The sequence below is a fragment of the Microbulbifer sp. ABH2_005 genome, from assembly GCF_056160005.1.
In genome coordinates this window covers 57,672-173,014 of sequence record NZ_JBSWWI010000002.1, presented here as the reverse complement: position 1 = coordinate 173,014, position 115,343 = coordinate 57,672, and the positions used below count along the sequence as shown (strand labels likewise).

The window sequence follows — 115,343 nt, the reverse complement described above, 5'->3', positions numbered from 1 at the left end:
TGGCGCACCGCCGCGCCGATGTGCAGAACTGGCAGGACCACCAGGACAGTCCCGGTTTTATGCGTCACGAACAGCGCTGGCTGGACCAGCTGTTCAACGAGATTGGTTATGTCGACGCCTTCCGCCGCGTCGTCAAGGACACCGATGAATTTACCTGGTGGCCGAGTGGCACCGTGGGTGAGGGCGATGGCTGGCGCACCGACATGCAGATCGTATCGCACGGGTTGAAAAACCGTATCGAATACGGCGCGATCAACAAGAATGTCACTTTCTCCAGCCACCTGCCGCTGATGATGGATTACGACCTGGAAGTGTAATCAGCGCAGGACTCGGTTCGATACAGAGTGGGCCGAGTCCCTTTACGAATGGGCCCGCTCTACAATAGAGCCGGCCTTATCTCAGCAAACTATAAAATCTCACTCATCCAGGGCTTTCTGCTGCAATTCGATCAATTCATCGATCCCTGCCTTGCCTAAACCAAGCATCTGCGCGAACTCTTTCTCGGAAAAAGGCTTGCCCTCCGCCGTACCCTGCACCTCGATCATGCCGCCGTCTGCCGCCATCACCAGGTTCATATCGGTATCGGCCGCACTGTCCTCCGGATAATCCAGATCCAGTACCGGCTCGCCTTCATAAATGCCCACAGAAACCGCCGCGACCAAATTCAGCAACGGATCCTCGGTGAGGATTTTTTCCCGCTGCATGTGCCGAAGAGCATCCACCAACGCCACACAAGCGCCGGTAATCGCCGCCGTGCGCGTGCCGCCATCGGCCTGGATCACATCGCAGTCCAATGTAATTTGGTTCTCACCGAGTTTTTCCAGGTCCACCGCTGCACGCAGGGAGCGGCCGATCAGACGCTGGATTTCTACCGTGCGGCCGCTCTGTTTGCCCTTGGCCGCCTCGCGCGGCATACGCGAACCGGTGGAGCGCGGCAGCATGCCGTATTCGGCAGTAATCCAGCCGCTGCCCTGGCCGCGCAGGAAGCGCGGCACTTCACTCGATACTGAGGCGTTACACAGGACCTTTGTGTCGCCAAATTCTACCAACACGGAGCCCTCGGCGTGGCGGGTGTAGTTTCGGGTAATTTTTATCGGGCGCAGTTGCGCCGCCGCGCGGCCACTGGGACGCTGCATAGCTCACCTCAGTCAATGAATGAAAGCCCTGCATTATATACCCCCACATGGATATCCGAACGCTGTGCTATGATGCCGGGCCGATAAATACGCCTGCAGGGGACGAGCAATGGCCAATAACCGGGAACAGAACAAAGTGCGAAGCATGACAGCCTTCGGTCGCGCCGAGGCCGCTTATGCCACAGGAAACGCCATTTGGGAGCTGCGCTCGGTCAATCATCGCTACCTGGAGCCGCACTTCCGCCTACCCGAAGTCGCCCGTCCCTTGGAAGCTCAACTGCGCGATATTTTGCGAAAAAATTTATCCCGCGGAAAAGTGGAACTCACGCTAACGGTAAAACCCAACAACGTGGAAACTAGCGGGCTCGAAATTAACCAGCCGCTGGCACAGGCACTGATTCAGGCTGCCAAACAGGTCACCGGCGGCGAAGAGGCCCAGCCGCTCAACCCCCTGCAAATTCTCCAGTGGCCCGGCATCATCAGTGAACCGGAAGCCGATACCGAACAGCAATCCGCCACTATTTTGCAGGCATTTCGCGAAGCGCTGGAACAACTGCGCGCAAATCGCGAACGCGAAGGTGCAGAGCTGGCCAAATTTATCGAGGCCCGTTTAAAAAGTATTGAAGAGCAGGTAGCACTGGTGCGTGAGCAGCTGCCTCAAATTTTAGAGGCACAGAGAGAAAAACTGCGCAGCCGCCTGGAAGAGCTGTCTGTGGAACTGGACAAGGAGCGCCTGGAACAGGAAATTGTATTGCTCGCTCAAAAAGCTGACGTAGACGAAGAGCTGGACCGTCTCAATGCCCACACTGCAGAAACCCGCCGGGTACTCGCCGGTGGTGGCGCTATAGGCCGACGCTTGGATTTTCTTATGCAGGAGTTTAACCGCGAGGCCAATACTCTGTCCTCCAAGTCCGTGGTAACCGATACCACCCAGGCTGCGGTAGAGTTGAAAGTATTAATCGAACAGATGCGTGAGCAAGTGCAGAATATTGAGTAAGGAAATTATGGGGTTTTTAACTGCAGCCAAACTAAAGACCCCATATTAACACTACCCATCAGCCTTTTTCTGTCCTCTCACACCGTACATCGAACAGTATTAACTATGCAAAACAATATAAAATGGGTTGGGGCTATATTCTTAGTTTTAACCGCTATTGAAATTATTAATCTATTTACCGGCCGAGCACTGAACTATTTTGGCCTGATTCCTCGCTCCATCAACCACCTCCCCCATGTTTTTTCTGCTCCCCTGTTGCATGGAAGTTTCTGGCACTTCCTGTCAAACATCGTAACCCTCTGTGTTTTCAGCTTTTTGCTATTGCAGTATGGAGTGAAAACCTATTTGAAAGTGACATTGACGATTATTGTTACCACCGGGCTTGCGGTCTGGCTATTTGCCAGAGGGGGAAACCACCTCGGTGCCAGCTCAGTGATCTATGGTTACTTTGGGTTTTTACTGCTGGCCGGGTTTATCAGCAAACAGTTTCTGCGATTAATGATATCGATTTTTGTCGGATTGGTTTATGGCGGACTTATTTTCGGAGTACTGCCACAAGGAAAGTATATTTCCTGGGAATCGCATCTGTTTGGTTTTCTATTCGGCCTGATGGCTGCAAAAATGTGGGCACACACACCCAACTATATTACGGCCCGACAGGCAGCTTCTAAAAATTAACTATTCCCAGGTTGCACTCAATAAAAATCAAAAAAAAATCCCCTTATAACAACCTGGGTAAAGCATCGAATCATGTTTTGGGCTAAGTACGGAACTGCGGTGGTAATCGATAAAGAATTATCATCGCAAGATCCGGCTATGCCATCACTGATGACTCGAGCGTGCTCCGGGAAAAATCCTGAGGCAAACAACCCCCTTTGTGAACTCTTTTGCGGACTCCACTGTAAACGCCTCGGAATGGCATAAGGTGAGTTCCTGTCTTACCGAGAAATGACATTTTTTTTCTTAACGCTTTTAGTCATTTCTCATCAGCCAGCCCCCGTGAACTACAACACACTCTCCCATTGACCAAGTTCTCGTTACCTGATTTTTTTCTGGAAATTTATAAATTTGTCGTCATAAGCCACACAAATTCCAGCTCCTCCACTGAGGACAATAATTTCAAAATCGTTATATACCTGTATCAAAATGAAACCTTGGTACTATTTTTGGTCTTTTTAACCGCCAAAAGCCTAATAAGGCGGCTATCCAGATCTCTGTGCTGGCGGATTTTTTTCTGTCAGCGGGAGTTCTTTTCAGGAGTGACCGGCACACCAACTGACCTATTGGTGGTCGGAAAACAACAATTTCGAAGAGATAACAATAATGACCTCACCATTAAAAAGCCTTCGGCAGAAGACCGCTCTGGCAGGCGTATTCACACTACTGTGCACCGCGCCATTCGCCGCCCTGGCTCAGAGTGCTGACAACACCCCGCTAACGGATCGCATCATCATTAAATACAAGGAAGGTGCCAAAGTAGGCCGTGCAGCCAGCATGGCCAGGGACACTGTGGAAAAGGCCTCCCGTCGCGCTGGCCACAAAATGCGCCACCTGCGCCGTATGGCCACCGGCGCTCAGGTAATGCGCCTGGAAGGTCGCAAAAACAGAGCGGAAATGAACGCGATTATCAACCGCCTGAAGCAAGATCCAGATGTGGAGTACGCCGAGCCGGATTTGATGATGCGCGCAATGGCTGTGCCCAACGACTCTAGCTATCTCAACCAGTGGCACTATTTTGAATCCACCGGCGGCCTGAACCTGCCATCGGCCTGGGATGTCACCCAGGGTGAGGGAGCGGTTGTCGCAGTGCTCGACACCGGTTATCGCCCACACCCCGATCTGGTGGACAATATTCTGCCGGGCTATGACATGATTTCCGACACCTTCGTGTCTGTAGACGGTGATGGCCGTGATAGCGATGCCACTGACCCAGGTGATTGGTATACAGATAAAGCCTGTGGCGATGATCCTCGCATCCCCACGGAGAGCGACAGTAGCTGGCACGGCACCCATGTCGCCGGCACCATCGCAGGCGTCACCAATAACAATATGGGTATCGCCGGTGTTGCCTACAAAGCCAAGATCGTACCGATACGCGTGCTCGGCCGCTGTGGTGGCTATACCTCAGATATCGCTGACGGCATCATCTGGGGTGCCGGCGGCTCTGTCAGCGGCCTGCCATCCAACCCCAACCCCGCCCAGGTGCTCAACCTGAGCCTCGGTGGTGGTGGCAGCTGTGCCACGACTACTCAGAATGCCATCAACACCGCACGCAGCCTCGGCGCTACCGTCGTGGTCGCCGCCGGTAATGAATCCGATAACGCCAGCCAATACACTCCCGCCAGCTGCGATGGGGTAATCACCATTGCTTCAACCAACCGCGATGGTGGCCGCTCTTACTTCTCCAACTACGGCAGCGTAGTGGATGTTGCGGCTCCTGGAGGCGCGCAGAGCTTTGCTAACGACCCGAACGGCATTCTCTCCACCCACAATAGTGGCAGTACGATCGCGGGCAGCGATAGCTACGTCTACATGCAGGGCACCAGTATGGCAGCGCCCCATGTTGCCGGTGCCGCCGCACTACTGTATTCGGTAAACCCCGGCCTGGGCCCGGACGACGTCGAATCAATACTCACCACCACCGCACGCAGCTTCCCGTCTTCATGCAGTGGCTGTGGTGCCGGTATCGTCGATGCGGCAGCGGCCGTTGCCATGGCGAGTGGCGGTAGCGATGGTGACGGTAACGGCGACGGTGGCGACAACGGAAATGGCGGCGGTGTCAGCTGGACCGAAACCAACCTTTCCGGCAACTCCGGCAGCTGGAGCGACTTCACTATCGAAGTTGCTGCGGGTACCTCGAGCCTGAATATTGAGATGTCCGGCGGCAATGGTGAAGTCGATCTCTATGTGCGTCACGCCAACTACCCGACTTTGCGCAGATATGATTGCCGCCCCTACCTCTGGGGCAACGAAGAGACCTGCACCATCAGTAATCCAGATTCCGGTACCTGGTATGTCAGCGTGTATGGTTATGACTCCTACAGTGGCGTTACCCTGAAGGCCGAAACAACTCCTTAAGAGAACCCTCTGGCCGGTGCTGTAAACAGCCGGCCTTTATCGGGAGGTATTTTGGTGCGACTTAACAGCAAATAGCTGAGATACCTCCCTTAAATGGTGCAAGGCAAATAACAAAGGTTAGAAGTTCTCCGCCTCTTAGGAAGAGGACCGCATCTCTGTAACCTTGCACCAATCCCCAGCTTTGCCAGCAATACCGTCAGATCTCCTTAGTGCACTTTTTTCGGGCACATATTTTGCCTGTTAGTTAACGGTGCCTCGCCTTACGCAGCCCAATCAATAGCGGTGCACCCGGATTGATATCCATGTCAGCTAAATGCTGACTGGGGCAACAACCATCACGGAGAGATAACAATAATGAAAGCAACACTGAAAAACCTACTGCAAAAATCCGCACTGGCCAGCCTATTTTCACTACTGTGCGCGAGCCCCTTCGCCGCCCAAGTGGAGAAGACAAGTAGCACTCAAATTACCGATCGCATTATCGTGAAATACAAGCAAGGGGCCAATGTAGGGCAGGCTGCCAGCCTGAGCCCGGAAACAATGGAAAAGGCCTCCCGTCGCGCCGGCCACAAGATGCGCCATCTGCGCCGTACGGCTACTGGTGCACAGGTGATGCGACTGGAAGGCCGTAAAAACAAGGCTGAACTGGAAGCCATCATCAGCCGCCTGAGACAGGACCCAGATGTCGAATATGCGGAGCCGGATCTGATGATGAAGGCCATGGCCGTGCCTAACGATCCCAGCTACTACGACCAATGGCACTACTTCGAATCCACCGGCGGCCTCAACCTGCCTGCAGCCTGGGACAGCGCTCAGGGTGAAGGTGTCGTGGTCGCAGTGATTGATACCGGCTACCTGCCCCACGCAGACCTGGTCGCAAATATCCTGCCAGGCTACGACATGATTTCCGATACCGACGTCTCTGTGGATGGCGATGGCCGCGATAGCGATGCCACCGATCCCGGTGACTGGTACACCAACACTCATTGTGGCGACCCGAGCTACCCAGAGATGGACAGCAGCTGGCACGGCACCCATGTGGCCGGCACCATAGCGGCGGTCACCAATAATAATATGGGTATCGCCGGGGTGGCCTACAAAGCGAAAATTGTCCCGGTACGCGTGCTTGGCCGCTGCGGTGGCTACACCTCGGACATCGCCGACGGCATTATCTGGAGCGCCGGCGGTTCCGTCAGTGGCGTGCCGAATAACCAAAATCCAGCGCAAGTGTTGAACCTGAGCCTGGGTGGCAGTGGCCTCTGCGACACCACGACACAGAATGCCATCAATACTGCGCGTAGCCTTGGTGCCACCGTTGTGGTTGCCGCGGGTAACTCGGCCCGCAATGCCCGCCGTTACTCGCCGGCTAGCTGCTCCGGGGTTATTACTGTCGCCGCCACAGACCGCTCCGGTGGTCGTGCCTACTACTCCAATTACGGAAGTGTGGTCGACGTAGCCGCTCCCGGAGGTGAGATCAATGTAGTCAGCAGCAATGGCGTACTTTCCACCCTCAACAGCGGCAGCACATTTTCCGGTACTGATGCCTACGCTTTCTATCCCGGTACCAGCATGGCCACACCTCATGTGGCTGGCGCTGCGGCACTAATTTATTCGGTAAACCCCAGCGTGACCCCGGATGAGGTGGAATCGATTCTCACCAGTACCGCGCGCAGCTTCCCGGCGAGCTGTTCCCGCTGTGGCTCCGGTATTGTTGATGCCGCCGCCGCGGTAGCAGCGGCCAGTCTTCAATAAAGGGACTTCTCTCTGGAGCGGTCGTAAAGGCCGCTTCTCTCTTTACCCCTTCACCTTTTCACCCCGCGTACACTTCTGACTTCCTTTCCGGTTCCACACCGGGTTTCATTCCTGAGCCCAATCCCGGTCCAAGCTACCCCCATCTCAAAGCTGCCGTATTAACAGGCTCAACAATCACCCAAATTCGACTGGAAATACTGACGGATTTCGGAATCCAGCTCCTGTGGATATTTTTACCTCTGGCCCCGTGTGGCAAAGTCCATTGATACGGTATGAAGCAATAACAATAAGAGGTCGCCGTGGATCTGATTACCTTCGCCATCCCCTTTTTCCTGATCGCCGTGCTTACCGAGCTCGCCCTGGACCGCTGGAAAGGTTGGGGGCTCTATCGCCTCAACGATGCTCTGGGCAATCTGAGTACAGGCATTCTCAGTCGTATCCTGGGTCTCACTTACAAGAGCCTGTTTCTGGTGATTTACATCCCACTGTTCCAACTGCTGCAGCCTTACTACCAGGCAGTCGGCTTTAACTGGTCTATGAGCAACGGGTGGCATCTGGCGCTGGCTGTGCTCGCTTACGACTTTTGTTATTACTGGAAGCACCGTATCTGCCATGAGGTGAACGTATTTTGGGCAGAACATCTGGTTCATCACCAAAGTGAGGATTACAACCTTACCACCGCTCTGCGCCAATCCAGTGGGGGCCTGCAACTGGATTGGGTGTTCTATTTGCCCCTGCTATTGATTGGCTTGCCGGCGGAAATGGTGATCGCCGCTGGTGCTATAGACCTGATTTACCAATTCTGGGTACACACCCAAAAAATTCCCAAAATCCGCTGGATGGAATGGTTGCTGATTACCCCCTCCAACCACCGTGTACACCATGCGCAGAACAAGGTTTATGTGGACAAAAATTACGGCGGAATCCTGATTTTGTGGGACCGACTGTTCGGCACCTATCAAGAGGAACTGAAAGAGGAGCCGTGTATTTACGGTGTTCGCAAACCCCTAAATACTTTCGACCCGCTGGCGGCCAACCTGCAGCATTTAAAACGCATGGCTCAGGACGCCTGGTATACCAAAAACTGGTGGGATAAATTTACCCTTTGGTTCCGCCCCACCGGCTACCGTCCCACCGATGCTGAAGCAGCGATGCCAGTGCCCTCCACCGATTTGGCGCATTTCCAGCGTTACAATCCACAGATTTGTCGGGGCCGGCGTAACTATGCACTGGGCCAGCACCTCTGCTATTCCGCCGCTACCCTGGCCCTACTCTGGTACTACCAGAGTCTGGAGATTTCCTCACTGCTGGGGGCAGTGGCCCTGTTGGTTTTTGGCCTGGTGGTCAATGGGCGCATTCTCGATAACCACCCCCTGGCAAAATATCTGGAGCCTCTGCGCCTGGCCCTATACTGCGGAGCCCTGCCGCTGCTAAGTGCACAATTTGTCCCAGTTTTTAGCACTTATATCGCACTCAGCGCTCTGGCCTGGGGGTGGTTGGCAATCACTGGCAAAGAGGATACAGTCGCTGTCGTTTGCGATTAGCAACCAGGAGTGAACCTCGATTGCAGGATGTTGGTGGTGATCGAGCAATCTCCCGCTGGGCGATCCCGGCCGGGCTCAGGAGGCAGTTTGTAGCGCCCCCTGAAACTCCCAACACATACCCCCCAACTCCGGCCGGGGTTTAGCCTTTTCCCCCTATATCTCCTTGGGATTCCGCAACTGCCGGTCACCGCTCGGGTAACGGCTTCGGTTATACTGCGCACTTTGCCCCCTAACAGGATCAGTTGTGCAAACAGGAACCCTCTATACCGTATCCGCCCCCTCCGGTGCTGGGAAAACCAGCCTCGTCAAAGCGCTGGTGGATAGCGACAGTCAAATCACCGTTTCTACCTCCCACACCACCCGGCCTATGCGCCCCGGTGAGGTCAACGGTGTCGATTACCATTTCGTGTCGCGCGAGGAGTTTCTGGCAATGCTTGAGCAGGATGCTTTTTTCGAGCACGCCCAGGTATACGGTGATAATTACTACGGGACTTCCAAGGGCAGTATCGAGGAAATTCTCGCCAGCGGTCGCGATGTGGTTCTGGAAATTGACTGGCAGGGCGCCGCCCAGGTGCGTCGGCTGCACTCGGAAACCATCGGCATTTTTATTTTACCGCCTTCCCAAGAAGCGCTGCGCGAACGCCTCACCGGCCGCGGCCAGGATGACGAAAGTGTAATCGAGCGCCGTATGGATCAGGCCATCGATGAAATGGCCCACTATGTAGAAGCCGACTATCTGGTGATCAACGACGATTTCGAGCAGGCCCTGGTGGAGCTTCGCTCCATTTTCACCGCCCAGCGCCAACGCCTGGAAAAGCAACAGAAACGCCACGGTGATCTGTTGCAGGCACTGCTGCGCCATTGAGCCGGTTGATCGAATTGCGTACACTCCGCGGTCCGGTAAAATAACCGGTCCCCCGAACAGAATTCGCCCTCCCGGGCACAGTGAATGGAACCGAAAGTTTATGGCACGTATCACCGTTGAAGATTGCCTGGAGCACGTCGACAATCGCTTCGAACTCGTAATCGTGGGTAGCAAGCGCGCCCGTCAGATCGCCACCGGCGGACAGGATCCGATGGTTCCAGAAGAGAACGACAAGCCCACCGTTATCGCCCTGCGCGAAATCGAAGAAGGCCTTGTAGATGCGAGTATTCTCGATCAGCCCGACCGCGAAGAGGCCCCGGCGCCCATGGCCGCCCCGGCTTATCTATCCGACCAGGAAATCTGATTTCGATCTGTTCTGACCCAGAGTTTTATGAGTTATATGAGAGGCGCGCGCGGCATTGCACACCATCGATAGTCTGGCCCACCGCCTCTCCTCATACCTGCCTCCCGAGCAAATCCAGATAGTCCGTCGCGCCTATTTCTACGCGGAACAGGCCCACGACGGTCAGCAGCGCCGTTCTGGCGAGCCCTACGTGACCCACCCTCTGGCGGTGGCCACAATTCTCGCCGGCATGCATATGGATCACGAGAGTCTGGCGGCGGCCATGCTCCACGATGTGATCGAAGACACCGGAATCCCCAAAGCCGCTCTGGAAGAGCAGTTTGGTGGCGAGATTGCCGATATCGTCGACGGCGTTTCCAAGCTGACCCAGTTTGAGACGGATAGCGCTGCGGAAAAACAGGCGGAAAACTTCCAGAAAATGGCCCTGGCCATGGCGCGCGATATCCGCGTGATTTTGGTCAAGCTGGCCGACCGTCTGCACAATATGCGCACCCTCGGCGCGCTCAAGCCGCAAAAGCGTCACCGCATCGCCCGCGAAACCCTGGAAATTTACGCACCCATTGCCCACCGCCTGGGGATGAACGATGTGCGTATCGAATTTGAGGACCGCGCCTTTTTTGCGATTCATCCACTGCGCGCCAGCCGACTGCGCGCCGCCCTGGTAGCCGCGCGCGGCAATCGCAAGGAACTGTTGGAGCAGATTCAAAACGCCATAGAGCTGCGCCTGCAGCGGGAGGGGATAAGCTCCCTGGTGATCGGCCGCGAGAAGCACCTGTTCAGCATCTACCAAAAGATGCGCACCAAGAAGAAATCCTTTAAAGAGATCATGGATGTCTACGCTTTCCGCATCATCGTGGACAGTGTGGACACTTGCTACCGAGTGCTGGGTGTGATGCACAGCCTGTACAAGCCGGTCATCTCCGAATTCAAGGATTATGTTGCCATCCCCAAATCCAATGGGTATCAGTCCCTGCACACCGTGCTGCTGGGCATGCACGGTGTGCCCATTGAAGTGCAGATTCGCACCAAGGAAATGGATGAAATGGCCAACAGCGGCATCGCCGCCCACTGGCTGTACAAGGCCTCCGGCGATGAGGTAATCAATACTGGCGGTACCAGCCAGGTGCGCGCTCGCCGCTGGGTGCAGGGCCTGCTGGAGATGCAACAGCGCGCCGGCGACTCCCTGGAGTTTATCGAGAACGTTAAAATCGACCTCTTCCCCGACGAGGTCTATGTCTTCACCCCCAAGGGGCAGATTATCGACCTGCCCGCCGGCGCCACCGCGGTGGATTTCGCCTACTCAGTGCATACGGATATCGGCAACTCCTGTGTGGCAGTGCGGATCAACCAGCGCCTGGCGCCCCTGTCGCAGCCGCTGGCCAGCGGGCAGAAGGTGGAAATTCTCACCCGCAAAAACGCCCAGCCAAATCCCAACTGGCTCAATTTTGTGGTCACCGCCAAGGCCCGCAGCGCCATCCGTCACTTCCTCAAGCACCAGCGCCACCACGACTCCATCGCTCTGGGGCGGCGCCTGCTCGAAAAGGCCCTGGGTAAATTTAATACACGCCTGGAAGAACTGACTCCGGAGCAACTGGAGCAGGGACTGCAGGAAGCTAAGTGCCCCACGTTGGAAAAACTGCTGGAGGAGATAGGCCTCGGCAATAAGGTAGCCTTCTCCGCAGCCAAGTTATTAGCCCCCTCCCACAGCGAAGAGGCGGAAGCAAGCAACATCTCCTCACCACTGACCATCGACGCCCAGGAGGGCATGATGATCAGTTTCGCACGCTGCTGCCGGCCAATTCCTGGGGATACCATTATTGGCCATATCAGCTCGGGCAAAGGCGTGGTGGTACACAGGGATACCTGCCGCAATACCAACGAATTCCGCGAGCACCCTGAAAATCTCATGCCGGTGAACTGGTCGCCGGATGTGCGCGGGGAATTTCTCGGCGATGTGCGGGTGGAAGTGGAGTCTGAGCGCGGCATTATCGCGCGCCTGGCCACTCGCATTACCGAAGAGGGCGCCAGTATCGAGCAGATCAACGTAGACGAGAAGGACGCCCACAACAGTGTGATTTCGCTCACCCTGGAAGTGAGCGGCCGGATCCATCTGGCGAGGGTCATGAAGAGGCTGCGCAATCTGCCATCTGTAATCCGCATCTCACGCCCCTGAGATAATCTGGCGATATATTTGTTACCGAATCACAGCGGATAAGTTTTTGGCTTTTCTTGGCCTTTAGCGTCGCTGCCATTCAGCATTAAAGCGCGCTATATTTACCCGCTTTCTGCAAATAGCAATAAGTAATGGAGTGCCCAATGCCCAACCGCGCGATTATCAAGACAGACAAGGCTCCCAAAGCAGCCGGCACCTATTCCCAGGCGGTAAAGGTCGACGATACCGTGTACCTGTCAGGGCAGATAGGACTGGACCCCAAAACCCAGCAGATGGTTTCCGGCAGTTTTGCCGATGAGGCGCGCCAGGTTTTCCACAATCTGGGGGCGGTATGTGAGGCCTCGGATGGCTCGCTTCAGCATATTGTAAAGCTCAACCTGTACATCACCGACAGCAGCAATTTTGCTGCGGTGAATGAAGTAATGACAGAGTTTTTCCAGGAGCCATACCCGGCGCGTGCTACCGTGGTGGTTAAAGAGCTGCCCCTCGGAGCGCAATTTGAAGCCGAAGGAGTGATGGTGCCTTAATCCAGCGGAGCACCATACTGCAGAGCCGGGTAGACACCCGGCTCATTCACTGCTCTACCTTTCACTCTTTAGATTTCCCACTCTTAGCTTTTTACTAGCCTTCCGCTTCCAATAATGCGCTGTAGCCCACTTTGTAATCGGGGTATTGAAGCCGATAGCCACTGGCGAGCATGCGCTGGTTACTGAGCTTTTTCGAGCGGCGCTCACTGGTCTGCACAATCTCACGCAGATGGGCACTGGTGTAACCCATCGCCTTCACCAGCCATTGCTGCAGTTCATACATGGGCACCGGCTTGCTGTCAGCACCGATATACAGTGGCTCCGGCTTCCAACCCTGCTTTTGCCTTTCAACCAGGTGCAGCAAAAAGCCAATGCAGTCATCCACATGAATACGATTGCTGAATTGGGGGGGCTGGGGCGGGGCACAGCGACCGGCGCGCACCTGGGAGAGCAGGCGGTCGCGACCGGGGCCATAGATGCCGGCAAAACGTACAATGCAGGCACCCGGTATCGCCGAATGAATAATATCCTCGGCCGCGAGCAGTGCCTCCCCCTGAAAACCACTGGGCACAGGGAGCGTCTGCTCATCGAGAAAATCATCGCCGCTTTGGCCATACACACGGGTGGAAGATACCCAAATCACCATGCGCGGCGGTTTTGGCAGGCGCGAAACGGCCTCACTCAGCGCCCGGGCAGTCTCCACATAGGCGCGCTGATAACCGCTTGGGGTATGTTCATCCGGGGTAAATGTGGCGAGGATGATATCGGCACCATCCGCCAGCAGGCGTTCTATATCCCCCACCTTGGTAGCATCCCCGCGGCGCCAATTGACGGCATCTGCACGTCGCTTACTCGCCAGGGCCACCAGTGGATTGCGCCGCATGCCGTATACGCTGTATTGCTTGCGATCTATATTGAGCGCAAGACGCGCCCCGAGGTCGCCACACCCAAGGATCCAAAGCTTCTCTTTTTGTGTCATATAGTTCCCGGCAATCGGACGCCTGGGATAGCGTCGATTGCCATATTCCCTTGATATTGTGCTGTTGCGTCCCGCTGGAGAAACCCTACCTGGGGAACCCCTAGCCTTTTCTCCGGGCGTTTATGCGGTACGCCAAAAATAATCCGCAAACGATTGCGGCTTTACCGTCCATGAATAACGATGCGGGGCACTTTCGCGCCTCGCCATTCCATCTGCCACTCTAATATTGAACTAATTACCGCGCCGTTTGAGTAAGCGGTAGACAGCGAGAAAGATAATCGCACCAATGGTGGCCGTTATTATGTCGCCAAATCCGAAACCGGTCACGGGTCCACCGAATCCAATTAGGGCGCCCAACCAACCACCGATAAAGGCCCCAATGATGCCAATCACCATTGTGACTATCCAGCCACCGGGGTCTTTACCTGGCATGATCCATTTCGCTAAGGCACCGGCAATCAGTCCGAGAATAATCCAGGATAAAACTCCCATGGCGTTTCTCCATTCTGTTGGCCCACATAAGATATAGCAAAATTTTGCGCCTCAATCCCATATACCCTTCCATAATTGGTAATTTTTTCCAACTTTGTGCTTGAGGCGACAGCTTGAAGTTCAGTAGTGGCCAGCGGCCATTATTTATGAATAATAGCTATCAACTACTATTCTTTAATTGTCTTTACCATGACCCTCAATGAACTGCGCTACATAGTCACTCTCGCTCAGGAACAGCACTTCGGCCGCGCTGCCGAACGCTGCTTCGTCAGCCAACCGACCCTGTCTATCGCGGTGAAAAAGTTGGAGAAAGAGTTGGGGGTCGCCCTGTTCGAACGCTCCAAGACCCGGGTACAGGCCACACCACTGGGAGAGCGCATTGTCGCCCAGGCCCAACTGGTGCTGGAGCAATCCGCCGCCATTAAAGATATCGCCAGCGCCGGTAAGGATCAGCTGGCGAGCCCCCTCTCGGTTGGGGCGATATTCACCATAGGTCCCTATCTGTTCCCTCACTTTATTCCGCAGCTGCAGCACTTAGCACCGGACATGCCCCTTTATGTAGAAGAGGGTTACACCGCCACCCTGCGCCAGCGCCTGCGCAAGGGGGAGTTGGATGCAATCATTATTGCGCTGCCATTCACCGAGCCCGATGTCGTCACCCAGCCACTTTATGACGAGCCCTTTGTAGTTTTGATGCCGGCGGGACACCCCCTTGCACAGCAGGAGTTCATAGAACCGGAACAGCTCACCAAAGATAATGTGCTGCTGCTGGGGGAGGGTCACTGTTTCCGTGACCAGGTGCTGGAAGCCTGCCCACATTTGCAGGTGACTATGGACAAGGAGAGTGGCGGTGGGGGCATTCGCACAGCTGCCGATGGCAGTTCGCTGGAAACCCTGAGACACATGGTGGCTTCCGGGCTCGGCATCACCGTATTGCCATTCTCCGCTGCCACCGCCTCGCAATATGCCAGCGGGTTGCTGGAGACCCGCCCCTTCAAGGCACCCGGCCCTCGACGCACCGTCGCCCTGGCCTGGCGCGCCAGTTTTCCACGCCACCGTGCTATCGATATATTGCGTGAGGCCATCAGCCAGTGTCACCTGATCGAGCCATAAACAGCCTCGCGGATCAGCCGGTCACCAACCTCAAAGGCGTTGGGGACAAGTTTGCCCTGGTGCTGGCCAAACTGCATATCCACTCCCTGCAGGACCTGTTGTTCCACCTGCCACTGCGCTACCAGGATCGCACCCGAGTCGTGCCGGTGGCCGGACTCACCGCCGGCATGGACGCCGTTATTGAAGGTGAAGTGACCGCAGCCGATGTGGTCTTCGGCCGCCGACGCAGCTTGGTAGTGAAGCTGCAGGATATGAGCGGCAGTATCACCCTGCGTTTTTTCCACTTTTCTGCAGCGCAGAAAAATCGCTTTGCCCGCGGTGTGCGCCTGCGCTGTTTCGGCGAGGCACGCCGCGGCGCCGCCGGCCTGGAGCTGTACCACCCGGAAACTGAGGTGGTCGGCAGTGAAAACGCCGCTACCGAGGAAACCCTAACCCCGGTTTATCCCCTGACCGAAGGCGTTAGCCAGGGGCGTATGCGCGGCCTGATGCAGCAGGCAGTGGCTCTACTGCGAAGCGGAGCGGTGACCGAGCTGCTCCCCGCTGAGTTATTACCAAAAACACTGCGTTATCCCCTGAGTGACGCCCTGATTTATTTGCATTCGCCCCCTGCCGGCACCCAGCTGGAACAGCTTGCCGCCGGCACGCATCCCGCGCAGCAGCGCCTGGCATTGGAAGAACTGCTGGCACACCACTTGAGCCTGCTGGAACTGCGGCGCAACAGCGCCAGGGTCGCGGCACCGCCACTATCCGTAAACAAATCCCTGGAGAGGGATTTTCTCTCGCGCCTGCCATTTGCGCTCACCGGTGCACAACAACGGGTCTGCGAGGAGATCGCCGAAGACCTCGCCCAGGACATCCCCATGATGCGCCTGCTGCAAGGTGACGTCGGCGCCGGCAAGACTCTGGTAGCCGCCATGGCCGCCCTCAAGGGCATCGGCGCTGGGGCTCAGGTGGTGGTGATGGCACCGACTGAGATTCTCGCCGAACAACACAGAATCAACTTCTGCAACTGGCTTGAACCTCTCGGTGTTCAGGTCGCGCAACTCACCGGCAGCTTAAAGGCCGCCGAGCGACGCGAGCAGTTGGGCAAAATTGCCAGTGGCGAGGCGCAGCTGGTGGTGGGCACCCACGCACTCTTTCAGGAAGGCGTGGTGTTCCACAACCTGGTGCTGGTAATTATCGATGAGCAACACCGCTTCGGGGTGCGCCAGCGTTTGGAGCTGCGCGAGAAGGGCGCTGCCAGCGGAGCGACCGGCAGGCTGCAACCACACCAGTTGATCATGACCGCTACCCCGATACCCCGCACACTGGCGATGTCCGCCTTTGCCGACCTGGATTGCTCCATCATTGACGAGCTGCCCCCCGGGCGCCAGCCGATCAACACCGTGGCAATCTCCAACGATCGCCGCGACCAGGTGATGGAAAGGGTACACAGTGCCATCGCCGAAGGGCGCCAGGCCTATTGGGTCTGTACCCTGATTGAGGAATCTGAGAGCCTGCAGGCTCAGGCAGCGGAGTCCACCGCCGAGGAATTAGCGGAGATGCTCGACGGTGCGCGCGTAGCCCTGGTACACGGGCGCCTCAAGCCAGAACAGAAAGAGCAGGTTATGAGTGCCTTTAAAGCCGGTGAGGTTGACCTGTTGGTGGCAACCACGGTGATCGAGGTCGGGGTGGATGTGCCCAATGCCAGCCTGATGATTATCGAAAACCCCGAGCGCCTGGGCCTCGCCCAGCTGCACCAGCTGCGCGGTCGGGTAGGGCGAGGCTCTATCGCCAGTCACTGTGTACTGCTTTACGGCACTCCGCTTTCACAAAATGGCCGCGCGCGTTTACAGGCACTGCGCCAGCACAGCGACGGCTTCGCCATCGCAGAAGAGGACCTGCGTCTGCGCGGCCCCGGTGAGATTCTCGGCACCCGCCAGACCGGGGAGATTCAGCACCGCATCGCCGATCTACAGCGGGATGCGGAACTGCTGCCACAGGTGCAAAAGATCGCCGTATCTCCGGCTCTGAATCAGGAAATGCGCAGCCAGCTGATCAAGCGCTGGCTACAGAACAAGCCCCGCTTTGCTGAGGCTTGATACCTGGGCGCCTCAGTGGGCGCCGATAGTATTTTGCTGGTCGTTGGCGTTTACACTGTTGTAATTGGAGTCATAGTAGACCTCCTCATCCAGTGCGCCCTCACTCTTCGCCACCACGCTGCTCACCACCGCATCGCCGGTAATATTCACTGCAGTGCGCACCATATCCAACAAGCGGTCGACGCCGATAATAATCGCGATACCCTCCAGCGGCAGACCCACCTGCTGCAGCACCATACCGAGCATGATCAGACCAACGCCGGGCACACCCGCGGTACCAATGGAAGCCAGGGTTGCCGTCAGAATTACGGTGAGATAGCCGGTAAAACCAATATCAATGCCATAGAATTGGGCGATAAAGACCGTAGCCACCCCCTGCATAATCGCGGTGCCATCCATATTAATAGTGGCGCCAAGGGGTACAGTAAAAGCAGCGATCTTGTTATCGACGCCGAGACGCTTTTCCACCGTCGACAGAGTTACCGGAATGGTGGCCGCTGAGGATGCGGTACTGAAAGCGAAGACCATGGTCGACCACATTTTCTTTATCAGCTCCAGCGGGTTGAGGCCGCTCAAAAGCTTCAAGATAATCGAGTAAACACCCAGGGCATGGAGCAACAGGGCAGATAAAACGACCAGGAAGTATTTACCCAGTTGCACTAACCCACTGAAGCCAAGATCCGCAAATGTCTTCGCCAATAGAGCAAATACCCCATAGGGTGCAAATACCATCAGCACCCCAACCATGCGCAGTACAACGGTATTCAAATCGTTAAAGAAAGCGGCAATTCGCTGGCCCGGCTCACCGCAACGGGAAATCGCGTAGCCCATCAACAGGGCAAACACGATAATCTGCAGCATATTGCCTTCGGCCATAGCCGCGACCGGGTTGGTGGGGAAGATATTCACCAGGACTTCAGAAAGGGGCGGGGACTCCTTTGGCTGGAACGTAGAATTTACCGTCGCAGCGGCCTCACTCACACCCACCCCAGGCTGGAATACCAGTGCCAGGCACAAGGCCACTGTTATGGCAATCGCCGTAGTGAGCATATAAAGCAGAACAGTTTTACCCGCCAGCGGCCCGATCCGGCTGCCCTCTGACAGGGCACAGGCACCGCTGATCAGAGAAACCAATACCAGTGGCACCACCATCAATTTCAGCGAGGCGATAAAGATCCGACCGATGATGTCGAAGAGCCCCTCTGTCAGATAGAGATTGATGGCCTCGGTAACGCCGGCACCCAACAACTGGCTGGCATTCAAGTAATTGAACAAGACCCCCAGGCCGATGCCCGCCACCATCCCCAGAAGAATTTTGGTCGTAAGCCCCATAACAAGCTTCTCTTTATAAATTCATTGTTTTCATTAAAGGGAGCACTATATCCATTGCCGCCCCGGTGAGCAAAAATCCAACGGGGTGGCGCCAGCCGCCAGAGGGCAGGGTACAATGCCCCCTTTTGCAGACTCCGGAGTTATCGTTGCACCAATCTCCATTTGTACCTGCAGGCGATTGGCAGGGGCGGCCATTTGAACCGGCGCAGTCCCAGCCACCGGAAAACCTGATGCCGTGGCTGGCCTACACCGGTTCGCTCACTGCAGCCCTGAAGCAATTAAGTGGAGGGGACTTTAGCGTGCGGGTACTAGGCCAGAGCTGGCAACTGCCTCGCGCCGAGGAATGCCGCGCACTCAATTTAAATCGCCGCAGCCGCGCCCTGGTGCGGGAGGTTTTATTGCTGGGCTGTGGCCAGCCCTGGGTTTACGCACGCAGTGTCCTGCCCCTGCGTAGCCTGCAGGGCAAGTCCCGCAACCTGCGCAGCCTGGACAGCCGCCCCCTGGGGGAGCTGCTTTTCAGCGAACCGGGAATCCGCCGCGGTGAAATAGAGTTCAACCAGTTGCGCCGCAACCCCGATTTGCAGGCTCAAGGGCTCTGCAACGAGGGCGATAACGTCTGGGGGCGCCGTTCAATATTTTGGCTGCGGGGCAAACCCCTGCTGGTGGCAGAGGCCTTCCTCACGCACTTTCGTCCCGACGGCCCACCCATAGCCCCCACAAACCAATAACCAAACACAGGGAGATAAGCTACCGTGATCAGCCAACAAATCGCCGCGCGCTGGCCCGCAGTAATGCCCTACTGGCAATTGGCGCGTATGGATAGGCCCATCGGCTCCCTGCTACTGCTATGGCCAACCTGGGCCGCACTTTGGCTCGCCGCGGGCGGCTGGCCAGGGCTGCACCTGTTTGCGGTGTTCACCCTGGGAGTCATACTGATGCGTGCGGCCGGCTGTGCGGTAAACGACTTTGCCGACCGCGAGATTGACGGCCATGTAAAGCGCACCGCCACGCGCCCACTCGCCACAGGAAGTATTACCCCCAAGGCAGCCCTGGGCCTCTTTGCCGGGCTCAGCTTCGCGGCTTTTCTACTGGTCCTCACCACCAACCGGCTAACGATTTTATTATCACTGCCAGCACTGGCATTGGCCTTCTGCTACCCCTTCGCTAAGCGCCATACTCACCTGCCACAAGTGGTACTGGGTGCGGCATTCAGTATGGGCATCCCCATGGCTTTTGCCGCAGTGACTGGCGAAGTCCCGCCACAGGCTTGGCTTCTTTATACTGCCAACCTGTTGTGGACTCTCTGCTACGACACCTTCTACGCCATGGTGGATCGGGATGACGACCTGAAAATCGGGGTCAAATCCACGGCAATTCTGTTCGGGGATATGGACAGAGCCATGACTGCAGCCCTGCAGGTTTTGGTGTTACTGGCACTACTGTTGATGGGCCAGCGCTTTGCTCTCGGCGCCATTTACTATGTGGCTATGGCTATCGTGGCGGCGCTCTTTTCCTACCAGCAGTGGCTGATCCGCGGCCGGGACAGAAACGCCTGCTTCAAAGCATTTCTCCATAACAACTGGGTAGGATTGGCGATATTTGCCGGAATATTCCTGCATTACCTCTTCAATTGATCCAGGTCTGGGAGTTGAGGCACAACCGTCATATATTTGTCATATAAATCCCGTTTAATCCCCGGTCATAACCGGGAACTTCTGACAACAGAACGGGTATGGCAGCCAAATGCACAGTAAAACAATCCTGATTGTCGACGACGAAGCAGCAGTCCGCGATATGCTGCGGGTGGCGTTGGAAATGGCAGACTACCGCTGCCTGGAGGCGGAGAACGCCCAGGAGGCCCACGCCCTGGTCATCGACGAAAAGCCAGACCTCATTCTCCTCGATTGGATGCTGCCCGATGTGTCCGGTGTGGAGCTGGCCCGCCGCCTCAAGCGCGACGAGCTGACCACTGCGGTGCCCATTATCATGCTCACCGCCAAGGGTGAAGAAGATAATAAAATCAAAGGGTTAGAGACGGGCGCCGACGACTATATCACCAAGCCATTCTCTCCCCGGGAACTGGTGGCGCGCCTCAAGGCGGTACTGCGTCGCGCCGGCCCAGCCACTCCCGAAGACCCCCTCAGCGCCGGAGATTTGGTTCTGGACCCTATCAGCCACAGGGTCAACATCAAGGGACAGCCGGTGGATATGGGCCCGACCGAATTTCGCCTGCTGACCTTCTTCCTCTCTCACCAGGAGCGCGCCTACACCCGCACCCAACTGCTGGATCATGTCTGGGGCGGTAATGTGTATGTGGAGGAGCGCACGGTCGACGTACATATCCGCCGCCTACGCAAGGCACTGGCACTGGATGGTCACGACCGCTATATCCAGACAGTGCGCGGCACCGGCTATCGATTTTCTGTGCAAACTGTCGAAAAAGTGTGACAATCCTTCTGGATCGGCACTGACTCCCGCGGTAACCCTTGGTCACTCCTGTAGAGGATCGGGTTTCTAAGATGTACTGAGTGCGGGGGTGGATACCAGCCCTCCCGACGACCGCCAGGTAACACGGCAAGGCTATGTTGGATCGCAGTATTGGCGAATTTTCGCGCTTTTTAATTATTGCACTGGGCTGCTTAACCCTAGGGTTCACCACCTCCGAGTGGTCCTTGACCCTGATCTTAGGGCTGGCAGCCTACCTGCTCTCGGTACTGTGGCAACAGCACCGCTTCAATCGCTGGCTGGCCAATGGCCGCCGCGGCCCTGCGCCCACCGCTTTTGGCATCTGGGGCGAAATCTACGACGACTTCTACCGCATGCAGCGCCGCCACCGCCGCGAAAAACAAAAGCTGCATGCCATGTTGCGCCGTGTTCAGGACAGTACCAGTGCCCTGCGCGAAGGTATTGTGGCATTGGAAAATGGCGACCACCTGGCCTGGTGGAACCCCGCCGCCGGCGAGCTGCTCGGCCTACAGTCCAGCGATCAGGGACAGTCCCTGGTGAACTTCGTGCGCGATCCCGGATTTGTCAGCTATATGCACAGCGAGGACAACAGTCCCCGTGGACCACTGACCCTGCAGGCCCCAGGCAATGAAGCTCTTCACCTACAGCTGGAAGTCACCCGCTACGGCAAGGATGAAGCTCTGGTGATCGTTCGCGATATCACTCGCCTGCACAATCTCGAGCAGATGCGCCGGGATTTTGTCGCTAACGTCTCCCACGAACTGCGCACTCCGCTCACCGTAATCGCCGGCTACCTGGAAACCCTACAGAGCAGCGATATGGCTCCCCCCGCCTGGCGACGCCCCCTGGTTCAGATGGAGGAACAAGCCGCGCGTATGACCACTTTGGTCAACGATCTGCTTCTCCTGGCACGCCTGGAGACTTCCGAGCGGAAATCCAGCGACGTCTCCGTGGATGTCCGCGAGTTGATGGAGCGGGTTGCCCGGGAGGCGCGCAGCTTTAGCGGTGACCGCCACCCGGTCACGGTGGACTGCGAAGGGGATTGCAGCATTCGCGGCGATGCCAGCGAGCTACACAGCGCCTTCGCTAATCTTGCGTTCAATGCGGTGAAATACAGTCCGGGGAACGGAGAAATCCAGCTGCGCTGGTGGCAGGATAAGGACGGCGGACACTTCAGTGTGCAGGACCAGGGTATCGGCATAGATCCGATTCATATCCCGCGTCTTACCGAACGTTTTTACCGAGTCGACCCCGGTCGCTCCCGCGATAGTGGCGGTACAGGATTGGGCCTGGCCATTGTCAAACATGTACTGTTGCGCCACGGCGCAGAAATGAGTGTTCGGAGCGTCCCCGGTCAGGGCAGTACCTTCACCCTGCACTTTCCTTCTACCAAGCTGGAAGAGAAACCCTCCAGGGCACTGCTACAAAACGAAAAGGCGGATTCCTGATCCGCCCTTTCATCAGTAAAAACTATTCAAATTCTGATAGTTTTACCGGCTCACCATCTTTTATGTAGGTAGCTTCCTCTTCATCGTGCACCGGGGTACTCTCCCGGCGCAAAATCAGGTGATGCAACTGCAAGTCTCCATCCCGCAATAGCAGATGCTCATTGCCGTCATCATCTACGGGCAGAGGTTTGGTACCGACTAATGCATCGCGCAACGCGCGCAGCCGCGGTACATCCTTATAGCGATTCAAGTCATTGGAGAGGCGTGTTTTCATGCGCTCACTCTCATGCAGGGCGGCGGCAGTCTCGCGGTATTTAGCGAAAAAGAAAACCGCCCCTATGGCAAACGCCACAACGACCGACACTTCAAACCATACGGGCATAATCACTCCTTGTTATCGTTTTTACGCCAAACAACCAACTGATTGTTCGCCGGCAGGTAATTTAATTCTTCTCGCTGCATGCCCACATCCCCTGCCAACTGGTCCAACCACTCCAGATCGCGAATACCGCTGTCGGGATTGCGCTCTTTGAGATAGGTATCGAAATCTGCATTGCTGGGGCCGATAAAACTACCATCGATCTTGAAGGGGCCATAAACAACCAACAGACCACCAGGTTGTAGCAGGGTGCGCAGTTGGTGAAAAAAGCGCTGCACCGACTCCCGCGACATGATGTGCAGGGTATTCGCACTAAACACCGCATCAAAATTCAACTCAGGCCAGGACGCATCGACATCCAGGGTCAGTGGTTGGCGCAGGTTCTGTGCGGGCGCACTCGCCAGCCACGCGCGTACGCCGGGCAGCATTTCTGCGCGTTCCGAGGTCTGCCAGATTAAGTGGGGCAGGCGCGGGGCAAAGTAGACCGCGTGCTGGCCTGTGCCGCTCCCCACCTCCAATACCTTTTGACTATCCTCCAACAGGCGGCGCAAGTGGGAAAGTATTGGATCGCGATTGCGCGCACAAGCGGGCGCATCCGGCAGGCTGAAATCGCTCACGGCTGCTCATCCCGAGTAAAGACCCAATCCCGCTCACTGGACATCTCCGAATTATAGGAATAGCCAGCCATATCAAAGTCTTTAAGCTCCTCCGCCTTCTTCACCCGCTGCTCAATGGCCCAGCGGCTCATCATGCCCCGTGCCTTTTTTGCAAAGAAACTGATCATTTTGTACTGACCATTTTTTAGATCTTTGAAGTGGGGAGTGATTACCTCCGCATCGAGCGTTTTGGGCTTTACCGCCTTGAAATACTCATTAGAAGCGAGGTTGACCAGCTCCCGACTCTTCAGCGCCTGCAGCTGTGAATTGAGCGCCTCAGTAATTTGCTCTCCCCAAAATTCATACAGATTTTTACCACGACTGTTTTCAAATTTGGTCCCCATCTCCAGGCGATAGGGTTGCATCAGATCCAGTGGGCGCAACAGGCCGTAGAGGCCGGAGAGCATACGCAGGTGCTTCTGGGCATAGCTGAAATCGCGCTTGCCCATGGTTTCGGCAGCCAGACCAGTGTAGACATCACCCTTAAAAGCGAGCAGGGCCGGGCGTGCATTCTTATCGGTGAAAGGGCGTTTCCATGACTGGAAGCGGTCGTAATTCAGCACACCGAGCTTGTCGGAAATCTTCATCAGGCTGGAGATCTGTTGTGGGCTCAAATCACGCAACTCTTTGATTAGTGCCGCTGACTCCTTGAGAAAATCCGGTTGAGTGGCTTCCAGGGTGGGAATTTCGCTCTCATAGTCCAGCGTCTTGGCTGGAGAAATCACTATTAACATCGGGTGCCTTACTTATCGCTGCTTCGCTTTCCGTTTGGGTCCAGCCACTCGGACCGGCGGTCAATAGCCTACTCTGGCTTCAGTATATCCTGCCACCAATTGAGTGGGGTCTGGCCATCTTTGGGATCGTAGACATTGCCGTAGTACCAAGCACTGTTAGCACCATCGCAGACACTATTAAGAATTTGTTCAATTTTGTCGAAACCACAGCTCACATGGATGCTGTATACCAGCATTCGTGGAACTTCCAGATCCAGCTCTCCTCCAAGTTTTTCGAGCTGTGGACTCAAGCGGTCGGAAAGTTCGGCGCTGTTACCGCGACAAAAGACGCGGATCGCCAGATTACCCGAACGCTTTACCAGTTCGAACTGCTGGGTATCTTTATCCACCTTAATGCAATCGCCGCTGGCGATGCCTTTTATAAATGCGGGAGAGCGCACCAACTGGCAACTATCGTCCTCGTTGACACGCACCTGTAAGCGCTCCACCACCGGTTCGCCATCGGGATTGGTGCCCGCAAATAACTCAATTACCTGAAGTGCCGTCATAACCTCTATTCCCAGACTGTGTACAATGGGTGATCGTTGAATACTCGGCATTATACAGGGAGGCAAGCAATGATCTCGCGTAACCAGGCTTTCTTCGCCGCACTGGCGTTGACAGCGACCTCAATTCTCAGTGGTTGTGTCACCAATCCGGTAACCGGAGAGCAACAGCTTTCCCTGATTTCAACCCAACAGGAATTGAATTTAGGGCAGCAACAATACCCGATCAACCAGCAACAGCAGGGTGGCCAGTACACCATAGACCCCAGTTTGCAGGAGTATGTGAACCGGGTTGGGCAGAAACTGGCACGGGTCTCGGACCAACCGCAGCTGCCCTATGAATTTGTGGTGTTGAACAACTCCGTTCCCAACGCCTGGGCACTGCCTGGAGGCAAAATCGCCATTAACCGGGGCTTGCTGGTCCTGCTCGAGGATGAAGCGGAGCTGGCCGCTGTACTCGGCCATGAGATTGTCCACGCTGCAGCACGCCACTCCGCCACCGCCATGTCACAGCAACAGGTGCTCGGGGCCGGGCTGGCAGTACTCGGTGCGGCCACCAAGGAATCCGCCTATGCGGACCTGATTTCTACCGGCAGCCAGCTGGGAGGCTCCGCCTATATCGCCCGCTATGGTCGCGGCAACGAACTGGAATCCGACGAATACGGCATGAAATATATGGCTGCCGCCGGCTATGATCCCCAGGGCGCCGTGCGATTGCAGCGCAAGTTCGTCGAACTCTCGAAGGGGCGCCAAAGCAATGGCCTGGAAGCCCTTTTCGCCAGCCACCCACCATCACAATCCCGTGTCAGCGCCAATATCGAGCACAGTAAATCCCTACCCAAAGGCGGGGTTACCAACCGCGATGCCTATCAAAAGGCCATAGCGCAACTGAAACGCGATGCCGATGCCTATGAAAATTATGATGATGCGCTAACAGCAGCCAATAAAAAGCAGTTTGATACGGCACTGAATCTGGTACGAAAGGCACAAAAACAACAACCAAAAGAAGCCTCTTTCTTCGCACTAGAAGGAGATCTGCTCGCCCAGAAAAAACAATTTGATAAAGCCCACCGGGCCTACGACCGCGCCGTACAGAAAAACCCTGCACTGTTTTCCCACTGGTTAAAACGCGGCATGGCAAGTGCACAGCTAAATGATTACACCGCAGCGGAGAGAGACCTAAACCGCTCTCTACGCTACCTGGAAACAGCCTACGCACACTTCTACCTAGGCGAGGTATATGAAAAGCAGGGGAATAAACAAAGTGCTTTCAAGCACTACGAGACTGCAGCCGGGGCGGGGGGAGAAATTGGCTCTAAAGCGCAGGCTCGGATGCAGGCGTTGACGGGGAAAGGTTGAATTTATCGATTAGAAGTTTTGATTTTAAAAATTAAAAAGGGCTATTAAATAGCCCTTTTTTTCAGAAGATTATAACTGAACTCTCAGGCCCAGGCGGTATTCGTCATACCGATAAGCATCGCAATCATCACACCCATAATCTTCGTAATATCCATTGTACTTATTTGTTGCTGCAGCTAAGTAAGCTACGTCAAGGGCAATATTCCGATTAAAGAAGTGGGAGAACCCTAATTTATAACGATGATTTTCATCATAGGCTATATTGACGGAAGTCTCTTTATTAAAATAGAACTCTGCATTCAACTCCGAGGCATCACCCCATACTCTTCCGTTTCCGTGATAATAATTCGCCTCAACACTTAGATATTTATCATTTCCGAAATCTACGAAATATTTAGAAGATAAAGTGTGATCGTCAGCTTCCTCACCGACATTCATTGTAAAACCAATATAACCAGCATCACTTAATTGGTGGCTATACTGAGCGGTTAATGAAAACTCTTCTTCCTCATCAAAATACTTAAAATCAGTATTACTGTAGTTTAATTTCACTAAAATATTCGGAGTGAAAAAATAACCAATCGATTGATCATAAATATTGGCATATTTTTGATCTTCTATACCAGCACTCAGTACCACACCATTTTCTACAAAATACTCACCTTTTGTAGAAAGTGAATTTTGATGGTGATCATCCCGCCAATAATCATCCCGAATTTCGTGTCGAGAGAACTGTGCTGATATATTGCTAATCTTATTAATATACTCAAATTCTTTTAGAGGCCCAAGAGTTTCTTTTCCTCCAAAAAAATAAGTAGTACCAACGGAAGAGGTTTTATACTTATTTTCTTCAACACTATAACCAGACGTTGGGCTATATGGCCATCCCATTGGGCTGTAGTAATGATCGTGATAAGAGTATTCTTTATCTGAATAACTCAACGTAGTTATCGACTTATACTCCTCAGCCGTTACACCAGTAGCAAGCATCATCAGGGGAACAATTGACATCCTGAGGCTTTTCATAAAATCCTTTTCCGACTATATATTCAAAGTTATGAGATTTTAATGGAGGTTATTTTTTATTGCTAAAAACAATAACAATACGACAAGAAATAGGCGCTTAGGTAACAGCCGATAATGAACCAAGGAAAGAAAAGGGCTATCTAAGATAGCCCTTTTCTGACTTACAGCTGTACGGTCATTCCAATTTGGTAAGTATCGTAATCATCATCGCTGTCAGTGTTGGAAATATAAGCCGCTTCAACTGCGAAGTTGCGGTTGAAGAAATGGTTCATTCCCAGCTTAAACTCTTCTTTTTCATCGAAAGTAAAGCCGACGGAGGTGCGCTGAGTAAAGAAGTACTCTGTGCCCAACTTCCAATAGTCATCGCCCTCATCGTAGCTAACATAAGCCAGTTCTGCTGTCAGGTACTGCTCGCCACCCAGGTGAGTAAAATACTTCGAGGACAAGCTGCGGGTATCAAACTCTTCGTCAACGGAAAAGTCGAAACCGATGTAATCTGTTGCATTCAGCTGATGGTTATAACGAGCATTTACAGACAACTCATTATCGCTGTCGTTATCTTCATGCTCCAGGCTAACCAGGAAGTTAGGAGTAAAGAGATAACCTATTGATAGAGTATCAATATTTTCCTCGCCCCAATCGGCTAACTGAGCACCCAAAACGATCCCGTTAGATGCGAAGTATTCTCCACCAACTGTAAAAATATCAGAGTCTTCACTACCTTCATTGTAATGAGAAAAATCACCGTAAATATTGCTAACTTTGTTGATGTACTCAAATTCTTTCAGAGGACCGAGAGTTTCTTTTCCACTAAAAAAATACTGGCTGCCAATAGTAAAACTATCTGCATCATTCTCTAAATTGGTGTACTTAGATTTAGTAAAAGAGTTGTACTCCTCGGCACCAGCAGTAGCGGCGAGAAGCATCAGGGGAAGAGCTGCGAGCTTGAATCTCATTTTAAAATCCTTCGTTAACTATGGATCCAAATTGGGATGCGGATTGTAGCAAAAGTTTTTTTGTCCGCAACCACAGCTAATTACACAAAGTCAGTTTATAAAGACTTTGCGACGAAGGGAGTGAAAACAGGGGATGTAGTGAATGACGAAGTCTGTACTAAATTATATGTTGCCGTAAGCAGTTATCTCCTTGTAAGGGTGTGTATTATTTGCTGTTGTTTAATGACTGAGAAAAACTTTTATTTATTCAGCTTCTATTCAGGTTTTCTAGTTATCCTTAGCGCTTACTATCTGTAAAAGAACTATCTACTTTTCGAAACTCCTCATACTCACCTAAAAGGCGTATACTTACAAAAGGAGCAACGCTTTGAATAATCCTGTCTATCTCTGTCGTGTGCCGAGACTGCATGGCATCGCGTTCAATTTTACTATGCCAGGTAGCGATGGCGATCAGAGTATTTTCGTCACCGATCTTTTGCAAAAGTTCCGTCCCCATAGCCCCAGGTGCTTGCTGAATTAATTGGGACGCACGTACCCAGGCATCGGCATATTCTTCCGCAGTGAAGCCTTCCTTGATTCGAACCTCAAAAATATATTTCACCGACTATCTCCTTGAGCTATCTACTTGCAAATAGAAAAGTAGGAAAGAACGCTCCGCTCTTATGACACATTGTGAATAATTCCCTAAGCACTCGTAGCAGGCTTCTATTTCTCTCTCAACTCAAAAATTTAGTGAACTCTTCTCTTCCATCTTTCCAGTAAGTACACGCAATAAAAAAGGCCGCGTTAAGCGACCTTCTTTTGGGTGGGGAACTTAGGATTTCCTTAAGTTCAGATTTCTCTCGTGGCCGTGGCGAATATCCGCCCCCTCCACCAGGTAGACCACCTGCTCACAAATATTCTTGGCATGGTCACCGATACGCTCCAGTGAGCGCAGTGTCCACAGCACATTGATTACACGGGAAATACTGCGCGGATCTTCCATCATGTAAGTCACCAGCTCGCGAACGGCGGTGCGGTAATCCATATCCACCTGCTCATCCTCGGCGAGGGTGCGTAATGCGGACTCCACATCGAAACGAGTGTAAGCATCCAGGGCGTCGTTGAGCATTTTACGCACGGCATTGGCCAGATGGCGTATCTCGGTATAGCCGCGCGGTGAGGTGCCCTCATCGGTCAGGGCAATCGCCATTTTCGCGATCTTGCTGGCCTCATCACCAATACGTTCCAGGTCGCGGGCGATGCGGGTTACCGACATCACCATGCGTAAATCCGAGGCGGCGGGCTGGCGCTTGGCGATAATCAAGGTCGCGTGCTCATCCAGGGCCATCTCACACTTGTCGATTTCCTCTTCGATGCGCAGGACTTCCTCCGCCAGCTGGCTGTCGGCATTGGACAGGGCATCGACGGCATCGGCAACTTGACGGGCGACCATGCCGCCCATCTCTAACATCTCGGTCTTGATTCCCTCCAGGTCCTCGTTGAACTGGCGGGAGATATGTTGATCGAAGTGCATTTCCATAGTTATCCCTCGGGGCAGAACTGGCTCAGCCGAAGCGGCCGGTAATATAGGCTTCGGTTAGTTCGTGCTCCGGATTGGTGAACACGGTTTCAGTGTCGTTAACCTCGACAAGATGCCCCAGATGGAAATAAGCCGTGCGCTGGCTAACACGAGCCGCCTGCTGCATCGAGTGAGTCACGATGGCAATAGTGTAGTTCTCGCGCAGCTCATCAATCAGTTCTTCAATGCGTGCAGTAGCAATTGGGTCCAAAGCGGAGCAGGGCTCATCCATCAGAATCACTTCCGGGCTCACTGCAATTGCACGGGCGATACACAGACGTTGCTGCTGACCACCAGACAGGCCGGTGCCCGGTTTATCCAGACGATCCTTGACCTCATCCCAGAGCCCGGCGCGGCGCAGGCTATTTTCCACAATTTCATCCAGGTCGGCGCGGCGGCTGGCGATTCCGTGAATTTTGGGGCCGTAGGCCACGTTTTCATAGATGGACTTGGGAAAGGGGTTGGGTTTCTGGAACACCATACCCACCCGTGCGCGCAGAGGAACAACATCCACCTTGGGACCATAAATGGGGTCGCCATCCAAACTCAACTCGCCTTCAACCCGACAGCCTTCAATGGTGTCGTTCATGCGGTTGAGGCAGCGTAGGAAGGTGGACTTACCACAACCGGATGGGCCGATCATCGCTACAACTTCATTGCGACCGATATCCAAGCCAACGTTGTGAATAGCCTGGGTTTCGCCGTAGAACACATTCACATTGCGCATGCGCAACTTGGCGGTGTCAGAGAAGGGCTGGCCCACTGTTTTCCGCACCTCGGTCTGGCTGATTGCCATTTTGTCACCGGTCAGTTCGGATTGCGCCGCTCCAGTATGTCCGGCGGCATCCAGGGTCATGGTACTCATAAATAATCCCGTTTTCCGATTATCCGCGCTGTTACCAGCGGCGCTCAAGTTTCTTGCGCAGCATTACCGCGCTGGCATTCATAAGAATCAATACACTCAGCAACACCATAATGGCTGCCGAGGTGCGCTCCACAAAGGCGCGCTCGGGGCTATCCGCCCAGAGGAAAATCTGCACCGGCAATACCGTGGCCGGATCGGTCACCCCTCCGGGTACATCCACAATAAAGGCGACCATACCGATCATCAGCAAGGGCGCGGTCTCACCCAGGGCCTGAGCCATACCGATAATCGCACCAGTGAGCATACCGGGCATGGCCAGCGGCAGCACGTGATGGAAAACCACCTGCATACGCGAGGCACCCATACCCATCGCCGCTTCGCGAATCGAAGGCGGCACCGCCTTCAGGGCCGCACGGCTGGAAATGATAATTGTCGGCAATGTCATCAGGGTGAGTACCAGACCGCCAACCAGGGGCGCGGAGCGTGGCAACTCAAAGAAGTTGATAAAGATCGCCAACCCCAGCAGGCCGAATACGATGGATGGCACCGCGGCGAGGTTATTGATATTCACCTCAATCAGGTCGGTCCAACGATTCTTTGGTGCGTATTCTTCCAGGTAGATGGCCGCAGCCACCCCGATTGGGAAAGACAGCGCCAGGGTCACCAGCAATGTAAACAGCGAGCCCATCAAGGCCGCGCGGATACCGGCCTGCTCCGGTTCACGGGAGTCACCGTTGGTAAAGAAGATGGTATTAAAACGCTTCTTCAGTTCGCCGCTTTCCAATAACTGTTCGATCCAGCCGGCTTTCTGTTCCGAGGTACGGCCACGGAAGCCTTCTTTGGAATCCTTCAGACTTTTAACAAAAGTATCCACATCGTCGTCAGCGGCAAACCATACTTTCTCGCTCTTACCGAGCAGCTCTGGGTTTGCGGCCAGGCGATCACGCAGGTTGAAGGGCGCTCCAGAGGAAACCAGCGAATACAGTTCTCGCTTATCACTGCGGCCAGTCACCGAAGGGAAACGCTCGCGCAGGGCCTCGCGGATCACCCCGGTGAAGTTGGCCCAGGCAAGGCTCTCGTCATCGACCTTCTCAATACCGAGTACCTGCGCATCGTAGTGTACTTCCAACTCAATGGCAGTCTGTACAAAGGCACCGCTACCCTTGCTGATAATATCGCTAAACAAAATAACAACCGCGAGAATGCCGAAAGCAATACTGGCAATACCCAGCCCGCGAAACAGTTTTTCCTTGCGATGACGGCTGGCGAGACGCTTTTCGATACGCTCGCGAACCTGCGTCTGAGTGAGATTAGTCATACTGCTCCCGGTATTTTTTCACTACGTGCAGGGCGATAAAGTTCAGTACCAGAGTCGAGACAAACAACATCAGACCAAGCGCAAACGCGGCCAGGGTCTTGGGACTGTCAAACTCTTGGTCGCCGACCAGTAGCGTCACGATCTGTACGGTAACGGTGGTGACCGACTCCAGGGGATTGGCGGTTAGGTTGGCGGCGAGGCCCGCGGCCATTACCACGATCATGGTCTCACCAATTGCGCGGGATACCGCTAACAGTACACCGCCGACAATTCCTGGCAGTGCTGCGGGGATCACCACTTTGCGCACGGTCTCCGATTGGGTTGAACCCAACCCCAGAGCGCCATCGCGCAGGGATTGCGGTACCGCATTAATCACATCGTCAGATAAAGAGGAGACAAACGGGATAATCATAATCCCCATTACCAACCCTGCGGCCAGAGCACTCTCACTGGAGGCCTGTAGGCCAATAGAAGTGGCCAGGTCACGAATAAACGGAGCGACGGTTAACGCCGCAAAAAAGCCGTATACCACTGTGGGTACACCGGCGAGGATTTCCAAAATTGGCTTGGCCACGTTGCGCACGCGCTTGCTGGCATACTCGGCCAGATAAATAGCCGCCATCAGTCCCACTGGCACCGCCACGAACATGGCAATTGCGGAAACCATCAAGGTACCGGTAAACAGGGGTACCGCACCAAAGGCTCCACTGGAACCAACCTGATCGGCACGCAGGGCCATCTGCGGGCTCCAATGTAAGCCGAACAAGAATTCAGTTACCGGCACCGACTGGAAAAATCGCAGCGACTCAAACAATACCGAGAACAAAATACCCACAGTGGTAAAAATCGCGGCGCAGGCACAAGTAATCAGAATAGACTTAAGGACTTTTTCTACTTTCTCACGGGCGCGCAGCTCCGGAGAAAAACGCAACAGTGCAAATGCCCCCAGGCCCACCGCCAAAACCAAACTTAAAAAAGCCTGCAGGGTATTGGAGTTATTGCGCAATTGACTGAGATGCTCTGCCGCCGACTGCAACTGAGGGGATGACTCCCCCACCAAATGGCCAGCAGCGAGGTTTTGAATTTGTGCATAGAGCAGGTTCTGCCCGGCAATGGTATCGGGTTTATCGGCGATGCTGTGCATCACCATGGAGCGAATAATGGCATCGTCAAAAATCAGCCAGGCACCCAGTAGTAAAAGTGCCGGTAAACCACACCAAAGCGCGGTAAATAAACCGTGATAGCTGGGCAGTGAGGCCAGATTACGCAGGCCTCCGCGGCTGCGCGCTGCACTCAGTGCACGACTAAAGCCGGTACCGTAGGCCACTAAAATCAACAGCAGCAAAAGGGCGAACAGTGTGGGGGTTTGCATTGAGTTACCGTGCTAAAAATGTCGATGTCGGCATTATCCCGACTTTTCCCTGTGTTTCCACTTGGCTTTCATAAAAACGGCCAAGCCCTCTCGAGCTTGGCCGTCAATTCCCTTTGACTGTACTACTCCAGGATAAATTTACTTCGCAGCAAGATTGCTCAGGGCATTCAGCTTGCGAACGTCAGTAGCAATTTTCTGGCGTTTCTCTTGGGGCAGCGGGATCATACCTTTATCAGTCAGGTAACCTTCATCACCCCAGGCGCGCTCATTGGTGAACTCTGCCAGGAACTGCTTGATACCCGGTACGACGTCGGCATGTGCTTTCTTCACATAAATAAACAGCGGACGGGAAACCGGGTAGCTCTGATCTGCGATAGAGTCGAAAGTCGGAGCCTGTCCTTCGATCAAAGAGCCTTGTACTTTATCGGCATTCTGGTCGAGGAAGCTGAAACCAAAGATGCCCAGGGCATTCGGATTGGCCACTAACTTGTTAACGATCAGGTTGTCATTCTCACCGGCTTCAACATAAGCGCCGTCTTCACGTACGTTGTGACAGATCGCCTTGTAAGCGCTCTTGTCTTTTTTCTTCATGGCTGCGATCCAATCGAACTTCTTACAGCCACCTTCCATTGCCAGCTCCGCGAAGGCGTCACGGGTACCGGAAGTGGGGGGCGGACCCAGAACTTCGATTTTGGTATTGGGCAGCGCAGGGTTTACGTCTTTCCAAGTCTTGTAAGGGTTGGCAACCAGAGTCTCGGAGCCGTTCGGATTCGGAACTTCTTTTGCCAGGGCCAGGAAAATATCCTTACGGGAAAGCTTGAAAGGAGTCGCTTTCTTAGCATTCGCCAGCACGATGCCGTCGTAACCAATCTGTACTTCCACAACATCGACGCCGTTGCCGTTACACATCTCCAGCTCGGACTGCTTAATGCGGCGAGAGGCACCGGTAATGTCCGCAGTGCTCTCACCAACGCCCTGGCAGAACAGCTTCATGCCACCGCCAGTACCTGTGGATTCGACTACCGGAGTTTTGAATTGGGTAGCGCGGCTGAAACGCTCCGCCACAGTGGTGGTAAATGGGTAAACAGTGGAGGAACCAACAACGCTGATGTAGTCGCGCGCCGCCAGAGCCACCTGAGAAGTGGCGAGGGTCAATGCCGCCAAGGAAGTAGCCAGAATTCGCTTGTTCATGTGTAACTCCGATGAGTGTTTTTTATTTCACGCGGCGATGCTAGGAAGAACGGATGACGATTCTATGAATAAAACATGACAAAAAGATTACAACCTGAAATTTGCCCCGCTGGTGCCCGGGCAGGCAAAGCGGTAACCTGCATGCAAACGAGATAACAATAAGATGTAAAGAGAGAAGCCCCCATGCTATTTCTGATGCGTGGAGCGCGTGCATTGGAGAGTCTGTCCAGTCGCACCGGCCACCTGCTCGCCTGGTTTACCTGGGCCATGGTCCTACTGCAATCTTGCGTCGTAGCCCTGCGCCACCTGTTTGACAGTGGCTCTATCGCGCTACAGGAATCCGTGATCTATCTACACGGTGCCGCCTTCATGCTGGGGCTGGCCTATGCCCTGCAAACCGACGCCCATGTGCGTGTCGATGTCTTCTATCGGCGAATGGGTCCCAAGGGCAAGGCTTGGGTTAACGCTGTCGGCTTTCTCTTATTTCTGCTGCCACTCTGTACCTTTATGTTACTGGGCAGCTGGCATTTCGTTTTGAACAGTTGGTCAGTGCTTGAGGAGAGCGCCAATGCCGGCGGCCTTCCCGGTGTCTTCCTACTGAAAAGCCTGATTCCCCTCGCGGCAATAACTCTTGGTCTCGCGGGCAGCGCCCAATTTCTACGCGCTTTATTACAGCTGATGGAGGTTTCCAGCCCGGCGAGCGAGGCTGTGGCGAAACCACATCTCCTCAAACAAGTGGAGGAAGCCGAAGCATGATCGAGCTGATACCACTACTGATGTTTGCCGCCGTCTGTGGGCTGTTGATGTTTGGCTACCCGGTGGCCTTCACCCTCGCCGGTATGGCCCTAATCACCGCCGGCCTGGGTATCGTGTATGGCGTTTTCGATGCGGAACTACTACGCGCCTTTCCCGACCGCCTCTACGGCATTATGCAAAACGGCACCCTGGTAGCCGTACCACTCTTTGTCCTAATGGGAGTGATTCTCGAGAGAGCCAGGATCGCCGAAGACTTACTGGTCAATCTGACCAAAGTATTTATGGGTGCACCGGCGGGTATGGCTATCTCCGTGGTAGTGGTCGGCGCACTTCTGGCGGCTAGTACCGGCATTGTGGGTGCCACCGTGGTGACGATGGGGTTGATGTCCCTGCCCACCATGTTGAAACAGGGCTACTCTCCCAAGCTCGCCACCGGCACTATCTGTGCCACCGGCACCCTCGGGCAAATCATCCCTCCATCAATTGCACTGGTTCTACTTGGGGATACTCTCTCCAACGCCTACCAACAGGCACAGCTATCCGCGGGTATTTTTAATCCGAAGCCGGTCAGCGTTGGCGATCTGTTTATCGGCGCGATTATCCCTGGCCTAATGTTGGTTGCAGCCTACATTGTTTACCTATTGTTCGTGGCACGCCGTTCTCCGAGTAAAGCCGAGACCGCGCAGCGGCAACCTCTGGAAGTTTGGCCGTTACTGAGCAGCCTTTTTCCTCCTATCGCTCTGATGCTGTTAGTCCTGGGTTCCATTATTACCGGTGCCGCAACGCCTACAGAAGCCGCCGCCGTAGGTGCTCTGGGCGCCGGATTACTGGCTTACCGTCGCGGCGCTCTGCATTGGACACAGGCGGGGGAAGTGGGTCGCAGCACTCTACAAGTAAGCGCGATGGTGTTTGCCATCCTAATTGGCGCTTCTCTGTTTTCCCTGGTCTTCCGCGGTTACGGCGGTGAAGAGTTAGTCACCAACATTTTCCACAACCTACCCGGTGGTGTTGTCGGCGCAACTCTTTTAGTGATGCTGGTAATTTTCCTGCTTGGTTTTATTCTCGACTTTATCGAGATCACCTTTGTGGTGGTGCCCATCGTCGGGCCGGTACTACTGGCAATGGGCTTAGATCCGGTATGGCTGGGTATCATGATCGCGATCAATTTGCAGACTTCCTTCCTTACGCCACCCTTTGGCTTTGCGTTGTTTTATCTTCGCGGTGTTGCGCCAAGTTCAGTGGCCACTTCCGCTATCTATCGTGGCGTCATGCCATTTATCGCTATTCAGCTGCTGATATTGTGCCTCCTGGCGCTTTGGCCTGCTCTGGTGACTTGGCTGCCAGGGTTATTAACCGGTTAACACCGTGTATTGCCAAAGGATTAGAGGAAGCTTTTACAAAGGATGCTGGTCATTTACTGGACAATTTGTGCTAGAATGCGCCACCTTCCCTCAGGTGGAAACCAATAACTCTAACAATCTGTGAGTAGTCGATGTCCGCACTTTCAGCCCTTGATGAAAACCCGCAACCAACAGGCACGCTTACCCTGCAAACCCTGGCTATGCCTCGTGATACCAACCCCCAGGGAGACGTATTCGCCGGTTGGCTGATGTCGCAAATGGACCTCGCTGGAGCAATTCTGGCCCAAAGCATCGCACGCGGCAGGGTAACTACCGTCGCAGTAGGCAGTATGGTGTTCTTACGCCCGGTTCCGGTTGGCTCAACAGTCAGCTGCTATGCCGAGGCTATTGAGGTGGGGCGCTCCTCTATCAGGACGATGGTTGAGGTATGGCTGACACGGGTGGATTCTGGTGAGCAGGTAAAAGTCACCGAAGGTGAGTTTGTTTTTGTCGCTATTGACGATAGAGGTCATACCAGGCCGCTGCCCTAGTATAGGTGTTGGGGGAGGCTCCTCCCCCAAGAGTCTACTAACTGACTGAACAGGTCGGCGCTTTCCTTTCAATTGGTACTGACTTCACCCAACCACGTAAGGTTCTAAAACTCATTCGATCACAACTCTCTGAAAGAATCCGGCCACGCTCATAGACTTTCTTTCCACCAGAATAAAAACTTAACGTTTTTTCTTTGCTATCTAACTTGTGCTCTCCTGATAATTCTGTCTTCATCACAACTAGTGAATCAACAAATAACTTGATGCTCAATTCATTAAGAGCTGCGACTGGTATTACATTTGATTTGTCTTCGTTTACAGGAGAAGAAACAACCTCAATCAGATTTTGATAGGCGGGATTTTCTCTATTATTTTTCTCGAAAATTGATACAGCATTCTTTAGCGTCAAGGTACTTCTGTCTTGCGAGAGAAAGAACATGGGATAGGATTGAACAATCCAGGGATCGCTGTTTTCTGCCTCCCAAACATTGAATGCAATATTTTTTTGCTGAAAATCAACTACTGCAGCTTTTGTAAGATTCGCTGCAGTAAAAGTCGCGATAGCTTCTCGATAGAGATCTAAGATCTTGTCAGCCTCTTCCTGCTCAGCCTTTTTTTTACTATCTCCTGCAGCTCCTACAATTAAAGCATGGGCAAGAATAGAGCCCGCAAAAGCCCCAGGAGTCACACCTATATAGGCCATTTGGCCATGATTTACATCAAGGTTGTCAAAATTAACCTGTCCACGGAATGGAGGGATTTCAAATTCTTCTACTTTGATTGCTATCGTGGAATTTGCAGGAATGCTAATAGGCTGATTAACATATTCAACATATGGGGAAGTTTTGTTACTAGCACACCCTACAACCAACACACATAAGACAAATAATATTTGATATTTCATTTTAATTCTTGAAAAAACAGTCTTTAAGAATTTAAGCTTGGGCGTCAATAAATACATTAACGCCCAATAAATACAAAGAATTAAGACTTACTGAATAGCATTTTCAGCACCAAAAGAGGAAATTAGAATTTCTTTCCCCTCTGCAATCGCCTGATAATAAGCATTTGTTAGGGCAGGAAAATTTGGAGACTCATCCCATTCATTAGAAGCCGCTTTGAGGACTTTTACGGGTTGATACCATTCATAGGTATTATCTGACAGATCCACTAAATAACCTAAAGCTTCAAAGTATCCTTTGGGTTCACTAGTAGGTATATAACTGGAGTAAGTTCTAAGCATACCCACTGCATTGAAATCTAACACCAAAAGATGACTAATATTATATTGCGCTGCAAAATGTGAAAAATCTCTCTTAGTAGAATTAGGGGCTTCAGATTTATGCTTAGGCAACCTGCGCAAATTGAGCTCCTGAGGAATTTCTAACACTTCAATATCTTTAGATTGAAGAAGTTCGTTCACATCGACAGCAATGACCATTACGTCATCTATCGAGAGTGATTCGGTATGCTTACTAAGTGAAGAATTCGCCACTTCAGCAGCTGCTAAGCACAGCAAACAACTTGCACCAGGAAGATATACATCTGGTGTTGGTGCCGAAGATATTATTATCCCCACACGCTTTTCTTGTTGTTGCCAAAATCTTTGATCAGGCTCAACAGGTAGTTGCGGCGCCCCCGCACAACCAGAAAGAAATACTACCCCCAAAACAAAAAGGCTAAAAACTCTAAACATTTATAACTCCCCAGTCATATTTTCTTTAGTCAGATAAAAAAGCCGCGGCATTATTATTTAAATATTGACGAAAAAAAAGACAAACGGGATAAAATATAAGCGACTCGCTGGTTTCACTTTTTTATAATAAAAAAGCGGGAGATGTCATCAAAAGCCAATACTCGCTTACCCTGACTTTGAATTGGTTCAAAGTTAATTTAACTCTCGCGCCTGGTAATAAGCCTCTTCACTAATCTGGTGATAGGGCCGCACATCTCGCTCAAAGTCCTTAAAAGCTTTATAGATACGCGCAAATTCCGGGTCTTTGTTTGCAGTCTCCTGCATAATCTGCGTATTGATTTTCTTCAGATGTGAAAGTACATCATCTGGCAGGCGCCTAACCTTTACCCCGTGTGTTTCCACCAGCTCTCGCAGGGCACGGTTATTACGCGCGGTGTACTCATCCAACATATCCTGGTTTGCTTCGCGGGCTGCGACCCTCACAATGACTTGCAGGTCTTTGGGTAATTTCTCAAAGGCTTTTTTGTTGACGATAAATTCCATCATCGAGCCGGGCTCATGCCAACCGGGGTAGTAATAATACTCGGCAACCTGGTGGAAACCGAAAGCGAGATCGTTGTAGGGGCCGACCCATTCCGTCGCATCGATTACGCCCGTTTGCAAAGCGGTATAAAGTTCGCCACCGGGAATAGTCACAGCGGTACCACCGGCCCGATTTAAAACTTCACCTCCCAGGCCGGGAATACGCATTTTTAGGCCCTGCAAATCCTCAACGGAATTAATCGGTTTATTAAACCAACCCGCCATCTGCACCCCGGTGGAGCCTCCGGCCAAAGGGATCAGATTAAACGGTTCATAAATCTCCGCCCAAAGCTCTAAACCGCCACCGTGATGCAGCCAGCCATTCATTTCCTGGGCGTTTAAGCCAAAAGGCACTGCAGTAAAAAACTGGGCCGCTGGAATCTTGCCTTTCCAATAATAGGCAGCACCATGCCCCATCTGTGCAGCGCCCTCAGATACCGCGCCAAAAATACCCAGTGCTGGCACCAGCTCGCCCGCACCATAAACTTTTATTTTGAGACGGCCGGATGACATCTTCTCAACATTTTTTGCGAAGCGTTCCGGTGCCTGGCCGAGGCCGGGGAAATTTTTTGGCCAGGTGGTGACCAGCTTCCACTCGAACAATTCTTTGTTGTCCGTATCAGAAAAGTGTTGTGCTGGCCCCTGTGCCGCACGGGAAGTGACCAGTGCGGCAAAGGTAATAACCAGCAGGGCGATGAGGCCCAAAATAATAGCGGGATACCAGTTAACTTTTTTCATCGCTTTTAGTTATCTTTTTTATTTTTGGCGTTGATCATCGATTAATGATCTTTTTTAAATATTAGAGACCTTGGCAAAAACCGAAACCACCGTAGAAAAATATCTTTTATGTGGCCCGGTTTTTACCAAAGCTAACGATCTATAGAGGCTGCAACTTAGCCATAGCCACCACCAGCCATTTACTGCCGGCATCATCAAAATTGACCTGCACCCGCGCGCGTGGACCATTGCCTTCGAACTGCACTACGGTGCCTTCGCCAAACCTTGCATGCTCCACTCGACCGCCCAGGGCCAGTGGTGGCAGGTCATCAAAGTCTGGAGCCGGGTCGGAAAACTGACCCACTTTACCGTAGTCCGCCTGATAGAGCGGTCGGGAAATTTCAGTCTTCAGGCGTACTTCGTGCACCAGGTTTGCAGGAATCTCACCGATAAAGCGAGACGGGCTGTTATAGGTCTCGCTGCCAAACAGGCGGCGGTTTTCCGCGTAGGTAATGTACAACTTGCGCATGGCACGGGTGATACCCACATAGCAGAGACGTCGCTCTTCCTCCATGCGGCCGGGCTCCTGCGCGGACATCTTGTGCGGGAACAGGTTTTCCTCGACACCCGCCATAAATACCAGGGGAAATTCCAGGCCCTTGGCGGAGTGCAGGGTCATCAGCTGGACCGCATCCTCAAACTCATCCGCCTGGCCTTCACCGGCATCAAGGGCGGCACTGTCGAGGAACTGGTTGAGCAGGGGAATCTCCTCCTCACCTTCCTCACCCTCGGGCAGGTCCACGCCGATAAAGGAGCGACAAGCAGTCACTAGCTCCTGCAAGTTTTCCACCCGTGTCTGCCCCTTCTCACCTTTTTCTTTGCCGTGGAATTCCAGCAGGCCGCTGGTCTCGATCACATCCTCGGCAATGGCGTCCAGCTCTTTATCTTCGGCATTTGCAGCCAGCTGGTTGATCAGATCCAGGAAGCTCTGCAAGGCATTACCGGCGCGCGCAGCCAGAACCCGCTGTTGCAACATCAGCTTGGCCGCCTGCCACAGGGAGCAGCCCTGCTCGCGGGCATAGGAGCGCACCATCTCCACCGTGCGCGCACCAATGCCACGAGTGGGGGTATTTACCACCCGCTCAAAGGCGGTGTCATCATTGCGATTGCTGATCAGGCGCAGGTAGGACAGGGCATTTTTGATTTCCAGGCGATCGTAGAAGCGCTGGCCACCGTAGATACGGTAGGGCACCTGTTCGCGCAGTAGCCCCTCTTCAAGCACCCGGGATTGGGCGTTGGAGCGGTAGAGGATGGCAATGCTGTCGCGGCGATTGCCATCGCGCACCCAGTCATTGATACGCTCGACGATAAAGCGCGACTCATCCTGCTCGTTGTAGGCGGCGTAGACGGCGATAGGCTCGCCTTCTTCACCCTTGGTCCACAACTCCTTGCCTAGGCGACCGCTGTTATTAGCGATCACCGCATTGGCGGCGTTCAGAATAGTGGAAGTGGAGCGATAATTCTGTTCCAGGCGCACCGTCTGCACTTCACGCAGATCTGTAGAAAAGTGCTGGATATTCTCGATCTTGGCGCCGCGCCAACCGTAAATGGACTGGTCATCGTCACCCACAGCGGTGATATGGCACTGCTCCCCAGCGAGCAGGCGTAACCAGGCGTATTGAATCGTGTTGGTATCCTGGAACTCATCCACCAGGATATGGGGGAAACGCCGGCGGTAGTGGGCCAGAATACTGTCGTTATTCAGCCAAAGTTCGTGGGCGCGCAGCAGCAACTCGCCAAAATCTACCAGCCCACCGCGCTGACAGGCCTCTTCATAGGCGAAGTAGATGCGCACCATGGTCTGCAACCAGGGATCGGCGCCGGCATTGATATATTGCGGGCGCAGGCCTTCATCTTTCTGCGCGCCAATCCACCACTGGGTTTCCCGCGGCGGCCACTTTTTATCGTCCAGCCCCAGATCTGCCTGTACCCGCTTGATCAGGCGCAGCTGGTCGTCGGAATCCAGAATCTGGAAGTTCTGCGGCAACTTGGCCTCTTGCCAGTGGGCCTTGAGTAGCCGGTGGGCCAAACCGTGGAAGGTGCCCACCCACATACCGAAGGTATTCACCCCCAGCAGCTCCTCAATTCTTGCGCGCATCTCGCGGGCGGCCTTGTTGGTGAAGGTCACCGCCATAATGGAGTAGGGCGAGGCGCCCTCCACCTGCATCAGCCAGGCAATACGGTGCACCAGCACGCGGGTCTTGCCCGAGCCGGCACCGGCCAGAACCAATTGATTGCCTGGCGCGGCAGCTACCGCTTCGCGCTGGGCGTCGTTGAGGGGGTCTAAAATCTGAGATACGTCCATGGGCGAAGATTGTACCAGAGCTGCTGTGCGAGACCTGTGTAAATAAACAGGATTTTGCCCCGACTGACAATGCCAAGCCGCTCGCCAGCAGAGGGCGCAGCGGCTAAACTGCGGCATCTGGCATAGAGAAGGTAGTCCTGTGAAACCGGCGGAAGTCACGCAAAAAATCAGCGAACAGCTGTCATCCATGCGCAAATCTGAGCGCAAGGTGGCGGAGTATATTCTCGCCAACCCCGACGAAATCATTCATATGCGTATCGTCGATTTGGCCACAGAGGCCCAAGTGAGCGAGCCCACCGTGGTGCGCTTTTGCCGTGCAGTGGGTTGTTCCGGCTTTCAGGAATTTAAGCTGAATCTGGCACAGCAACTAGCTTCAAGCCCCAGTTTCGGCCAAATTGCGGTGACTGAGACCGACACTATCGCCGAGTACAAACGCAAAGTATTCGACTCCACCGTAGATACCCTACTGAAAGTGCGCGACCGCATCGACGACCGCGCCCTGGAAGCCGCAGTGACCGCCATTGCCGCTTCCAAGCGGGTAGAATTCTTTGGCTTCGGCGCCTCCGGCGCGGTAGCCGCCGATGCCCAGCACAAGTTCTTCCGCCTGCAGCTGGCCACCGCGGCCCACTCGGATCATCACATCCAGAATATGTCGGCCATGTCCATGCAGCCGGGCGATATCGTGGTGGCGATCTCGCAAAGCGGACGCACCAAGGCATTGCTGCGCTCCATGGGCATGGCGAAAGAGCAGGGCGCCCTAGTAGTTGGCCTGGCACCAAGCGGTTCACCGGTGGCACAGCAGGCCAGTATCCCGCTGGAAGTCGATGTGGAAGAGGATATCGAGATCTATACGCCGCTGTCCTCGCGGATCGCCCACCTGGTGGTGATTGATGTACTCGCCATTGGCGTTGCCCAGCGCAAAGGCCCCCAGTTGCAGGAACATTTATTGAAACTCAAACAGGGCCTGTACACATTGCGGGAAGACAAGCACTGAGGGAGCGGAATGCGGCACTAGATAAGGTGTCGCGCCCCCTCTAGCGTGCCTGCTGTATTCAGCAATCTATTGTCACCGCCAACAAGAGCCCTCAAATCGTCCCAGAGCAATTCCATGACATCCACTGCTTTATCCGCTGAGCAAAAGGCACCACGCTGGTTGGTGGTATGGCTGGCGGCTCTGGTCTCTCTGACGCCGTTTTCCATCGACAGCTACTTGCCGGCCATACCGGCCATGGCGGGGGCCTTGGATACGGAGGTTGCGCGGGTTCAATACTCGGTTTCCAGTTTTTTATTGGGCTTCGCTCTCGGCCAGCTCTTCGGTGGGCCGCTCTCGGACCGCTGGGGAAGACGGTTGGTGGGCACTATCGGCCTGTGTATTTATATCGTCAGTTCGCTGCTGATCCTGTTTGCCGATCATGTCGACCAATTGATCATCCTGCGTTTTCTGCAGGCAGTAGGTGGTGGTTTTGCTACGGTGATTTGCGCGGCCATCGTGCGCGATCTGCACAGTGGGCGTGAGGCCGCCAAAATTATCTCCATGATCAGCACTATTATGCTGATCGCCCCCCTGATTGCCCCAGTCATTGGCTCGCTGCTGCTGACGCTGGGAGGCTGGCAAAGCATTTTTGTGTTTCTGTTGCTGTACGCTATCGCCATGCTGGTACTGGTGCGCTTACTGCTACCCGAAACCGTTTCGCGTTTCACCCGTGCACGACGCCAGTTGATGCCGCTGGCCTCACTGGTCTCCACCTATGGCCAGGTTTTACGTAACCGCCGCGCCCTCGGGTTTCTCGCTACTCAGGCCTGCGTTAGTGGCTCTATGTTTATCTACATCACCACCGCGCCCTTTGTATTTATGGATTACTTCAATGTCAGTCCCAGCCACTTCCCGCTGTTTTTTGGCACCTGTATTTTGGGGCTGATCTGTATGGTGCAGGTCAATATCCGCCTGCTCAACCTGTTCCAGCCACGCAATATTTTGCTGATCGGCGTTACCTTACAAATGCTCGGCTGTGGCTTGTTATTATTGGGTACTATGACGGGGATCCGAGAGTTAATCCTGTGGATGGTGCCGCTGGTGCTGGTGATGAGCTGTATCGGGATTACCGGGCCCAACGCCGCCGCCTGTTACCTGGAGTTTTTCCCCAAGATCAGTGGCAGCGCTAACGCCCTCTATGGGGCGACAATATTTATTACCGGCGGTGTGCTCGGCGGGCTGGTGAGTAGTCTGCACACAGGCACACTGGTTCCCATCGCCGGGTCCATGTTCGCCTGTGCGGTGGTAGCCCTGTTTTCCTCACTGGTCATCGCTCAGGCGCGCAACCCAATAGACTCGGATATACCGATTACCAGGCGCATCACTCCACGCTGATACATACCTGCGAAATCAGGCTGCCTGGCTTTTTTCTTCTCGCAGAGCCTGCTGAACCGCCGGGCGTGTTTCCATACGCTGCTGAAATGCCTGCAGCCGGGGCCAGCGCGACATATCGAAATGCAGGGCCTTGAGCCAGCGGATAATGACATAGAGGTAGGTATCTGCCACAGATAGGGCGTCCCCCAATAGGAAATCGCTCTGCAACTGCTCTTCGACATAATCCATCCGACGCAAAATCTTTTCTTGAGCCTTTTTCTTTTCCTCCTCCGAGCCATTCCAAAACAATGGCAGGAAGCATTTATGAACTTCTGCACTGAGGAAATTCAGCCACTCCAACATGCGGTAGTGATCCAGGGTGCCCACCGGTGGTGCCAAGTCGGCGTCGGGCTTTTGCTCGGCGAGAAACTGCATGATTGCGGCACCCTCGGTGAGTAACTCACCCCCCTCTAACTGAAGGGCTGGCACATAGCCTTTGGGGTTGACCCTGTGGAAGTCATCGCCGTTTTCCAGAGTGTGGGTCTTCAGATCCACTTTGCAAAGATCCAGATCGATGCCCGCCTCCAGGGCGACAATATGCGGAGATAGGGAGCAGGCTCCAGGCGCGTAGAAGAGTTTCACGGTGATCCTCCTGAATGGATAGCGCGGCAACAGGCAGTATAGGTGCGCTTTTGCACATTGCTCGGCACAGGCGCCGAATAGGGTCGACCAATGCCTGAAATAACCTCGGTAAACCGCGAATCCCGCCCTAATCCATTCAGTCTATTTGGCGCTATTTTTTACGAATCCAGTGATCCAGACTGAAGCGACCGGCCCTGGCACAGGCGAGGATCAGGAAGCCTCCGGCGATAGTGATATTTTTCATAAAGCTCGTCATTTCCCCGGGATCACCGGGGGAATAATGCACCATCCAGGCACTGGCCAGGCAGAAAAGAAAAAGGATCACCGCGGAGAAGCGGGTAAAGAACCCCAGTAATATCGCCAGCCCTCCAAGCAACTCCACAATAATCACCAGGGGAAGCAGTAGCGCGGGTATCCCCATGGATACCATAAAGGCCTCGGTCATTTTGTAACCGCCTATTTTGTTCCACCCAGCAAAAATAAATATCAGGGACATCAACACACGCCCGACCAGTTTGGAGGTATCACATAACAATGGATGATTTGCCACGACTTCCTCTCTTGCACTTTTGCATTTGGTTTTACCAGATGCCTCCAGTGTAGTTGGGAAGCTACGCCTGAATGGAGGCGATGCCGAAAGCAATGAATTCAATGGAGAGAAACTTGCTCCGCAATTGATAGTCAGACGAACCAGAAATAAACGAATGGCAGTTTCGGCAGGCGCGAAAAAGCTGTTGTGGATATAAATCAAAAATGCGGTTGTGCCGCACCGAGGAGCCGTTACAATTGCGCGCCCCCAACCAGGGCGCAACCGGCGGTATCCACACCAGAGACCCCTGTGCCCAGAGCCCTGTCAGGGAAACTCGAGCGGGCCCCTGCGCGACTACAATAACGGCACGCTCAGCAACTGATAATTTCGCCCCCAAAAAGCGCTGTAAGCCGCTGCTTTTGAGGGCTGGGCAGAGCCCCGCAATTCTTATCCCCTGGAGTCCACGCACGGCATGGAAGTCTATTACACCTTTTGTTTTCTTGCCGCGGTGTCGGTCTTTCTCGGCTTCCTAAACCAGTATGTGCTGCGCGCACAAACCACCATTGCAATCACGGCTGGAGCCCTGGCGCTGTCACTCATTGTTACCGGCCTGGGCAAATTGGGGGTGGTGGAGTTGCGCACTTGGGCCGACCAGTTGCTGCCGTTGCTCAATTTGGAGGATATCCTGCTCAAAGGGATGCTGGGTTTCCTGCTCTTCGCCGGCAGTTTGCATATCGACCTGTTGGAACTGCGCAACCAAAAATTGGAAATTGGCCTACTGGCGATCGTCGGTACCCTGATTTCCACTTTTGTGGTGGGTGCCCTGCTGTACTGGTTCCTGATGTTGATCAACATGCCGGTGGCTTTTGTCTACTGCCTGTTATTCGGTGCGCTCATCTCCCCCACCGACCCCATCGCCGTGCTGGCCATCATGAAAAACCTCAAAGCGCCTGAGCAGGTTTCTATCCAGGTGGAGGGGGAATCCCTGTTCAACGATGGCTTTGGCATCGTGGTGTTTGCAGTAATTTATGCGGTGGCTTTCGAGGGAGGCCAGCCAACGGTTCCAGCAGTGGCAGAGTTGTTCGCACTGGAAGCGGTGGGTGGCATTTTGCTTGGCCTGATTATCGGTGGACTGTTTCACTGGTTGATCTGCTGCACCGATGACCACAGCCTGGAACTGTTACTCACCCTGGTCATTCCCACTGCGGGATTCTCACTGGCCAATATCCTCGGTGTCTCCGGCGCCCTTGCGATGGTGGTAAGCGGCATTATCATCGGGAACTTCACCCGCGAGCGCGGCTTTTCCCGGGTGAGCCAGCACGAATTGGATAACTTCTGGAATATCACCGAAGACTTCCTCAACGGCTTGCTATTCCTGTTGGTGGGACTGTTCCTGATTACCATCGATTTACGCCCGGCGGACTACTTGCTGATGGTTGCAGGCATTGTGATCGTGTTGCTGGCACGGGTAATGGCGGTGGGAGTGCCCTTCCTGTATTTAAAAAGGCGACGTCGCTATCACCCCTATACCAACCGGATACTGATCTGGGGTGGCCTCAAAGGTGGCCTGGCCCTGGCCCTGGCAATGTCTATTCCCTCGGGCAGCGCTTACGTTCAGGGGCAGGATCTGCGTTACCTGTGGGTGGTCATGACCTATGGCGTGGTGCTCTTTTCTATTGTGATACAGGGCTCTACCATAGCGCCATTAATACGCCGCAGCCGCGAATTTGCCGAACCGGAAAGCGCGTCCGCCAGCGATCAGCAACACACCGTAAAATAGCGATAATCGATTGATGGAACACTCAAACTTCCTTGTTGAAGCGGTCATATTTATGGGAGCCGCGGTTATCGCCGTGCCTATTGCCACACGCCTGGGTTTGGGTTCCGTACTCGGATACCTGCTCGCCGGGGTGGCTATAGGGCCCAGCGCATTGGGCCTGGTAGGGGATGCCAGCGACGAAATGCATGTGGCTGAATTCGGCGTAGCGCTGATGCTGTTTTTGATTGGCCTGGAAATGCAGCCTAAAAAGTTGTGGCAAATGCGCGGCGCCATTCTCGGCACCGGCAGCGCCCAACTGCTACTAACCGCCGCCGCCGTAGCCGGTATAGCGCTGTGGTTTTTCAATATGGGTTGGCCGACGGCTGTAGCGATCGGCTTGATTCTGGCCCTGTCATCCACCGCCATTGTATTGCAGTCTCTCAGTGAGAAAGGACTCCTCAAGACCCAGGGCGGACGCAGTGCCTTTGCGGTGCTATTGCTACAGGATATCGCTGTAATTCCCATTCTCGCCCTGCTGCCATTGCTCGCGGGCACTACCGCCGAGTCCCACGCTGGCGATTTGGAGGGCTGGGGGTATGCCGCTGCGGTTATCGGCACCATCGCCGCTTTCGCCATCACCGGCCGCTACCTATTGGGCCCTCTGCTGCGTCTGGTCGCCGGCAGCCAAGTGCGCGAAATGTTTACCGTTACTGCCTTGTTAATTGTCTTCGGTGCAGCAGCGGTAATGAGCTGGCTTGATCTCTCGCCCGCTCTCGGCACCTTCCTAGCCGGGGTCTTATTAGCGGAAAGTGAGTTTCGCCACGAGCTGGAAGCGGATATTGAACCCTTCAAAGGGTTGCTGCTGGGGCTTTTCTTTATCGCCGTGGGCGCCAGTCTAAACTTCGCGCAAATCGCACAGAATCCACTGCTGTTGTTTGGCCTGGTGGTGGCGCTGGTATTGGTGAAGTTTGCCGTTCTATTTCTGCTGGCGCGTTTTTTACGTATGTCCAAAGGGGAAGACTGGCTGTTCGCTCTATCCCTGGCTCAGGCAGGGGAGTTTGGCTTTGTACTGGTGTCTTTTTCCATTCAAATCCAGGTGCTCGACGCCGAGGCGAGCAGCCTGCTGGTGGCATTAATTGCCCTGACAATGGCGCTCACACCGATATTACTGCTGGTATTTGAAAGGTTTATCCAACCGCGTTTTCTAATCGGCCCTGAAGTCCCACAGGCAGTCGAGCACGAACCACCAATGGATTCCAATTCACCGGTCATCATTATCGGTTATGGTCGCTTCGGCCAGATCACCGGACGCCTACTCAATGCCTGCGGTTTTAGCACCACCCTGCTGGAGCGCAACGCCGAGCAGCTGGATCTGGTGCGTCGCTATGGCATTGAGGCCTATTACGGCGATGCCACGCGGGAAGACTTGCTGCGCGCCGCCGGCGCCGCCAATGCGCGCCTGGTGATTCTCACCTTGAGCGACCAGGCCGCGTCCCTGGAGATTGTCGCGCAGCTGCAAAAACACTTTCCGCACCTGAAGATTCTCGCGCGGGCACGCAGCCGTATGCATCAATACGCACTGATGGAGGCCGGGGTGAAATATATTTTTCGCGAGACCATAGACCCGGCCCTGGCAATTGGTGAGAAGGCCCTGGAACTTCTGGGACTCACCCCCTTACAGGCGCGCCGCGCAGCACGTAAGTTTAAACAGCACGACCAGCGTATGCTGGAGGCTCTTTTCCCCTATTGGCGCGACGAGGCGCAGCACATCGCCCAGAGTCGTATTTATCGCGAACAGCTCCTGCAGGCCCTGCAGGAAGACCGTCGCGACAAGGATCTGCATCTGGATCATTACTGGGAAGAGGCCAAACTGGAAACAGAAAAGCCCTAGAGAATTTTGTTTGTGCCAATAATGACCCTTAAGCACTTAGCATCAGAAAAAATCTGTTAAGTAAAACTATGTATTGGCAGAGAATATTCTCAGCAACTCGGATTTAATCTCTACCTATTGGCCAGCAGCGGGATTGTGATCGAGTACAGCGATCACAGCCCGGCCTGGTGTGAGAGTTTCGCTCACATGGCCCTTTCCGCATAAATCTTTGGCCAATAAAATATCACCGGCTCTAAAAGTATGCTGCTCACCGGAACTCGTGGTTATTTTTACCTCTCCGGCCAAGTAAAAAATAAATTGCGCTCGTGGCGCGCAGTGCCAATCAAACACCCGATGCTCATCAAATTCACGAAAAAATAATTGTCGCACCTGAAAAGGCTCAGAATAGTCTCCAAGAGGTTCATGGATTTTGGATGCTATTTTTTGCTTTTTAAAAGTAGATACACCATCCACACTCAGCAGTTCTATGTATTCCATAAATCTACACCTGAATCGCAACCATTAATCTATATAAGCCATAGAAATATTTCTGCCCATAGCCTATTCCTTGGAAATTAAGCTGGCCTCAACCAGGTCCACTTCTAGTACTAACTTTCGGTGCAACTCGTCATCAATTTCCCTGTGCACACGCAAATCAAAAAGGCGTTGTCGCTCGGCGGCAAGTGCCGCCAAACGAAAATTTCGCTCCACGCGTGCGCGTATCCATATGGTCTCACTAGTTTCATCATCACCATTAATTATGCGTCGACGGTATATTTCCAGCAGGTGATCAATCGCTTCATAAGCAATCTCTTTGTTTTTCCAGCGCCCGTCTATTTCTTTACGAAGACTGATCAGCTGTTGCTCCGCGGCTTTGGCAGCAGAAACCCTGGCTCCCCTTTCATCACCGATCGCCGCCAAGTGAGGCGTATCTGGTAAGTGTCTGAGTAAAAATGGCAGAGCCACACTAGCGACAAGCAGTGAAATCAGGATTACGCCCATTGCTATTGCCAGCGCCGCATCACGACCCGGCAAGGGTGAACCATCGGGCATTAGCAAAGGCAGAGAAAATGCCCCTGCCAGAGTGATTGCGCCGCGTACACCGGCCACACTCAAAACACTAACCAGATTCAATTGAGCGATGATGGAGGGAAGATTGCGACGAAAGCGTGACAAATAAAGTGACACCCATACCCAAATAAAACGCAGCAACAATAGAACAATGGAAATTGCCAAGATATACAGTGACATCATTGTGAGTCCGACATCCTTCGCCCAGCTGGTATCCGCATCAATAAGTCGCACAAGCTGTTCGCCTAATAACACAAAAATGATGCCATCGAGCACAATTTGCACCGTACTCCACACCGCACGACGATCCATGCGCGTGGTGGATTTTTCCGAACCATGCAGGCTGGTGTAATGCGTAGCAATTCCTGCGCTCGCGGCCGCGAGAATCCCCGATACGCCAATACTTTGTCCTGCCTGGTAAGCGGCAAAAGGAACCAGCAAACTTACCAATATCTGAATAGCCGTATCCTCACCACTGAGATGGACCAACCAGCGCAACAGATAACCACAAATAAAGGCTACTCCCGCACCAATAATTACTCCGCCTATGGCAACCCAAAAAAAACCACTCACCGCTTGTGAAAAAGAAAAAGTCCCTGTCAAAGCGGCAGCCAAAGCAATGCGAAAAATATCCAGCCCTGAGGCATCATTAAACAGTGATTCTCCGGCAAGAATATGCTCCAGTCTCGGCGGAATATTGTTACCCCCTTGCACGACAGATACTGCTACAGGGTCCGTAGGTGCGAGAATGGCCGCTATAGCAAAGGCCATGGCAACCGGCATAATCGGTAACAACCAGCTAATAAAAAAACCCATTCCTATAACAGTAAAAACCACCAGTCCCACAGCCAGAGTTAGGATGGAGCCCAAGTCTCTAAAGAAGGCCCCCTTGGGAATACGCCAGCCCGCCAGAAAGAGTAATGGCGGAATAAAAAGCAGAAAAAATATTTCTGGATCTAAGGGTATTCTTATGCCAAACACAGATCCCAGAATAACTCCACCCAGGATTTGAATGAGAGGCAGGGGAATCGGAAAAGGCAAAACACGCGCGACAATCAAGCTGAGTGCCACTACCAGCAGTAACAGCAGAGCAACAACGAGATAATGCATCGCCCACTTATATTCCTGTGAAAGACCACACACCGCAGTTTTCAACCCGAATTATCGGGTCAGCCATTCGGCCAGTATAGGAAATAAGTTTTCCGGGAAATGAAATAAAGCGAAAGGCAATACAAGTAAATATTAGTAGCGCCTGTTTAATGTCACAAGTGCCAAAGCATCAGACTGTATGCTTTTAAGCGGATTTTCCGCATTTATCTCGCACAAATTTTGGCCCAGAGTAGTTTAATTATTCCTTTATCAATCAATTCCGCCAGCTCATTAAGCAATATATGCTGCGCCGCTATGTGACTCTATTTCAAAGAGTGAATGCGTAAAAATAAACTCCCAATAAAAAGAGATGCTTTCTGCTTGAGCGCCAATACAACCAGCTTTTCTGGATCATTAATTGGGGCAGGTTTTCTTTGCGGCTCAATACACTTTACGACTTCCGCCAGATGATCTTCGTTGTTAGTCAAACTAACCACGTAGTCCAGCAGAAATACTGGCGCTCGCAAGCTCCTCGCTCAGTGGCTTACGGTGATTAATAACATAGTGCACTCCCAGATTTTTTAGCCATTGGATGGTCTCGGTATACGAAGCGCTACCGATGACTGTGAGATCAGTCAAACGGCGGACTCATTGAATCAGAGTGGCCGCCACGCCACCAGTAGCATCGATTACCAAACCCAATCACAAAATAGAAATTTGTCACAGGCTCTCTTATCGATTGGCACTTGCAAACGATCGAATAGCAATTCCCAAACGGTAATAGCGGTGAGTGGCAGGGCTGCGGACTCAGCGTCAATGGGGCTTTCTGGTGCAAATCCGGCAATACGCTCATCCACTAGCTGGTACTGCGCATTACTACCTGGACGGGATATATCTCCCGCGTACCAAACCCGATCACCCACAGAGAACTGGCTTACATCGGCGCCAATCGCTTTGACTAACCCAGTGACATCTAAGCCGAGAACTTTGTCCCTATCAGTGCTCCTAAGCAGCTTCAACCCTTTTACGCACCTTTTATACACCTTGGTATCCACAGGATTGACCGAAACTGTATGCACTTCTATCAGTAGGTCACGGCCTGAGATCTGGAGTATCAGCAGAGAGAAATCTTGTAGGGAGAGCTCATCAGAAATAGGGAGGGACTGTTGATAACCTATGACCTCCATCATGGAATAACTTCCCTTTTACACAGTCTGGAAGGAGTTGGGTCACCTAATGGGTGGTTATCCACAGAAATAAGCGTTTGAAAATGAAAGGGAACTTAAAGATCCGCCAAAAGACGAAACTGTGAATAACTTCCACTTAACTTATCCACTGTGAAAAAAATCACAGCTCAAGCAAATTTGAGTTTGTGGAAAACTATTAGGAAATAATCGAGCCCCCTAAAGGGTTCCTCCATGCTACAGGTTTATAAATTTGTGCCCGGTCAGCTATCTAGAAAATCCCGCAGCAGAGTATTGAACCTCTGAGGCGCCTCAAGAAACAGAAAATGGCTGCCCCCATCTTCGGCCTCGATTATCTCCAAGCGAGAACCTCTGATTTGCTGATGAATCCACTGCTGGCATTCCACCGGGTGAGGGCTGGCACGACCGAAGGCAATCAGGGTGGGCTTTTTAATACAGGGGATAAAGTCACGCCAATCACGAGTGACATTATCGATAAAGAGGCGTGCTGCCAGGGCCCGTGGAAACTGCAGGTTGACCGCAATTAGCTCCTCCCTCTGCCTCGGGGTCATCGCCGGAGTCACCATAGACATCAGTATGTTGCGGGTGGCTTCCTTGGCTTTGGAGCTGCACAACTGGCCGGTAAATTCAAAGAGTTGTTCGGCCGTGAGAATAGCGCCAGCCTCCAGTCGCTCTTGTTCAGACCAATAGGGCTGGGCCAGTAGGGCGGCGGGTTCATCGATAAAAACCTGTTTGGAAATCGCCGCATCGCCAAACATTTCCAGGTAGCTCCAGATCACCGATGCACCTGCCGAGTGACCAAGCAAATAGAGAGGTTTGGGAGCCAGAGCGGTAATCAGCTCCTGTAGGTCCTTCGCCAGCCGGGCGATACGGTAGCCGTGCTGGGCCTTTTCCGACTGACCGTGGCCGCGCATATCCAGCGCGATCACCCGGTAGCGATCACTCAAGCCGGAGAGCTGGTGCTTAAACAGGGCTGCCCCCTGCGACCAGCCGTGTAACATCAGCAGGGTGGGGCCAGCTCCGGTACACAAATAGCTGAGCCTAACCCCATCGGATGTGGTGAAGCTAAAACGCTCTGCAGGTTTATTCATAAGCTGTAAGTTAACAATAATGTTTCATACTTTTTATATTGAGAATTTTCTTGTAAGTACACATGCCGACCCAACTCCCATAGATTGCAGGAGGTCCTCACTAGTTTAATCCATTCTCAACTGCACACAGAATTGTGTTAATGACTTGTCAATTGGATAACTTCATTACTAAGTGTGGGTCATAGAGTGATCTTCTATGACTCACTTTTAGGGTGTTTTATGAGCCATAGATACAATAAGCCTCTATGGTTGATGAGCTAATACAGTTAATGCAGAACCAGAACAGCAAGTAAGCCTTCGGGAAATGACTTAAGAAACTGTGCAAGCAGAAGGGTTGAACCCTGAAAGGACAGGAAAATCAGCTAGATACTCTCTAATCCAATCTCATCAAGTACGAAAGCAGCATACATGCACCACTGCTGACATAGAAGTAATAAGAGCTCAACTCCCTTCAACGCCAAGGACTGTCGCTGCGCAGAAATCGCTTCAGATAAGGAGTTCTAAAGCTAAAATCTGCGCTCTCAAAAATAACTAGCCTCTTAAATAGCTGTCATTTAGCAATATTAAACTTAAAGAGTATACGGCGATCCGGGGTGTCGACCGGTGTCCCTTCAATAAACCGTGGGGCAAAGCGAGATCCCGCCAGGTATTCTTCAGCTGCTCTTCCAAATTCTTTCGTTCCCTTGGTCTCCAAAATTTCAATATCTTTTGGGATACCTGTATCCGAAATCGTGAATGACACTACCGCGTGCCCTTCCCTCTTGGTCCACAGTGCACCTTTCGGATATTTCATTTCCGGGCTAAATAGCGGTTGCGGCTCCTGATCCATATCAAATGGTGTAGCCTGACCTATTCTTCTACATTGTTCGATGGAACGTTCCACTTGCCCGGTCTTTTCAAAAATTTCCACTAGGAAGGCTCTTGCCATAAGCTCCAACTGCCCATCTCGATTCTCTTCAATATCGGCCAACTCTAAGGCGTTTAACAAGTAGGGTTCGGCCTCTTTATATTTCCCCTTGAGCATTAGATATTTTCCGAGATAAAAATCGGATAAGAAACCATAGTAAGTATGTTCCTTGAATGGGCCAGAAAACGCGTCTTGCGCCGCCACCAGATACCGATAGGCCCAAGTGTCTCGCGCATAATCCATTGCTATTTGCCCTGCCTCAAAAGAGAGGATGGCATAAAAAGTTGATTCTTCGCCCTTCTGCAATTTCGCAATTTTCAGAGCTTTCTTAAGGGGGCGCCTGTATTCAGGTCGAGAGTTACGTTGAAAATCTTCTGCAAGACTCTTTGACAACTCCATTAAAGGGGTAACAACCTCAAGAGCATCTTCGCCATAAATGGACTGATATCTTTTAACAGCTTCACGCAGATAAAACTCCGACTCGCTCTTCTTGCCAGAACTGGCAAGTGCCATTCCGTAGTTTAAAGTTGCAGCAGCGCGATTCTTACTACTATCCGGCAAGTTGCTTTCGCAAAATCTATACACTGTTTCAGCGGAAGCAACAACTTCCGACTGGTTGCCTCCCTTTAGGGCTGCCTGATAGTTGTCAAACAAGTCTCCGAGCTCGCTTGCATTTACCTGGAAACTGACTCCAAGCATAAATAAAAAAACCTTTATAAATTTCATTCTGTATATTCCATTAAAGATAAGCACAGTCTGCGGCCTCGACTATGGGCACTTCTTAACTGACGAGTTTCCAACTAAAGCTATCAAATTTTTTAGACAAAAATATAGGGCTACTATCAAATGAAGAACACCTGCCAGATACTTTCTGCAGTCTTTCAAGCTTCATGCATAATACCGTTTTGAATTAACCTCTACAAAATGCCAATTATGGAGCATTCGTACAAAGTTCTGATGTTTCTAAAGGTCACTCTCTACTAGCATTGCCTCTCTCGCGGGGACCCGCCTATCCTATTGCACAAATGATACTAACGAACTCATCGGTATTACGAGTACTGGCGGCAGTGGATCGAAGGGAACAAAGTGATTGATTTCGAGCCTTTTGACAAACCGCCGACTACCTATCCTCTCCTCACCTTGGGGTGGACCAAGGCCCGGTCTTAGCTTCGATTTACGTGTTGAACTGGTTACTACCCAACACCTATGACTTGTTCGTCGCTTCCCGTATTTTCATCAAGACCCGTTTCCGCATCCTAGAGCGAAACAAGACGCGCTAGGTACTTAGTCGCTCTTCGTCAGTTTTTTACGAGACCGAGAGCGAACACCCACCGGCCAACCTGCTGGTGGACCTGGCGTAAGCCCTCAAGGTCAGCACGGTCGAGCTACTCGGCGTAAAGCCGGTGAAGAAGAGTAAGCAGCCGGATTCCAGATTACTGCGGCGGATGCAGCAGATTGAGAAGCTGGACGCCGCCACCAAACGGCAAGTAATTCAGGTGATCGATACGTTTATCGAGAATGCCAAGCTGAAGAAGCAGGCTTGATGATCCATAACGACAAAGCCCCGGCAGATTACTTTGCCGGGGCATTTTTGGGATTTACATGACTTGAGTTGCAAGGCTAAGCATCCCTCTCACCTCGCTATCATCGGCTAGTTCCTATATCCTATAGCTCACACTCATCAGGATATGTTTCTTGTCGTATGTTACAGAGAAAAACGCTGTACCTCCCTGCAGGTCAAACACTATCCCATCGCCAAAAACTTGAGTATACTTCCCCTTAGTCGGGTTCATGACTGCCGAAGACAATATCTCTTCCACATACACCTTTGACCAGGACTGAGAGATATTTGAACCACAATTGGTTTTATCTCTCAACCCAGCAATATAAAAATCAATCTGCTCTCTAAATGTTTTTGTTTTAATAAATTCTCTAAATTCAGCCCCATCCTTTTCAGATATACTAGATATTTCACTCGCAATAAGATCAAAATGGGAGTTTTCAAGCGGAAAAACCAAAACTTCTGTCGTGCTATCTGAAAAATTAAGCTTCACCTTGTCGAACTTGGATTTTGCTAAATCATCGACTGAAATCAACTGATTACCAAATACTGGGACTAAAAAAGAGCGGTATTTAATAGTCATTAGGTTAGAGTAACGGTCAAATGAACCTTCAGGCTTAAGCCAATCTCCATCACCAATTGATTCAGAACTGAGATCCGATAAAAACTTACACATCTTATTCAGTTTGTAGTCATCAGATGACCAGCTTAGAGAAATCAGAGAGATCAAAGCCAGAACTAGAGCACCCAAATATTTCTTTTTCGTAACTTGGTTACTCCTGTCTCAACAACATCATAAACCGCTTCATAGACCTTCTTTTTCCCCTCGGAAGTGTTTGTTCTATCATAAACAATATCCCGTATCTGATGCTTAAGCTGTTTTCCAGGGTCAAACTTTCCTCCACCAGTAAAATATTTCCACTGTAAATCGCCATATTGATTTGCAATGGCTTTAAGATGCTTCGTTGCCCAAGACGATCTTAATCCCGCCATTGCCTGCTGGCTCATCACATATAATTCAAAATTATTAGATGCATTCTTTCCCAAAAGAAATGAATAGGAATCTATACTTTCTCTATCCAAAAACCCTATCGTAACAAGTGCCGCAATAAGAGGGGCACTATCTTTGTGGTCTTTATTTTTTCGAATGCTCTGGCTCAAAGGCATGATTGTGAAGTATGAGGCCCGGCGCTGGACACGTACTGGATAATAAAATCCCCGGCAGATTGCTCTACCGGGGCTTTCTTTCAATGACGCGTCAAAACTAGAACCGCCTACTTTTCACTTTTATGCTGCAAGCGATGGAAAATTGGAACCTGAGAAGTTAAAGGCTTAAAGTGGGGCCGTCAGCCTTCAAAGATTTTACAAGAGCTGATAATTTTTTGTTACTTCTCCTCAGCTCTGCAACAGCGTCATTTTCCCAGCTTTGATTCCAACAAATATTTAAAGCTTTTTTCGTAGCCTCGCTTATAGCATCGAGCAGATGAGAAGATGAAACACGTGCCGAAAACTCAACTTTCTTCCGTTTTGTATCGATAAAAGACAGTCTGCACTGAGTCGCACTTTCTTTTTCTGCAGAAACTTCAAATGGCCCATCCATAAAACTAAACTCGGCAGAACTTGATTCTCCCTCTAAAACAAGCTCAACGATAGATTCTGCCCACCAGTTTAAAACTACAATAGCAAAATCATTCCAATCAGACTCAGGAAAGCAATAATCAGCAAGCTTAAAATAAATAACACCTGTTATACGATTAGATGAATTTTCGAATGTGTCTTCTTTTAGGTCTATTTGTAAATTACTCATGCAGAACCTCAAGTCTTAATATGGATAAGCGGTTTCTATTTGTTTTAGTGTTCACCCACATTTCAACACCAAGACCATCATACTCCCCTCTGACAAGCACACGCTCTCCCTGAGTTTTTATTCTCTTTCCACCCCTGTATGACTGCCGAATTGCTTTTTCAATTGCTTTTTCAGACATAACATCAGGAAACAAATCTTTCTTAGAGCTAGCCCTAGAGCCTCCCGCAACATGGCCAGAAAGTACATGCTCCATATCAATATCGATATTTTTCCATGATGGAAGATTGATGGGTTTTACAGCGCGCCTTATTGATTTAAGACCTCTCGCCAGAAAATCACCGGCAACAGGAACCACACCTACAGCAGCAGCAGTAACATTAATTAATGTTGGATCTTCAGCAGCTTCATGGAAACCTTTTACGTCACCAACGCCTGGCGTAAAGTCCGCAATAATTCCGGGGATCTCTTTTTGGAATGGATGAGAAACATCCACACCAGAAACATTATTTGGATTTCCATGAGAACAACCCGATTGGGATGCTTTTCCACAACCACCAGTGAGATTACTCTGCCCAGAAGAGTTGTTCCGACGCGAACCCGCCGCTATTTCCGCTACAACCCCAATGCAATCAAGGACTTAAAGAGCACTCGCGCCAAGGCGAACCCCAGATTATCAGGTCACAACCCCCAAGGCACTTTTTCCCTTAACTTTGCCGCACCGCCGACGATAACTGCAACTCCCAGATACAACAAAGCCCCAGCAAAGTAACCTGCCAGGGCTTCGTCCTAATTGAGCCCGATCCCAGCGTCACGCTCCTAAAGTTGGCATCTGCTGTATTTCAAGTACTCTACCAATAGCCAGTACCTCATCACACACAAGGATTTCGAATCTCTCTCCCACTATTACACCTGATGAAACGGGTCTACCGTCAAACAACATTATTTTACCTATGCCCGTATCATTAAATTGAATGGCATCCTTATTTAAATTAAACAGGGATGCTGGGAGATCTGTACCGCAAATTCGTATTACAAATCTTGCAAAATCAGACAGTTTTATATCTTTGGTCAGAAGGGTTGGTTTCCCTCTAGATATTTCTGCTCTAAAAACTAATTCAGCTCCGGTCATTTTGTATTCAACTCCTGTATCCCACCAAGTCTTCTCGCATCAGAATTAACCATCCCCAGATGTTGTGTTGTTGGAGCAGTTACAATGAACGTACCTCCATGGTCAGCAATAAATTAAGGATATAGAGAGCGGAGAGTAGTAAAGGAAACCCTTCCCATAAAAATAGTATGCGGAAGCATGTAATCTGGGTTTGAGTGTTGATTTCCAGTTGCAGGGAGACTTTCCTGAAAAGCCTGTGGCTCTTATATTGGCAGATTCTTTAGGGCCGGCCGTTCTAAAAAGCGAAACTGTCTCCTCACCTCTTGCTTGTGCTTCAGAAATTCTTGATTCAATCGCTGCTCTCAATGCAGCCAACTGAGTATCTTCACCTGGGTTTAAGCCTGGCGAATAACTCATCAGTCCAACAAAAGTTGCCAACCTTGCAAGCAAGCCTGCTTTCGCAACATTTCCAGCAGTGCCAGGGGATGCTGTTGGAGACGGAGTTTGAACCGTCGGGTTTAAAACAGGAATCCCTGGTGCAACAAACGCTAAGTTTGGATCGCCACCTTCACCACTCTGCCCAGAAGAGTTGTTCCGATGCGAGCCGGGAGTTATTTCCGCTACAACCCCAATGCAATCAAGGACTTAAAGAGCACTCGCGCCAAGGCGAACCCCAGATTATCAGGTCACAACCCCCTAGGCACTTTTTCGCTTAACTTTGCTGCACCGCCAACGATACCGTCCGCTGCAAGCAGCTCGATAATGCCAAGCTGAAGAAGCAGGCTTGATAAATCACAACGATAAAGCCCCGACAGATCTCTCTGCCGGGGCTTATTCCTCCTAAGGACTATTATGCTTCTTGGTTTCGTTTGGCTGCAGTCCTAATTATTTGAGCACAGGGTTCCTTAGTGGCAGTCATCTTAATTTATCCAAGTCTTGCGTCTTAGACAAAACTGGTGGCTTTTTTATCTTTTGTTCAAAGCCTGTCGCAGAGAAAGAAATAATGCCATTATCACATTCAATTTCATAATCCCACTTCGTAAGCTTCCCATTCGGAGTTAACCTCTTATTCGATCGCTTAATATCGCTAATAAACAAAAGCATATTATCTTTAAATTCCAGGCTCACTTTAAAATCTGAAACATCTAAAAAAGTGAGATCGCACGGCGACACCCAAAAGCCTTGATCTCTACCATCACCTTTTTCCCATTTTAAGATGTAATCAATATCAAAGGAAATTTTGAAATCCTCTGTTGGCATAACTACCGAATATAACCGCGCATCATGCCACCCCATAACCTCAAAATCTTGATCACTCCAAAGGGGTTTAACTTCAATCATAGATTTCGCCTCTCAAGAATATTCCTTACTATTCTGATATCCTGCTGTGTCATTTGCTTAGGGATTGCACTTCTGTCTTTATTGAAAAAAGTCTCGCCTGTATTGGGGTTAGTATTAGGGTAACTATGCTGCACGTGCGGGGTTTCCACTCCTTTGTGAGCAGCGCCATCAAGGTCGTAATGTGTTTTCTTCCCTGGAGACTGAACCGTAACAGTATTCTTATTGTTATTAAGCTTTTTAAGCTCTAACGCCTGCTCCTCAATTGAAGGTACTTTCCTTGTAACACTACTTACTCCCCTCATAGACCCCATTGGGTTTCTGGCAAATAAACCAACCAATATCGAAGCCGGCAAAGCTAAATCATGGCCAAGCTGTGCTTCTGGAGAAACCGGTGCTTCAAATGGAGACTCATAATCAGCCCCCACTAAATTTGCAGGTGACAATTCCCCAGGGTAAAGCTCAACAAAAGGATTAGGTGAATCGTACCAAGCCGAAGAAGCAAAAAGGTCAAACATACCTTTGAGGAAGCCGCTACCTATTCCATCGGAGTTGCCACTCTGCCCATTGTCACCAGTTCCACCGCCAATATCCATTGGCCCAGAGCCATTCAGAATTTTAACGTCGAAACTTTTTCCATTCCCAGTCGATACGGTGAATGTACCTGGCTCATATGAGCTTGCATGTCCGATAGACGCCGCGCTCCTCGAATCACGCTTGGGCCGAACTGTAACATCATTTAAATCGACACCTGCCGCGTTTTTGGTTTCGGCTGAGTGTGGCCCTCCTCGAGAGCAGGCGTCTCCAGACCCTGCTCCTATAAACTGGGGGCAGTACCCACTGGGATCCGTTCCAGCCAAAGGATTATTCAGAACATAACTATAGGGATTGAGTGCCTGCGAGTTGCCTGGATCTACGATAAACGGGTCTACGCTCAGGAAGCGACCCAGATTGTAATCATAGGCCCGCCCGTTCATATGGATCAACTCCACATCATCCAGGTGCTCATGGTCGGTAAAGCCCCGGGTAGTGAACTGACTATCAAGAATACCCGGCAGCTTATCAGTGATATTACCCAGCCGCGGCTTGCCAAACGGATCGAAGCTGTGAGTTTCTTTAAGATTGCCTCTATGATCACCAATAGCGACAGTCGATCCGAGGCGGTCCCGATGGGTAAAGCCTATAGCACCAGTGGTAACACTTGCGGTTTCCGTCGTAGTGATGACCGCAATATCACCAATAAAGTGGCGATATTGGGTCTGCCCCCCTCCTGTTATCTTTTCGAACAGCTTATCGATATACAGGGTGGTCTTACCACTGGTTTGGTTTACCTGCTTGTAACGCATCTGGTCGGCGCCGTAGTAGAAATACAGGTTGGCGCCATTACGCTTGATGCGGGTGGGTTTATTAAAGGCGTTGTACCAGATCTGCTGCGTACCGTTTTCATGGGTACGGTTGCCGTTCTGGTCGTAGCCGTAAGTCTTGGTGCCTCCATTGATCAGGCTTACGCTCTTCACCGCGTTGGGGCCACCATTGCTGCCGCCGGTGTAGCTGTATCTGCTGGCGAAGTCGTCTTTCTTCAGCAGGTTGCCGATGGCATCGTAGTCGTAGTCGATACCAGGGCCATCGGTGCGGGTGCTGTAGTCGAGGCGGTTGAGGGCATCGTAGTAGTGGTTCTCTACGTTTAATGCTGGGGATTCTGAAGGTATCTGCACTACCCGTTCAGACAGGTTGCCGAAGTTGTCGTAGCTGTAGGCAATACCCTGGTGGTTCTGCACCAGGCTGTCGAAGGTGGTACCGGCCATCTGCCCGGTTTCCGCATGGAAGTTGCGGCCGATGGTGTAATTGCCAGCGGCAACATTGGCAAATTCCCACTCGCCCCAGGCATCCATCTGGGTGATTTCCCGATAGGTGTAATCACTGGCGGCATTGCTGGTGCGGAATTGATAGCCAGTGCTGTTGTAGTTGTATTGGAGAGTGAGCCCGGTGGGATAGCTGAGCCCTTTTAGGCGGCCGTAGTTGCTATCGAAATAACTCTGCGTCACAAAGTCTTCGCCATCAATGGCGGTGGTGACTTTGTAGGGGCGGCTCAGGGCATCGTAGCTGTAGCTACGCGCATAGCTGGCATCGCTGCGGCTCTCCCTTGCGAGCAGGCCCTTGCCGTTGGCGGCGCTGTCGTAAGTCCAGCTGGCTTCCTCTGTACCGTTCACAGTGCGACTGTCCATACGGCCGAGGCGGTCGTAGGTGTAGCTGGTGACATCAAGGTTGCCGTCGATCTCGGTCTCCACTTCACCAAAGCCAGTGTAGGTAAACGATTTAGAGCCCATATTGGGATCGTCCACCCATTCCTTCTGGCCGAGGGCGTTGTACTTGGCGGTGATGCGATTGCCGCTGGCATCCCGCAAGACGATCGGATTGCCGGCACCGTCGTAGGCATAGCGGGTGGTGCCCTTCAAGGCATCGACGGTTTCGGTCAGCTGCTGCAGGCCGTTGTAGGTGCGGCTCATGGTGCGACCGTTCACCAGGATACTGGTGGTAAATCCACTGGCCTGTTCGTGGGTGTAGGTTACATCCAGTTGCTGGCCGTTGGTCTGGTTCACCGTCTTGCGCAGGGCACGGCCGAAGGTGTCGTATTCCAGGTAGCGGGTGCCGTAACTGGTGCCGCTGCTGGCATAGTGGGGTACCGATTCAAAGGTGGTCTGCCCCAGAGCGTTATAGGTCACGGCTGTCGCTATCCAATCGCCACCATCAAAGGCCTGCACTTCGGTACGGATCACGCGACTAAGCTGGTCGTGATAAGTGATCTGCTCTGGCGTGCCGGCCTGCTGCTGAATGCTTTTAAACACCGCAGCAGGCGCGCGGCTACAGCCGGAACTGCACCACTGCATGGCGGTATGTATATCCGGTGCGGCTTTTAGACCAAGAGCGGAGGGCGCCGTCACCCCAGTGGGGCGGCCAAAGGCATCGTAACTGTAGCGGGTGGTTAAACCATTGGCGTCGGTGACCGAACCCGGCTGGCCAAACTTGGCGTTGGTCACGGTGGTTACCCTGTGGCCCAGGGAGTTTTTAACCGTTTTGGGGAAGTAGCCATCGTCGCTAAAGGCGATGCTCTCTGCTACCCGTGCCTGCGCCTCTCCTTCGGCGGAAGTAGTGACTTTGGTAGGCAGGCCGTAACTGTTGTAAACGGAATCCACCTGGGTCCACTTGCCATTGGAGGGTGTGGTTTTTACCCGTTTGGGCTTACGGGCATTGCTATCCCAGGATAGGAAATCCACTACTACGGATTGCTGGGTATCCGTATTTGCAGCAATAGAAACTCCTTTACGGCTCTGGATGGATTTTTTGGTGACCGTCTGTTTTGAAGGTTTATTGATCCACCAGTTAGTCTGGTCCGCAGTGGCATACTGAGTTTTCGTAGTGGAAACCACAATATGAGAGCTGTTGGCTTCTTCGTAGCGGTTTTCTGCCAGCAGCACATTACCCCAGGCATCGAAGCTACTGGTCTGGCTCTGGGTATACAAATGTGTGCGGCTGTTGCCCGATCTTTTCAACGTGCGATGAATCGAAGTCTGCTTTTTAGAGCCGACAAAATAGGGGGCACTGGCAGAGACATTCCACGAATCTGTGAGTGCATCTACCACTATTGGTGATGAGTGTCCCCCCTTGGGCCAGAATTGCCACTCGAATTTGGATTCTTCAAAGGCCTTCACGCTGCTGGCATCGGAGGAGCGATCCCCCAGTTTCCATTTGCGCTGTTTATACAGCTTACCTGCCAGCGGGAATATCTGATGGAAGTCAGACTGGGTTTCAATATCTGCGGCTAGGTCTTCCTCAATAATGCTGTGGAAGCCTTGGAAACCCCGGCCGATATTGTTGTATACGGCCCCTTTGTATCGGTACTGCCGAGCATTCATACCTCCAACACCGTTGCTACTGCGGTATTCCGCGACCACATACATGCTAGAAGCAAATTCAAAATGCTGATCCTGAGTTGCTTGATTCAGACTACCAAGGTAGGCGCCACGTTCATAAAACGGCTTGGCATTACTATGAAAACGGGCATCATTTGAGGATAGCGGCCGATACTTCCACTCTTCGCGTACACCAAGGCCATTTTCTACCGCGCTCAGCAGGTCAATGGGCTGGTATTTTTCGCGTCCCTTAGCGGCTCCGGGGTTGTAGTTAACATAAATACCCTCCGGTTTACCACTCAATACACTGCCAGCTTTCGGCGCTTTCATTTTGCAGTTGGCACTTTCACATCCATAGTTGAAGACCAGATCCTGCAGCCCCTTGCCAAAGGTATCTATAACTTCAAAGTTATTCGTACCAGCAATCAAATTGGTCGGGCGATATTCCGCTGTGATATTGCCATTGCTATCTTCGCCGAAGTGCAATGCCTTGTATTTGTAGATATTGGTATTGTAAAAACTTGGTATGGTAGTCAAGTGCTCTCTACCGCCCTTAGCTTGGTGGTAATAACCGTATAGGTCCTTGCCACAGCGCCATTCCGTGCCCCCCTTATGGTAAACAATACTGCAACCCTCAACTTCAATAGAGCCGGGCATTAGCAACTCATTTTTACCATCACCATCAACGTCCATGGCAAAGATACTATCTCCAAAGAGCGCTTGTTTTACCGTTTTGTCTGTCTCGTTCAGGATATCCCCATTAACGTAGTAGTCACGAGTCGCTATTGATACACCGAGATTGATCGGGGCCGAGAACCTACCGTTGGCTTCATTAATTCGTAGGTAAAGGGTAGAGCTGTTACCGATCCAGCCAACCCAATCCGGAAGACTATCCCCATTTACATCAACAAATGTGGAGAATGGGAAACGCACTAATGAGCTTGGTTTTCCATAACCAAACCCGACGGTGTCGAATTCTATGCGTCCAGTAGAGGACTGGGTGGTGAGCAATAGCATACTGGGCGAGAGCACTTCGTCCATTGAGTATTTGGTCAGGATCGCAAAATCCGGCAAGCCATTGCCATCCATATCACCCATTGGCGTGATTTCAGAGCGAGTGTCACATTCACCAAAACCGCTTGAGTTCTTGCAACCGTGACCGACAGTTGAGTAGGTATACAAAAGTTGTGCATCAGCTTGTCGATAAGGCACAGACTTGTTTTGCGTATGGAAATAAAGATAAATTTCCGGGTTGCGGTTGTTATAACGGAACACGGTTATATCGGGCCAACCATCCCCGTCATAGTCGGCCACTTTTAACAGCGTGTCTATTTGAAAACCACCAGTCCCCGGCTCAGGGGCATCCAGTGGAATATTGGTACCTATCCAATTACTTCCAGTACTCGCACTATTCGTGTAGCCAATTTGTAGATATCCGCTTTGAACTTTCCAACTGTCTGTCTTGCCATCAACATTAAAATCCCCTTCCACACAGTGTGTGCTGAAGGTGCGAATTACCGAATAACAGGTCATCAGGTCAAAATTGTTCGGGGTACTATTGCCCTCAGCATCCACAAACAGTCCTGGCCAGTCCCTCACGCCATCACCATTGCGGTCCCCGTGTGGTACATGCGATTGGAGGCTATGTACCGGACCGGGATGTAATTCCTTACCATCACTATCGGTTAACAGCCGAACCGAGTAATCGATAGGATTTTCTAGCCATTCAAAGTTAGTAGGTTCCCGGCAAATACTGCCCAGCACATCGAATGCACATTCGGAAATTGAGCGCAACAGCGTACGTCCACTGGTCGTACTGGGGGCGCCATAATGCAACGTGTATTCGCGAATCAACGTCCCGTCATAGCGCACTTGGATTTCAGACAGGCGTTTGGCTTGCCGATCTATTCCATAGCGCGTATAGGCTGTACTGCGGTCACTGCGATCTGCGTAGTTAAAGGTGACCTGCCGGTTGCCGCGATTAGCGCTGTCGCCGGTGTAATAAATGTTTCGTAGTAGTTCTTCGACCTGAAATTCGTCGTTACCGATCTGTACAGATTCGTATTCATACTCAATAACGTTGTTACCACCATCCTTTTCTAGGCGCTGTAGACGCCATAGTTTGCCCGCACGGCTAAAATATTCACGTGTCCCATTGGGGTGGTACGCGATAAAAGTTTTATAGGCTCCGTTACGGCCCTCAACAATTTTTACAAAGTTATCATGCTCCGTGCGGTACTCAGCGCCAAGCGCCCCATAAGTACCACTCACTAAGCGCAGGCGTTCACCGTTGTAACAAAGTTTGGCGTGCCTAAAGAGATAGTTGCTGCCGTCTTGCGCATAAGTAGATTGGCATTTAGCGATCACTGAACCCGTGGCAAGTTGCCATCCTACCCCGGCAATACCGTTATCTGCTCGGCTGGAGTAGTTCAAGGAAACTGCGGGAGCAACGTTGTTCCGTCCTGGCGGAAGCGCAATGGGTATAGAGTAGTTACCAGCTCCGCCATTGACACCGCCCGACCCAGCGACTACCCCATGGAAATTACTGGTCCTTAAGAAAGGTTCACTGAAGTTAGCATCAGGCACGGACCCACCCTGGAATGCCCATTTGAACAGGTCTATCTCGATTTTAAGTATCGGAGATTCATCACTACACCTGTCGGAGTTACAGGCCAGTATTTTGTACTCCCAGGTCCCGTCTTCATCAAAGTCGAAAGTTTTCTCCGTTTGCGCTCCCCGGTAGACTTCTTCCCACTGGCCATCAGGAACCCTCTGGTACAGCACTAAGTCATAAGCAAAAGCGTGGGAGATATCATTCCAAGCCAGCGTGACATTGCCATAGCCATCCGGGCCCGACTTAATATGAAAATTAGTTGGAGTAGCTGGCTTTGGCTTGCGAATATAAACAGTATGGGGGGGAGAACGGTTACAATGTTCTGGATCAATATCGACAGCACAGGCACTGATAGAGTGGCTATAGCTGCTACCATGCGAACCCGTAAATGCATAGGAGTGGACAGCGCCTGCAAGAACCGTTTCCTCACCGTCCCGTTCAATAATATAAGAATCCACGGGCTCTGGGGGAGCCGTCCAAGTGAGCGTGTAATTAGTGCTATCACTAGTCGCCGGATTATTCCAGAAATCACCGGGAACTGAGGGGATGGGCCAAGGCTTGACTATCACAGTGATCCTATCCGACAGCGAACAGGCATCAGCATTACAGGCTTTTACCTGATAACTGTGGGAAATATCCCCCGGCCCCATATTATCTGGCTGATCATACTGATTCTGACTATTCCGCCGGTCCAAGATATCCTGTATCTGACCATCCTCAAATAATTCAGCGCTCTCCAGCTCCTGACCATCTATCTGCCATGCAATAGTATATCGACCATAATAACCGCTATTGTAAGTGCTCTGCTCCGGTGCCTGCGTTACCACCACAGACACGGTGGGCGGAGGGTATTCTACAAATACACAGGTCGGAGCCGAGTAATTGCCCAAACTGTCTACGTTAATAGCTCGGACCTTAAAGCAATGCTCCCCTCTCTCTAAGTTAGACAGTGTTTTTTTCAGGGACGCTGTATTTTGAATGGGGCCCCAGCCTGCACTCGGTGTCTGCTGTTGCAACTCATAGCTATCGACGGTTCCTGAAGCTTTGATCCACTGCACATCAAAGCTACTTGTCGTCAGAGGGGTATTATTGGATAAGGTCGGCGCAGCCATATCACCGGGCTTACAGTGCGGCTTTCGGATAAAGTCAGAATATGTGTAGCCGCTCCAATTACTGTAATAGCCGTTTAGATAATACCTGGCCCTGATAGCGTATTTATAATCCCTGCCAGCCAGCAAATTATCCCGATCCTGCTTCGTCCCTGAGTTGGAAGTGGTTATTGTGCTCCAATTACTCCAATTGCCACCATCGGGACGGAATGACTCAACGACCTGGTAGCGATTCCCACCGGAGGCGGCTCCCCAGTTAACATCTAAATTGCTATCACATCTCAAGCTCGCAGGCGAAAAGCTTGCATCCCCTGGTTTCCCCGGTGTTCGCACTACAGTCGTTCGATGAGAGCTGGAGTAACTGCTGCAACCAAACTTGTTACAGGTTCTTATTTGGAAGTCCCAAATACCATTAACCAAACCGGAAACCGTCTTGCTCACATTTTGGGACGACGAAACCACGTCAACCGCAGAGCCCCAGCTGGAGCTAGTGCTGAGCTTTTTACGGTATTGGTATTTGGTAACTGGTCGTGCAGGCTTTGACCAGGTTAAAACCACATTGCCATCTTTGCTGCTAGAAGGCCCAGATAAATTACTAGGTGCAACCGGGGACATATCAACCGTTACGGTTTGTGAGCCCAGGGTATGGTGCTCAAAATGTGATGAACAACCAAAGTCCTGACCACCAGGACAGACCTCAATATTCCAGACGACATCGTAGCGATAAGTGCCGTTCGTACTAACAGCTACATTTACCGAAGTGCCCGAAGACTTCTGTAGTGTGCGAGTATACTTCCCACTCTTAAACTCATAAATGAACACCACCCCGTGCGATTTCCAGTTGTATTTCATACCCGATGTCGGGGTTGTAGGAAAAGTAATGGTGAAAATACCATCTGGATCACTAGATGGACCACTCACCCCACCAGTGCCTGCCCATACCATTGCTGAGAAAATAAATCCCCAAATTAATGTAATCAAGTGCCCAATATTATGGACACCTCGGCACAATCCCTGTGTAGAAAAAATCATTCCCAAAAACCGAATTTGCAATCTAGATTTATTTGGCCGGCAAGCTAACACAATTTTCTCTATTTATCTCAGCCAATATAAAGACATTAAAATACATGCGGACTTTTGTGACTTTTTGTTATATTGCCATTTTTATAATGACCACTTAATAAAATCTGATCTTAACCGCTCTAACAACGAGCGAGTCCGCGCCGGCATCACCAGGTTATGGTTGGAAAGTAGAGGGACGGCCAGGGCATTTCCACTTTCTAATTGCCCGGTTTATTTAAATTTTCGATACTCTATTTCGAAGTTGGCATAATAGGCTATTAAAGCCTCCGTAAAATTACGCTACAAGGCAAGCTAAGCTCACAACTTAGCTTTTTCTTTTAAAGATAATTTTCTGTGATATATAGAGAGAGCCTGTATAAAAAAAAGAAAGTCCAAAAAAGTAAGATTACCCAAGGCTTCCTCAACCACCATCCTCGAGGGGGTAGTGGGCATCCAGAAGAAATACCATTACCTTATATCCGAAAATATTTGCATATAAAATCTTTGTAAGTCCCTCACCTAACTGAGAATTTTTCTCAGTTAGGTTTACATATTTTGATTGATGCAAAGGGCTAAATCATCTACCGATATGCATCACGCTGATATCTCACTGGGCTATTTCCTTCACTCTCATAAACCCACTCATAATGCATACCCACTCAGCACCAAGAAAATAAATAACTGTGTGAAAATTGCTTTTTTAGATAAAATATTAACTACTATATTTTAGGATTCTGGAGAGCAAAAAAAGTCTCTTAAATTTTTGCATTCAAACCAGTAACTTTTCTTTAAATATCTATTACTTTCTGTGCTGCTCTTTCTATTCATAAAGCCAGCGCATCCTGTTCACTTTTTATTTTATTGATGGGATCACCAAAATACTCTCGAACTGAAGTTTTTTTAAAAATATATTACCGCTTCTAGCTCATCGTATTTAGCCCTTCATCATTATATGAATTCATCTAGGATATCTAAAAAAGATTTTTTAGTGTCAGATTTTAATTTTTATTCGTTAGCTCAATTTCCAGTACTTGAAAATAATTCGCTATATCTCCTGCAATCACGACATGAAAATAGCTGTAGGACAGATCGCCATCTTGATGTTGAGTACGACAACGCACTTGAGGCAAATCACCTATCTTGCTCTCAATTTTCCAGTAATGTGTCTCATTCAGTTTCTGTAACACTTCTTAAAAAAATACAATTTTATCTGGCGTATCAAGATTATCGACTTCTGCTATTCCCCTGCCTTGATCAGAAATTTCTTACGTCTATGGTTAATTCAGGGCCAAGAGAAAACTGTTCCCTAATATCACTGACGATGGCTTGCTAGCCGAATATGAAAAAAGCCACCACTCTAGCTAAGAAATAAAGGGCTAGACGATCATGTGTCAGCGCAGGCCGTCGATGGACCTCGCCTCTGCTAGGGACATCCCGAACGGTCAAAAGGGATTTTTAATCTTTGACAAAGCCTTGGACACGTTTTTCTTTTGAAGCCGTTTTATAATGGCAGACTCTTGGAGTTCACTGATTTCTTAAGGGTGGGGGGATAAGAAGGAAAAGAATTTATTCATTTAAAGCATCCAAGCTACGCTTATTTTATTCAGCATAGCCCAGACTGCTGTAAAATTATGATGCTTTATTTTCAATCTACATAAGCCATCCATGGCTTTACAGAATTACTCCACAGTGACCGATTTAGCCAAGTTTCGCGGCTGATCCACATCGGTGCCTTTCAGTAGCGCCACGTGATAGCTGAGCAGCTGAAGGGGCACAGTGTAGAGGATTGGTGCCAGGCTCTCTGGAGAGTCGGGCACTTCAATCACAGTGATTCCCTCCTCACTGGTGAAACCGGCCTTGGGGCTGGCGAATACAAACAGCTGGCCGCCGCGAGCGCGAACTTCCTGTAAATTGGACTTCAGCTTTTCCAACAGCTCATCATTGGGAGCCACAACAATCACAGGCATGTCCGCATCCACCAGGGCCAGCGGGCCGTGCTTGAGCTCTCCGGCCGGGTAGGCTTCCGCGTGAATGTAGGAGATTTCCTTGAGCTTTAATGCACCCTCAAGGGCAATGGGAAACTCAACACCGCGTCCGAGGAACAACGCATGGTTTTTCTCCGCAAAAGCCTCACTGGTCAACTGAACCAGCTTATCAAGGCCGGTAAATTCCTCCATCAGCTGCGGCAACTGATGCAAAGCATCCACCAGCTCGGCCTCGCGCTCACTAGGGAGCCCATTGGCCTTGGCCAGGGCAAGACTGAACAGCTGCAGAGCCACCAGTTGAGTGGTAAAGGCTTTGGTGGAAGCCACGCCAATTTCAGGGCCCGCCTCCGTCATCAAAGACAGCTCGGATTCACGCACCAGGGAGCTGTTGGGCACATTGCAGATCGTCATAAAACCCAGGTAGCCGAGTTCTTTGGCCTGGCGCAGGGCCGCCAGGGTATCCGCGGTCTCACCAGACTGGGAAATAGTCACGAACAAGGTGCCGGGACGCACAACCGTCTTGCGGTAGCGGATTTCGCTGGCCACCTCTACCGAGCAGGGAACGCCCGCCCAGTCCTCCAGCCAGTAACGTGCAACCATGCCCGCATGGTAACTGGTGCCACAGGCCACAATCTGCACCTGCTCCACCTTGGGCAAAATCTCTTGGGCGCGGCTACCCAGCGCTTGCGACAGTACCGAGTGGTCTCCGATACGCCCAGCCAGGGTCGCTGCAACGACTTCTGGCTGCTCGAAGATTTCCTTTTGCATGTAGTGGCGATAGTGACCCTTTTCGGCCACATCATGGCCGGAATCGAGCTTATGCACCGGGCGGCTTACTTCTTCGCCGCTCTTATCGCGGACCGAAATACCCGTGTGGCGCACCTCTGCCACATCGCCTTCTTCGAGGAAAATAAAGCGATCGGTCACCTGGCGCAGGGCCATCGGGTCCGAGGCAATAAAGTTTTCCTCAATGCCGACGCCCAGAACTAAAGGACTTCCGTAGCGCGCACAGGCCAGGACCTCCGGCTCCTCACTGCTGATCACGGCGAGGGCATAGGCACCCTCCAACATTTTGGTCGCCTTGCTCACCGCCTCCATTAAGCCCAGCCCCTCTCCGCTGAGTGAGTGGATCAGGTGAACCACCACTTCGGTATCGGTATCCGAAGCGAATTTATAACCCTTGGCCTGCAACTCTTCGCGCAGTGCTTGGTGATTTTCGATAATACCGTTATGCACCAAAGCGATGTGTCCGGACATATGGGGATGGGCGTTTTCATCGGATGGCACGCCGTGAGTCGCCCAGCGGGTATGGGCAATTCCCTGGTGCCCCCCAGCGGGTTCTGCCTTCAATTTGGCTTCCAGGTCAGCAACCTTCCCCAAACTCTTGCGTAACTGTAACCGGCCATCATCACCGCGTAGACAGACGCCTGCAGAATCATAGCCCCGATACTCCAAACGACGCAGGCCCTCAAGAAGGATACCGGTCACATTGCGCTGGGCCAGTGCCCCAACAATTCCACACATATCTTTCTCCTCGCAATTCCTAAAAGTCTTTTGTTTATTCTCTCGCTAACCGCCAGCCACTGAGCTTGTGGATGCGCAGATAACCCGCACCCCCAGCTTTTGCAATTGCTGGCGCGCGCTCTCCTCCAGCCCGGAATCTGTCACCAGTACATCCACTTGGCTCCAGGATAGTTCCAAATTGGGGATTCGCCTGCCGACCTTGCTGGACTCCGCTAATACCACTACTTCTCGTGCAACTTCCGCCATTACCCGGGAAAGACCTATCTGTTCGTTGAAGGTGCAGGTACCGCGCTCCAGGTCTATGCCATCGGCACCAATAAAAGCTCTGTCGAAGTCGTAATCGCGCAATACCTGCTCTGCTACCTTGCCCTGAAAGGCTTCGAAGTGTGGGTCCCAGGTGCCGCCAGTCATCAACAGGGTTGGCTCGTTCTCCAGCTCCCGTAGGGCGTTAGCCACGTGCAGGGAATTGGTCATTACCACCAGACCGCGCTTGCACTCCAGCTCTGGAATCATCGCCGCAGTGGTGCGGCCATAGTCGATAACTATTCGATGATGGTCTGGAATTAGGGCTGCAGCGGCGCGACTGATAGCGCGTTTAACTTCCGATGGACCTTCTTCCACCACCAGCTCACGCGGCACCGGTATGGCACCACCGCGGCGGCGCAACAGCAGACCGTGGTTTTCCATCGCGGTGAGATCCTTTCGAATCGTAACTTCTGAAGTTTCGAAGCGCCGAGCCAGTTCTTCAACACTCGCCTCTCCGGCCTCATTCAAAAGACTCATAATGCCATGGCGGCGCTGTTGTGTATTACGTTTCGACATAACCACTTAACTTTCGTTTCGAAACTTAAAGATAGCAAAATGAAAGATAAGTTCCCACACAGATTTCAAAAAAATGAAGGCCCGACGGCCCAGCAGGATACAGGCAAGATAGATAGTGGCAGCTCTTAAACGGTACTTAAGCTGAAAGGGCGGATAACATCGCCTTGAGAAAACGCGCCAACTCACCACCGGTTACCGCGCGGTGATCCGCACTAATGGAGAGAGGCAGTAGGGGGCGCATCGCCGGCCAGCGGTCTATCACCACGACGCCCTGGCAAACCCTGCCTGCACCGACAATCGCCACTGTTGGCGGCAGCACGACCGGTGTCGCGTAGCGACCGGCGATAGTGCCAAAATTGGATAAGAGAATGGTTGCACCCTGTAAGTCACTCTGGGCAATGCCGGTTTCCCGGGCCTGGTGTTTAAAATCGGCCACCTGGGCCATTAATGATTTATCCGAGCGCGCAGCCACATCTTTCAGAACAGGGACAAATAGGCCGCGAGGAGAATCCACCGCCAATCCGATATTGACCGACTTCTGAGGCGTCAGCTGATCATCCTGGAAAAAAGCGTTAAGGGTCGGCTCGGCAATACAGGCAGACTGCACGGCGCGAATCAATTTCAACAGCGCCGGGGCGCTGCCCCACCAACTGGATATATCCGCATCATCACACAGGGTAATCTGTGCCACCTGGTCCCGGGCATGACTCATGGATATACCCATGGCACGCCGTGCCGGTGTCATAATCTCTCCCGGCTTTGAGGCTTTTGCTACCTCCTTCACCGGCACTGGAGATTGTGTTTGCTCGGCGTTTTCCTCCACGGCACTAAATTTAGCCCCCGCAGCAGCACGTACCTGTGCCGCAGTGACCAAAGCTCCAGCCGTGGAGAGTTTTTCCAGCTCCACTCCCAGGCGCCGGGCCAGGGCGCGAACCGAAGGTGTTGCCAGCCGTTTGGGAGCCTCGCTGATATCCTGCTCGACGCCGAGGACATCCTCTCCTTGCTCCAACTTGCCCACGACAGTCCCACTGTCGGCCCGTGCTTGATGAGGTGCCGACGCGCCGCACACTTTTTCCTCTTCAGGTTCAGCCGTGATGACGGCCTCTTTGGGAGAAGTAACCTCAGCGGGCACCTCTGATGGCGATGCCTCTTGAACACTGCCTTCAGCGACAAAACCCACAAGGGGTTCGCCCACATTGACGGTTTGATCCGGCTGCGCGAAGAGCTTTTCAATCTTCCCCCCCCAAGGGGCGGGCACTTCCACTAGCGCTTTGGCGGTCTCGACAGTGACCAGGCTCTCGTGGGCGGCAATTTCATCTCCCTCATGTACATGCCATTCCCGCACTACCGCATCGGGCAGACCCTCACCGAGGTCCGGTAAAGTGAAAATTTTCATGCCACCCCTCCACTGGCGTATTCGAGTACCTCGCGCACCGCCGTCATAATCCGCGGCACACCGGGTAGATAGGCTTCCTCAAGCTGGAAGTAGGGCATCACCGTATCGAAGCCCGTTACCCTCTGTACCGGGGCGTGCAGCAGGTCGAAGGCATATTCATTGATCTGCGAGGCCACTTCCGCGCCCAGTCCACAAAAGCGTGCAGCTTCATGTACCAAAACACAGCGATGGGTCTTTTCCAAAGAATCGATAATGGTGTGGATATCCAGGGGTTTTAGGGTGGCGAGATCTATCACCTCGGCTTCGATACCTTCGGTGGATAGCTGCTCGGCAACCTGTAGAGTTTCCTTCAGAGAGGCCCCCCAGGCGATCAGGGTGATATCACTGCCCTTACGCAGGACAAAGGCTCGATCTAGAGGCAGTGCTTCACCATTGTCGATCACTTCCTGGCGCACTGCGCGGTAGATCCGCTTGGGTTCGAGGAAGACAACCGGATCGGGATCGCGAATCGCTGCCAGCAACAGGCCGTAGGCTCGCGCCGGAGAGGAGGGCACCACTAGACGCAAACCGGGGATATGGGCGAACAGCGCTTCGGTGCTCTCCGAGTGGTGCTCCGGGGCATGGATACCACCGCCATAAGGTGCCCGATAGACAACAGGGCAGGATAGCCGCCCCCGGGTTCTGTTGCGGTAGCGTGCTGCGTGGCTGAGGATTTGGTCGAGGGCGGGGTAGATAAACCCCATAAACTGGAACTCGGCTACCGGCCGCAGGCCTTGTGCGGCCATACCGATAGCAATCCCGGCGATCATATTTTCCGCCAGCGGTGTATCCAGTACCCGCTCACGGCCAAAGCGCGCTTGCAGGCCATCGGTGGCGCGAAATACACCACCGTTGAGTCCCACATCCTCACCGAATAACACCACCTTGGGGTCTCTTTGCATCTCAAAGGCGAGCGCCTGGGTGACCGCTTCCACCAGGGTGATTTGCGCCATCAGCTGTCCCCCTTCAGTTGCTGGTATTGCTCGATAAAGGCCTCGGGCAATGTTTCATAGAGATGGTCAAAAATAGCCGTGGGCGTGTCCTGGGATTTTTGCCGATATGCATGAACGGCCTCCTCCAGGATCTCTTTCAACTCCCGCTGCAGTTCCTCTTCTTGGGCATCTCCCCAGATTCCCAGTCCTTCCAAATAGGTTCTCAAGCGCCTCAGTGGCTCTTTGCTCCAAGCCTCCTTAAGCCCCTCTGGTGGTTGGTAGCGGCTGGCGTCATCGGCGGTGGTGTGATCACAGAGGCGATAAGTCACCGCCTCAATCAGTGAGGGGCCGCCGCCGGCATGGGCCTGCTGCAGCGCTTCTAAAACGGCTTGGTAAACAGCGATGACATCATTGCCATCCACCTGCAAACTGGGGATTCCTGCGGCAATCGCTTTCTGTGCAAGGGTTTTACAGGCGGTTTGCCCGGAGCGGGGCAGGGAAATAGCCCACTGGTTGTTATTGATCACCACCACCAACGGTAACTTCCAATCCCCTGCCAGGTTGATAGCTTCGTAGAAATCCCCTTTTGACGTGGCGCCGTCACCGCCACTGGTAACCGCAGCGCGCATGGGCTCACTGAGTTGCTCGTGTTTATATTTGAGGGCAAAGGCAACGCCGGCGCCGTGCAGCATCTGTGTCGCTATAGGCACGCTTAGCGGCAAGTCTTCGCGCACATGGCGATAATTCTGGCCCCGTTCGTCCCCCCCCCAAATAGCGTAGATTTCCTCTATGCGCACACCCCGCTCCAAAAGGGCGCCGGTTTCCCTGTAGTTGGGACAGTAGACATCTTCTTTTGCCATGGCGGCACCTACACCCACGCCGATGGCTTCCTGTCCGAGGCTGGATGGGTAGGTGCCAAGTTGACCGGTACGCTGCATCTTCACCGCGCGATCATCCACCATACGCGCCAGGGTCATTTGCCGGTATAGGGCAACCAGAGTATCTGGGGTGGCGAAATCGGGTAGCGCCTGGGTGGTTTGTCCAGATTCATCCAGATACTGTAAAGAGGCGATATCGAAGCTGGCGAGCAGCTGCATTCTGGGCTTGTGCATCGGGCCATTCCTTTTGTTCCCGAAGCGCAAGTTTAATGGAAAGGAGGTGTCCCACCGGGTGGGAGGAGTGAAATCCCGCCGGAATTCGATTTTCCAGCGGATTTCATATCGAAAGGGTAAAACTTAATTTCGCTTTATCGGGCGCTCCCAGCCGGTGATATTACGCTGCTTGCCCCGGGCCACGGCCAGCTCCTCGCTACCCACTTCCCGGGTGATGGTGGAACCCGCCCCGACGGTGGCACCACTGCCGACTTTCACCGGGGCAACCAGGGCGGTATTGGAACCGATAAAAGCCCCGTCACCAATTTCGGTGAGGGACTTATTCACACCATCGTAATTACAGGTGATGGTGCCGGCACCGATATTGACCGAATCGCCCAAGACCGAATCCCCCACATAAGAGAGGTGATTAATCTTACTACCGACACCCACTTTGGCCTTTTTGGTTTCGACAAAATTACCCACCTTGGCTCCATTAGCCAGCTCGGTGCCGGGGCGCAGGCGGGCAAAAGGACCTATGGTGCAGGCTTCACCCACATCGGCACCTTCAATGACCGAGTTGGCCTCCACACGGGTGCCATCCGCTAAACGACAGTTTTTCAGCAGGCAATTGGGGCCAATCTGCACGCCTTTACCTAGAGAGACCTTGCCTTCAAAGATGCAATTGATGTCGATAGCTACATCCGTATCGCATTCGAGACTGCCGCGGATGTCGATTCGGGCCGGATCGAGCAGGGTCACCCCGGCATTCATCAGCGCCACTGCACGGGTGTGCTGCAGGGCACGTTCCATTTGCGCCTGCTGGGCGCGACTATTGACGCCGGCCACTTCCAGCGTGTCACTGGCACGCTCGCCGGTCACCGCAATTTCCTCGCTCACCGAGCGTGCAATGACATCGGTCAGGTAGTATTCGCCCTGGGCATTCTCACAAGACAGCTCTGGCAACCAACGTGCCAACAAATCCGCCGGGGCCGCCAGGATGCCGGTGTTTACCTCGCGGATAGCCAGAGTATCGGCATCGGCATCCTTCTCTTCGACAATCGCCTGCACTCGGCCTGTATCGTCGCGCACTATGCGCCCATAGCCGGCCGGATTGGCCATTTCTACCGAGAGCAGGGCGGGGCCGCGGTCTGCCGCCGACAACAGGGACTGCAAAGTGCCCGCCCTGACCAGTGGCACATCCCCATAGAGCACCAAGACGGTGGAGCCCTCGCGGAACTGGGGAATCGCCTGCGCCACAGCATGGCCAGTACCCAACTGTTCCGTCTGCTCGACAAATTTCACACCACTATCGGCAAAACGCTCCCGCACCTGATCCGCGCCGTGTCCGACAACCACGGTGATTTCAACGCCCTGCAACTGCCGCGCTGTCTCAATTACATGCCCCAACATGGGAATTCCGCCAATCGGGTGCAGCACTTTGGGCAGGTCAGATCGCATACGGGAGCCTTTGCCCGCGGCCAAAATCACAACGTCGATAGTCATATTGGTTTGAAATCTCTCTAATTTCATAAATTTGGCAACATTGTGGCCACTCGCCCCCACTAACTCAACCCACCCCGGCAGCATGGCGCTAGGCGCATTGCGATTGCCGCCAAACGGCGATACCGGTACTTTAGTGTCCTGAAAATCAATTCATTACCCATTACAACAGAACAGTAAGAACCGGCGCAGAAAAATGCGGTGGAGGGAAATTGTCCATGAATACGATCGCGCAAAAAAAACCACGGCGCCACCTATTGGCTCTAGCAGCACTGGCGCTGTCTTTGCCAGCAGGAGCTTTAGCGTCGGCAGAAGAAATCACAAAAGACCAGGAAGCAAAGGAAGAGAAGCAGGAAGATCAATCCTGGGATATCAACAAGCCGCCCTACGAATTTAAACCGATCCAGTTGGACACCCGCGAGACTACCTGGAGCAACCTGGATATCAGCCCGGATGGCAAAACCATCCTGTTCGATATGCTCGGCGATATCTACACAGTGCCGGTAGCAGGCGGCGAGGCGATAGCACTGACCAATGAGATCGCCTGGAATATGCAGCCGCGCTTCAGCCCGGATGGCAAGAGCATCGTATTTATCAGCGACCGCGATGGTGCCGACAATATCTGGTTGATGGACCGCAATGGCGAAAACCTTCGCCAGCTCACCACTGAGAAGGAAAATCTACTGCACTCACCCAACTGGAGCCCCGATGGCCAGTACCTGGTAGCGCGCAAAGGTTTTATGTCCGGACGCAGTATCCCCGCCGGTGAAATCTGGATGTATCACTACGGTGGCGGTGAGGGGCGCCAACTGAAAGAGCGTATCGGTGGCGATATCGCGCAGAAAAATATTGCCGATCCGGCATTCTCCCCGGATGGACGCTATGTCTATTACTCCATCGACACCACCCCTGGCACCGTATGGGAGTACAACAAAAACTCCACCCAGGAGATTTTTGCCATCAACCGCTACGACCTCCAGGACGGTGAAGAGGAGACCTTTATCTCCGGTCCCGGCGGTGCGGTGGCACCCGTACCCTCCCCGGATGGCAGCAAACTGGCCTTTATCCGCCGCCAGGACAATCGGACCTCCCTGTTCCTGAAAGACCTGGAAACCGGCTTGGAAACCCCGGTTTACGCAGGCCTCGAACGCGACCTACAGGAAATTTTCGGCCCCCATGGCAACTATGTGCAATACGACTGGATGCCCGATGGCGAGTCGCTGATCGTATGGACCGGCGGCAAATTCCTGCGCATCTCAATAAACGGGGACAGCGTCGCGCCAATTGAAGCCCATGTGAAGGTCGAGAAGCAGGTGGCCGATGCGGTGCGTTTCCCGGTGGAGGTAGCCCCGGAAACCTTCGATGTGAAGATGATTCGCTGGGCACAGAAATCCCCCAACGGCAAGCAGGTCGCTTTCCAGGCCTTGGGCAAGATTTATATCCAGGATGTCGACAGTGGTGAGCGTCGTCGCCTGACCCGTCAGGACGACCACTTTGAGTTTTACCCCAGCTGGTCCCGCGATGGTCGCGAGATCACCTATGTCACCTGGGACGACCAAAAACTCGGTCATGTACGGGTGGTATCCGCACGCAGCGGTCGCGGCAAAAACATCACCAAGCAGCCCGGCCTGTACGTAGAGCCGAGCTTCTCCCCCAGTGGTGACACCGTAGCCTACCGCCGCTTTACCGGTGGCTACCTGCTGAGCCCCGAGTACTCCTTGGAGCCGGGTATCTATCTGGCAGACGTCAACGGCGACTGGCAGCGCCGGGTCGTGAAGTCCGGCTATGAGCCACACTTCGGCGCTAACGACGAGCGTATCTATTTCTCCGAGTACCAACACGTCGGCGGCGGCAAACGCGTACTGAAGAGCACCAACCTGGAAGGCAAAGATGAGCGCGAGCACCTGCATGGCGCTGAGATCACCTCCTTCCGCCTATCCCCGAACGGCAAGTGGGTCGCCTTTACCCAGGACTTCAAAGCCTTTGTCGCGCCCTTTATGCACACCGGCAAGTCCGAGGTAATCGGCCCCGATAGCAAAGCGGTTAAAGTCACCCAGGTATCCAAACGCGCCGGTGAATATCTACACTGGTCCGCCGATAGTGACACCTTGGGCTGGGCGCACGGCCCCAAACTTTTCGAGCGCGAATTAAAAGACGCCTTCGAATTTGTCGCCGGCGCTCCAGAGGAACTGCCAGAACCGGTTTCTGAAGGCATCGACCTGAGCTTTGAGCAGTCCTTCGACAATCAGACAGATCTCGTTGCCCTCACCGGTGGCAAGGTCGTCACTATGCGCGATGCGGAGAACACCCGCGAAATTATCGACAATGGCGTAGTACTGTTCCGGGGCAACCGCATTGTCGCGGTGGGTCCAGCTGCAGAGGTGGAAATTCCCGCCGAGGCGAAGCGCATCGATATCACAGGCAAAACCGTATTGCCTGGGCTGATTGACGCTCATGCCCACGGCGCTCAGGGTCGCGAAGAAATTATCCCGCAGCAGAACTGGAACCTGTTCTCCAGCCTGGCATTTGGCGTGACCACCATTCACGACCCCTCCAATGACAGCAGCGAGATCTTCTCCGCCGCAGAAATGCAAAAGGCCGGCTTGATTACCGGACCGCGTATTTTCTCCACTGGCACCATCCTCTATGGCGCCAAAGGTCCAGGCTACAAAGCCAAGATCAACTCCCTGGAGGACGCTCAGTTCCACGTCAACCGTCTCAAGGAAATGGGCGCCATTTCGGTGAAGAGCTACAACCAGCCACGCCGCGACCAGCGCCAGCAAGTGCTGCAGGCAGGCCGCGAGGCCGGCATTATGGTAGTGCCCGAAGGCGGCGGTAAGTACCAGCACAATATGAACATGATTGTGGATGGGCATACCGGTATCGAGCACTCGCTGCCGATCGCCAATGTCTACGGCGATGTGGAGCAACTGTGGAGCCAAACCCAAGTGGGTTATACACCGACCTTTGTCGTGGCCTACGGCGGTCTCTGGGGTGAGGAGTACTGGTATGACCGCACCGAAGTGTGGAAAAACGAGCGCCTGACCCGCTTTACTCCGGACTTTATTGTTAACCCTCGCTCTATCCGTCGCCCCACTGCACCGGATGCCCACTACAACCACTTTAATGTGGCCCGCCAGGCCAAGCAGCTGCGCGATGAAGGTGTCACCGTACATATCGGCGCCCACGGCCAGCGCGAAGGACTGGGAGCTCACTGGGAGATGTGGATGATGGAGCAGGGCGGCTTTACCCCTTGGGAGGCCTTCCGCGCCGGTACCATCGATGGTGCCCGCTACTTGGGTATGGATGGCGATATCGGCAGTATCGAGGCAGGTAAGCTCGCTGACCTGATCGTGATCGACGGCAACCCCCTGGACAACCTGCGCCTGTCGGAGAACATTTCCTACACAGTGATCAACGGCCGTGTGTTTGAGGCGGAAACCATGAATGAAATGGGTGCTGGCGAACGCTTGGCGTTCTTCCATGAGCGCCTGCCTATCAGCGCTATGCCCGCTCCTACGGCGGAAGCGGTACAGGAGAAGATGGAGCGCCACCACTGGGTGCACTAGCACACAGGGTGTGCCCCTAACTCATAGCCCGGCAGTAACTGCCGGGCACTACTCCCATTGACCCTTGGGAATAACACATCTACTAGGGCAAGTTATTGGTGATATATCCATATTTCAGTAGCCCCACAAATACCGCACCACCAAAGGTATTACCCAATGTGGCGATGACTTGAAATCGCAGTAGCTCTAACCAATCAACAACCCCTTCTCCACCAATCCAGGCACTAAAAATGGCTACGGCTCCCGCAATACAGTGGGGCAGGCTTCCTAGACCAATAACAAAGGTCACTATGGCAATAACAGTGATTCGACCAATGGTGTCTGTACTGGATGAAACCAACCAACCGAGCAGTCCCATTAGCCAACCAGCCAGAATCGCCCCAAGAAACAGCGCCACATTACTATCGTCAATGAGCTTCTGCCCATAGTAATCAAACCCTTCCTGAGTAATGTTTTGACTAACCAGGGCATAACTCACCAGCATAAGTGCAAAGATAAAAGCACCAATCATATTGCCCAGATAAATCAACCCCCAAATGCGCCCTAAATCTCGTAACCGTTGCCTTCCATCCACAACCGGAAGAATTGCCAGAGTCGTATGTTCTGTAAAAAGGTCTGTTCGACCGATAATGACCAGGATAAAACCAACGGGATAGCTCAAAGACAACACAAGATGTAAAGCTGGTTTTCCCAATTCCCCATAAAAACTACTAAACAGCGCCATCATCAAAAAAAAACTGAAGCCGATCTCCAACCCTGCGGCAACAGATGACAATAACAGCGAGCGACTCTCTCGTTCATATTCATGCAGGCTGGCATCCATTTGCTCACGCAAGACAGCCCGCTCACTCTTGGGTTTATCGCTATCAATACTCATTCAATAAGAAGAATTAGAAATATAGTCATCGTCTAGTGGAAAGAAACGTCGTATAGATAGAGTAGCTGCTTTGGAATTCAATGAGATTACTGACTAAAGCAGATGATGAATTGGCAGAAGCAAGAATAAATCCTGTGGCCTGATCAGCAACCAGAAAAAGATCATCTTCCACAGGTATATCAAATAAAGGTCATCGCGATTTAAAATCGCAACGACAAAAAAGCCCTGCTAGGCAGGGCTTTAAAAAGTCACTAGGGTCACCTTCTGCTAGGCCTCATCAACCTCTTTCAGAAGGGCTTGATCAAGAGCTTGCGCACGCTGAAAAGCCTCGCGTTTAGACAAGCGCTCCACATATTCCTGAAACTCTTTTCGCTTCTCAATAGTGCCAAATTCCATACCCCAGCCCAGTTGAGCAGCGATATAAACATCCGCAGCAGTAAATCGCTCACCTAGGATATAGGGGTTGGATTTTATCCATTCAGAGAGAGTATCCAGCGCCAATTGGTAGTTACCGTAACCAAGCATCATCTGGTTATCCGCACTGGCTTCGTCACCAAAGATATTCTTGTTCACAATGGCCTGTTCCATGGGCCCAGCTGCAAAGAACATCCAGCGGTAATAGCTTGCTTTCTCATCATCACTCTTTGGCGCCAGTTCTGCATTACCAAAAACTTCTGCCAGATAGACACAAATAGCCGCCGTTTCAGTAATGATTCTCTCACCGTGAATCACTGTTGGCACCTTGCCCATTGGATTAATGGCCAAGTATTTAGGCGTCTTCATCGGCTCGCCGTACTCAAGTACTTCTGTGCGATACGATAAACCCAGCTCTTCCAACATCCAGCGCACGATACATCCACGTGACTGGGGGTTGGTGTAAAAAGTCAAATTATTAGACATGAATCTCTCCCTGAGAATAGAAGGTCACAGTTTAGGGGACTATTAATTTTTTTCGAGAGTTTTTTGTGCCAATGAAAGATTAGCGACTAATATATTCAACAAAATGAAAGAGCAGATGTAAAACTATTAAAACAATATTACTTGCTTTTAACTCAATCCTATTAAAGCCATTCCGCTAGCTCCACAGTAATGTATTCTGGTCCTTCAATATATACCAACTTTCTATGTAAGTACTCCATGATATGACTGCGAATCTTAATACCATTTTTTCTCAAATGATCAACAGCCAACTCAATATTTTCGACCCTGAAGCAGAGATGGTTGTATCCAGGACGCGCTAAATTCGATATTTTTGGATCGGAGAATATTTTTGGGTTTCTATAATGCAGTAATTGAATCTCAAACCTTGGTTCAGCGCCCTTTAACACCATGGTTAAGTGATCAGCTTCTATATCGGGTACATCCATATATTTGGCAACTTCCTCCCCTGAAATAACATCAGTTATTTTCAATTCAAAGTCGAGCAACTCAAAAAAATGCTTGCTTCTCTCTAAATCTGTAACAGCAATCGTGACGTGATCGGGATTTTTTACCATCGGAAAGACTCTCGTAATAAATTATCTATCTCTGGATATTGCCCTACCCATTTTCTCATATTCATTGCGTAATACGGGTATATTTTCAATTCCAATATAAGTTTCTGTGTGCTCTACAAATCCTTTCCAGTGGAATGGAAAGACCACCTCTACTTTTGAGTGAGAAACCGCAAAATTGTAAGCCTGTCTTGCTCGTAAAAGAAGTTCAGTTACTGATAAAGTCTCGTAATCATTATTAGTCGTCTTGAACCCTCTAGGAATTAAATAATATTTAGCATCCATGTGCTGGGTTTTATGCATCAATTTTTCAACAATCTTATTTTGAAAATCTACACCATAATAATAATCAACTCCAAATAAATTAAAATTTTCAGGAACAATCAACTGAAATCTCGCTTGACTCACCGTATTATGTGTAAAAGTAATTGCCAACTTTGCCGTAGGAAAGTCTTTCTTTATCAGCGCTCCAATTTCTTCAAAGTAAAGTTTTAATTCTTTATCAGGCAAAGAGGAGCGTTGAAAAGGTTCATCCAGTGGATCAAAGGCGTAAATAATATCTTTAAAGGGCAGTAATTGATGCCTAGCTCTTTCCCACCGCTCTCGGTAATCTTCCTGTTTATTCTTGCCAAAATCCTTAAAAAAAATTGGAGCCAGTGCCACCCAAATTTTTAATCCGTGTCTCCTGGCGACTTCCATCAGGTCTATGTCAAAACACCAAACATCTACAAATGTAGAGAATTTTGCTACCTCGGGAATATCATCTTCATCCCAGCCCGAGTGATAAAAACCAAATTCTTTTAAATGACTCGGCACATGGTTCTTTTTAGGAACAATTCCTGTCACAAAAATGTTTCCGGGAATAATTATGGGTTTAGTCTCTCTGAGATATTCTGCAGGGGTATGGTAGGTATAGAACTGAGAGTGGCTATCCATTGCCCAGGACAGCATAAGACACATCAAAAAAGCCGCAAGTTTTTGAAAAGAGGCCTGATACAACCTTATAAAAAACATAAATCAGCGCCATTTTTAATTGATGGAATACATTTAGCTTGATCAGCCAACATCCAGTATAGAAAGGCGCGGAGATGAGATAGGGAGATTGTGGGGAAACAGCGTATTCAAGAAACAAAAAAAGCAGCCGAAGCTGCTTTTTTGTCGCCAAAAACAGGCCTTACAAACTGTAAGAACTGCTTACTTGCCGGCCGCCTTGCGGATTGCCTGCAGGGTGCGCAGACGCGCCTCGGCTTCGGCCAGTTGGGCTGAGATACGCGCATAATCGACTTCAGAGGGCGCTTTGTGCAGGGCGTGTTCCGCTTCTTCGCGGGCCTTCTGTGCAGCTTCCTCATCAATTTCACGCTCGGCTACATCCGCGAGGATGGTAACCATGTTCGGCTGAACTTCGGCGTAGCCACCGCTGACGAACAGTACTTCCTCTTCACCACCGGGTTTGATGATGCGTACCGGACCGGGCTTCAGGGCGGTTAGCAGTTGCGCGTGGCCGTAGGAGAGACCCAGCTCACCTTCGATACCACTCACAATCACCATCTGCACCAGTCCGGAGAAGAGAGACTGCTCGGCGCTGACAATGTCACAATGTACTGTCATGGCCATAGTATATGCCTCTCTGGCTTAGCCTTTGCTCTTGTTGGCTTTTTCCACAGCTTCGTCGATGGTTCCCACCATGTAGAAGGCCTGTTCAGGCATGTGGTCATATTCACCGCTCAGGATGCCCTGGAAGCCACGGATGGTTTCTTTCAGGGAAACGTATTTACCTGGTGCACCAGTGAAGATTTCCGCAACGTGGAAAGGCTGGGACAGGAAGCGCTCGATCTTACGGGCGCGGGCTACGGTCTGCTTGTCTTCTTCAGACAGTTCGTCCATACCCAGGATCGCGATAATGTCCTTCAGCTCTTTGTAGCGCTGCAGTACGGACTGAACGCCACGAGCCACTTCGTAGTGTTCCTGACCGATTACCTGCGGGTCCAGCTGACGGGAGGTGGAGTCCAGCGGGTCAACAGCCGGGTAAATACCTTTGGCGGCGATATCACGGCTCAGTACTACGGTGGAGTCCAAGTGCGCGAAGGTGGTCGCCGGAGACGGGTCAGTCAAGTCATCCGCCGGTACGTATACCGCCTGGATGGAGGTGATAGAACCGGTCTTGGTGGAGGTAATACGCTCCTGCAGAACGCCCATCTCTTCCGCCAGGGTCGGCTGGTAACCTACCGCAGAAGGCATACGGCCCAGCAGTGCGGATACTTCGGTACCGGCCAGGGTGTAGCGGTAGATGTTGTCGACGAACAACAGTACGTCTTTGCCTTCATCGCGGAATTTTTCCGCCATGGTCAGGCCGGTCAGGGCTACGCGCAGACGGTTGCCGGGCGGCTCATTCATCTGACCGTAAACCATCGCCACTTTGGAGTTGGCTTTGTTTTCCAGGTCAACAACGCCGGATTCAGCCATCTCGTAGTAGAAGTCGTTACCTTCACGGGTACGCTCACCAACACCGGCGAACACGGACAGACCGGAGTGCTCGGTAGCGATGTTGTTGATCAGTTCCATCATGTTTACGGTTTTACCAACACCGGCACCACCGAACAGACCAACTTTACCACCCTTGGCGAACGGGCAAACCAGGTCGATTACCTTAATGCCGGTTTCCAGCAGTTCGGTAGAGCTGGACTGCTCTTCGTAGGTCGGCGCGGCGCGGTGGATAGAGGAGCGCTCTTTCTCACCGATAGGGCCACACTCGTCAATCGGGTTGCCGAGCACGTCCATGATGCGACCCAGGGTTTCCAGGCCAACCGGTACAGAAACCGGAGCGCCGGTATTGCGCACGGGCAGACCGCGGCTGATACCTTCGGATGAACCCATGGCAATAGCGCGTACCACGCCGTCACCCAACTGCTGCTGCACTTCCATGGTGAGGTTCTTGTCCTCAACCACCAGTGCGTCGTATACATTCGGAACAGAATCGCGTGGGAATTCCACGTCGATGACCGCTCCGATCACTTGCACAATTTGCCCGTTACTCATTTCCGGATCCTCAGCTTTAAATTCTTTCTAGGCTGACCATTACTGCTAGGGGCAGCGGATTAAACCGCCGCCGCACCGCCGACAATTTCGGACAGTTCCTGGGTAATGGCCGCCTGGCGCGCCTTGTTGTAGACAAGCTGCAACTGATCGATCAGCTCACCGGCGTTATCGGTGGCGCTCTTCATCGCGATCATACGCGCTGCCTGCTCACAGGCTTTGTTTTCAACTACTGCCTGGTATACCTGAGACTCGATATAGCGAGCCAGCAATCCATCCAGCAATTCAACCGGATCCGGCTCGTAGAGGTAGTCCCACTCGTGCATGAGTTTTTCATCTTCGTCCTTCGGCAGCGGCAGCAATTGCTCGACCCGCGGCTTCTGCGACATGGTGTTGATAAACTCGTTGGATACCAGGAACAGGCGATCGATATCGCCTTCTGCGTAACGGTCCAGCATTACTTTTACTGAGCCAATCAGCCGGTTGGCCTGGGGCGCATCGCCCAGGTCGCGAACCGCTGCGACAACCTTGCTGCCGATGGCATTAAAGAAACTGGCCGCCTTGTTACCTACCGCGCAGACTTCTACGTCAACGCCTTTTTCGGACCACGCCTGCATCTCGCGAATAGCCGCTTTGAACATGTTGATGTTCAGGCCGCCACAGAGACCGCGGTCAGTGGATACCAGGATAAAACCAACCCGCTTGGCCTCGCGCTCCTGCAGGTAAATATGCTGGTACTCGGCCGAAGCGTTGGCGACGTGGCCGATCACTGCGCGTATGCGCTGGGCGTAGGGACGCCCCAGTGCCATGCGATCCTGAGCTCTGCGCATCTTACTGGCTGCAACCATTTCCATTGCGGCAGTAATCTTCTGCGTGCTCTTGATGCTGGCAATTTTTGTGCGTACTTCTTTTCCGCCTGCCATAGTGATTTACCTTGTTCGCTGGAAGTTAGATTCCGAAAGAGCGGCAATGCCGCTCTTTCGCGCTCTCCAGGGAGTTCTTACCAGCTGCTAGTAGCGACGAACTTCTCGATAGCGGCTTTGAAAGCTGCGTCGATTTCGTCGTTGTAGTTACCAGTCGCGTTCACTTTCTCCATCAGCTCTGCGTGTTCGCTGTTCATATAAGCGAGCAGGGCGGCTTCGAAATCGAGAACCTTGGCAACTTCTACTTCTTTCAGGTAACCCTTGTCAGCGGCGTAAACGGAAACAGCCATGTCCGCGATAGACAGCGGAGAGTACTGCTTCTGCTTCATCAGCTCGGTTACGCGCTCACCGTGATCCAGCTGGGCCTTGGTGGCTTCGTCCAGGTCAGAGGCAAACTGGGAGAATGCCGCCAGTTCGCGGTACTGAGCCAGAGCGGTACGGATACCACCGGACAGCTTCTTGATCACCTTGGTCTGCGCTGCACCACCTACACGGGATACGGAGATACCCGGGTTGATCGCAGGGCGGATACCGGAGTTGAACAGATCGGTCTCGAGGAAGATCTGGCCATCGGTAATGGAAATCACGTTGGTCGGTACGAACGCGGATACGTCACCGGCCTGGGTTTCGATGATCGGCAGGGCGGTCAGAGAGCCGGTCTTGCCTTTCACTTCACCATTGGTGAACTTCTCTACGTAGTCGGCGTTTACACGCGCGGCGCGCTCCAGCAGACGGGAGTGCAAGTAGAAAACGTCACCGGGGTAGGCTTCACGTCCGGGCGGACGCTTAAGCAGCAGGGAGATCTGACGGTAGGCCCAAGCCTGCTTGGTCAGGTCATCGTATACGATCAGGGCGTCTTCACCGCGGTCGCGGAAGTACTCACCCATGGTACAGCCGACGTAGGGAGCCAGGAACTGCATCGCTGCCGGATCGGCGGCGCCAGCGGCGACTACGATGGTGTGGTCCATAGCGCCGTGCTCTTCGAGCTTGCGCACTACGTTGGCAATAGAGGACTGCTTCTGGCCCACGGCAACGTAGATACACTTAACGCCGGTGCCTTTCTGGTTGATGATGGCATCGATCGCCACAGCAGTCTTACCGATCTGACGGTCACCGATGATCAGCTCACGCTGGCCACGGCCGATCGGGATCATGGTATCAACTGCTTTCAAACCGGTTTGTACAGGCTGGTCAACGGACTGACGGGCGATAACGCCAGGCGCTACCTTTTCTACCGCGTCGGTCAGCTTATTGTTCAGCGGGCCCTTACCGTCGATCGGGTTACCCAGCGCGTCTACAACGCGGCCGAGCAGTTCCGGACCAACCGGGGTTTCCAGGATACGGCCGGTACAACGACACTTCTGACCTTCGGCCAGAGATTTGTAGTCGCCCAGGATTACAGCACCAACGGAGTCGCGCTCCAGGTTCAGCGCCATACCGTAAACGCCGCCTTCGAACTCGATCATCTCACCGTACATCACGTCGGCCAGGCCGTGGATGCGGATGATGCCGTCGGATACGGAAACAATGGTGCCCTCATTTTGGGCTTCAGTGCTCACATCGAGATTTTCGATGCGGCTCTTGATGATTTCACTGATCTCAGAGGGATTCAGTTGCTGCATGCTCTGTTCCTCAAGTCCCCCGCCGGCTGGCGCCGACGGGGAGAGTAATTTAGGAGTTCATCGCCTCGGCGAGCTTGGCCAGACGTCCGCGTACGGAACCGTCGATGACTGTATCACCGGCACGGATGATCGCGCCGCCCAGCAGGCTCTCGTCCACCGAGCTGTGCAGATGTATTTCGCGTTCAAACTTCGCGCTGAGCTTCTGGCTCAGCGCTTGCGCCTGTGCATCGCTCAGGGCTTGCGCGGAAACAACTTCCACCTCGAGGGTGGCTTCCGCCTGCGCTTTCAGCTCTTCGAACAGCTCGGAAATTTCCGGCAGCAGCTGCAGGCGGTGGTTTTCCGCCAGCAACCGGATGAAGTTCTTTCCGTGCTCGCCGAGCTCGTCTGAACAGATCGACAGGAATTTATCTGCGCGCTCTTCACTGGTGAGCTGTGGGTTATCCAGCAGCTCACGCACTTTTTCGTTCTGGCTGACCGCCGCCGCGGTTTCCAGCGCAGCGCTCCAACCACCGAGGTTGGAGGCTTGCTGCGCATAGGCAAATGCGGCTTTAGCGTAGGGCCGGGCCAGTGTGCTGAGTTCCGCCATGGGGTTCCTCGCTTACAGCTCGGCTGCCAGTTTGTCGATCAGGTCGTCGTGCGCCTTAGCGTCGATATTGACCGCGAGAATCTTCTCCGCACCCAGGACAGACAGGTCTGCCACACGGCTGCGCAGTTGCTCTTTAGCGCGATTCACTTCTTGGTCGATCTCAGCTTTGGCCGCAGCTTTCAGGCGGTCGCCCTCGGCATGCGCAGACTGCTTTGCTTCATCGATGATCTGATTGGCGCGCTTGTTGGCGCCATCGATAATCTCGCTCGCCTGATCTTTGGCTTCTTTCAGCTGCTCGGCAGCTTTACGCTTGGCCAGTTCCAGGTCTTTCTGCGCGTGCTCGGCGTCAGCAAGACCATCTGCGATCTTTTTCTCACGCTCTTTCATCACGCCCAAAAGTGGCGGCCAAACAAACTTCCAGCAAAACCAGACGAAAAACAGGAATGTGATCGACTGGCCGATTAGAGTCAGGTTGATATTCACACCGACACCTCTTGCTCTTTAAATAGGGTTAAGGGCAATTGGAACGGCGTAATTAAACCAGACCAGGAGCGACGGCGAAGATCAGGTACATAGCGATACCAACACCGATCATCGGAACCGCGTCAAGCAGACCAGCCATCAGGAACATTTTGCCCTGCAGAGCCGGAGCCTGTTCAGGCTGACGAGCGGAACCTTCCAGCAGTTTGCCACCCAGGGTACCGAAACCGATTGCGGTGCCCAGGGCGCCCAGACCGATCAGCAGTGCACTTGCGATGTAAACCAGACCTAATGCTTCCATTGTGTTCTCCAAATCAAAGTTAAAGAGTTGTTGTAAAGGTCGAAAAAAGGGTTAAAAAAACTTATTGATCGTGCTCGTGCTCATCGTCGCGATGGTGCGCCATCGCCATGTACACGGTGCTCAATACCATAAACACGAACGCCTGCAGCACGATGACTAGCACGTGGAAAATCGCCCAGCCCATGTGCAGGAGGCCCGCACCGATAAAGCCGAGAACGCCAACGCCAAAGACAATCGCGATCAGGATAAAGATCATTTCACCGGCGTAGAGGTTTCCAAACAGACGCAGGCCCAGGGAGATCGGCTTGGCGATCAGGGACACGGCCTCCAGCAGGAAGTTGACCGGGATCAGCAGGATGTCAAAGAACAGCTTGCCGGTATGGAAAGGGTGCAGAGTCAGCTCTTTTAGGAAGCCCAGCGCACCTTTCTCGCGAATACTGAAGAAAATCATCAGCGCGAATACCGCCAGCGCCATACCCAGGGTGGCATTGGGGTCGGTGGTCGGAACCACTTTAAAGAAGAGGTGATCGTTGCCGGAAATCTTGGCGGCGGCCATGGGCAGCCAGTCGACCGGTACCAGATCCATCAGGTTCATCAGGAAGACCCACACAAAAATGGTTAGCGCCATTGGGGCAACCATGGTATTGCGGTGGGGGAAGGTTTCCTTAACCAGTTTGTCGATAAACTCGGTGACCAGCTCCACAAAACTCTGGAAACCGGTGGGCTTGTCCACGCTGGCCTTCTTGGCGGCGCGGGCAAACAGGAAACAGAAAATCAGACCGAGGCCGATAGACCAACCCAGGGTATCCACATGTAGGGCCCAAAAGCCCATATCTGCGGCTTCCTGAGAGGAATGCGCCATAGTCCAGGTGGACTCACTAAGCACAGAGCCATCGGCACGGGTGTAACCGGCCGGCAGCTTGCCGTAAGTCATATTTTGCAGGTGGTGTTGGATATACCCCGTCGCAGTTAGAGCTTCGCCCGCCATAGTTCCTCAACAATCGTAAAAGTAAGAATTCTTTTTTCTTATCCGCCGGCTAGCGGACCATGCGCGCCACCATAATCCACTGCACGATCACACAGAGGACGTAGCTGATAAAAAGCGCGGCCGCATTCAGCGGCTTGACGGTGGCAAAAACTGCCGCAAAACCCGCCATGGTCAATATAAATTTGCCGGTTTCCGCGCGGTAGAAATTGCCTACCACGCGATGGGCCGCGCGCGCACCGCTATCGCGAAAGGCGCGCCTGCCAAAATATGCTCCGGGCAGTGCGCACAGGGCACCGCCAATAAATACAGAGAGCGCCGTCACCGGTTTGCCACTCAAGTGCAGTACCGCACTGGCCAGCGATACCAGCAGAAGCTGTACCGCGGCAATTCGTAATACCGGGGGTTTAGTCATAGACGGGATAAGCCGACTTTTTTTGCGCTGTCCGCCCAAAATTTGGGCGTGCGAATTATGCTGCAACAGCATCGCCGATTCAACCGGCAAATGTCGTCAACTTATTTGATTTTCGGGAGGTTTTGGGTGGAATGGCTCGGCGCAGTGAGTATTTGCCAACAGTTATTGCGCGCGCCACTAGGGCGCGCATTTCGCCAAGGCCTCAATCCTCGGCGTAACCCAGGTGGGCGAGAATTCCATCCAGCTCTTCCAGGTTGGTGAATTTCAGCACCAGGCGACCATTGCCCTTTTCGTTGTGATCGATAGAGACGGGCACACCAACCTTTTCCGCCAGGCGCTCGGTTAGGCGTCGGATATTGGGGTCGGGCTTGGGTTTTTCCGCTGCCGGGGTGGCCGGCTGTTGCAGGCGACGCACCAGCGCTTCTGTTTGTCGCACGGTGAGGCTGCGCTCGACAACCTGACGTGCGGCGGAACGCTGGGTGGCACCGGAGAGGCCAAGCAGCGCCTTGGCGTGTCCCAGCTCCAGGTCGCCGCGCTCGAGAAAAGTGCGCACTTCTTCACTGAGGCTCAACAAACGCAGTAGGTTGGTCACTGCGGTACGGGATTTACCCACCGCATCGGCCACTTCCTGCTGGGTCAGCTTGAATTCATCCTGTAGGCGCTTGAGGGCTACGGCTTCCTCCACCGGGTTCAGGTCTTCGCGCTGAATATTCTCGATCAGCGCCATGGCGATAGCGGCTTCATCGGAGACGCTGCGCACTATTGCTGGCACTTTTTCCAACCCAGCCAACTGGGCAGCGCGCCAGCGCCGTTCACCGGCGATAATCTCGTAACTCTGCTCACCAATGCCGCGTACGACAATCGGCTGCATAATGCCCTGGGCACGAATGGAGTCCGCCAACTCCTGCAAGGATTCCTGTGGAAAATCCCGGCGCGGCTGATAGCGACCGCGCTGCAAAAACTCGATCGGCAGCTCTTTCAACTCTCCATCGGCTACAGCAGCTTCAGTTTCCGTGTCACCGGTGACCTCGGCAATCGCGCTGCTGGCGTTATTGCTGATCAGGTGGGATAAACCCCGTCCAAGTCCTTTGCGCTTCGCGGCCATAGTAATTACCCCTTATACCGCTTCCGCCACAGGGCGGGTTTTCTTGTTGGAAGGTTGGCTGGCGGGATGACGGCGATTGATTTCGCAAGCCAATGCCAGGTAAGCGATAGCGCCCTTGGAGTGGCGATCATAATCCAACGCCGGTTTACCAAAACTGGGCGCTTCCGCCAGGCGCACATTGCGCGGAATACAGGTGCGGTACAGACGATCACCAAAGAACTCCTGCAACTGCGCCGATACCTCACTGGTGAGGCTGTTACGCGGGTCGTACATAGTGCGCAGGATACCCTCGATTTTCAGGTCTGGATTGGCGGCCTGTTGAATCTGAGTGATGGTATCGACCAGCGCCGAAAGGCCTTCCAGCGCGTAGTATTCGCACTGCATGGGAATTAACACGCCGTGAGCCGCACAAAGGGCGTTCACGGTCAGCATATTCAAAGACGGCGGGCAGTCGATAATCACGTAATCGTAGCGACTGACGACTGTGGCAAGAGCATTGCGCAAACGGGATTCGCGCCCCTCCAGATTGAGTAACTCCACCTCTGCCGCAGACAAATCGCCGTTGCCGGGGATTAAATCAAACCCGCTTTCTGTGGAGACAATGGCCTGCTCCACAGGCAATTCAGCGGCCAGCACATCGTAACCGGACACCTGCAGGTCACTTTTATCCACACCACTGCCCATGGTGGCATTGCCCTGGGGGTCCAGGTCGATCAGCAATACGCGCCGCTTGTTGGCAACCAAAGATGCGGCCAGGTTGACGCAGGTAGTGGTCTTACCAACCCCGCCTTTCTGGTTGGCCACAGCAAATATCTTGCTCAAGATTCTTGTCCTTTGTTGTTTGCGGGTGCGATTGCCCCGACGCCGGCTCGGCTTCTGGCCACGGCTGGTGAGCTCCCAGGAACGGGAAAGCTATATGGCGGGTGATAAACCCACCAAATGATTCAGTTATTCTGTGCGGCAGAGCTGGATCAGATGGCGCTCGCCGTCGCAACCGGGCACCGACAAACGGTGCACCTGCTCGACCTTAATGCCTTTTGGCAGAGCGCTCAACTCATCCTCCGGCAACTTGCCTTTCATGGCGTAAAAGCGACCAGTGGGGGCCAACATATGCTCGCTGCCATTGACCATATCCTCAATGGAAGCAAAAGCGCGAGAAACCACGCCAGCAAAAGGTTGCTCCGGCACAAAAGCTTCCACCCGCTCATTGACCACGGTGACATTGGGCAGGGGCAGGGTGCTGGCCACCTGGAACAGGAAGCGGGTCTTTTTGCCGTTACTGTCGAGTAGGGTGATAGAGCGCTCGGGATGGACAATGGCCAGGGGAATCCCTGGCAGGCCGCCACCGCTACCCACATCGATTAAAGAGCCTTCGCCACAGAGATTTACCACACTGAGGCTGTCGATAATATGGCGCTCCAGCATCTGCTCCGGATCGCGTATGGCGGACAGGTTGTAGGCACTGTTCCAGCGGGCAAACAGCGCCAGGTATTCCAGTAACTGGTCCTGCTGCCGGTCGCTCAGTACAACCGACATCTGAGCCGCTGCCTTGTGCAGGCGCGGGCGAAACTGTTCCATTGAGTGAGAAATGGGTCTATCCCCCAGTATTCCCGCGAAATTCAAATCCCCCCGCAGGGCCTCGCGGGATACCCTGTGGAAAACCGATTTATACCGCTTTTTTGCGCTTGAGCAGCCCGCGCTTTTTCAACTGGATCAGCAGCAGGGATATGGATGCGGGCGTCACGCCCGGTATCCGAGAGGCCCGCGCCAATGTATCCGGGCGGGTCTCACCCAGCTTCTGTTTGACCTCATTGGAGAGGCCGGAAATATCGCTGTAGTCGAAGTCCGCCGGGATCGGGGTATCTTCGTAGGCCTGCAAACGCTCAATTTCCTCGCGCTGGCGATCGATATAACCGGCGTACTTGGCCGAAATTTCCACCTGTTCGGCAACCTGCTCGTCGGTTACCGCTTCCCCTTTGAGGCCCGCCACATCCCCATAGCCTAGTTCCGGACGGCGCAATAGGTCCATCAGGCTGTACTCCCGCGCCAATGGCTGCGGCAGTTTGGTTTCTACGGAGGCGGCCTGGGGCGTCTTTGGGTGCACCCAGGTCTCCTGCAGACGCTGGGTTTCCTTGGCGATAGCTTCACGCTTTTCGCTGAATGCAGCCCAGCGGGTATCGTCGACCAAACCCAATTCGCGACCCTTTTCAGTCAGACGCAAGTCGGCGTTGTCCTCGCGCAGCAGCAGACGGTATTCCGCGCGGCTGGTAAACATGCGGTAGGGCTCTCTGGTGCCACTGGTGATCAAGTCATCCACAAGCACGCCCAGGTAGGCCTTGTCCCGGCGCGGTGACCAGGCTTCTCGCTCCTGGGCCTGCAGGGCGGCATTGGCGCCAGCCAGGAGACCCTGGGCGGCCGCTTCCTCGTAGCCGGTGGTGCCATTGATCTGGCCGGCAAAGTAGAGCCCCTGGATAAATTTGGTCTGCAGGGAGGGCAGTAGATCCCGCGGATCGAAGAAATCGTACTCAATCGCATAGCCCGGGCGGGTGATATGCGCCTTTTCAAAGCCCTTGATGGAGTGCACCAGCGCAATCTGCACATCGAAGGGCAGACTGGTGGAAATACCGTTGGGGTACAGCTCGTTGGTAGTCAGCCCCTCGGGCTCGATAAACACCTGGTGGCTGTCTTTGTCCGCAAAACGGTGCACCTTGTCCTCGATGGAGGGGCAATAGCGCGGGCCAATCCCCTCAATCACACCGGAGTACATGGGCGAGCGATCGAGTCCACCCTGGATAATTTCATGGGTGCGGGCATTGGTGTGGGTAATCCAGCAACAGATCTGGCGCGGGTGTTGGTCGCGGCTGCCCAGGTAAGACATCACCGGAGTGGGAGCATCCCCCCATTGCTCCTCCAACCCACTGAAATCTACAGAGCGGGCATCAATGCGGGGAGGCGTACCGGTTTTCAGGCGATCGACGCGGAAGGGCAATTCGCGCAGGCGGTCCGCCAGAGCAATCGAAGGTGGATCTCCAGCACGGCCACCGGCATGGTTATCCAATCCAATATGGATTCGGCCGCCGAGGAAGGTCCCGGCGGTCAGTACCACTGTCCTGGCGCGGAAGCGCACGCCAGCATTGGTGACAACCCCGACCACGCGTTCGCCTTCGACAATCAGATCATCCGCTGCCTGTTGGAAGATCTCCAGGTTTTCCTGAGCTTCCAGGATTGAGCGGATGGCAGCGCGGTACAGGGCCCTGTCGGCCTGAGCGCGGGTTGCCCGTACAGCTGGACCCTTGCGGGCATTCAGTACCCGAAACTGGATACCACCCAGGTCAGTTGCGGTTGCCATAGCGCCACCGAGGGCATCCACTTCCTTCACCAGGTGGCTCTTGCCTATGCCACCAATGGCTGGATTGCAGGACATCTGTCCGAGAGTTTCGATGTTGTGAGTCAGCAGCAGGGTAGAGACTCCCATTCGTGCGGCTGCCAGGGAGGCTTCGGTACCCGCGTGGCCTCCGCCGATCACGATCACATCATAGGTTTTGGGAAAATCCATAGTGGCTGCTACTGGTTACAACTTGGGGCGCACATTTTATAGTCAGTAAGAGTCCTCAGCAATTGGCTTTATTCATGCCGTTCAGGAAACCTCTGCCTCTGTCTTTCTCTCTCTTTCTTGAGTATCAACTTTTAATCGCTTGACCCTCTTAGAGGGATGAATCTCAAAACGCTGTCTAGCTTTCTTAAATACTCTTATTAATGAATATATGTATATCTTAAAGAGTATTTTTTTATATTTGTTGTTTTTATTAGGCTGCGACCAATCCGGTATAAGCCCAAAAAAACCTTTAAAAACAACAAGTTATGGAGATGAAAACCCTGCCGACAAACCCTTGGTGGACACAGGGGTAACCGCGGTATGAGGCTGTGAAAACTTGGGACAACTTTGCCTCATCTATCGTTCTTAGGAAGTTATCATCATACCGTTGTTCTATTTTGCAGGTGCTTATCCCCTCTTTTGCTCACAATCAGTTTTTTTCGACTAGTGCTTGTTGTGCTTTACCCGGACTTTCTGGGGGGGACCTGTGAGTAGTTGAGCATAATGTATAAATCTGTGCATATACCCATTGGATGGGTGTGGGTTAATGGTGAGATAACTGCCAATAAGCTTATCCACGGGAAATCCCCGTGGACATGTATAACTTCTTTCCCTCAATAGCCATTTAAACAGCGGCTTCAAGCTTATTTCTCACCTATTTCGTGGAAAATATGCGGGAAAGCTGGGGATTAAATAGAACTTTTTAGCAACTTAGGATAGATCTGGGCTCTTCCTGTGAGCAAGAGGTGTGGAACTTGTGCCTGAAGGAGAATAAGAAGAATAAGAAGAAGGAAGAGTAGGAAGGTAGGATAGGGAAGAGAAGAGGACGCTATTTGCTAGCGTCCTAATTGGATAAGTTGCGGGTCGAATACCTTTGAATCTATGCGTCTATTTACCGATACAGAAGCTACTTACCGATACAGAAGCTACCAAAAATCTTTCCGAGCAGCTCGTCCGCGCTCACGGTGCCGGTGATTTCCCCCAGTGCCTGCTGGGCCTGACGCAAGTCTTCGGCAAGTAACTCACCGGCACCGTGACTGTGAAGCTGTTGGGAGCCTTGCTCGATAAAAGCGCGGGCCCGCTCAAGTGCCTCTAAATGTCTTCTCCGCGCGCTAAAGTTGCCTTCGGCAGCGCCACTGAAGCCGATAGACTGTTTTAAATGCTCCTTCAGCGCTTCGAGGCCCGCACCGGTCTTGGCGCTGATGGCGATTACCGGCACACCTTCAGTGTGGGCTTGGAGTCCGGCACTGTAATCGCTGAGATCAATTTTATTCAGTACCAGTGTGAGCTTGTCTAAGTCCTGAAGCTGGTGGGTAAACTCCGGCCAGGCCTCTGCCGGGTCCAGTGAGTGGAGTTGCTCTGCATCCATTACCAGGAGCACGCGATCCGCCTGGTGAATCTCCTCCCAGGCCCGCTCGATTCCGATCTGCTCTACCTTGTCTGGCGCATCCCGCAGACCGGCGGTATCGGCGAACTGCAGGGGCATGCCGTCAATGTGGATATCTTCCCGTAAGATATCGCGGGTGGTGCCGGCTATATCGGTGACGATGGCGGTATCGCGCCCCGCAAGGGCATTGAGCAGGCTCGACTTGCCGGCATTGGGGCGCCCGGCAATGGCCACGCGCATACCCTCGCGCATAATGGCGCCCTGGCGCGCCTGGGCTTCCACGCCCGCCATTTGCGCCAGTAGGGCCTGGATATCCGCAGCCACCTTGCCATCGGCGAGAAAGTCGATCTCCTCTTCGGGAAAATCGATGGCGGCTTCCACATAGATGCGCAGGTGGGTGAGGCTTTCTACAAGGTCTTCGATCTTGTCGGAAAAAGCGCCCTGTAGTGAACGCATGGCGTTGCGTGCCGCTTGAGTACTACCGGCATCGATGAGATCGGCGATCGCTTCGGCTTGGGTGAGGTCCATTTTATCGTTGAGGAAGGCGCGCTCGGAAAACTCACCGGGGCGTGCTTGTCGGGCCCCCAGTTCGATCGTTGCCTTCAGCAGTTGATCGAGAATGACCGGGCCACCGTGGCCCTGCAGTTCCACCACATCCTCTCCGGTAAACGAGTTGGGGCCTGGGAAAAATAGGGCGAGTCCCTGGTCGATCAGCCGCTCACTGTGGCAAAAATTTCGGTAATGGGCATAGCGCGCTTTGAGTGGTTTATCCCCACAGATTTGCTGGGCAATGGGCAGGGCTTTGGGGCCTGAGAGGCGGATTACACCGATACCACCGCGCCCCGGTGCGGTGGCGACGGCGGCGATGGTGTCACGATTAAGGCTTTGTTGTGTCATCGGCTGAGTGTACTCGACATAACGGAAAAGGGCCGCTGTTGCGGCCCTTGTTGTTTGTGATCTGTGGATACTTGATCAGTATTTTCCAGCATCCACCTGCTTGTTGATATACCAGGTTTGACCGATGGTGATCAGGTTGTTGGCGATCCAGTACAGGACCAGGCCAGCCGGGAACCACAGGAAGAACACCGTCATCATCACCGGCATCAGCTGCATGATGCGGGCCTGGGTCGGGTCGGTGGGGGCCGGGTTTAGCTTCTGCATAAACCACATGGACAGGCCCATCAGTACTGGCAGGATGAAATAGGGGTCCTTCGCCGACAGGTCGTGAATCCAGAAGATCCAGGGTGCGTGGCGCAGCTCTACGGTTTCGGTGAGCATCCAGTAGAGGGCGATAAACACCGGCATCTGCAGCAGGATCGGCAGGCAGCCCCCCATGGGATTGATCTTCTCGCGGCGGTAGAGCTTCATGGTCTCTTCCGCCAACTTCTGACGATTGTCCTTGTACTGCTCCTGTAGCTTTTTCATCTGCGGAGCGAATTTGCGCATGCGCGCCATAGACTTGGTGCCTGCGGCGGACAGCGGCAGCAGCAGTGTCTTGATAAATACGGTGAGCAGGATAATCGCCCAGCCCCAGTTGCTGACGATATGTTCCTGGATAAAGTGCAGTACGCGGAACAGCGGCTTGGCAATCCACCAGAGCCAGCCGTAGTCCACGGTCAGGTCCAGGTAGGGGGAGATCTCTTCCAGTCGGTAGACGTCTTTCGGACCAGCATAGAAAGAGGCGCTCAGCTCACCCTGGGTCGCGGCGGGAATTTGCACCGGCTGGGCGGTGAAGCCCATACGGAATAGTCCGTTGGATAGCTCGCGCAGCTCAAAAGTATTGCGCTCGTCCTGAGGGGGAATCCAGGCACTGAGGAAATAGTGCTGCACCATGGCTACCCAGCCGCCTTCAATGGTTTCTTTGGTGGGCTTTTCGGCGATCTCCTCAAAATCCTGCTTGAAGTAATTTTCTTCGTTGGTGTGCAGGGCGGCACCGAGGAAGGGTGACATGCCAAAACCGGTATCCGTCACCGGCTCACTGGCATCGCGCTTGATCTGGCCGAACATAGCGGCGGACCAGGGCTTGGCGCTGGTGTTATCCACCAGGTAGGCCACCTGGACGAGGTAGTCGCCACGCTTAAAGGTGTAGCGCTTGGTGATATTTGCGCCTTCTTGCTGCAGGGTCAGGTCCACAACCAGCTGATCCTGCCCTTCGACCATGGCGTAGTTGGTCTTTTCAACCTTGAACAAGGGACGGCCGGCGGCGCTATCGGTGCCATTGTTACCGATCAGGCCACTCTGGGCGATATAGGTGTGGTAGCGGGTCTGGTTTAACAGGATCAGGGGCTGGTCCGGTGTATCCAGCTTTTCCTGGAACTGCCGCAGGGCGACCTTAACGATATCTCCGCCACGGGGATCGATCAAAAGATCAAACACATCGGTGGTGACATGGATGAGCGTGCGCTCGCCGCTATCGGTGCCTGTCTCTGCTGGCGCCTGGGACTCCAGTTGGGGCACATCGCCATTGCCGTTGTCGCTGGTCTGCGCCGGGATCTGGCTGCCGCTTTGTACATCGTTGTGTACTATGGTTTCGCGGTCGAGTTCAGGAGTGTGCTGCTCTTGAAATGCATTCCACTGGAAGATAAGTGCCAGGAGAACCGCGAGAATTCCACCAAGCAGCGTATAGCGTTGCCAATCCATCTTAATACCTAGAGCGTGTTCTTGTGTTTGGTGGGGGGAACCGGGTCCAACCCACCTGGGTGCCAGGGGTGGCATTTTATAAGGCGGCGCGCGGTTAAATAACCCCCTTTTAAGGCTCCGTGAGTCTCAATAGCCTCTTCGGAGTAGCGGGAGCAGGTTGGGTAAAAGCGGCATTGGTTGCCTACCCAAGGGCTGGCCAGATAGCGATATACGTGTATCAACTTGATCAGCAGCCACTTCATGACTTCGATTGTGGCTGTTGCGCGCGCTTGGCCAGCTTGCGCCAGAGCTTGTTTAGTGTCTTTGCCAGTGCGGCCTTATCCAGATCTGCAACCCCAGGTCGCGCCAATACCACAGCATCCAGCGGCGGCAACTGGTGTTGCTGCAGGCGGAACGTTTCGCGGGTGATTCGCTTGATTCGATTGCGATCGGAGGCATTGCGCACATGCTTCTTGGCGATTACCAGGCCGAGGCGCGGGTGTTCCAAGTCACTAGGGCAGGCGAGAATCAAAAGGTGGGGATGCGCGGCGCGCACAAAGTTTTCATTGAAAACCTTGCGATACTGCGCCGCATTTAGCAGGCGCAGCGTCTTGGCAAATCCGAAGCTGCTGCGCGCCTGCTGCATAAAAGAGGTCTCTAAAAGAAGAGAAATTATGCAGACAGTACTTTGCGGCCTTTAGCGCGACGGCGGGCCAGGATTTTACGGCCGTTTTTAGTTGCCATACGAGCGCGGAAACCGTGAGTGCGTTTGCGCTTCAAATTGCTGGGTTGAAATGTGCGTTTCATAGTCTTGCTACCTGAGACTTTGTGTTCAAGATTTCTCGGGACCATCCCCGGCCGCGGCCTGGGCTCCGGTCCGGCACAGAGCCGGCGCAGACGGAGCTACGCGCTGCGAAGGCCGCGGATTGTATAGAAAGGCAGCAGTGAAAGCAACGCACAGGCCGGGGAAATTCGGCTTGTTTATCACCTAAATTACGGGTTCCTATCACGCCAGTTTATCAAGCCCTTGAGATGCCTGAAATATTTGGCGATGCCCACCGATTGATCCCAAGATATGCACAGAGTCCTGTGGATAAGTGTGTCGATATGCGCGCTTCACCTGTCTAATTGTTGCGCAAATACTTGATTGCATGGACCTTTTTACTTAATTTTTTCAACAGATCGATGCTTTCTTGTGGATAACCCATCGATGGAAAGGTATACTGCGCCGATCTTATTTGACGGCTCGGGCGTTTCAGCCCTGTCATGCCGTTGTCTCCGTGGTCTTACCATTTTGGGGTTTTTGGGGGGTTTCTTGACTGAATCCGTTTGGAAGCAGTGCGCGAACTGTTTACAGGATGAACTGCCATCTCAGCAGTTCAACACCTGGATCAGGCCGCTGCGTGTCAATCCCGCGTGTGCGGAGGGTGAGCTGCGCTTGGTCGCACCAAATCGCTTCGTACTGGACTGGGTTGGCGGTAAATTCCTTCATCGTATCCGCGAGCTGGTACATCAGTTCTCTCCGGGGCAGCCACTACAAGTGGGGCTGGAGATTACAGCGCGACGCCCCGCACGTTTCCAACGCAACCGCTCTGCGATGGAGGCGGCACCAGCTCCAACACCTATGCCACCAACGGCACCGTCCTCTAATACTGTGGCGCCATCAATGGCGCACAGCGCCTCTTCGAACCCGGTGGATTTCCCCTCTACGCCAGCGGGAGTGGTCTCCCCTGTGGCTTCCCAGGGGTATATGAACCAAGTGGAGACACCTGCAGCTCCTATTCCCACGCAGCCCCCAATGGGCGGTGGTTTTGGTGCTAATCCTCATCCGGCACTGGAAGAGGAGACAAATTCCCGACAAATGAGCAAGGGGGAGCAGGCGGTATCCGATATCCGCCCAGCGGTAATGAACGACATGATGCGTTCTATCCCGGAACAGCCTGCGCGCCAGGTTGAAGTTGAGGGCGCTATAAAACACGGCAGTTCCCTCAATCGTAATTTCACTTTTAAATCCTTTGTCGAAGGCAAGTCCAATCAGCTTGGCTTGGCCGCTGCCCAGCAAATCTCCGACAATCCCGGTGGCGCCTATAACCCACTCTTTATATATGGTGGCGTGGGCCTGGGTAAAACACACTTGATGCACGCAGTGGGCAATGCGCTATTGGAGCGCAATCCCAACGCTAAGGTGGTCTACCTGCACTCCGAGCGCTTTGTTGCGGATATGGTGAAGGCGCTGCAGCTCAACGCCATCAGCGACTTTAAGCGCTATTACCGCTCGGTGGATGCGCTGTTGATTGATGACATCCAGTTTTTTGCCGGCAAGGAGCGCTCCCAGGAAGAGTTTTTCCACACCTTTAATGCGCTTCTTGAGGGTGGTCAGCAGATCATCCTCACTTGTGATCGCTACCCGAAAGAGATCGATGGACTGGAAGAGCGCCTCAAATCCCGCTTTGGCTGGGGTCTCACCGTGGCGGTGGAGCCGCCGGAACTGGAAACCCGCGTAGCCATATTAATGAAGAAAGCGGAGCAATTTGGTGTTGAGCTGCCGCACGATTCCGCTTTCTTTATCGCCCAGCGAATTCGCTCCAATGTGCGCGAGCTGGAGGGCGCCCTGCGCCGGGTGATTGCCAACGCACAGTTTACTGGCCGCGCCATTGACGATGTCTTGGTGCGCGAGGCGCTCAAGGATCTCCTCGCTCTGCAGGACCGCCTGGTGAGCGTGGACAATATCCAGCGTGTGGTAGCCGAATACTACAAGATCAAGGTGGCCGACCTGTTGTCCAAGCGCCGCAGCCGCTCTGTGGCGCGTCCGCGCCAGGTGGCCATGTCTCTGGCCAAAGAGTTGACCAACCACAGTTTGCCGGAGATTGGCGATGCTTTTGGCGGGCGAGACCACACCACGGTTTTGCACGCCTGCCGTAAAATTCGCGAATTGCAGGAGTCTGACGCGGATATCCGCGAGGACGTAAAGTTACTGACACGGTCGTTGACCACTTAATCGAATAACTGACAAACAAGGCGAAACTACCGATGAAATTCAATGTGAGCCGGGACGCCCTGCTGAAGCCCCTACAACTGGTAGCCGGTGTCGTTGAGAAGCGCCAGACCCTGCCGGTCCTGGCCAATGTATTGATGCAATTACAAGGTCAGGAGTTGTCCCTGACCGGTACAGATCTCGAAGTGGAGATTGTCGGCCGCCTGCCGGTGGACGGCGTGGAGATGGAAGGCGAAGTCACCGTCCCAGCACGCAAGTTACTGGATATCTGTCGCTCACTGCCTGATGGCGCCGAACTAAAGTTTGAGCGCGACGGTGAGCGCCTGGTATTGCGCAGCGGTCGCAGCCGTTTTCAGTTATCGACTCTACCCGCAGCGGACTTCCCCAATCAGGAGGAGGCCAGCGCCCAGACCCGTTTCGATATCTCCCAGCGCGAGATTCGACGCCTGATCGAGGCCACCAGCTTTGCCATGGCCCAGCAGGACGTGCGCTACTACCTGAATGGCCTGCTGTTGGAGTGTCGCCCACAGCAGTTGCGAGCGGTAGCAACGGACGGGCACCGCCTGGCCCTGTGTGACCGCGATGCCCCGGGCTTGAATGTATCGGAGCCGATCCAGGCGATTGTACCGCGCAAGGGGGTGCTGGAATTGGGCCGCCTGCTGGAAGATACCGACGTGCAGGCGCAGGTGGTATTAGGCAACAATCATATCCGTGTGATGAGTGGCCAGTTCACCTTCACCTCCAAACTGGTGGATGGAAAATTCCCGGATTACGAGCGCGTGCTGCCGCGGGGTGCGGGCAATGTGGTATATGCCGATCGTCAGGGCTTGCGTCAGGCCTTCTCCCGGGCAGCGATTCTCTCCAATGAGAAATACCGCGGGGTGCGTTTGCAGGTCTCCGAAGGGCTGTTGCAGATAGTGGCCAACAACCCCGAACAGGAGGAGGCAGAAGAGCAAATGATGGTGGATTACGTGGGGGAGCCTATGGAAATTGGCTTCAACGTTTCCTATCTGCTCGACGTTACCGGTGCTATTCATAGCGACCAGATTCGCATCAGCCTGGCGGATGCCAACAGTAGTGCTCTGCTGCAGCAACCTGAGGACGGTGACGCCCTCTATGTGATTATGCCGATGCGCCTGTAAGTCTGGCTAACCAGCACTTGGCTCACAAACGGGAAGGGACCGCTTTGCATCATCAACAAGCGGTCCCTTTATTTTATCTGGTATTTTATCTGGATTTCACCGCGGGAATTTCCCCGGCTAACAAGCGGAAGGGTTCATGGCACTGAGCCGCCTTCTCATTTCCAATTTTCGCAACATCTCCCACGCCGATCTGCTTTTAGATACGGGGGTGAACCTGTTTTGTGGCGTCAATGGCAGCGGCAAGACCTCAATCCTTGAAGCTGTCCATATGTTGGCTACCGGTCGCTCCTTTCGATCTCGCCAGCATAAATCCGTAATTCGGCACGATCATTCGGGGCTCACAGTTTTTACCCAGCTGGATACGGGCTTCAACCTTGGAGTCGAACGCCTGGCCGATGGTGGTGGTCGTGTGCGTATCAATCAGGCAGCGGCGGAGTCCAGTTCACAACTGGCTAACTGTTTACCTTTGCAACTGATTAATAGCGATAGTTTCTCCGCTCTGGATGGAGGGCCAGGGGTACGCAGGCGACTCCTGGATTGGACAGTGTTCCACGTGGAACATCTCTTTGCCCAGGAGTGGAAAAATTACCAAATCGCATTGAAGCAGCGAAATGCCTTGTTGCGACGTGGTAAAATCGACGCGGATGCGATCGGGATTTGGGAGTATCAATTGGCCCAGAGCGGCGAGAGGGTGGACACCCTGCGCCTTGGCCAATTTCAGGAATTACAGGCAGCCGTGTCTGCCCTGCTGGATGAATTACCACAGAGCCTGTTGAATCGTGTAGATATCAGTTACCGGCGGGGTTGGCGCAAGGAAATTGCTCTGGCTGAGGCACTGAGGGAGTCCCGGGAAGGGGATCTCAATCAGGGGCATACCCGCACGGGGCCTCACAGAGCCGATCTCCGATTTACCGTAGCCGGTGAGCCAGCACACAATGTTTTGTCGCGAGGCCAGCAAAAGATGCTGGTATGCGCCGTACGCACGGCTATGGCGCAACTGGTGTGTCGCCACCGGGAGAAACCGGTGTTCCTTGTGGACGACTTGCCGGCGGAGTTGGATGATCACAATCAACAAGTTTTTGCCCAGTGGGTTGGCCGTTGTGCCAGCCAGGTACTGGTAACCGGAATAGATGAGGGCACTACGAGCCGCCCCTGGCGCCAGCTCGAAGCCCCTTGGAATTGCCCAAAAGTGTTCCACGTGGAACATGGGAATATCAGCGCCGAGGCATCGGCCGCACAATAAGTTGAATGGAGCGAATAAATGTCAGAGCAGCAAAGCTATGACTCGAGCAGTATCAAGGTACTTAAAGGCCTGGATGCGGTGCGCAAGCGCCCCGGAATGTATATCGGTGATACCGACGATGGCACCGGCCTGCATCATATGGTTTTTGAGGTGGTCGACAACTCCATCGACGAAGCACTGGCTGGCCATTGCGACGAGATTCGCGTAACTATCCATCCAGATGAGTCGATCTCCGTCTCTGATAATGGCCGAGGTATTCCCACAGAAATCCACTCGGAAGAAGGGGTTTCCGCCGCAGAAGTGATTATGACCGTGCTGCATGCCGGTGGTAAGTTTGACGACAATACCTATAAGGTATCCGGTGGTCTGCACGGCGTGGGTGTGTCGGTAGTGAATGCGCTCTCCAGAGAGCTGAAGTTGACCATCCGCCGCGGAGGCAAAATCCACGAGCAAACCTACCATCACGGTGTGCCCCAGGCACCATTGGAAGTGGTGGGTGATAGCGATACCACTGGCACCACGGTGCATTTCAAGCCCTCTGCCGATACCTTCAGCAATATCGAATTCCACTTTGATGTATTGGCTAAACGCTTACGCGAGTTGTCCTTCCTGAATTCCGGTGTGCGTATCGTGCTGAAAGATGAGCGCAGCGCTAAAGAAGAGGTATACGAATACGAGGGTGGTTTGAGTGCCTTCGTTGAGTTTCTCAACCAGAACAAAACCCCCATCAACAAGGTACTGCACTTCCAAAGCCAGCGTGAAGACGGTATTGCCGTAGAGGTGGCGCTACAGTGGAATGACAGCTTCCAGGAAAGCATCTTCTGCTACACCAACAATATTCCCCAGCGCGATGGAGGCACTCACCTGGCGGGATTCCGCGCTGCCCTGACGCGCGGCCTGAATACCTATATTGAGCGCGAGGGCCTGGGCAAGAAGGATAAGGTCAACACCACTGGTGACGATGCCCGCGAAGGCCTTACCGCGATTATTTCCGTCAAAGTGCCGGACCCCAAGTTCTCTTCGCAGACCAAAGACAAGCTGGTTTCCTCCGAGGTGAAGCCCGCCGTTGAGCAGGAGATGGGGCAGCATTTCAACGATTACCTGTTGGAGAACCCCCAGGAAGCCAAGTCCGTCGTTACCAAGATGATCGATGCGGCGAAAGCCCGTGAGGCGGCGCGCAAGGCGCGTGAGATGACCCGCCGTAAGGGCGCCCTGGATATCGCCGGTCTGCCCGGCAAACTGGCTGACTGCCAGCAGAAAGACCCAGCGCTATCTGAAATCTACCTGGTGGAGGGTGACTCCGCCGGTGGTTCTGCCAAACAGGGGCGCGACCGCCGCACCCAGGCGATCCTGCCTTTGAAAGGCAAGATCCTCAACGTGGAGAAAGCGCGCTTCGACAAGATGCTCTCCAGTGCCGAAGTGGGCACCCTGATTACCGCGCTGGGTTGTGGTATCGGCAAGAGCGAGTTCAACCCCGACAAGCTGCGCTACCACAGCATCATCATCATGACCGATGCGGACGTGGACGGTGCCCATATCCGCACACTGCTGCTGACCTTCTTCTTCCGCCAGATGCCGGAGTTGATCGAGCGCGGCCATATCTATATCGCCCAGCCGCCGTTGTACAAGATCTCCAAGGGCAAGCAGGAGCAGTACTTAAAGGATGAGGGCGCTCTGACCCAGTTCCTTACCAATGCCGCCCTGGAAGGCGCCACACTATTTGTAAACCCGGATGCTCCTGGGCTATCTGGCGCTTCCCTGGAGAGCCTGGTAGGCGAGTACCGCAGCGTGCTGGCCACTATTGATCGCTTGTCCCGCCTCTATCCAGAAGAAGTGCTGCGCAGCATGATCTACCTGCCGAGCCTTTCTCAAGAGGATCTGCAATCCCAGGAGAAGGTGGCTGAATGGTGTGCTCAGCTACAGGAAAAGCTCGCCGATGAGGAGAGTGGTGGAACCCGTCGCCATGAAGTGACTGTGCAGGAAAATACCGAGCGCGGGCTATTCCTGCCCCATATCCACATCGTGGCGCATGGCGTCGGCAGCGACTACCTGATCAACCACGAGTTCTTCGATTCCGCTGAGTACACTTCTATCTGTTCACTGGGTGAGAAAATGGTGGGCTTGTTGGAAGAGGGTGCCTTTATCCAGCGTGGTGAGAAACAACACGCCGTCGGCAGTTTCCCCGAGGTAATGGATTGGTTGATGGGCGAGAGCCGCCGGGGTTACGGTATCCAGCGCTATAAGGGCTTGGGTGAGATGAACCCCGAGCAATTGTGGGAGACCACCATGGACCCTGAGAGCCGCCGTATGCTGCAGGTCACCGTTGAGGATGCCATTGCCGCAGACCAGATCTTTACCACCCTGATGGGCGATCAGGTAGAGCCGCGCCGCGACTTTATCGAGACCAATGCCCTGGCGGTGGAAAACCTGGATGTGTAGAGCTTTTAAATGGCTGAATAACATTTAAGCTGACTTTGAGCTACCTCTGATCCTCAGATATTGGGCTTAGGGGTAGCTAAACAAAGTTTGATATCGTTTATATTTGTATTTTCTCTATTTATTCTCTCCACCACTAGGTAGTGGTATACGAATAATAATTCCCAATTCATTTTCACTCCAAAATACCACTGATTGTCATTTTTAATTTAATGTATTTCTGAGGCGCGTTGCTTCTATTTGTACTTCGTCGAAATTAGAGTAAAGGTAATGGTGGTATCTACAAGGGTGTCTTTAGGCCCTGTCTGGCCATTATAATAAGGTACCTATTTTTCTCCCTAAGTACGGTTGTATCCAGCTGATTCAACATCAGTAAGTGGCGAAAGTTATGAATCGTCGTCTCATCGGGGATTGGATCGTTCAAAGTGAATCCGGCAAAAGTATGCATAGATTCGATCTCATTTAACGTAAAACTTCCGTGACGGATTCACTGAGATTGTAAAACTGTAACATGCAATGAATGCACAGTATGACTCTCAATGGATATACGTTTACCTCACGGAAATAAGGGGCTACTTGATTTTTTATTCACTGACATGGGAAGGGAGCGTCTGTGTAAGAAATATACGGCACTTAAGTTTATATTCTGCTACAGCTAAGGTGACTTGCCGCATAATTCATTGTAGTCTTTATGAATAGCTGAATACTACTAGATTGACTTTGAATTATGCAAAAGTTTCCTAACTATGGAAAATTTAACTTTAAAAATAAATAGCAGTATTTCTACCTATAAACATCTGTTCGGATAAAAATACAATTAAAATGGTCAAGAGAAAAAATGGAAAGGTTAGGGAAATATTTCCATCAAAATTTATATCTTTCAGTTGCTATTTTTGTGGGAATATTGCTTTTTGGTTGTAATAGTAACAGTACCAGAAAATTAATTAATTCTAATTGGTCTCAAATAGAGACAGAACACTTCCGCATAGTGACTAATGATGAACCGAAGGAAGTTAAAAACTTAGCAGAGGACCTTGAGCGCTTTCGAATTTTTACTCAAAACTATCTAAAATTTAAACCCGATCACCAAAAACTTACAATATATGCCCTGGCAGACCGGAATAGTTTTGCTCGCATGAGTAGTGTCAAAGACTCTCGAAGAACGGTCGGCTTATTTCGAAATACCATCTACGGAAGCTTTGCATTATTAAATTTAAATGGGAATCGATATCTTCCAGGGGACCCAGCAAGACAGATACTTTTCCACGAATATATACATTTTCTCATTTATAGTGGAAGTCAGAATAATTACCCATATTGGTTTAGTGAGGGAGTTGCTGAGGTATTTTCGACAGTTAGTTTTGGCAAAGATAATAGTGTTAATTTTGGAAAAATACCTGAGAGTCGTGAAATTAGCCTAACGCGTTTCGATGAAATGCCCTTGGAACTATTGCTTACAGCGGACCGTAGATCTCTTGGCGATTGGGGTACCGAGACGTTATATGCCAGCGGCTGGATGCTTACCCATTGGCTTCTATTTGATGTCAATCGCAACAAGGCACTAGGCCAATACCTACAAGCTTATAACGATGGAGCCGACTCGGTTGCTGCCTTACTCAAAGCCCTCGGCATGACATTTGAGGAGCTGGACTCTCATTATAGAGAACTTACACAGCAGGAGTTTAATTATTTTGAAGGTGAGCTCTCAGAAGGTGATTTCAACATAGATTTATCGATACAGCAGCTTGGAAGACAGGATGCGATAACAGAAGTTGCCCATTTTATGGCCGTTACTGGACAGGGGGTAAAACCGCTGACTCAGTTTTTAACTTATGCTGAGAGCAAGGAAGTAGCTAGTCCTGCAATGGATGCTGTTTTAGCGATAGCTCAAGGGAGGGAGGAGAACTATTCTAGAGCGCGACAAATACTGGATTCGATACCGACAAAGTATCATGAGGAAACTTGGTTTATTGAGGCTAGTACTGAGATAGCCTTTTTACAAGCCCTCACTCCGGAAGAAGGTCCTACTCCTAAACAGCTAAAAGATATTCGCGATGGATATGTTGAGCTCGTCAATAGAAACGATCAGGTCCCTTCTTATTGGTATAAGTTGGCTATTACTATGCAAGTAATGGGTTATCCACGTCGGATGTATCAGGAAATGCTTGAGCAGGCCTATCTCCGTGCACCTCGGGAAATTGATATTGCTTGGTGGTATGCCCAAGAGCTTTACCTTAGCCGCGATCAAGAGTTATTTCCTCTAGTTGCCCGCCCGTTACTTATGCAAGTAACCAATGTAGAGTCGAGAAATCACTTAAAGTCCATGATGAAAGAAATACAGGAACTCGATGAAGTGGTAACAGAGTTTCACCCACCTGGAAATGGATTGAGCGGACTACTCTCAGAGTATCGCAATTTGTCGGGCAATAAAGCTTTGGCGATGGCTGTAGATTATAAAGGCGCTTATGCCACAGGTATTATAGAGGAGAGTGCCAGTCAGGCTCAGGCAAACGATGAAGCTCTAAAAATTTGTGAAGAGAGTAGAGTTCAATATCAGGTGCGTGACCGCTGTGAACTTTATGCGGAGGGTAATAGGATTATTGATGCAGTTCAGAGTAACGGAGAACACTGAGGGTTTGCATCGGTCTGAGCTTGCGGATCAGGAAAAACAGTACGGGGCCTTATGTCCGTACTATTTTTCCAGTAATAACCCACACTCGCGATGTTCTTCACCCTTGGTCGGGTCGAAATACACATCATTATCGGGCAGTTCGTTTTCGTAAACGTACTCCTCTACATCGATCTCCTTCAGGTGGAACATTGGCGCTACTCGAATGGTGCCGTGATTCCCCTGGGTAAAAATATCCAGGTTTTTGCGATGGGCATTCTGATCGTGGCGAATGCCGTTGAGCCATACATCTGGCTTCAGTTCCTGCATGGCGCGGTTAAACGGCTCCAGCTTCACTGTACGCGAGAAAAAGTCGTGCTCGGGAGTATCCAGGGCCGGAATACCACCGTAGACGGCGTTGTAGTGGGCCGCAGACATCTTTGGAGAATAGGTGCGCAGATTGAGGTTCAGCCGCTCCACCACATTTTCTATGTGACGGTAGGTTTCCGGGGTGTTGTAGCCGTGATCCACCCAGATAACTGGAATATCCGGCTTGGCCCTGGTCACCAGGTGCAGGAAAGCCACAGCGAGGGGGCGGAAATTGGTAAAGACCACCGGATTCTGGGCTTTATCCATGGTGAACTGCATGATTTCGCTGGGTTTAGCCGCAGCGAAAGTCTGATTCATGGATGCCAAGTCAGCATCGTGATGAAAGAAGCGGTCGCTCGAGGACTGCAGGGTATGACTGGAAGCGTTCTGTCCCATAAAAATCAGCGCGTAGGAAAACTAGGATGAAAGGCATGCTACCCGGATAGTTTGTCGCGTAGAAACAATAAAAAGGAGTGAATCAATAAGTTTCGGTTATAAGTAGTGGTTTTCCCCCCTGTGAGTAAGATATGGCTCAAGGCGGGGTCCCTTTGCACGACATCAAAATCTGATGTTGTCCGTACTCAGCGTTGTAACCGCGACGGGTTTCTACAAACCCATGCTTTTGCAGGAAATACCGCGTGCGCAGATTTTCACGATATACCTGAGCCTGGAGCTGCTTGCGTCCGACGGCCACAGCCTTAAGCAAGCTAGCGCCAATTCCACAACCGGTAAAAAGGGGACTAACACACAAGTGGGCGATCTTGTCAGTGTCCACCAGGGTAATAAAAGCCTCGGCGACAGCGCTGTGGCGGCCGGTAAACACCAGGCATTGGTTGGATCGGCGGCAGTCTCTGCGGAATTCACCACGTCGCTGCAACCAGAACTGACGAGGCAGTGATGGGTGTGAATGTGTCACCGCATGTAGCCAGAGTTGTTCCAGCCTATCCAACTCTTTGAGCTCTGCCTTTCGAATCATGGGCATTCCCAAAGTAGATACATGAGCCCAATGCTAGTCAGCTCGAAGAGTAGATCCTAGGAAACATACTGCTCTTAGGATAGAAACTAATATTTGAGAGGTTTATTCCTCGTAAAGGCGCCAAAAAACAAAAAAATGTTCTGTGATATCCCCCTGTCGCGAGTGGTAAAATAGAATCATTCTTATTAATAAAAACAATTACAAATTACATAGATTCATTGGAGGGTTCATGAAGAGATTTTTCCTGTCGCCAATGGCTATTGCCCTGGCGGCTGCCACGGCAGTTCCTAGTCACGCTGATGAGCGTTTGGAAAGCGTATCCGTTATTGGTAATTCCGACTCCATCTCCAAGCTGCCGGGCTCCGCGCATCTGGTAGATGCCGAAGAACTGGCAGAATTCGAGTTTGTAGATATCAACCGCATGATGCGCTCGGTTCCGGGGGTCTACATCCTGGAAGAGGATGGCTACGGCCTGCGTCCGAATATTGGTATTCGTGGTGCCCAGGGAGGGCGTTCTGCCAAAATTTCCCTGATGGAAGATGGTGTATTGGTGGCTCCGGCCCCTTACTCGGCGCCGGAAGCGTATTATTTCCCAAGTGCCGGCCGCATGGATGCTATTGAAGTACTAAAAGGCCCAGTTGCCTTGCAATACGGCCCGTTTACCGTGGGTGGTGCGGTAAATATGTTGAGCACACCTATTCCCACTTCCAGCCAGGGGATGGTGCAGCTGGAGGCCGGTGAATACGGTGAGACCCGCCTGCACGCTCACTACGGCAGCAGTACAGAAACTACCGGCTGGCTGCTGGAGACCCAGCAACAGTATGCCGACGGTTTCCGCGAAATTGATCGCGCTGGCAGCGCGGATATCGCTAAAGAAGACTACCTGCTGAAAGGTCGCCTTAATTCCGATGCGGATGCGACCTATCGCCAGCAGTTGGATATCAAGCTGCAGTACTCCGAAGAGGAGTCAGGCATGAGTTATCTGGGCCTGACGGATGCTGACTTTAAGAGAGATCCAAACCGTCGCTACGGTATCAGCGCCCTGGATGAAATGCAGAATCGCCACAGCACTATCCAGCTGAACCACAGCATCGAGTTGAGTAACAACTTTACTCTGCATACCCAGGCTTACTACAACAAGTTTAAGCGCGACTGGTTCAAGGTCAGCGAGGGTGACTTGATAGATGCTGTTAATAACGGTGGCAGTGTTGACGGAGTTCTAGACCCACAGGCGGTATTGGATGGCACTGAGGATTACACCTTCGGTGTTAAGCACAACAACCGTGAGTACGAGGCCAAGGGCCTGCAGATCAGTGCCGATTGGCAATTTAACACTGGTACCGTTGCTCATGAATTAACATTTGGTTTACGTCAACATCAGGATGAAGTCGATAGATATCAGCCCGTAGAAGTTTTTAATCAGACCGATGGCCAGCTGGTATACGAACGCGTTGAGCTGCCGAGCTCAAGCAATAACCGAATCGAAGAAGCTGAGGCAACTTCGTTCTTTATCTACGACGATATCCAGCTGAACGACAAACTGACCCTCACCGCTGTTCTTCGCTACGAGGATATAGAGACCGAACAGCAGCGCTATAACGACGCCGAGCGTACCGAGAAGGACAATTACCGCTCCAATCAGGTGGATGAGTGGCTGCCAGGCTTGGGGCTTGTTTACCAGGCTAGCGAACAGTGGAGCCTGCTGGCAGGTGTGCACCGTGGCTTCGCCCCTCCCGGTGCAGGTGCAGCCGATGGCCAGGGCCCGGAGTTATCCACAAATTATGAATGGGGCGCTCGCTTCGATAACGGCAGCCTGAATGCGGAGTTAATCGCCTTCTACAGTGACTATGAGAATGCTTTGCAAAACTGTTCGGTGGCGGTGAAATGCCCCAATGGTGCCGAGAGTGGTACCTACCAGTTGGGTGAAGCAGAAATCAAAGGGCTGGAAGCGACCTT

At 52.6% G+C, this 115,343-nt stretch carries 98 protein-coding genes (2 of these 98 cut by a window edge); 32 read left to right on the top strand and 66 right to left on the bottom strand.

Annotated elements, in window-relative coordinates; genetic code table 11:
• Window positions 1-317, top strand: partial view of an exodeoxyribonuclease III gene (locus ACXAFI_RS18250; RefSeq protein ID WP_152455869.1) — the end only. Its footprint begins 451 nt before the window's first position; the window shows 317 of its 768 coding nt (coding positions 452-768); the start codon falls outside the window, past its left edge; the stop codon is at window positions 315-317.
• 99 nt (window positions 318-416) lie between these two features.
• Here ACXAFI_RS18250 and rph read toward each other — a convergent pair whose 3' ends face one another.
• On the bottom strand, window positions 417-1,136 hold the full coding sequence (gene rph, locus ACXAFI_RS18245; RefSeq protein ID WP_226644123.1) for a ribonuclease PH: 720 nt from the start codon (window positions 1,134-1,136) through the stop codon (window positions 417-419).
• A gap of 109 nt (window positions 1,137-1,245) precedes the next feature.
• On the opposite strand from rph, the gene ACXAFI_RS18240 reads away from it, so the two are divergent.
• From ACXAFI_RS18240 to ACXAFI_RS18200, 9 genes are all read left to right on the top strand, one after another.
• Window positions 1,246-2,133 (top strand): YicC/YloC family endoribonuclease, encoded by an 888-nt coding sequence (locus ACXAFI_RS18240; RefSeq protein WP_475109933.1) that lies wholly within the window; start codon window positions 1,246-1,248, stop codon window positions 2,131-2,133.
• A gap of 105 nt (window positions 2,134-2,238) precedes the next feature.
• The gene (locus ACXAFI_RS18235; RefSeq protein WP_475109932.1) at window positions 2,239-2,811 is read left to right on the top strand and encodes a rhomboid family intramembrane serine protease; all 573 of its coding nucleotides are present in this window, start codon (window positions 2,239-2,241) and stop codon (window positions 2,809-2,811) included.
• 645 nt (window positions 2,812-3,456) lie between these two features.
• Window positions 3,457-5,211, top strand: coding sequence for a S8 family peptidase (locus tag ACXAFI_RS18230; protein WP_475109931.1), 1,755 nt, complete (start codon window positions 3,457-3,459; stop codon window positions 5,209-5,211).
• Window positions 5,212-5,565: 354 nt separating this feature from the next.
• Window positions 5,566-6,963, top strand: coding sequence for a S8 family peptidase (locus ACXAFI_RS18225; protein WP_475109930.1), 1,398 nt, complete (start codon window positions 5,566-5,568; stop codon window positions 6,961-6,963).
• Window positions 6,964-7,262: 299 nt separating this feature from the next.
• Complete coding sequence (locus tag ACXAFI_RS18220; protein ID WP_475109929.1) at window positions 7,263-8,507, top strand: sterol desaturase family protein; 1,245 nt, start codon at window positions 7,263-7,265, stop codon at window positions 8,505-8,507.
• 244 nt (window positions 8,508-8,751) lie between these two features.
• Window positions 8,752-9,372 carry a guanylate kinase gene (gmk, locus tag ACXAFI_RS18215; protein WP_444920511.1) on the top strand — a complete coding sequence of 207 codons (621 nt, stop codon included), beginning with the start codon at window positions 8,752-8,754 and terminating at the stop codon, window positions 9,370-9,372.
• A 100-nt stretch (window positions 9,373-9,472) separates the two neighbouring features.
• Window positions 9,473-9,736 carry a DNA-directed RNA polymerase subunit omega gene (gene rpoZ, locus ACXAFI_RS18210; RefSeq protein ID WP_252086044.1) on the top strand — a complete coding sequence of 88 codons (264 nt, stop codon included), beginning with the start codon at window positions 9,473-9,475 and terminating at the stop codon, window positions 9,734-9,736.
• Between the two features lie 55 nt (window positions 9,737-9,791).
• Window positions 9,792-11,909 (top strand): bifunctional GTP diphosphokinase/guanosine-3',5'-bis pyrophosphate 3'-pyrophosphohydrolase, encoded by a 2,118-nt coding sequence (gene spoT, locus ACXAFI_RS18205; RefSeq protein WP_475109928.1) that lies wholly within the window; start codon window positions 9,792-9,794, stop codon window positions 11,907-11,909.
• 143 nt (window positions 11,910-12,052) lie between these two features.
• Window positions 12,053-12,436, top strand: coding sequence for a Rid family detoxifying hydrolase (locus ACXAFI_RS18200; RefSeq protein ID WP_475109927.1), 384 nt, complete (start codon window positions 12,053-12,055; stop codon window positions 12,434-12,436).
• A 94-nt stretch (window positions 12,437-12,530) separates the two neighbouring features.
• Here ACXAFI_RS18200 and ACXAFI_RS18195 read toward each other — a convergent pair whose 3' ends face one another.
• Together ACXAFI_RS18195 and ACXAFI_RS18190 are read right to left on the bottom strand one after the other, a co-directional pair.
• Window positions 12,531-13,415 carry an NAD-dependent epimerase/dehydratase family protein gene (locus ACXAFI_RS18195; protein ID WP_475109926.1) on the bottom strand — a complete coding sequence of 295 codons (885 nt, stop codon included), beginning with the start codon at window positions 13,413-13,415 and terminating at the stop codon, window positions 12,531-12,533.
• Between the two features lie 231 nt (window positions 13,416-13,646).
• Window positions 13,647-13,907, bottom strand: coding sequence for a GlsB/YeaQ/YmgE family stress response membrane protein (locus tag ACXAFI_RS18190; protein WP_020413961.1), 261 nt, complete (start codon window positions 13,905-13,907; stop codon window positions 13,647-13,649).
• 189 nt (window positions 13,908-14,096) lie between these two features.
• Between ACXAFI_RS18190 and ACXAFI_RS18185 the strand changes: the two genes are divergently transcribed.
• Together ACXAFI_RS18185 and recG are read left to right on the top strand one after the other, a co-directional pair.
• Entirely contained in the window at window positions 14,097-15,020 is a 924-nt protein-coding gene (locus ACXAFI_RS18185) for a hydrogen peroxide-inducible genes activator (RefSeq protein ID WP_152455890.1), read from the top strand.
• Window positions 14,999-17,101, top strand: coding sequence for an ATP-dependent DNA helicase RecG (gene recG, locus ACXAFI_RS18180; RefSeq protein WP_475109925.1), 2,103 nt, complete (start codon window positions 14,999-15,001; stop codon window positions 17,099-17,101). Before ACXAFI_RS18185 ends, recG begins: the two co-directional genes overlap by 22 nt.
• A gap of 12 nt (window positions 17,102-17,113) precedes the next feature.
• Here recG and ACXAFI_RS18175 read toward each other — a convergent pair whose 3' ends face one another.
• Window positions 17,114-18,433 (bottom strand): dicarboxylate/amino acid:cation symporter, encoded by a 1,320-nt coding sequence (locus tag ACXAFI_RS18175; RefSeq protein WP_444920516.1) that lies wholly within the window; start codon window positions 18,431-18,433, stop codon window positions 17,114-17,116.
• A 146-nt stretch (window positions 18,434-18,579) separates the two neighbouring features.
• Here ACXAFI_RS18175 and ACXAFI_RS18170 point away from each other — a divergent pair, with 146 nt between their 5' ends.
• From ACXAFI_RS18170 to phoR, 4 genes are all read left to right on the top strand, one after another.
• Window positions 18,580-19,161, top strand: coding sequence for a chorismate--pyruvate lyase family protein (locus ACXAFI_RS18170; protein WP_152455896.1), 582 nt, complete (start codon window positions 18,580-18,582; stop codon window positions 19,159-19,161).
• Between the two features lie 63 nt (window positions 19,162-19,224).
• The gene (ubiA, locus tag ACXAFI_RS18165) at window positions 19,225-20,067 is read left to right on the top strand and encodes a 4-hydroxybenzoate octaprenyltransferase (RefSeq protein ID WP_475110016.1); all 843 of its coding nucleotides are present in this window, start codon (window positions 19,225-19,227) and stop codon (window positions 20,065-20,067) included.
• Window positions 20,068-20,176: 109 nt separating this feature from the next.
• The gene (gene phoB / locus ACXAFI_RS18160; RefSeq protein ID WP_444920518.1) at window positions 20,177-20,881 is read left to right on the top strand and encodes a phosphate regulon transcriptional regulator PhoB; all 705 of its coding nucleotides are present in this window, start codon (window positions 20,177-20,179) and stop codon (window positions 20,879-20,881) included.
• A gap of 134 nt (window positions 20,882-21,015) precedes the next feature.
• Entirely contained in the window at window positions 21,016-22,347 is a 1,332-nt protein-coding gene (gene phoR, locus ACXAFI_RS18155) for a phosphate regulon sensor histidine kinase PhoR (protein WP_152455901.1), read from the top strand.
• A 22-nt stretch (window positions 22,348-22,369) separates the two neighbouring features.
• Here the strand turns inward: phoR and ACXAFI_RS18150 are convergent, their stop codons facing one another.
• The 4 genes from ACXAFI_RS18150 to ACXAFI_RS18135 form a co-directional block, all read right to left on the bottom strand.
• On the bottom strand, window positions 22,370-22,729 hold the full coding sequence (locus tag ACXAFI_RS18150; RefSeq protein ID WP_152455903.1) for a hypothetical protein: 360 nt from the start codon (window positions 22,727-22,729) through the stop codon (window positions 22,370-22,372).
• Between the two features lie 2 nt (window positions 22,730-22,731).
• A complete protein-coding gene (locus ACXAFI_RS18145) occupies window positions 22,732-23,343 on the bottom strand; it encodes a DUF938 domain-containing protein (protein ID WP_475109924.1) in 612 nt (203 codons plus the stop codon).
• Window positions 23,340-24,116, bottom strand: a complete 777-nt coding sequence (yaaA, locus tag ACXAFI_RS18140; protein ID WP_475109923.1) for a peroxide stress protein YaaA — start codon at window positions 24,114-24,116, stop codon at window positions 23,340-23,342. Before yaaA ends, ACXAFI_RS18145 begins: the two co-directional genes overlap by 4 nt.
• Window positions 24,117-24,184: 68 nt before the next feature.
• Window positions 24,185-24,664, bottom strand: coding sequence for a DUF4265 domain-containing protein (locus ACXAFI_RS18135; RefSeq protein WP_152455908.1), 480 nt, complete (start codon window positions 24,662-24,664; stop codon window positions 24,185-24,187).
• 69 nt (window positions 24,665-24,733) lie between these two features.
• Here ACXAFI_RS18135 and ACXAFI_RS18130 point away from each other — a divergent pair, with 69 nt between their 5' ends.
• Entirely contained in the window at window positions 24,734-26,020 is a 1,287-nt protein-coding gene (locus ACXAFI_RS18130) for a M48 family metalloprotease (RefSeq protein ID WP_475109922.1), read from the top strand.
• A 69-nt stretch (window positions 26,021-26,089) separates the two neighbouring features.
• On the opposite strand, the gene ACXAFI_RS18125 is transcribed toward ACXAFI_RS18130, so the two are convergent.
• From ACXAFI_RS18125 to ACXAFI_RS18090, 8 genes are all read right to left on the bottom strand, one after another.
• Window positions 26,090-27,046 (bottom strand): putative porin, encoded by a 957-nt coding sequence (locus ACXAFI_RS18125; RefSeq protein WP_475109921.1) that lies wholly within the window; start codon window positions 27,044-27,046, stop codon window positions 26,090-26,092.
• A gap of 161 nt (window positions 27,047-27,207) precedes the next feature.
• Window positions 27,208-28,002 carry a putative porin gene (locus ACXAFI_RS18120; RefSeq protein WP_475109920.1) on the bottom strand — a complete coding sequence of 265 codons (795 nt, stop codon included), beginning with the start codon at window positions 28,000-28,002 and terminating at the stop codon, window positions 27,208-27,210.
• Window positions 28,003-28,279: 277 nt separating this feature from the next.
• A complete protein-coding gene (locus ACXAFI_RS18115; protein ID WP_475109919.1) occupies window positions 28,280-28,603 on the bottom strand; it encodes an antibiotic biosynthesis monooxygenase family protein in 324 nt (107 codons plus the stop codon).
• Between the two features lie 213 nt (window positions 28,604-28,816).
• Entirely contained in the window at window positions 28,817-29,524 is a 708-nt protein-coding gene (phoU, locus tag ACXAFI_RS18110) for a phosphate signaling complex protein PhoU (protein ID WP_152455918.1), read from the bottom strand.
• A gap of 25 nt (window positions 29,525-29,549) precedes the next feature.
• Window positions 29,550-30,359: a phosphate ABC transporter ATP-binding protein PstB gene (gene pstB, locus ACXAFI_RS18105; protein WP_253869151.1), complete on the bottom strand. Its 810-nt coding sequence runs from the start codon at window positions 30,357-30,359 to the stop codon at window positions 29,550-29,552.
• Window positions 30,360-30,459: 100 nt separating this feature from the next.
• The gene (pstA, locus tag ACXAFI_RS18100) at window positions 30,460-31,746 is read right to left on the bottom strand and encodes a phosphate ABC transporter permease PstA (protein WP_152455922.1); all 1,287 of its coding nucleotides are present in this window, start codon (window positions 31,744-31,746) and stop codon (window positions 30,460-30,462) included.
• Window positions 31,739-33,118: a phosphate ABC transporter permease subunit PstC gene (gene pstC, locus ACXAFI_RS18095; protein WP_152455924.1), complete on the bottom strand. Its 1,380-nt coding sequence runs from the start codon at window positions 33,116-33,118 to the stop codon at window positions 31,739-31,741. The genes pstA and pstC overlap by 8 nt, the downstream gene beginning before the upstream one ends.
• A 138-nt stretch (window positions 33,119-33,256) precedes the next feature.
• Window positions 33,257-34,309 (bottom strand): PstS family phosphate ABC transporter substrate-binding protein, encoded by a 1,053-nt coding sequence (locus tag ACXAFI_RS18090; protein WP_475109918.1) that lies wholly within the window; start codon window positions 34,307-34,309, stop codon window positions 33,257-33,259.
• A 183-nt stretch (window positions 34,310-34,492) separates the two neighbouring features.
• On the opposite strand from ACXAFI_RS18090, the gene ACXAFI_RS18085 reads away from it, so the two are divergent.
• The 3 genes from ACXAFI_RS18085 (at window position 34,493) to ACXAFI_RS18075 (ending at window position 36,956) form a co-directional block, all read left to right on the top strand.
• Window positions 34,493-35,065: a TRAP transporter small permease subunit gene (locus ACXAFI_RS18085; RefSeq protein ID WP_475109917.1), complete on the top strand. Its 573-nt coding sequence runs from the start codon at window positions 34,493-34,495 to the stop codon at window positions 35,063-35,065.
• Entirely contained in the window at window positions 35,062-36,426 is a 1,365-nt protein-coding gene (locus ACXAFI_RS18080) for a TRAP transporter large permease (protein WP_475109916.1), read from the top strand. The genes ACXAFI_RS18085 and ACXAFI_RS18080 overlap by 4 nt, the downstream gene beginning before the upstream one ends.
• Before the next feature lie 131 nt (window positions 36,427-36,557).
• Window positions 36,558-36,956, top strand: a complete 399-nt coding sequence (locus ACXAFI_RS18075) for an acyl-CoA thioesterase (RefSeq protein ID WP_152455932.1) — start codon at window positions 36,558-36,560, stop codon at window positions 36,954-36,956.
• A 37-nt stretch (window positions 36,957-36,993) separates the two neighbouring features.
• On the opposite strand, the gene ACXAFI_RS18070 is transcribed toward ACXAFI_RS18075, so the two are convergent.
• The 4 genes from ACXAFI_RS18070 to uvrD all read right to left on the bottom strand — a co-directional run bounded on the left by ACXAFI_RS18070 (window position 36,994) and on the right by uvrD (window position 42,316).
• On the bottom strand, window positions 36,994-37,860 hold the full coding sequence (locus ACXAFI_RS18070) for a hypothetical protein (RefSeq protein WP_475109915.1): 867 nt from the start codon (window positions 37,858-37,860) through the stop codon (window positions 36,994-36,996).
• 87 nt (window positions 37,861-37,947) lie between these two features.
• Window positions 37,948-38,652, bottom strand: a complete 705-nt coding sequence (locus ACXAFI_RS18065; protein WP_475109914.1) for a hypothetical protein — start codon at window positions 38,650-38,652, stop codon at window positions 37,948-37,950.
• Between the two features lie 192 nt (window positions 38,653-38,844).
• Window positions 38,845-39,972 (bottom strand): TRAP transporter substrate-binding protein, encoded by a 1,128-nt coding sequence (locus tag ACXAFI_RS18060; protein WP_475109913.1) that lies wholly within the window; start codon window positions 39,970-39,972, stop codon window positions 38,845-38,847.
• A 139-nt stretch (window positions 39,973-40,111) separates the two neighbouring features.
• A complete protein-coding gene (gene uvrD / locus ACXAFI_RS18055; protein WP_475109912.1) occupies window positions 40,112-42,316 on the bottom strand; it encodes a DNA helicase II in 2,205 nt (734 codons plus the stop codon).
• Window positions 42,317-42,455: 139 nt separating this feature from the next.
• Between uvrD and hexR the strand changes: the two genes are divergently transcribed.
• Window positions 42,456-43,310 carry a transcriptional regulator HexR gene (gene hexR, locus ACXAFI_RS18050; protein WP_152455943.1) on the top strand — a complete coding sequence of 285 codons (855 nt, stop codon included), beginning with the start codon at window positions 42,456-42,458 and terminating at the stop codon, window positions 43,308-43,310.
• A 114-nt stretch (window positions 43,311-43,424) separates the two neighbouring features.
• The gene (locus ACXAFI_RS18045; RefSeq protein ID WP_475109911.1) at window positions 43,425-44,684 is read left to right on the top strand and encodes a multidrug effflux MFS transporter; all 1,260 of its coding nucleotides are present in this window, start codon (window positions 43,425-43,427) and stop codon (window positions 44,682-44,684) included.
• Window positions 44,685-44,699: 15 nt separating this feature from the next.
• Here ACXAFI_RS18045 and gstA read toward each other — a convergent pair whose 3' ends face one another.
• The 3 genes from gstA to ACXAFI_RS18030 all read right to left on the bottom strand — a co-directional run bounded on the left by gstA (window position 44,700) and on the right by ACXAFI_RS18030 (window position 46,303).
• Entirely contained in the window at window positions 44,700-45,305 is a 606-nt protein-coding gene (gene gstA, locus ACXAFI_RS18040; RefSeq protein WP_475109910.1) for a glutathione transferase GstA, read from the bottom strand.
• 151 nt (window positions 45,306-45,456) lie between these two features.
• On the bottom strand, window positions 45,457-45,855 hold the full coding sequence (locus ACXAFI_RS18035; RefSeq protein WP_475109909.1) for a DoxX family protein: 399 nt from the start codon (window positions 45,853-45,855) through the stop codon (window positions 45,457-45,459).
• 61 nt (window positions 45,856-45,916) lie between these two features.
• Window positions 45,917-46,303 (bottom strand): hypothetical protein, encoded by a 387-nt coding sequence (locus tag ACXAFI_RS18030; protein WP_475109908.1) that lies wholly within the window; start codon window positions 46,301-46,303, stop codon window positions 45,917-45,919.
• A gap of 3 nt (window positions 46,304-46,306) precedes the next feature.
• On the opposite strand from ACXAFI_RS18030, the gene ACXAFI_RS18025 reads away from it, so the two are divergent.
• Together ACXAFI_RS18025 and ACXAFI_RS18020 are read left to right on the top strand one after the other, a co-directional pair.
• Entirely contained in the window at window positions 46,307-47,614 is a 1,308-nt protein-coding gene (locus tag ACXAFI_RS18025) for a cation:proton antiporter (protein ID WP_444920537.1), read from the top strand.
• Between the two features lie 13 nt (window positions 47,615-47,627).
• Complete coding sequence (locus tag ACXAFI_RS18020; RefSeq protein ID WP_444920538.1) at window positions 47,628-49,484, top strand: monovalent cation:proton antiporter-2 (CPA2) family protein; 1,857 nt, start codon at window positions 47,628-47,630, stop codon at window positions 49,482-49,484.
• 114 nt (window positions 49,485-49,598) lie between these two features.
• On the opposite strand, the gene ACXAFI_RS18015 is transcribed toward ACXAFI_RS18020, so the two are convergent.
• From ACXAFI_RS18015 to ACXAFI_RS17990, 6 genes are all read right to left on the bottom strand, one after another.
• Window positions 49,599-49,961 carry a cupin domain-containing protein gene (locus tag ACXAFI_RS18015; protein WP_475109907.1) on the bottom strand — a complete coding sequence of 121 codons (363 nt, stop codon included), beginning with the start codon at window positions 49,959-49,961 and terminating at the stop codon, window positions 49,599-49,601.
• A 63-nt stretch (window positions 49,962-50,024) separates the two neighbouring features.
• Window positions 50,025-51,644: a Na+/H+ antiporter gene (locus ACXAFI_RS18010; RefSeq protein WP_475109906.1), complete on the bottom strand. Its 1,620-nt coding sequence runs from the start codon at window positions 51,642-51,644 to the stop codon at window positions 50,025-50,027.
• Between the two features lie 468 nt (window positions 51,645-52,112).
• Window positions 52,113-52,262, bottom strand: coding sequence for a hypothetical protein (locus tag ACXAFI_RS18005; protein WP_475109905.1), 150 nt, complete (start codon window positions 52,260-52,262; stop codon window positions 52,113-52,115).
• A 50-nt stretch (window positions 52,263-52,312) separates the two neighbouring features.
• On the bottom strand, window positions 52,313-52,813 hold the full coding sequence (locus tag ACXAFI_RS18000; RefSeq protein ID WP_475109904.1) for an alcohol dehydrogenase catalytic domain-containing protein: 501 nt from the start codon (window positions 52,811-52,813) through the stop codon (window positions 52,313-52,315).
• Between the two features lie 257 nt (window positions 52,814-53,070).
• Window positions 53,071-53,919, bottom strand: a complete 849-nt coding sequence (locus tag ACXAFI_RS17995) for an alpha/beta fold hydrolase (protein WP_475109903.1) — start codon at window positions 53,917-53,919, stop codon at window positions 53,071-53,073.
• Between the two features lie 550 nt (window positions 53,920-54,469).
• Complete coding sequence (locus ACXAFI_RS17990; protein WP_475109902.1) at window positions 54,470-55,552, bottom strand: TonB family protein; 1,083 nt, start codon at window positions 55,550-55,552, stop codon at window positions 54,470-54,472.
• A 677-nt stretch (window positions 55,553-56,229) separates the two neighbouring features.
• Here ACXAFI_RS17990 and ACXAFI_RS17985 point away from each other — a divergent pair.
• Complete coding sequence (locus ACXAFI_RS17985) at window positions 56,230-56,370, top strand: hypothetical protein (RefSeq protein WP_475109901.1); 141 nt, start codon at window positions 56,230-56,232, stop codon at window positions 56,368-56,370.
• A 114-nt stretch (window positions 56,371-56,484) separates the two neighbouring features.
• Here ACXAFI_RS17985 and ACXAFI_RS17980 read toward each other — a convergent pair whose 3' ends face one another.
• The 13 genes from ACXAFI_RS17980 to glmU all read right to left on the bottom strand — a co-directional run bounded on the left by ACXAFI_RS17980 (window position 56,485) and on the right by glmU (window position 78,658).
• On the bottom strand, window positions 56,485-57,138 hold the full coding sequence (locus ACXAFI_RS17980) for a hypothetical protein (protein WP_475109900.1): 654 nt from the start codon (window positions 57,136-57,138) through the stop codon (window positions 56,485-56,487).
• On the bottom strand, window positions 57,126-57,638 hold the full coding sequence (locus ACXAFI_RS17975; protein WP_475109899.1) for a hypothetical protein: 513 nt from the start codon (window positions 57,636-57,638) through the stop codon (window positions 57,126-57,128). The genes ACXAFI_RS17980 and ACXAFI_RS17975 overlap by 13 nt, the downstream gene beginning before the upstream one ends.
• A 73-nt stretch (window positions 57,639-57,711) precedes the next feature.
• Window positions 57,712-58,194 carry a hypothetical protein gene (locus tag ACXAFI_RS17970; RefSeq protein ID WP_475109898.1) on the bottom strand — a complete coding sequence of 161 codons (483 nt, stop codon included), beginning with the start codon at window positions 58,192-58,194 and terminating at the stop codon, window positions 57,712-57,714.
• On the bottom strand, window positions 58,187-58,687 hold the full coding sequence (locus ACXAFI_RS17965) for a hypothetical protein (protein ID WP_475109897.1): 501 nt from the start codon (window positions 58,685-58,687) through the stop codon (window positions 58,187-58,189). The genes ACXAFI_RS17970 and ACXAFI_RS17965 overlap by 8 nt, the downstream gene beginning before the upstream one ends.
• A 315-nt stretch (window positions 58,688-59,002) precedes the next feature.
• On the bottom strand, window positions 59,003-59,323 hold the full coding sequence (locus tag ACXAFI_RS17960; RefSeq protein ID WP_475109896.1) for a hypothetical protein: 321 nt from the start codon (window positions 59,321-59,323) through the stop codon (window positions 59,003-59,005).
• 894 nt (window positions 59,324-60,217) lie between these two features.
• Window positions 60,218-60,643, bottom strand: coding sequence for a hypothetical protein (locus tag ACXAFI_RS17955; RefSeq protein WP_475109895.1), 426 nt, complete (start codon window positions 60,641-60,643; stop codon window positions 60,218-60,220).
• Window positions 60,640-69,195, bottom strand: coding sequence for an RHS repeat-associated core domain-containing protein (locus tag ACXAFI_RS17950; protein ID WP_475109894.1), 8,556 nt, complete (start codon window positions 69,193-69,195; stop codon window positions 60,640-60,642). The genes ACXAFI_RS17955 and ACXAFI_RS17950 overlap by 4 nt, the downstream gene beginning before the upstream one ends.
• A 1,820-nt stretch (window positions 69,196-71,015) precedes the next feature.
• On the bottom strand, window positions 71,016-72,845 hold the full coding sequence (glmS, locus tag ACXAFI_RS17945) for a glutamine--fructose-6-phosphate transaminase (isomerizing) (protein WP_475109893.1): 1,830 nt from the start codon (window positions 72,843-72,845) through the stop codon (window positions 71,016-71,018).
• A gap of 45 nt (window positions 72,846-72,890) precedes the next feature.
• The gene (locus ACXAFI_RS17940) at window positions 72,891-73,667 is read right to left on the bottom strand and encodes a DeoR/GlpR family DNA-binding transcription regulator (RefSeq protein ID WP_152455971.1); all 777 of its coding nucleotides are present in this window, start codon (window positions 73,665-73,667) and stop codon (window positions 72,891-72,893) included.
• A gap of 136 nt (window positions 73,668-73,803) precedes the next feature.
• Complete coding sequence (locus tag ACXAFI_RS17935) at window positions 73,804-75,063, bottom strand: dihydrolipoamide acetyltransferase family protein (protein ID WP_475109892.1); 1,260 nt, start codon at window positions 75,061-75,063, stop codon at window positions 73,804-73,806.
• The gene (locus tag ACXAFI_RS17930; protein WP_475109891.1) at window positions 75,060-76,055 is read right to left on the bottom strand and encodes an alpha-ketoacid dehydrogenase subunit beta; all 996 of its coding nucleotides are present in this window, start codon (window positions 76,053-76,055) and stop codon (window positions 75,060-75,062) included. The genes ACXAFI_RS17935 and ACXAFI_RS17930 overlap by 4 nt, the downstream gene beginning before the upstream one ends.
• Entirely contained in the window at window positions 76,055-77,146 is a 1,092-nt protein-coding gene (gene pdhA, locus ACXAFI_RS17925) for a pyruvate dehydrogenase (acetyl-transferring) E1 component subunit alpha (protein ID WP_475109890.1), read from the bottom strand. Before pdhA ends, ACXAFI_RS17930 begins: the two co-directional genes overlap by 1 nt.
• Window positions 77,147-77,269: 123 nt before the next feature.
• On the bottom strand, window positions 77,270-78,658 hold the full coding sequence (gene glmU, locus ACXAFI_RS17920) for a bifunctional UDP-N-acetylglucosamine diphosphorylase/glucosamine-1-phosphate N-acetyltransferase GlmU (RefSeq protein WP_475109889.1): 1,389 nt from the start codon (window positions 78,656-78,658) through the stop codon (window positions 77,270-77,272).
• Between the two features lie 188 nt (window positions 78,659-78,846).
• Between glmU and ACXAFI_RS17915 the strand changes: the two genes are divergently transcribed.
• Window positions 78,847-82,197, top strand: a complete 3,351-nt coding sequence (locus ACXAFI_RS17915) for an amidohydrolase family protein (protein WP_475109888.1) — start codon at window positions 78,847-78,849, stop codon at window positions 82,195-82,197.
• 82 nt (window positions 82,198-82,279) lie between these two features.
• Here the strand turns inward: ACXAFI_RS17915 and ACXAFI_RS17910 are convergent, their stop codons facing one another.
• From ACXAFI_RS17910 to rpmH, 22 genes are all read right to left on the bottom strand, one after another.
• Window positions 82,280-83,074 carry a formate/nitrite transporter family protein gene (locus ACXAFI_RS17910; protein ID WP_444920550.1) on the bottom strand — a complete coding sequence of 265 codons (795 nt, stop codon included), beginning with the start codon at window positions 83,072-83,074 and terminating at the stop codon, window positions 82,280-82,282.
• 267 nt (window positions 83,075-83,341) lie between these two features.
• A complete protein-coding gene (locus tag ACXAFI_RS17905; protein ID WP_444920551.1) occupies window positions 83,342-83,974 on the bottom strand; it encodes a glutathione S-transferase family protein in 633 nt (210 codons plus the stop codon).
• Between the two features lie 161 nt (window positions 83,975-84,135).
• Window positions 84,136-84,570 (bottom strand): VOC family protein, encoded by a 435-nt coding sequence (locus tag ACXAFI_RS17900; protein WP_475109887.1) that lies wholly within the window; start codon window positions 84,568-84,570, stop codon window positions 84,136-84,138.
• Window positions 84,571-84,591: 21 nt separating this feature from the next.
• Window positions 84,592-85,413 (bottom strand): hypothetical protein, encoded by an 822-nt coding sequence (locus tag ACXAFI_RS17895; RefSeq protein ID WP_475109886.1) that lies wholly within the window; start codon window positions 85,411-85,413, stop codon window positions 84,592-84,594.
• 348 nt (window positions 85,414-85,761) lie between these two features.
• Entirely contained in the window at window positions 85,762-86,181 is a 420-nt protein-coding gene (locus ACXAFI_RS17890; RefSeq protein WP_020413901.1) for a F0F1 ATP synthase subunit epsilon, read from the bottom strand.
• Window positions 86,182-86,199: 18 nt separating this feature from the next.
• On the bottom strand, window positions 86,200-87,603 hold the full coding sequence (gene atpD, locus ACXAFI_RS17885) for a F0F1 ATP synthase subunit beta (protein ID WP_444920554.1): 1,404 nt from the start codon (window positions 87,601-87,603) through the stop codon (window positions 86,200-86,202).
• 59 nt (window positions 87,604-87,662) lie between these two features.
• Entirely contained in the window at window positions 87,663-88,523 is an 861-nt protein-coding gene (gene atpG / locus ACXAFI_RS17880) for a F0F1 ATP synthase subunit gamma (protein WP_444920555.1), read from the bottom strand.
• 77 nt (window positions 88,524-88,600) lie between these two features.
• On the bottom strand, window positions 88,601-90,145 hold the full coding sequence (gene atpA / locus ACXAFI_RS17875; RefSeq protein WP_152455988.1) for a F0F1 ATP synthase subunit alpha: 1,545 nt from the start codon (window positions 90,143-90,145) through the stop codon (window positions 88,601-88,603).
• Between the two features lie 49 nt (window positions 90,146-90,194).
• The gene (locus ACXAFI_RS17870; RefSeq protein ID WP_152455990.1) at window positions 90,195-90,731 is read right to left on the bottom strand and encodes a F0F1 ATP synthase subunit delta; all 537 of its coding nucleotides are present in this window, start codon (window positions 90,729-90,731) and stop codon (window positions 90,195-90,197) included.
• 12 nt (window positions 90,732-90,743) lie between these two features.
• Window positions 90,744-91,214 (bottom strand): F0F1 ATP synthase subunit B, encoded by a 471-nt coding sequence (locus ACXAFI_RS17865; protein ID WP_152455991.1) that lies wholly within the window; start codon window positions 91,212-91,214, stop codon window positions 90,744-90,746.
• A 52-nt stretch (window positions 91,215-91,266) separates the two neighbouring features.
• Window positions 91,267-91,512 (bottom strand): F0F1 ATP synthase subunit C, encoded by a 246-nt coding sequence (gene atpE / locus ACXAFI_RS17860; protein ID WP_020413895.1) that lies wholly within the window; start codon window positions 91,510-91,512, stop codon window positions 91,267-91,269.
• A 61-nt stretch (window positions 91,513-91,573) separates the two neighbouring features.
• Window positions 91,574-92,500, bottom strand: coding sequence for a F0F1 ATP synthase subunit A (gene atpB, locus ACXAFI_RS17855; protein ID WP_152455993.1), 927 nt, complete (start codon window positions 92,498-92,500; stop codon window positions 91,574-91,576).
• Window positions 92,501-92,549: 49 nt separating this feature from the next.
• Window positions 92,550-92,912 (bottom strand): ATP synthase subunit I, encoded by a 363-nt coding sequence (locus ACXAFI_RS17850; protein WP_152455995.1) that lies wholly within the window; start codon window positions 92,910-92,912, stop codon window positions 92,550-92,552.
• 202 nt (window positions 92,913-93,114) lie between these two features.
• Entirely contained in the window at window positions 93,115-94,017 is a 903-nt protein-coding gene (locus tag ACXAFI_RS17845; protein ID WP_444920557.1) for a ParB/RepB/Spo0J family partition protein, read from the bottom strand.
• Window positions 94,018-94,029: 12 nt separating this feature from the next.
• Complete coding sequence (locus tag ACXAFI_RS17840; RefSeq protein ID WP_475109885.1) at window positions 94,030-94,839, bottom strand: ParA family protein; 810 nt, start codon at window positions 94,837-94,839, stop codon at window positions 94,030-94,032.
• Window positions 94,840-94,965: 126 nt separating this feature from the next.
• Window positions 94,966-95,595: a 16S rRNA (guanine(527)-N(7))-methyltransferase RsmG gene (gene rsmG / locus ACXAFI_RS17835; protein ID WP_475109884.1), complete on the bottom strand. Its 630-nt coding sequence runs from the start codon at window positions 95,593-95,595 to the stop codon at window positions 94,966-94,968.
• 88 nt (window positions 95,596-95,683) lie between these two features.
• The gene (gene mnmG, locus ACXAFI_RS17830; protein ID WP_475109883.1) at window positions 95,684-97,573 is read right to left on the bottom strand and encodes a tRNA uridine-5-carboxymethylaminomethyl(34) synthesis enzyme MnmG; all 1,890 of its coding nucleotides are present in this window, start codon (window positions 97,571-97,573) and stop codon (window positions 95,684-95,686) included.
• A gap of 946 nt (window positions 97,574-98,519) precedes the next feature.
• Entirely contained in the window at window positions 98,520-99,896 is a 1,377-nt protein-coding gene (mnmE, locus tag ACXAFI_RS17825; RefSeq protein ID WP_475109882.1) for a tRNA uridine-5-carboxymethylaminomethyl(34) synthesis GTPase MnmE, read from the bottom strand.
• Window positions 99,897-99,971: 75 nt separating this feature from the next.
• A complete protein-coding gene (gene yidC / locus ACXAFI_RS17820) occupies window positions 99,972-101,639 on the bottom strand; it encodes a membrane protein insertase YidC (protein ID WP_444920562.1) in 1,668 nt (555 codons plus the stop codon).
• Between the two features lie 8 nt (window positions 101,640-101,647).
• The gene (yidD, locus tag ACXAFI_RS17815; RefSeq protein ID WP_083922742.1) at window positions 101,648-101,881 is read right to left on the bottom strand and encodes a membrane protein insertion efficiency factor YidD; all 234 of its coding nucleotides are present in this window, start codon (window positions 101,879-101,881) and stop codon (window positions 101,648-101,650) included.
• Entirely contained in the window at window positions 101,878-102,264 is a 387-nt protein-coding gene (rnpA, locus tag ACXAFI_RS17810; protein ID WP_152456009.1) for a ribonuclease P protein component, read from the bottom strand. The genes yidD and rnpA overlap by 4 nt, the downstream gene beginning before the upstream one ends.
• Window positions 102,265-102,290: 26 nt before the next feature.
• Window positions 102,291-102,425 (bottom strand): 50S ribosomal protein L34, encoded by a 135-nt coding sequence (gene rpmH, locus ACXAFI_RS17805; protein ID WP_020413885.1) that lies wholly within the window; start codon window positions 102,423-102,425, stop codon window positions 102,291-102,293.
• A gap of 403 nt (window positions 102,426-102,828) precedes the next feature.
• Between rpmH and dnaA the strand changes: the two genes are divergently transcribed.
• From dnaA to ACXAFI_RS17780, 5 genes are all read left to right on the top strand, one after another.
• Window positions 102,829-104,616 (top strand): chromosomal replication initiator protein DnaA, encoded by a 1,788-nt coding sequence (gene dnaA / locus ACXAFI_RS17800; protein ID WP_475109881.1) that lies wholly within the window; start codon window positions 102,829-102,831, stop codon window positions 104,614-104,616.
• A gap of 32 nt (window positions 104,617-104,648) precedes the next feature.
• Window positions 104,649-105,755, top strand: coding sequence for a DNA polymerase III subunit beta (dnaN, locus tag ACXAFI_RS17795; RefSeq protein WP_444920565.1), 1,107 nt, complete (start codon window positions 104,649-104,651; stop codon window positions 105,753-105,755).
• A gap of 136 nt (window positions 105,756-105,891) precedes the next feature.
• Entirely contained in the window at window positions 105,892-106,998 is a 1,107-nt protein-coding gene (gene recF / locus ACXAFI_RS17790; protein ID WP_475109880.1) for a DNA replication/repair protein RecF, read from the top strand.
• 18 nt (window positions 106,999-107,016) lie between these two features.
• Entirely contained in the window at window positions 107,017-109,437 is a 2,421-nt protein-coding gene (gene gyrB, locus ACXAFI_RS17785) for a DNA topoisomerase (ATP-hydrolyzing) subunit B (RefSeq protein WP_475109879.1), read from the top strand.
• 835 nt (window positions 109,438-110,272) lie between these two features.
• A complete protein-coding gene (locus tag ACXAFI_RS17780; RefSeq protein ID WP_475109878.1) occupies window positions 110,273-112,066 on the top strand; it encodes a hypothetical protein in 1,794 nt (597 codons plus the stop codon).
• 60 nt (window positions 112,067-112,126) lie between these two features.
• Here the strand turns inward: ACXAFI_RS17780 and ACXAFI_RS17775 are convergent, their stop codons facing one another.
• Window positions 112,127-112,807, bottom strand: coding sequence for a phosphoadenosine phosphosulfate reductase domain-containing protein (locus tag ACXAFI_RS17775; protein WP_444920569.1), 681 nt, complete (start codon window positions 112,805-112,807; stop codon window positions 112,127-112,129).
• Between the two features lie 136 nt (window positions 112,808-112,943).
• Entirely contained in the window at window positions 112,944-113,387 is a 444-nt protein-coding gene (locus tag ACXAFI_RS17770) for a GNAT family N-acetyltransferase (RefSeq protein WP_444920570.1), read from the bottom strand.
• Window positions 113,388-113,616: 229 nt separating this feature from the next.
• Between ACXAFI_RS17770 and ACXAFI_RS17765 the strand changes: the two genes are divergently transcribed.
• Window positions 113,617-115,343: the 5' portion of a TonB-dependent receptor family protein gene (locus tag ACXAFI_RS17765; RefSeq protein ID WP_475109877.1), read on the top strand. It continues 442 nt past the right edge of the window; the window shows 1,727 of its 2,169 coding nt (coding positions 1-1,727); the start codon lies at window positions 113,617-113,619; its stop codon lies off the right edge, out of view.

Coding starts and splice junctions, on each gene's coding strand:
- mnmE (WP_475109882.1), bottom strand. CDS start 99,896: ATGACACAACAAAGCCTTAATCGTGACACCATCGCCGCCGTCGCCACC.
- rpmH (WP_020413885.1), bottom strand. CDS start 102,425: ATGAAACGCACATTTCAACCCAGCAATTTGAAGCGCAAACGCACTCAC.
- ACXAFI_RS18120 (WP_475109920.1), bottom strand. CDS start 28,002: ATGAGATTCAAGCTCGCAGCTCTTCCCCTGATGCTTCTCGCCGCTACT.
- ACXAFI_RS17930 (WP_475109891.1), bottom strand. CDS start 76,055: ATGGCGCAAATCACCCTGGTGGAAGCGGTCACCCAGGCGCTCGCCTTT.
- pstC (WP_152455924.1), bottom strand. CDS start 33,118: ATGCAAACCCCCACACTGTTCGCCCTTTTGCTGCTGTTGATTTTAGTG.
- ACXAFI_RS17990 (WP_475109902.1), bottom strand. CDS start 55,552: ATGAAATTTATAAAGGTTTTTTTATTTATGCTTGGAGTCAGTTTCCAG.
- rpoZ (WP_252086044.1), top strand. CDS start 9,473: ATGGCACGTATCACCGTTGAAGATTGCCTGGAGCACGTCGACAATCGC.
- ACXAFI_RS17935 (WP_475109892.1), bottom strand. CDS start 75,063: ATGAAAATTTTCACTTTACCGGACCTCGGTGAGGGTCTGCCCGATGCG.
- yidD (WP_083922742.1), bottom strand. CDS start 101,881: ATGAAGTGGCTGCTGATCAAGTTGATACACGTATATCGCTATCTGGCC.
- ACXAFI_RS17900 (WP_475109887.1), bottom strand. CDS start 84,570: ATGGTAAAAAATCCCGATCACGTCACGATTGCTGTTACAGATTTAGAG.
- atpE (WP_020413895.1), bottom strand. CDS start 91,512: ATGGAAGCATTAGGTCTGGTTTACATCGCAAGTGCACTGCTGATCGGT.
- ACXAFI_RS18045 (WP_475109911.1), top strand. CDS start 43,425: ATGACATCCACTGCTTTATCCGCTGAGCAAAAGGCACCACGCTGGTTG.
- glmU (WP_475109889.1), bottom strand. CDS start 78,658: ATGAAATTAGAGAGATTTCAAACCAATATGACTATCGACGTTGTGATT.
- pstB (WP_253869151.1), bottom strand. CDS start 30,359: ATGGCAATCAGCCAGACCGAGGTGCGGAAAACAGTGGGCCAGCCCTTC.
- ACXAFI_RS17780 (WP_475109878.1), top strand. CDS start 110,273: ATGGAAAGGTTAGGGAAATATTTCCATCAAAATTTATATCTTTCAGTT.
- ACXAFI_RS18130 (WP_475109922.1), top strand. CDS start 24,734: ATGATCTCGCGTAACCAGGCTTTCTTCGCCGCACTGGCGTTGACAGCG.
- ACXAFI_RS18060 (WP_475109913.1), bottom strand. CDS start 39,972: ATGAAAAAAGTTAACTGGTATCCCGCTATTATTTTGGGCCTCATCGCC.
- atpA (WP_152455988.1), bottom strand. CDS start 90,145: ATGCAGCAACTGAATCCCTCTGAGATCAGTGAAATCATCAAGAGCCGC.
- ACXAFI_RS18150 (WP_152455903.1), bottom strand. CDS start 22,729: ATGCCCGTATGGTTTGAAGTGTCGGTCGTTGTGGCGTTTGCCATAGGG.
- ACXAFI_RS18010 (WP_475109906.1), bottom strand. CDS start 51,644: ATGCATTATCTCGTTGTTGCTCTGCTGTTACTGCTGGTAGTGGCACTC.
- ACXAFI_RS17940 (WP_152455971.1), bottom strand. CDS start 73,667: ATGTCGAAACGTAATACACAACAGCGCCGCCATGGCATTATGAGTCTT.
- ACXAFI_RS17850 (WP_152455995.1), bottom strand. CDS start 92,912: ATGACTAAACCCCCGGTATTACGAATTGCCGCGGTACAGCTTCTGCTG.
- ACXAFI_RS18070 (WP_475109915.1), bottom strand. CDS start 37,860: ATGAAATATCAAATATTATTTGTCTTATGTGTGTTGGTTGTAGGGTGT.
- ACXAFI_RS18025 (WP_444920537.1), top strand. CDS start 46,307: ATGGAAGTCTATTACACCTTTTGTTTTCTTGCCGCGGTGTCGGTCTTT.
- ACXAFI_RS17775 (WP_444920569.1), bottom strand. CDS start 112,807: ATGGGACAGAACGCTTCCAGTCATACCCTGCAGTCCTCGAGCGACCGC.
- ACXAFI_RS18000 (WP_475109904.1), bottom strand. CDS start 52,813: ATGATGGAGGTCATAGGTTATCAACAGTCCCTCCCTATTTCTGATGAG.
- ACXAFI_RS18135 (WP_152455908.1), bottom strand. CDS start 24,664: ATGACGGCACTTCAGGTAATTGAGTTATTTGCGGGCACCAATCCCGAT.
- ACXAFI_RS17995 (WP_475109903.1), bottom strand. CDS start 53,919: ATGAATAAACCTGCAGAGCGTTTTAGCTTCACCACATCCGATGGGGTT.
- ACXAFI_RS17870 (WP_152455990.1), bottom strand. CDS start 90,731: ATGGCGGAACTCAGCACACTGGCCCGGCCCTACGCTAAAGCCGCATTT.
- rph (WP_226644123.1), bottom strand. CDS start 1,136: ATGCAGCGTCCCAGTGGCCGCGCGGCGGCGCAACTGCGCCCGATAAAA.
- ACXAFI_RS18185 (WP_152455890.1), top strand. CDS start 14,097: ATGACCCTCAATGAACTGCGCTACATAGTCACTCTCGCTCAGGAACAG.
- yidC (WP_444920562.1), bottom strand. CDS start 101,639: ATGGATTGGCAACGCTATACGCTGCTTGGTGGAATTCTCGCGGTTCTC.
- ACXAFI_RS17960 (WP_475109896.1), bottom strand. CDS start 59,323: ATGACCGGAGCTGAATTAGTTTTTAGAGCAGAAATATCTAGAGGGAAA.
- uvrD (WP_475109912.1), bottom strand. CDS start 42,316: ATGGACGTATCTCAGATTTTAGACCCCCTCAACGACGCCCAGCGCGAA.
- phoU (WP_152455918.1), bottom strand. CDS start 29,524: ATGGAAATGCACTTCGATCAACATATCTCCCGCCAGTTCAACGAGGAC.
- ACXAFI_RS18090 (WP_475109918.1), bottom strand. CDS start 34,309: ATGAACAAGCGAATTCTGGCTACTTCCTTGGCGGCATTGACCCTCGCC.
- ACXAFI_RS18125 (WP_475109921.1), bottom strand. CDS start 27,046: ATGAAAAGCCTCAGGATGTCAATTGTTCCCCTGATGATGCTTGCTACT.
- rsmG (WP_475109884.1), bottom strand. CDS start 95,595: ATGGAACAGTTTCGCCCGCGCCTGCACAAGGCAGCGGCTCAGATGTCG.
- ACXAFI_RS18230 (WP_475109931.1), top strand. CDS start 3,457: ATGACCTCACCATTAAAAAGCCTTCGGCAGAAGACCGCTCTGGCAGGC.
- ACXAFI_RS17890 (WP_020413901.1), bottom strand. CDS start 86,181: ATGGCCATGACAGTACATTGTGACATTGTCAGCGCCGAGCAGTCTCTC.
- pdhA (WP_475109890.1), bottom strand. CDS start 77,146: ATGCACAAGCCCAGAATGCAGCTGCTCGCCAGCTTCGATATCGCCTCT.
- mnmG (WP_475109883.1), bottom strand. CDS start 97,573: ATGGATTTTCCCAAAACCTATGATGTGATCGTGATCGGCGGAGGCCAC.
- phoR (WP_152455901.1), top strand. CDS start 21,016: ATGTTGGATCGCAGTATTGGCGAATTTTCGCGCTTTTTAATTATTGCA.
- ACXAFI_RS17915 (WP_475109888.1), top strand. CDS start 78,847: ATGAATACGATCGCGCAAAAAAAACCACGGCGCCACCTATTGGCTCTA.
- pstA (WP_152455922.1), bottom strand. CDS start 31,746: ATGACTAATCTCACTCAGACGCAGGTTCGCGAGCGTATCGAAAAGCGT.
- yaaA (WP_475109923.1), bottom strand. CDS start 24,116: ATGTTAATAGTGATTTCTCCAGCCAAGACGCTGGACTATGAGAGCGAA.
- ACXAFI_RS18075 (WP_152455932.1), top strand. CDS start 36,558: ATGTCCGCACTTTCAGCCCTTGATGAAAACCCGCAACCAACAGGCACG.
- recF (WP_475109880.1), top strand. CDS start 105,892: ATGGCACTGAGCCGCCTTCTCATTTCCAATTTTCGCAACATCTCCCAC.
- atpG (WP_444920555.1), bottom strand. CDS start 88,523: ATGGCAGGCGGAAAAGAAGTACGCACAAAAATTGCCAGCATCAAGAGC.
- ACXAFI_RS18175 (WP_444920516.1), bottom strand. CDS start 18,433: ATGGGGCTTACGACCAAAATTCTTCTGGGGATGGTGGCGGGCATCGGC.
- ACXAFI_RS18195 (WP_475109926.1), bottom strand. CDS start 13,415: ATGACACAAAAAGAGAAGCTTTGGATCCTTGGGTGTGGCGACCTCGGG.
- ACXAFI_RS18200 (WP_475109927.1), top strand. CDS start 12,053: ATGCCCAACCGCGCGATTATCAAGACAGACAAGGCTCCCAAAGCAGCC.
- gyrB (WP_475109879.1), top strand. CDS start 107,017: ATGTCAGAGCAGCAAAGCTATGACTCGAGCAGTATCAAGGTACTTAAA.
- rnpA (WP_152456009.1), bottom strand. CDS start 102,264: ATGCAGCAGGCGCGCAGCAGCTTCGGATTTGCCAAGACGCTGCGCCTG.
- ACXAFI_RS18190 (WP_020413961.1), bottom strand. CDS start 13,907: ATGGGAGTTTTATCCTGGATTATTCTCGGACTGATTGCCGGTGCCTTA.
- atpD (WP_444920554.1), bottom strand. CDS start 87,603: ATGAGTAACGGGCAAATTGTGCAAGTGATCGGAGCGGTCATCGACGTG.
- ACXAFI_RS17910 (WP_444920550.1), bottom strand. CDS start 83,074: ATGAGTATTGATAGCGATAAACCCAAGAGTGAGCGGGCTGTCTTGCGT.
- ACXAFI_RS18085 (WP_475109917.1), top strand. CDS start 34,493: ATGCTATTTCTGATGCGTGGAGCGCGTGCATTGGAGAGTCTGTCCAGT.
- dnaN (WP_444920565.1), top strand. CDS start 104,649: ATGAAATTCAATGTGAGCCGGGACGCCCTGCTGAAGCCCCTACAACTG.
- ACXAFI_RS17955 (WP_475109895.1), bottom strand. CDS start 60,643: ATGATTGAAGTTAAACCCCTTTGGAGTGATCAAGATTTTGAGGTTATG.
- atpB (WP_152455993.1), bottom strand. CDS start 92,500: ATGGCGGGCGAAGCTCTAACTGCGACGGGGTATATCCAACACCACCTG.
- ACXAFI_RS17845 (WP_444920557.1), bottom strand. CDS start 94,017: ATGGCCGCGAAGCGCAAAGGACTTGGACGGGGTTTATCCCACCTGATC.
- ACXAFI_RS17770 (WP_444920570.1), bottom strand. CDS start 113,387: ATGATTCGAAAGGCAGAGCTCAAAGAGTTGGATAGGCTGGAACAACTC.
- ACXAFI_RS18015 (WP_475109907.1), bottom strand. CDS start 49,961: ATGGAATACATAGAACTGCTGAGTGTGGATGGTGTATCTACTTTTAAA.
- ubiA (WP_475110016.1), top strand. CDS start 19,225: ATGCCCTACTGGCAATTGGCGCGTATGGATAGGCCCATCGGCTCCCTG.
- ACXAFI_RS18020 (WP_444920538.1), top strand. CDS start 47,628: ATGGAACACTCAAACTTCCTTGTTGAAGCGGTCATATTTATGGGAGCC.
- dnaA (WP_475109881.1), top strand. CDS start 102,829: ATGGAAAGGTATACTGCGCCGATCTTATTTGACGGCTCGGGCGTTTCA.
- ACXAFI_RS18080 (WP_475109916.1), top strand. CDS start 35,062: ATGATCGAGCTGATACCACTACTGATGTTTGCCGCCGTCTGTGGGCTG.
- glmS (WP_475109893.1), bottom strand. CDS start 72,845: ATGTGTGGAATTGTTGGGGCACTGGCCCAGCGCAATGTGACCGGTATC.
- ACXAFI_RS18065 (WP_475109914.1), bottom strand. CDS start 38,652: ATGTTTAGAGTTTTTAGCCTTTTTGTTTTGGGGGTAGTATTTCTTTCT.
- ACXAFI_RS18235 (WP_475109932.1), top strand. CDS start 2,239: ATGCAAAACAATATAAAATGGGTTGGGGCTATATTCTTAGTTTTAACC.
- ACXAFI_RS17970 (WP_475109898.1), bottom strand. CDS start 58,194: ATGAGTAATTTACAAATAGACCTAAAAGAAGACACATTCGAAAATTCA.
- ACXAFI_RS18225 (WP_475109930.1), top strand. CDS start 5,566: ATGAAAGCAACACTGAAAAACCTACTGCAAAAATCCGCACTGGCCAGC.
- ACXAFI_RS18240 (WP_475109933.1), top strand. CDS start 1,246: ATGGCCAATAACCGGGAACAGAACAAAGTGCGAAGCATGACAGCCTTC.
- ACXAFI_RS17905 (WP_444920551.1), bottom strand. CDS start 83,974: ATGTCTAATAATTTGACTTTTTACACCAACCCCCAGTCACGTGGATGT.
- phoB (WP_444920518.1), top strand. CDS start 20,177: ATGCACAGTAAAACAATCCTGATTGTCGACGACGAAGCAGCAGTCCGC.